110 protein-coding genes, 1 tRNA gene and 1 pseudogene (2 of these 112 only partly in view) are annotated in these 109740 nt (G+C 61.8%); 49 read left to right on the top strand and 63 right to left on the bottom strand.

From position 1 onward, the window contains the following. The 7 genes from LNV06_RS13020 to LNV06_RS12990 form a co-directional block, all read left to right on the top strand. Nucleotides 1–174 carry the end of a branched-chain amino acid transaminase gene (locus tag LNV06_RS13020; protein WP_263538720.1) on the top strand. 750 nt of this gene lie to the left of the window's left edge, so 174 of the gene's 924 nt are visible here — the last part of the coding sequence; its start codon lies off the left edge, out of view; the stop codon is at nt 172–174. Between the two features lie 40 nt (nt 175–214). After that, nucleotides 215–421, top strand: a complete 207-nt coding sequence (locus tag LNV06_RS13015) for a zinc-finger domain-containing protein (protein ID WP_263538719.1) — start codon at nt 215–217, stop codon at nt 419–421. A gap of 1 nt (nt 422) precedes the next feature. Next, the gene (locus LNV06_RS13010; protein WP_263538718.1) at nt 423–872 is read left to right on the top strand and encodes a YybH family protein; all 450 of its coding nucleotides are present in this window, start codon (nt 423–425) and stop codon (nt 870–872) included. A gap of 39 nt (nt 873–911) precedes the next feature. Continuing rightward, complete coding sequence (locus LNV06_RS13005) at nt 912–1907, top strand: YheT family hydrolase (RefSeq protein WP_263538717.1); 996 nt, start codon at nt 912–914, stop codon at nt 1905–1907. Between the two features lie 25 nt (nt 1908–1932). Next, a complete protein-coding gene (locus LNV06_RS13000) occupies nt 1933–2502 on the top strand; it encodes a DUF2946 family protein (protein WP_263538716.1) in 570 nt (189 codons plus the stop codon). A gap of 97 nt (nt 2503–2599) precedes the next feature. Beyond that, the gene (locus LNV06_RS12995; RefSeq protein WP_263538715.1) at nt 2600–3586 is read left to right on the top strand and encodes an ATP-binding cassette domain-containing protein; all 987 of its coding nucleotides are present in this window, start codon (nt 2600–2602) and stop codon (nt 3584–3586) included. Then, nucleotides 3583–4347, top strand: a complete 765-nt coding sequence (locus tag LNV06_RS12990; protein WP_263538714.1) for a hypothetical protein — start codon at nt 3583–3585, stop codon at nt 4345–4347. Before LNV06_RS12995 ends, LNV06_RS12990 begins: the two co-directional genes overlap by 4 nt. A 33-nt stretch (nt 4348–4380) precedes the next feature. Here the strand turns inward: LNV06_RS12990 and LNV06_RS12985 are convergent, their stop codons facing one another. The 4 genes from LNV06_RS12985 to LNV06_RS12970 form a co-directional block, all read right to left on the bottom strand. Continuing rightward, a complete protein-coding gene (locus LNV06_RS12985) occupies nt 4381–5055 on the bottom strand; it encodes a substrate-binding periplasmic protein (protein ID WP_263538713.1) in 675 nt (224 codons plus the stop codon). Between the two features lie 233 nt (nt 5056–5288). After that, complete coding sequence (locus tag LNV06_RS12980) at nt 5289–5846, bottom strand: c-type cytochrome (protein ID WP_263538712.1); 558 nt, start codon at nt 5844–5846, stop codon at nt 5289–5291. Between the two features lie 111 nt (nt 5847–5957). Further along, nucleotides 5958–7379, bottom strand: coding sequence for a hypothetical protein (locus LNV06_RS12975; RefSeq protein ID WP_263538711.1), 1422 nt, complete (start codon nt 7377–7379; stop codon nt 5958–5960). A gap of 20 nt (nt 7380–7399) precedes the next feature. Then, nucleotides 7400–8701, bottom strand: a complete 1302-nt coding sequence (locus LNV06_RS12970; protein ID WP_263538710.1) for a PEP-CTERM sorting domain-containing protein — start codon at nt 8699–8701, stop codon at nt 7400–7402. Nucleotides 8702–8871: 170 nt separating this feature from the next. Here LNV06_RS12970 and LNV06_RS12965 point away from each other — a divergent pair, with 170 nt between their 5' ends. The 3 genes from LNV06_RS12965 to LNV06_RS12955 all read left to right on the top strand — a co-directional run bounded on the left by LNV06_RS12965 (nt 8872) and on the right by LNV06_RS12955 (nt 10949). Further along, nucleotides 8872–9801 carry a LysR family transcriptional regulator gene (locus LNV06_RS12965; protein WP_263539133.1) on the top strand — a complete coding sequence of 310 codons (930 nt, stop codon included), beginning with the start codon at nt 8872–8874 and terminating at the stop codon, nt 9799–9801. Further along, nucleotides 9798–10820, top strand: coding sequence for a tripartite tricarboxylate transporter substrate binding protein (locus LNV06_RS12960; RefSeq protein WP_263538709.1), 1023 nt, complete (start codon nt 9798–9800; stop codon nt 10818–10820). Before LNV06_RS12965 ends, LNV06_RS12960 begins: the two co-directional genes overlap by 4 nt. Nucleotides 10821–10874: 54 nt before the next feature. After that, nucleotides 10875–10949: transfer RNA gene (locus LNV06_RS12955), tRNA-Arg, on the top strand. A 56-nt stretch (nt 10950–11005) separates the two neighbouring features. Here the strand turns inward: LNV06_RS12955 and LNV06_RS12950 are convergent. Beyond that, a complete protein-coding gene (locus tag LNV06_RS12950) occupies nt 11006–11620 on the bottom strand; it encodes a PEP-CTERM sorting domain-containing protein (protein WP_263538708.1) in 615 nt (204 codons plus the stop codon). 247 nt (nt 11621–11867) lie between these two features. On the opposite strand from LNV06_RS12950, the gene LNV06_RS12945 reads away from it, so the two are divergent. After that, entirely contained in the window at nt 11868–12428 is a 561-nt protein-coding gene (locus LNV06_RS12945) for a cytochrome b (RefSeq protein WP_263538707.1), read from the top strand. A 12-nt stretch (nt 12429–12440) separates the two neighbouring features. Here LNV06_RS12945 and LNV06_RS12940 read toward each other — a convergent pair whose 3' ends face one another. Beyond that, complete coding sequence (locus tag LNV06_RS12940) at nt 12441–14162, bottom strand: mechanosensitive ion channel family protein (RefSeq protein WP_263538706.1); 1722 nt, start codon at nt 14160–14162, stop codon at nt 12441–12443. A 66-nt stretch (nt 14163–14228) separates the two neighbouring features. After that, nucleotides 14229–14906: a hypothetical protein gene (locus tag LNV06_RS12935; RefSeq protein ID WP_263538705.1), complete on the bottom strand. Its 678-nt coding sequence runs from the start codon at nt 14904–14906 to the stop codon at nt 14229–14231. Between the two features lie 146 nt (nt 14907–15052). Here LNV06_RS12935 and LNV06_RS12930 point away from each other — a divergent pair, with 146 nt between their 5' ends. The 3 genes from LNV06_RS12930 (at nt 15053) to yghU (ending at nt 18075) form a co-directional block, all read left to right on the top strand. Then, a complete protein-coding gene (locus LNV06_RS12930; RefSeq protein WP_263538704.1) occupies nt 15053–16144 on the top strand; it encodes an AraC family transcriptional regulator in 1092 nt (363 codons plus the stop codon). A 227-nt stretch (nt 16145–16371) separates the two neighbouring features. Continuing rightward, on the top strand, nt 16372–16980 hold the full coding sequence (locus LNV06_RS12925; protein ID WP_263538703.1) for a hypothetical protein: 609 nt from the start codon (nt 16372–16374) through the stop codon (nt 16978–16980). Between the two features lie 207 nt (nt 16981–17187). After that, on the top strand, nt 17188–18075 hold the full coding sequence (yghU, locus tag LNV06_RS12920; protein ID WP_263538702.1) for a glutathione-dependent disulfide-bond oxidoreductase: 888 nt from the start codon (nt 17188–17190) through the stop codon (nt 18073–18075). A gap of 248 nt (nt 18076–18323) precedes the next feature. On the opposite strand, the gene LNV06_RS12915 is transcribed toward yghU, so the two are convergent. Both LNV06_RS12915 and LNV06_RS12910 read right to left on the bottom strand, forming a co-directional pair. Then, the gene (locus LNV06_RS12915; protein WP_263538701.1) at nt 18324–19760 is read right to left on the bottom strand and encodes a tetratricopeptide repeat protein; all 1437 of its coding nucleotides are present in this window, start codon (nt 19758–19760) and stop codon (nt 18324–18326) included. A gap of 526 nt (nt 19761–20286) precedes the next feature. Continuing rightward, nucleotides 20287–21165, bottom strand: a complete 879-nt coding sequence (locus tag LNV06_RS12910; protein WP_263538700.1) for a hypothetical protein — start codon at nt 21163–21165, stop codon at nt 20287–20289. Here LNV06_RS12910 and LNV06_RS12905 point away from each other — a divergent pair. Next, nucleotides 21164–21433, top strand: a complete 270-nt coding sequence (locus LNV06_RS12905; RefSeq protein WP_263538699.1) for a hypothetical protein — start codon at nt 21164–21166, stop codon at nt 21431–21433. The genes LNV06_RS12910 and LNV06_RS12905 overlap by 2 nt on opposite strands. Nucleotides 21434–21593: 160 nt before the next feature. On the opposite strand, the gene LNV06_RS12900 is transcribed toward LNV06_RS12905, so the two are convergent. The 8 genes from LNV06_RS12900 to LNV06_RS12865 form a co-directional block, all read right to left on the bottom strand. Then, nucleotides 21594–22118: a hypothetical protein gene (locus tag LNV06_RS12900; protein ID WP_263538698.1), complete on the bottom strand. Its 525-nt coding sequence runs from the start codon at nt 22116–22118 to the stop codon at nt 21594–21596. Nucleotides 22119–22139: 21 nt separating this feature from the next. Next, nucleotides 22140–22889 (bottom strand): hypothetical protein, encoded by a 750-nt coding sequence (locus LNV06_RS12895; RefSeq protein WP_263538697.1) that lies wholly within the window; start codon nt 22887–22889, stop codon nt 22140–22142. 435 nt (nt 22890–23324) lie between these two features. Then, nucleotides 23325–23939, bottom strand: coding sequence for a hypothetical protein (locus LNV06_RS12890; RefSeq protein ID WP_263538696.1), 615 nt, complete (start codon nt 23937–23939; stop codon nt 23325–23327). Nucleotides 23940–24066: 127 nt separating this feature from the next. Then, entirely contained in the window at nt 24067–24588 is a 522-nt protein-coding gene (locus LNV06_RS12885; RefSeq protein ID WP_263538695.1) for a hypothetical protein, read from the bottom strand. Between the two features lie 988 nt (nt 24589–25576). Then, nucleotides 25577–26479 carry an SEC-C metal-binding domain-containing protein gene (locus tag LNV06_RS12880; protein ID WP_263538694.1) on the bottom strand — a complete coding sequence of 301 codons (903 nt, stop codon included), beginning with the start codon at nt 26477–26479 and terminating at the stop codon, nt 25577–25579. 128 nt (nt 26480–26607) lie between these two features. Then, the gene (locus LNV06_RS12875) at nt 26608–27324 is read right to left on the bottom strand and encodes a hypothetical protein (protein ID WP_263538693.1); all 717 of its coding nucleotides are present in this window, start codon (nt 27322–27324) and stop codon (nt 26608–26610) included. Nucleotides 27325–27468: 144 nt separating this feature from the next. Continuing rightward, nucleotides 27469–28101, bottom strand: coding sequence for a hypothetical protein (locus LNV06_RS12870; RefSeq protein WP_263538692.1), 633 nt, complete (start codon nt 28099–28101; stop codon nt 27469–27471). A gap of 131 nt (nt 28102–28232) precedes the next feature. After that, on the bottom strand, nt 28233–28445 hold the full coding sequence (locus LNV06_RS12865) for a hypothetical protein (protein ID WP_263538691.1): 213 nt from the start codon (nt 28443–28445) through the stop codon (nt 28233–28235). 2003 nt (nt 28446–30448) lie between these two features. Here LNV06_RS12865 and LNV06_RS12860 point away from each other — a divergent pair. Then, a complete protein-coding gene (locus LNV06_RS12860; RefSeq protein WP_263538690.1) occupies nt 30449–31228 on the top strand; it encodes a hypothetical protein in 780 nt (259 codons plus the stop codon). Nucleotides 31229–31243: 15 nt separating this feature from the next. Then, nucleotides 31244–31474 (top strand): hypothetical protein, encoded by a 231-nt coding sequence (locus tag LNV06_RS12855; RefSeq protein ID WP_263538689.1) that lies wholly within the window; start codon nt 31244–31246, stop codon nt 31472–31474. 9 nt (nt 31475–31483) lie between these two features. Here LNV06_RS12855 and LNV06_RS12850 read toward each other — a convergent pair whose 3' ends face one another. The 13 genes from LNV06_RS12850 to LNV06_RS12790 all read right to left on the bottom strand — a co-directional run bounded on the left by LNV06_RS12850 (nt 31484) and on the right by LNV06_RS12790 (nt 39014). Then, the gene (locus LNV06_RS12850; RefSeq protein ID WP_263538688.1) at nt 31484–31816 is read right to left on the bottom strand and encodes a hypothetical protein; all 333 of its coding nucleotides are present in this window, start codon (nt 31814–31816) and stop codon (nt 31484–31486) included. A gap of 155 nt (nt 31817–31971) precedes the next feature. Then, a complete protein-coding gene (locus tag LNV06_RS12845; RefSeq protein ID WP_263538687.1) occupies nt 31972–32418 on the bottom strand; it encodes a hypothetical protein in 447 nt (148 codons plus the stop codon). A gap of 95 nt (nt 32419–32513) precedes the next feature. Beyond that, nucleotides 32514–32843, bottom strand: a complete 330-nt coding sequence (locus tag LNV06_RS12840; protein WP_263538686.1) for a hypothetical protein — start codon at nt 32841–32843, stop codon at nt 32514–32516. 29 nt (nt 32844–32872) lie between these two features. Then, nucleotides 32873–33397 (bottom strand): hypothetical protein, encoded by a 525-nt coding sequence (locus LNV06_RS12835; RefSeq protein WP_263538685.1) that lies wholly within the window; start codon nt 33395–33397, stop codon nt 32873–32875. A gap of 23 nt (nt 33398–33420) precedes the next feature. Further along, entirely contained in the window at nt 33421–33654 is a 234-nt protein-coding gene (locus tag LNV06_RS12830; protein WP_263538684.1) for a hypothetical protein, read from the bottom strand. A 581-nt stretch (nt 33655–34235) separates the two neighbouring features. Further along, on the bottom strand, nt 34236–34640 hold the full coding sequence (locus tag LNV06_RS12825; protein ID WP_263538683.1) for a hypothetical protein: 405 nt from the start codon (nt 34638–34640) through the stop codon (nt 34236–34238). A gap of 1125 nt (nt 34641–35765) precedes the next feature. Continuing rightward, entirely contained in the window at nt 35766–36254 is a 489-nt protein-coding gene (locus tag LNV06_RS12820) for an ASCH domain-containing protein (protein ID WP_263538682.1), read from the bottom strand. Nucleotides 36255–36368: 114 nt separating this feature from the next. After that, nucleotides 36369–36680: a hypothetical protein gene (locus LNV06_RS12815; RefSeq protein WP_263538681.1), complete on the bottom strand. Its 312-nt coding sequence runs from the start codon at nt 36678–36680 to the stop codon at nt 36369–36371. Between the two features lie 94 nt (nt 36681–36774). Next, nucleotides 36775–37083 (bottom strand): hypothetical protein, encoded by a 309-nt coding sequence (locus LNV06_RS12810; protein WP_263538680.1) that lies wholly within the window; start codon nt 37081–37083, stop codon nt 36775–36777. 132 nt (nt 37084–37215) lie between these two features. Beyond that, a complete protein-coding gene (locus tag LNV06_RS12805) occupies nt 37216–37713 on the bottom strand; it encodes a DUF4279 domain-containing protein (protein WP_263538679.1) in 498 nt (165 codons plus the stop codon). A gap of 18 nt (nt 37714–37731) precedes the next feature. After that, nucleotides 37732–37962, bottom strand: coding sequence for a hypothetical protein (locus tag LNV06_RS12800; RefSeq protein ID WP_263538678.1), 231 nt, complete (start codon nt 37960–37962; stop codon nt 37732–37734). Nucleotides 37963–37973: 11 nt separating this feature from the next. Further along, complete coding sequence (locus LNV06_RS12795; protein ID WP_263538677.1) at nt 37974–38318, bottom strand: hypothetical protein; 345 nt, start codon at nt 38316–38318, stop codon at nt 37974–37976. Nucleotides 38319–38426: 108 nt separating this feature from the next. Then, nucleotides 38427–39014 (bottom strand): histidine phosphatase family protein, encoded by a 588-nt coding sequence (locus tag LNV06_RS12790; RefSeq protein ID WP_263538676.1) that lies wholly within the window; start codon nt 39012–39014, stop codon nt 38427–38429. Nucleotides 39015–39515: 501 nt separating this feature from the next. On the opposite strand from LNV06_RS12790, the gene LNV06_RS12785 reads away from it, so the two are divergent. Next, nucleotides 39516–39725, top strand: a complete 210-nt coding sequence (locus LNV06_RS12785; RefSeq protein WP_263538675.1) for a hypothetical protein — start codon at nt 39516–39518, stop codon at nt 39723–39725. 467 nt (nt 39726–40192) lie between these two features. Here LNV06_RS12785 and LNV06_RS12780 read toward each other — a convergent pair whose 3' ends face one another. Beyond that, nucleotides 40193–41140, bottom strand: a complete 948-nt coding sequence (locus tag LNV06_RS12780; protein WP_263538674.1) for a LysR family transcriptional regulator — start codon at nt 41138–41140, stop codon at nt 40193–40195. Between the two features lie 106 nt (nt 41141–41246). On the opposite strand from LNV06_RS12780, the gene LNV06_RS12775 reads away from it, so the two are divergent. The 5 genes from LNV06_RS12775 (at nt 41247) to LNV06_RS12755 (ending at nt 46475) form a co-directional block, all read left to right on the top strand. Next, nucleotides 41247–42179, top strand: coding sequence for a DMT family transporter (locus tag LNV06_RS12775; RefSeq protein WP_263538673.1), 933 nt, complete (start codon nt 41247–41249; stop codon nt 42177–42179). 184 nt (nt 42180–42363) lie between these two features. After that, a complete protein-coding gene (locus LNV06_RS12770) occupies nt 42364–43791 on the top strand; it encodes a circularly permuted type 2 ATP-grasp protein (protein ID WP_411970115.1) in 1428 nt (475 codons plus the stop codon). A 69-nt stretch (nt 43792–43860) separates the two neighbouring features. Then, nucleotides 43861–44829, top strand: a complete 969-nt coding sequence (locus tag LNV06_RS12765; protein ID WP_263538672.1) for an alpha-E domain-containing protein — start codon at nt 43861–43863, stop codon at nt 44827–44829. Nucleotides 44830–44858: 29 nt separating this feature from the next. Then, a complete protein-coding gene (locus LNV06_RS12760; protein WP_263538671.1) occupies nt 44859–45686 on the top strand; it encodes a transglutaminase family protein in 828 nt (275 codons plus the stop codon). Between the two features lie 57 nt (nt 45687–45743). Then, nucleotides 45744–46475, top strand: a complete 732-nt coding sequence (locus LNV06_RS12755; RefSeq protein WP_263538670.1) for a proteasome-type protease — start codon at nt 45744–45746, stop codon at nt 46473–46475. A gap of 40 nt (nt 46476–46515) precedes the next feature. Here LNV06_RS12755 and LNV06_RS12750 read toward each other — a convergent pair whose 3' ends face one another. Then, entirely contained in the window at nt 46516–47547 is a 1032-nt protein-coding gene (locus LNV06_RS12750; protein ID WP_263538669.1) for an SdiA-regulated domain-containing protein, read from the bottom strand. A gap of 300 nt (nt 47548–47847) precedes the next feature. Between LNV06_RS12750 and LNV06_RS12745 the strand changes: the two genes are divergently transcribed. Beyond that, a complete protein-coding gene (locus LNV06_RS12745) occupies nt 47848–48612 on the top strand; it encodes a ParA family protein (RefSeq protein WP_263538668.1) in 765 nt (254 codons plus the stop codon). On the opposite strand, the gene LNV06_RS12740 is transcribed toward LNV06_RS12745, so the two are convergent. Continuing rightward, on the bottom strand, nt 48594–50237 hold the full coding sequence (locus LNV06_RS12740) for a sensor domain-containing diguanylate cyclase (RefSeq protein WP_263538667.1): 1644 nt from the start codon (nt 50235–50237) through the stop codon (nt 48594–48596). The genes LNV06_RS12745 and LNV06_RS12740 overlap by 19 nt on opposite strands. A 413-nt stretch (nt 50238–50650) precedes the next feature. Here LNV06_RS12740 and LNV06_RS12735 point away from each other — a divergent pair, with 413 nt between their 5' ends. The 3 genes from LNV06_RS12735 to LNV06_RS12725 all read left to right on the top strand — a co-directional run bounded on the left by LNV06_RS12735 (nt 50651) and on the right by LNV06_RS12725 (nt 53682). Continuing rightward, a complete protein-coding gene (locus LNV06_RS12735; RefSeq protein ID WP_263538666.1) occupies nt 50651–52201 on the top strand; it encodes a methyl-accepting chemotaxis protein in 1551 nt (516 codons plus the stop codon). A 215-nt stretch (nt 52202–52416) separates the two neighbouring features. Next, nucleotides 52417–53124, top strand: a complete 708-nt coding sequence (locus LNV06_RS12730) for a PA4824 family protein (RefSeq protein WP_263538665.1) — start codon at nt 52417–52419, stop codon at nt 53122–53124. Between the two features lie 180 nt (nt 53125–53304). Next, entirely contained in the window at nt 53305–53682 is a 378-nt protein-coding gene (locus LNV06_RS12725) for a hypothetical protein (protein WP_263538664.1), read from the top strand. Nucleotides 53683–53777: 95 nt separating this feature from the next. Here the strand turns inward: LNV06_RS12725 and nadC are convergent, their stop codons facing one another. Both nadC and LNV06_RS12715 read right to left on the bottom strand, forming a co-directional pair. Continuing rightward, nucleotides 53778–54644: a carboxylating nicotinate-nucleotide diphosphorylase gene (gene nadC, locus LNV06_RS12720; RefSeq protein ID WP_263538663.1), complete on the bottom strand. Its 867-nt coding sequence runs from the start codon at nt 54642–54644 to the stop codon at nt 53778–53780. 48 nt (nt 54645–54692) lie between these two features. Continuing rightward, nucleotides 54693–55391 carry a fumarylacetoacetate hydrolase family protein gene (locus tag LNV06_RS12715; protein ID WP_263538662.1) on the bottom strand — a complete coding sequence of 233 codons (699 nt, stop codon included), beginning with the start codon at nt 55389–55391 and terminating at the stop codon, nt 54693–54695. Between the two features lie 144 nt (nt 55392–55535). Between LNV06_RS12715 and LNV06_RS12710 the strand changes: the two genes are divergently transcribed. After that, entirely contained in the window at nt 55536–56597 is a 1062-nt protein-coding gene (locus LNV06_RS12710; RefSeq protein WP_263538661.1) for a septal ring lytic transglycosylase RlpA family protein, read from the top strand. 12 nt (nt 56598–56609) lie between these two features. On the opposite strand, the gene LNV06_RS12705 is transcribed toward LNV06_RS12710, so the two are convergent. Continuing rightward, entirely contained in the window at nt 56610–57359 is a 750-nt protein-coding gene (locus LNV06_RS12705) for an SDR family oxidoreductase (RefSeq protein ID WP_263538660.1), read from the bottom strand. 108 nt (nt 57360–57467) lie between these two features. Here LNV06_RS12705 and LNV06_RS12700 point away from each other — a divergent pair, with 108 nt between their 5' ends. Together LNV06_RS12700 and LNV06_RS12695 are read left to right on the top strand one after the other, a co-directional pair. Beyond that, nucleotides 57468–58661 carry a sensor domain-containing diguanylate cyclase gene (locus LNV06_RS12700; protein ID WP_263538659.1) on the top strand — a complete coding sequence of 398 codons (1194 nt, stop codon included), beginning with the start codon at nt 57468–57470 and terminating at the stop codon, nt 58659–58661. Next, nucleotides 58658–59824: a GGDEF domain-containing protein gene (locus LNV06_RS12695; RefSeq protein WP_263538658.1), complete on the top strand. Its 1167-nt coding sequence runs from the start codon at nt 58658–58660 to the stop codon at nt 59822–59824. The genes LNV06_RS12700 and LNV06_RS12695 overlap by 4 nt, the downstream gene beginning before the upstream one ends. Before the next feature lie 9 nt (nt 59825–59833). On the opposite strand, the gene LNV06_RS12690 is transcribed toward LNV06_RS12695, so the two are convergent. After that, nucleotides 59834–61360: a CoA-acylating methylmalonate-semialdehyde dehydrogenase gene (locus tag LNV06_RS12690; protein WP_263538657.1), complete on the bottom strand. Its 1527-nt coding sequence runs from the start codon at nt 61358–61360 to the stop codon at nt 59834–59836. 95 nt (nt 61361–61455) lie between these two features. On the opposite strand from LNV06_RS12690, the gene LNV06_RS12685 reads away from it, so the two are divergent. Together LNV06_RS12685 and LNV06_RS12680 are read left to right on the top strand one after the other, a co-directional pair. Continuing rightward, a complete protein-coding gene (locus tag LNV06_RS12685) occupies nt 61456–62409 on the top strand; it encodes a LysR family transcriptional regulator (protein WP_263538656.1) in 954 nt (317 codons plus the stop codon). A gap of 582 nt (nt 62410–62991) precedes the next feature. Continuing rightward, nucleotides 62992–63786 (top strand): YecA/YgfB family protein, encoded by a 795-nt coding sequence (locus tag LNV06_RS12680; protein ID WP_263538655.1) that lies wholly within the window; start codon nt 62992–62994, stop codon nt 63784–63786. A gap of 29 nt (nt 63787–63815) precedes the next feature. Here LNV06_RS12680 and LNV06_RS12675 read toward each other — a convergent pair whose 3' ends face one another. The 3 genes from LNV06_RS12675 to LNV06_RS12665 all read right to left on the bottom strand — a co-directional run bounded on the left by LNV06_RS12675 (nt 63816) and on the right by LNV06_RS12665 (nt 67675). After that, on the bottom strand, nt 63816–64847 hold the full coding sequence (locus LNV06_RS12675; protein WP_263538654.1) for a choice-of-anchor A family protein: 1032 nt from the start codon (nt 64845–64847) through the stop codon (nt 63816–63818). 141 nt (nt 64848–64988) lie between these two features. Beyond that, nucleotides 64989–66320 (bottom strand): Hsp70 family protein, encoded by a 1332-nt coding sequence (locus tag LNV06_RS12670; protein WP_263538653.1) that lies wholly within the window; start codon nt 66318–66320, stop codon nt 64989–64991. Between the two features lie 80 nt (nt 66321–66400). Continuing rightward, nucleotides 66401–67675 (bottom strand): D-amino acid dehydrogenase, encoded by a 1275-nt coding sequence (locus LNV06_RS12665; protein WP_263538652.1) that lies wholly within the window; start codon nt 67673–67675, stop codon nt 66401–66403. Between the two features lie 175 nt (nt 67676–67850). Here LNV06_RS12665 and LNV06_RS12660 point away from each other — a divergent pair, with 175 nt between their 5' ends. After that, nucleotides 67851–68783, top strand: coding sequence for a LysR family transcriptional regulator ArgP (locus LNV06_RS12660; RefSeq protein ID WP_263538651.1), 933 nt, complete (start codon nt 67851–67853; stop codon nt 68781–68783). On the opposite strand, the gene LNV06_RS12655 is transcribed toward LNV06_RS12660, so the two are convergent. After that, on the bottom strand, nt 68777–69001 hold the full coding sequence (locus LNV06_RS12655; RefSeq protein WP_263538650.1) for a hypothetical protein: 225 nt from the start codon (nt 68999–69001) through the stop codon (nt 68777–68779). The two genes, LNV06_RS12660 and LNV06_RS12655, sit on opposite strands and share 7 nt — an antisense overlap. A 303-nt stretch (nt 69002–69304) precedes the next feature. Between LNV06_RS12655 and LNV06_RS12650 the strand changes: the two genes are divergently transcribed. Then, the gene (locus LNV06_RS12650) at nt 69305–69520 is read left to right on the top strand and encodes a hypothetical protein (RefSeq protein WP_263538649.1); all 216 of its coding nucleotides are present in this window, start codon (nt 69305–69307) and stop codon (nt 69518–69520) included. 9 nt (nt 69521–69529) lie between these two features. Here LNV06_RS12650 and LNV06_RS12645 read toward each other — a convergent pair whose 3' ends face one another. From LNV06_RS12645 to LNV06_RS12630, 4 genes are all read right to left on the bottom strand, one after another. Beyond that, nucleotides 69530–69952, bottom strand: coding sequence for a universal stress protein (locus LNV06_RS12645; protein WP_263538648.1), 423 nt, complete (start codon nt 69950–69952; stop codon nt 69530–69532). A gap of 91 nt (nt 69953–70043) precedes the next feature. Beyond that, nucleotides 70044–70799: a metallophosphoesterase gene (locus LNV06_RS12640; RefSeq protein WP_318013488.1), complete on the bottom strand. Its 756-nt coding sequence runs from the start codon at nt 70797–70799 to the stop codon at nt 70044–70046. Between the two features lie 29 nt (nt 70800–70828). After that, nucleotides 70829–71593: a UPF0149 family protein gene (locus LNV06_RS12635; RefSeq protein ID WP_263538646.1), complete on the bottom strand. Its 765-nt coding sequence runs from the start codon at nt 71591–71593 to the stop codon at nt 70829–70831. Continuing rightward, a complete protein-coding gene (locus LNV06_RS12630) occupies nt 71590–72561 on the bottom strand; it encodes a LysR family transcriptional regulator (RefSeq protein WP_263538645.1) in 972 nt (323 codons plus the stop codon). The genes LNV06_RS12635 and LNV06_RS12630 overlap by 4 nt, the downstream gene beginning before the upstream one ends. Nucleotides 72562–72699: 138 nt before the next feature. Between LNV06_RS12630 and LNV06_RS12625 the strand changes: the two genes are divergently transcribed. Further along, nucleotides 72700–72936: a hypothetical protein gene (locus tag LNV06_RS12625; protein WP_263538644.1), complete on the top strand. Its 237-nt coding sequence runs from the start codon at nt 72700–72702 to the stop codon at nt 72934–72936. Between the two features lie 90 nt (nt 72937–73026). Here the strand turns inward: LNV06_RS12625 and LNV06_RS12620 are convergent, their stop codons facing one another. Next, nucleotides 73027–74907, bottom strand: a complete 1881-nt coding sequence (locus LNV06_RS12620; protein WP_263538643.1) for a phosphoenolpyruvate carboxykinase (GTP) — start codon at nt 74905–74907, stop codon at nt 73027–73029. Between the two features lie 336 nt (nt 74908–75243). On the opposite strand from LNV06_RS12620, the gene LNV06_RS12615 reads away from it, so the two are divergent. Beyond that, nucleotides 75244–75816, top strand: a complete 573-nt coding sequence (locus LNV06_RS12615) for an MOSC domain-containing protein (RefSeq protein ID WP_263538642.1) — start codon at nt 75244–75246, stop codon at nt 75814–75816. Between the two features lie 27 nt (nt 75817–75843). Here the strand turns inward: LNV06_RS12615 and LNV06_RS12610 are convergent, their stop codons facing one another. Next, nucleotides 75844–76914: an alkene reductase gene (locus tag LNV06_RS12610; protein ID WP_263538641.1), complete on the bottom strand. Its 1071-nt coding sequence runs from the start codon at nt 76912–76914 to the stop codon at nt 75844–75846. A 151-nt stretch (nt 76915–77065) separates the two neighbouring features. On the opposite strand from LNV06_RS12610, the gene LNV06_RS12605 reads away from it, so the two are divergent. From LNV06_RS12605 to LNV06_RS12590, 4 genes and pseudogenes are all read left to right on the top strand, one after another. Beyond that, the gene (locus tag LNV06_RS12605; RefSeq protein ID WP_263538640.1) at nt 77066–78274 is read left to right on the top strand and encodes a right-handed parallel beta-helix repeat-containing protein; all 1209 of its coding nucleotides are present in this window, start codon (nt 77066–77068) and stop codon (nt 78272–78274) included. A 47-nt stretch (nt 78275–78321) separates the two neighbouring features. Then, entirely contained in the window at nt 78322–79179 is an 858-nt protein-coding gene (locus tag LNV06_RS12600) for a 23S rRNA (adenine(2030)-N(6))-methyltransferase RlmJ (RefSeq protein ID WP_263538639.1), read from the top strand. Nucleotides 79180–79300: 121 nt separating this feature from the next. Then, on the top strand, nt 79301–79969 hold the full coding sequence (locus LNV06_RS12595) for a CAAX prenyl protease-related protein (protein WP_263538638.1): 669 nt from the start codon (nt 79301–79303) through the stop codon (nt 79967–79969). A gap of 72 nt (nt 79970–80041) precedes the next feature. Then, nucleotides 80042–81358 (top strand): annotated as a pseudogene (locus tag LNV06_RS12590) (MFS transporter); the annotation flags it as partial. A gap of 31 nt (nt 81359–81389) precedes the next feature. On the opposite strand, the gene LNV06_RS12585 reads toward LNV06_RS12590, so the two are convergent. The 3 genes from LNV06_RS12585 to tgt all read right to left on the bottom strand — a co-directional run bounded on the left by LNV06_RS12585 (nt 81390) and on the right by tgt (nt 83844). Further along, nucleotides 81390–81890: a hypothetical protein gene (locus LNV06_RS12585; protein ID WP_263538637.1), complete on the bottom strand. Its 501-nt coding sequence runs from the start codon at nt 81888–81890 to the stop codon at nt 81390–81392. A gap of 93 nt (nt 81891–81983) precedes the next feature. Beyond that, nucleotides 81984–82703 carry a UPF0149 family protein gene (locus LNV06_RS12580; RefSeq protein ID WP_263538636.1) on the bottom strand — a complete coding sequence of 240 codons (720 nt, stop codon included), beginning with the start codon at nt 82701–82703 and terminating at the stop codon, nt 81984–81986. Nucleotides 82704–82707: 4 nt separating this feature from the next. After that, nucleotides 82708–83844, bottom strand: coding sequence for a tRNA guanosine(34) transglycosylase Tgt (tgt, locus tag LNV06_RS12575; RefSeq protein ID WP_263538635.1), 1137 nt, complete (start codon nt 83842–83844; stop codon nt 82708–82710). Nucleotides 83845–83923: 79 nt separating this feature from the next. Between tgt and LNV06_RS12570 the strand changes: the two genes are divergently transcribed. Next, entirely contained in the window at nt 83924–84514 is a 591-nt protein-coding gene (locus LNV06_RS12570) for an IMPACT family protein (RefSeq protein ID WP_263538634.1), read from the top strand. An 11-nt stretch (nt 84515–84525) separates the two neighbouring features. Here the strand turns inward: LNV06_RS12570 and LNV06_RS12565 are convergent, their stop codons facing one another. Further along, on the bottom strand, nt 84526–85335 hold the full coding sequence (locus LNV06_RS12565; protein WP_263538633.1) for an SOS response-associated peptidase: 810 nt from the start codon (nt 85333–85335) through the stop codon (nt 84526–84528). 81 nt (nt 85336–85416) lie between these two features. On the opposite strand from LNV06_RS12565, the gene LNV06_RS12560 reads away from it, so the two are divergent. The 3 genes from LNV06_RS12560 to speB all read left to right on the top strand — a co-directional run bounded on the left by LNV06_RS12560 (nt 85417) and on the right by speB (nt 87786). Then, nucleotides 85417–86286, top strand: coding sequence for an N-acetylmuramoyl-L-alanine amidase (locus LNV06_RS12560; protein ID WP_263538632.1), 870 nt, complete (start codon nt 85417–85419; stop codon nt 86284–86286). A gap of 66 nt (nt 86287–86352) precedes the next feature. Next, the gene (locus tag LNV06_RS12555) at nt 86353–86808 is read left to right on the top strand and encodes a hypothetical protein (RefSeq protein WP_263538631.1); all 456 of its coding nucleotides are present in this window, start codon (nt 86353–86355) and stop codon (nt 86806–86808) included. Nucleotides 86809–86844: 36 nt separating this feature from the next. Next, a complete protein-coding gene (gene speB / locus LNV06_RS12550) occupies nt 86845–87786 on the top strand; it encodes an agmatinase (protein WP_263538630.1) in 942 nt (313 codons plus the stop codon). Here the strand turns inward: speB and LNV06_RS12545 are convergent. The 5 genes from LNV06_RS12545 to queA all read right to left on the bottom strand — a co-directional run bounded on the left by LNV06_RS12545 (nt 87738) and on the right by queA (nt 95362). Further along, a complete protein-coding gene (locus tag LNV06_RS12545) occupies nt 87738–90503 on the bottom strand; it encodes an ATP-binding protein (protein ID WP_263538629.1) in 2766 nt (921 codons plus the stop codon). The two genes, speB and LNV06_RS12545, sit on opposite strands and share 49 nt — an antisense overlap. A gap of 95 nt (nt 90504–90598) precedes the next feature. Then, nucleotides 90599–92038 carry a D-alanyl-D-alanine carboxypeptidase/D-alanyl-D-alanine endopeptidase gene (dacB, locus tag LNV06_RS12540; protein ID WP_263538628.1) on the bottom strand — a complete coding sequence of 480 codons (1440 nt, stop codon included), beginning with the start codon at nt 92036–92038 and terminating at the stop codon, nt 90599–90601. A 51-nt stretch (nt 92039–92089) separates the two neighbouring features. Beyond that, nucleotides 92090–92980 (bottom strand): alpha/beta hydrolase, encoded by an 891-nt coding sequence (locus tag LNV06_RS12535; RefSeq protein ID WP_263538627.1) that lies wholly within the window; start codon nt 92978–92980, stop codon nt 92090–92092. 91 nt (nt 92981–93071) lie between these two features. Continuing rightward, a complete protein-coding gene (locus LNV06_RS12530) occupies nt 93072–94259 on the bottom strand; it encodes an amino acid aminotransferase (RefSeq protein ID WP_263538626.1) in 1188 nt (395 codons plus the stop codon). A gap of 62 nt (nt 94260–94321) precedes the next feature. Beyond that, a complete protein-coding gene (queA, locus tag LNV06_RS12525) occupies nt 94322–95362 on the bottom strand; it encodes a tRNA preQ1(34) S-adenosylmethionine ribosyltransferase-isomerase QueA (RefSeq protein ID WP_263538625.1) in 1041 nt (346 codons plus the stop codon). Nucleotides 95363–95489: 127 nt separating this feature from the next. Here queA and LNV06_RS12520 point away from each other — a divergent pair, with 127 nt between their 5' ends. From LNV06_RS12520 to LNV06_RS12510, 3 genes are all read left to right on the top strand, one after another. Next, a complete protein-coding gene (locus tag LNV06_RS12520; RefSeq protein WP_263538624.1) occupies nt 95490–95903 on the top strand; it encodes a TraR/DksA family transcriptional regulator in 414 nt (137 codons plus the stop codon). A gap of 50 nt (nt 95904–95953) precedes the next feature. Continuing rightward, a complete protein-coding gene (locus tag LNV06_RS12515; RefSeq protein WP_263538623.1) occupies nt 95954–96334 on the top strand; it encodes a hypothetical protein in 381 nt (126 codons plus the stop codon). 197 nt (nt 96335–96531) lie between these two features. Then, nucleotides 96532–97215 carry a substrate-binding periplasmic protein gene (locus LNV06_RS12510; protein WP_263538622.1) on the top strand — a complete coding sequence of 228 codons (684 nt, stop codon included), beginning with the start codon at nt 96532–96534 and terminating at the stop codon, nt 97213–97215. Nucleotides 97216–97253: 38 nt separating this feature from the next. On the opposite strand, the gene LNV06_RS12505 is transcribed toward LNV06_RS12510, so the two are convergent. Further along, nucleotides 97254–99629: a YCF48-related protein gene (locus tag LNV06_RS12505; RefSeq protein WP_263538621.1), complete on the bottom strand. Its 2376-nt coding sequence runs from the start codon at nt 99627–99629 to the stop codon at nt 97254–97256. Between the two features lie 220 nt (nt 99630–99849). On the opposite strand from LNV06_RS12505, the gene recG reads away from it, so the two are divergent. Next, on the top strand, nt 99850–101913 hold the full coding sequence (gene recG / locus LNV06_RS12500) for an ATP-dependent DNA helicase RecG (RefSeq protein WP_411970113.1): 2064 nt from the start codon (nt 99850–99852) through the stop codon (nt 101911–101913). A 94-nt stretch (nt 101914–102007) separates the two neighbouring features. Here the strand turns inward: recG and LNV06_RS12495 are convergent, their stop codons facing one another. From LNV06_RS12495 to panB, 6 genes are all read right to left on the bottom strand, one after another. Beyond that, on the bottom strand, nt 102008–103351 hold the full coding sequence (locus LNV06_RS12495) for a cytochrome-c peroxidase (RefSeq protein WP_263538619.1): 1344 nt from the start codon (nt 103349–103351) through the stop codon (nt 102008–102010). A gap of 67 nt (nt 103352–103418) precedes the next feature. Continuing rightward, entirely contained in the window at nt 103419–104792 is a 1374-nt protein-coding gene (gene trhP, locus LNV06_RS12490; RefSeq protein ID WP_263538618.1) for a prephenate-dependent tRNA uridine(34) hydroxylase TrhP, read from the bottom strand. A gap of 90 nt (nt 104793–104882) precedes the next feature. Continuing rightward, the gene (locus LNV06_RS12485; RefSeq protein WP_263538617.1) at nt 104883–105560 is read right to left on the bottom strand and encodes a peptidylprolyl isomerase; all 678 of its coding nucleotides are present in this window, start codon (nt 105558–105560) and stop codon (nt 104883–104885) included. Nucleotides 105561–105644: 84 nt separating this feature from the next. Beyond that, entirely contained in the window at nt 105645–106298 is a 654-nt protein-coding gene (locus LNV06_RS12480; protein ID WP_318013487.1) for a peptidylprolyl isomerase, read from the bottom strand. Between the two features lie 163 nt (nt 106299–106461). Further along, complete coding sequence (panC, locus tag LNV06_RS12475; RefSeq protein ID WP_263538616.1) at nt 106462–107295, bottom strand: pantoate--beta-alanine ligase; 834 nt, start codon at nt 107293–107295, stop codon at nt 106462–106464. 30 nt (nt 107296–107325) lie between these two features. Next, on the bottom strand, nt 107326–108132 hold the full coding sequence (gene panB / locus LNV06_RS12470; RefSeq protein WP_263538615.1) for a 3-methyl-2-oxobutanoate hydroxymethyltransferase: 807 nt from the start codon (nt 108130–108132) through the stop codon (nt 107326–107328). Between the two features lie 238 nt (nt 108133–108370). Between panB and LNV06_RS12465 the strand changes: the two genes are divergently transcribed. Then, nucleotides 108371–109740, top strand: partial view of a hypothetical protein gene (locus LNV06_RS12465; protein WP_263538614.1) — the 5' portion only. The gene runs 382 nt beyond the window's last position; 1370 of the gene's 1752 nt are visible here — the first part of the coding sequence; the start codon lies at nt 108371–108373; its stop codon lies beyond the right edge, outside the window.

The following is a 109740-nucleotide window of genomic DNA, read 5'->3' as shown; positions in this document are numbered from 1 at the left end:
GACGAAGCCTTCTTCACCGGCACCGCCGCCGAAGTGACCCCCATCCGCGAGCTGGACCGCATCGAGCTGGGCTCGGGTTCGCGCGGCCCCATCACCGAGAAAATCCAAACTGCGTTCTTTGACATCGTCAATGGCCGCAACCCCAAGTATGCGCACTGGCTGACCCTGGTTTAAACCGCGTCAGCTCCCGCCCTGTCTGTATCGAAAGCCCCCAATGAGCAATACCCAATCTGTTGTTGAAGTCACTGCCGCCGACGTGCAAGGCCCTGGCGTGGTGGCCTGCCCCAACCCCAAGATGAGCTTGTGGAGCAGCCACCCCAAGGTCTTCATCGACGTCACCCACGAAGGCGGCGGCAAGTGCCCCTACTGCGGCACCGTCTATCAGCTCAAGGCTGGTGAAGTGCTACACAGCCACCACTGAAATGCAGCGCAGCAAAGCCCAAGCCGCCGCTCTGTTGTCCTCCCCCGAGGACACGGAAGCGCAGTTTTACGAAGCGCTGCAGCAGGCCGATCTGAGTCGGCTGATGGCCATCTGGGCCGAGGACGAGGAGATCTCCTGCGTCCACCCCGGTGGGCCTCGCGTGGTGGGCATGGGTGCGATTCGCGCCGCCTTTGAAGTGGTGTTTGCGCAAGGCGCCATCGCGGTCACGCCTGAGCGGGTGCGGCGCATTCACACCGGCGAAACCGCCATCCATCAGGTGCTGGAGCGCGTCATCGTCGAAGGCGCGGACGGCCAGCAAAGCGCTTGGGTGATTGCCACCAATGTGTATCTGAAAACCGCCTTTGGCTGGCGCATGGTGGTGCACCATGCCAGTCCCGGCACCGCCCACGACATCCAAGAAGTGGTGGAAGAGCCGGCCACTTTGCATTGATTCTTTCGGGGCGCTGATGGCGCCTCGCGCCCTCCCCGCATGCAGCGATCCGCCCGAGTGATGCAGTACCAAGCCCCCCGTTGGTTGCCCGGCGGCCATGCGCAAACCATCTGGCCCGCGCTGTTCTCTCGCCATAACGGCGGGCCTGCGCTGAGCTTCCGGCGTGAGCGCTGGGACACGCCGGATGGCGATTTTGTCGACGTCGATTGGCTGGACTACCCCGACCAGGGCGAGGTCGAGCGGCCCTTGCTGGTGCTCTTTCACGGCCTGGAGGGCAGCTCCGAAAGCCATTCCTCCCAAGCCTTTGCCACGGTGGCACGCTCGCGCGGTTGGGCCTTTGCGCTGCCGCATTTCCGCGGCTGCTCGGGCGAGCTGAATCTGGCGCCGCGCGCCTATCACTCAGGCGACTTTGAAGAAGTGGGCTGGATGCTGGCGCGCTTCAAAGCATTGCACAGCGGCCCGCTGCTGGCAGCCGGCGTCTCGCTGGGCGGCAATGCGCTGCTGCGTTGGGCGCAAGAGCATGGGCAAAGCGCCTCGGCCACCGCCCGCGCCATCTGCTCGATCTGCTCGCCGGTGGACCTGGCGGCGGCGGGCCACGCCATCGGCAGCGGCGTCAACCGCTTGCTTTACACCCGCATGTTCCTCAAGACCATGGTGCCCAAGGCGCTGAAGAAACTGGAACAACACCCCGGCCTCTTCGACGGCGAGCGCCTGCGCGCGGCCCGCGATCTCTACGAGTTCGACAATCTCTTCACCGCGCCGCTGCATGGTTTTCGCAATACCGAAGACTACTGGAGCCGCGCCTCGGCCAAGCCGCACCTGAAGCGCATCCGCATGCCAGCCCTGGTGCTGAATGCCCGCAACGATCCCTTTGTGCCGGCCGACTGCCTGCCGCGACCCCAAGACGCCAGCGCCTACGTCACCCTGTGGCAACCCGCGCAAGGCGGCCATGTCGGCTTTGCCCAAGGGCGCCCGCCCGGCCATGTCTTTGGCATGCCGGAGCAGGTTTGCGACTGGCTGGCACGCTCGCTCTGAAGCGTCACCCCCCTACACTGCGCGCATGGATGCAATCGTCGAAGCGGCCTTGAAGAAATGGCCGAATGTGCCGCACTGCTACGGCTGGCTGGCCTTGGATGCCCGAGGCGATTGGTATATGCGCGACGATCGCATCCAAGCGGCCGGCCCCTTCCCGCAAGTCAAGGGCAGCCGCATCACGCATGAGAAGCTGCGCCAGTTCATTGAGCGCAATTACGCGGTGGATGAGGCGGGCTGCTGGTTTTTTCAAAACGGCCCGCAGCGGGTTTATGTGCAGCTGGAAGCCGCACCACACATCTGGCGCTTGAACGCCGATCCTCGGGGCGCCGCTTGGGCGCCTTTGGTGTTCAGCCATAACGGCGGCGCCGCACGGGTAGAAAGCGTTTGGCTGGACGAAGCCGACCGGCTGTTCCTGGCCTGCGAATGGCAGGGGCAGCTGGTGTTGGGCCTGGTGCACAGCATGGACATGGGCTTGGCCGCCGAAGCCGTGGAAGCCGGTCTGTGGTCGCCGCAGACCAGCACTTGGGCGGCGCTACAGGTGCGCTATGGCTTTCAGCTACAGCCCAAGGCCGCCACGGCAGTTCAACAAGCCTGAGCCACCGCTCAACGCCGCGGGCAGCCATTCAACACAAGCGGCGGCAGTTCATCCCACGCCTCTACCGTCAATCGACATGCGTCTCTAGCATGGGCGCATGAGCAGTGAACACCCCAACTCCACAGCCAGCGAGGTGCTGCTGCAACTGCAGCAAGCCAGCAAGACCTATCGCCGAGGCGAGCATCAAGTCGCAGCTCTGCAGGATTTTTCGCTGCAACTGCAGCCCGGCGAGATGGTCGGTCTGCTCGGCCCCAATGGCTCAGGCAAGACCACGCTGATCAAGCTCTTGACCGGCTTGTGCAAGGCCGATAGCGGGCAGATGGCCTGGCGCCAAGGCCCCTGGATGGCAGCGGGCGAGCCTGGCCGCCACTTGCGCGAAATCGGCGCCTTGCTGGAAGGGCGCGGCGCGGCCTATGAGCGTCTGAGCACCCTGGAAAATGCACGTTACTTCTGCGGCTTGCGCGAAGCTCGCTTCGACCCGGTGCACTTCAAGACCTTGGCCGACTTGTTGGACCTGCCGGATGTTCATGCGCCGCTGCGTCAGCTCTCCACCGGCAACAAGCTGCGCGCGGCGCTGCTGGGCGCCTTGATCCACAAACCCACGCTGGCGCTGCTGGATGAACCGACGCTCGGGCTCGATCTGGAGGGCGTGGAGCGCCTGCAGGCCTTGCTGCGGCACGGTACGGCGCAAGGCATGAGCTTCTTGCTAAGCTCGCACGATCTGCACTTCATCGAACGGCTGTGCGGCCGCATCGTCTGCATCCGCCAGGGGCAAAAAGTCTTCGATGGGCCGCGCCAACGTTTTGTCCAGCAAGAACACCATTACCAGCTGCGGCTGCAAGCCGGCAGCGCCGGCCTGCCCGCCCTACCCGCTTGGCTGAGCGGACGCCAATGGCAAACCGATGCCGAAGGCATTGGCCAGCTGCCATTGCGGGACCATGCCGAAGCCTGCGCCCTGCTGGACGCTTGGCGCGCCGAGTTACCGGCCTGCAAAGCCATCGATCTGCGCCCGATTGATTTGCGCGAACACTATTTGCGCCTGCTGGAATCACTGCCGCAGCGCTTGGACGAGGTGCAGCCATGAGCACGCCCTGGATCGCCCACCTCGTCAACGAAATGCGGCGCAGCGTTTGGCTGGCACGTCGCTATTGGGTCGAGACCCTGCTCGGCCTGGGCTTTATGTTGTCCTTGTTCGGCGGGCTCTTGCTGGCCGTGCTGAAGGCCAGCGGCCAAAGCTTGGATCAAGGCGGTGCGGACGGGCTGATCGTCGGCTTCGCAGTTTGGCTGTTTGCCAGTTCGGCCACGCATGGCATCTGCAAAGACATTCAGCAAGAAACCGAGCAACGCACGCTGGAACAGCTGAGCCTGGCGCCGCTACCTTTGCGCAGCCTCTTGGCGCTGCGCTGCGGCCTGTCGCTGATGAGCAGCTTGTTGCTGACGGCGCTGACTCTGGCCTTGATTGTTGGGCTCACCGAGGGCCGGGTTCATTTCAGCGTCGGCGTCTTGGCCATGGCCTTGGCGGGTGCACCCGCCTTGGTCGGCGTCAGCTTTGCACTGGCCGGCGCCATGTTGATGGTCAAGCGCGGCGAATTGCTGATGGTGGCCAGCTACCCGGTGGTGATGGGCTTGGTGGCCTTGCCGGCCTACCCCATCAACGGCTGGGCAGCGCTGCCCTATGCACTGAGCGCCGCTGCGGCGCGGGCCATGGCGGCCGGCGTCCAGCCCGAACTGCTCAGCTGGGCCCTCGTTGGCTTGAACAGCCTGATCTATCTGCTGCTGGGCGCCACCGTATTCCAATGGGCCTCAGGCCGCGCCCGCCAACTCGGGGTGCTAGGGCATTTCTGAGGGCAACGGTCGGCCCCGACCCGCAGTCTTGCGCTAACGCGGCCGATACTCTGGCTTGTCGCGCAACTTGCCGATGGCGTCCCACCAGGCTTCGGCCTGGGCCTGCCGCTCGGCCGGCAGACCGGAACGAATGCCCAGATAGAAGTCGCTGTTCAGCAAGGGGATGGGCACAATCTGCAAGGCCTGGCGCCCAGGGTCGGGCAATTGAGCCTGGGCTTCTTCGCGCAGCATCACTGCCACATCGATGCGCTGGGCCAGCAGCTTGCGAAGCAGTTGCGCCACATCGAACGCAGAGTCATCGACGCGCAGCCCCAAGGGTTTCAAGGTATCGGTGGCAATGCGCACACTGGCTCGCGTTCCGACCAGCAAGGCACTGGGGTCCAAGCCCTGCACGCGATGACCATCCCAGTCGAACATCGAGTCCTTGCGCTTGACCCAAACCAGCTGAGCGCTGGCAATCCGACGACTGGTATCGACCGCCTCCCCTCGCATCGGGAACTGGAAGTCAGGCAAATTGCTTTCCGTTGCGGCCAGCGGCAGGGCATCGGACTGTCCCTGAGCCAGTCGCAGCCGACAGCGCTTGGCCGGGTACACCTCGAAGGCCATGGTCAAACCCACTTGTTTGGCGGCGTCCAGCAGCAAACGCTCGGCCACACCGGGTTGCTTTTCGTCCAGCGTCAAATAGGGCGGAATGGGAACCGGCGCCAAACAAACACGCCAATGCCGGCTGGGCGGCTGAGTGGATTCAGCCGTGCTGGCCTGCGCATGGGCGAGGTCGAGGCTGAAAAAGCAGAGCGCGGCGCATAGCGATTTGCACCACCACCGGCTGACCACTCTGTGCATCAAACTCCACATGAGGCAAGCATAACGTCCCAATCGCCGGGCTTCAGACGAAAAAAAACCGACCCACTGGGGTCGGTTTTTCTGACGGCGAGGCCGGATCAGTTGGCGGCAGAGGCGGCAGCTGCCGGAGCCTTGGGCTCGTCAAACTTGGCACCGCCTTGGTTGGCCATGTACACCACAGCGCGGGAGATTTCGAAATCGCTGAAATCGCCGCCGCCTTGTGCGCCCATGGCGCCCTTGCCCTTCAAGGCCGAGTTCAGCAGCGCTTCAAAGCCGGTCTTCACGCGCGGGCCCCAGGCTGCTTGGTCGCCAACCTTAGGAGCACCGGCAGCGCCGGTTGCGTGGCAAGCCGAGCACTGCGCTTGGAACACTTGCTCGCCGGTCTTCAGTGCGGCAGCGTTGTTCAGGTCTTTCAGTTCGATCGAGCCCACCGGCTGGATGCGCGCTGCCACGGCCATGGCCTCCAAGGCCTCAGTACCGGCCGAAGGCTTGACATTGCTGGTCACATAGTTGGCCAACATGATGATGACGACGACCGGCACCACCAGGGCAAAGAACACAGCCCAGGCCAGTTGCTTAGGCGTCTTGATCGGGCCCTCATGAGCCTCGTCATGTGCGTGATCGTGCGCTTGGGCTTGGTCGTGGTTTGCGCTCATGAAATCCTCGTTGGCGTGTCGTCAGGGAGATGGCAGACAGATGGGCTGTGCCCCGCACAAACGCAGGGCGCAAAACCGGCAGATTATATCTAGGCCAAAGGCTCGCTGAGCTCAGGGGCGTTGGCGCTTTACCACCCGAGCGTCAAGTTCTGCCGGTCGGTAGTCGGGGAGAACCCGACATCCTGGGCCAAATTGCGCTTCCCAGCGATTGCATCGCTCAGCCACCAAGGCCGGCGTGGGCTTGTTCAGCGCTTCCCCCCCGGCTTTCGCCCAGGCCAACAATGACTCCAGCAAAGCCGGGTAGACCGGGTCACTCAAGTAGCTGTGCTCCTTGTCGTCGCTGAACACCTGCACCAAGCGTTGCCCCTGTCCGGCTTGCACCATGGTGTGGCGGAATTGTGTTTCCAACTCGACAAAAGCAATCGGGTCGTGGACCCCATGAACCGTCAATACCGGCACGCCGATTTGGCCATTGGGATCGCTGTCTCGGCCAAAGTGCTGCACCGCCTGCGGGTCGGCCGCATAGCGAGCCACGGCGGCATTGAGCGCGCGATCATCCATCGAGCCCCGGTACTGCGCGCCGACGTTGCCCCAGGGGTTGAGCCCCTGCGTACGCTTTTGCACCACATCTTGGAAATGCCAAGTCGCCCAATTCAGATGCCCCAAGACCGAGGATTCGGGGATACGAATCACATCGACCAGGGTCTTCAAACGCTGGGTTTGTTCGGGTGTGCGGCGCTCGGCCGATTGGCGCAGGCCCAAGCAGGCCTCGGCCCGTTCGGCCAGATCCGCACGACTCAGTTTGGCGTCCGGCGGCAGCCCCATCCAAAGCGGGTATTGCGGCTCATCCATCTTGGGATGATTGGCACACAGCGCTTGGTAGACCACGCGCAAATCAAGCCTGAAATCGTAGGAGCGCGTACCACCGCCCAAGACCCCATTGCTGAGCAGCACCGCGTCATAGGCCGGCTGGGTCGCCCCCGGTGCGGCGTACATCTCGGCCGCCTTGGCCGCCACGCTGGCCCCCCAAGACTGGCCGTGCAACACGGTCACCTGCGGCCGGGCTACATGCTGCACAAAGAGGCGCCGCAGCCGTTCGGTATCTTCTGCGGCAGCTCGCACCGCCACGCCACCCTGTCGAAAAGTGGAACCCGCCCAAGCATGCCCGGCCTTGACCATGATGGCCCAGCGCTTCAAATCCTCCGCGCTGCGCTCAGGCTTGGGCGCCCCCAACTCCGGCCCGCCGTGGGCATGCAGCACCAAGACGCCGCTCCAGGCCTTGGGCATGGCAATCCAGTAATAGGCACCCGCCGAGTCTTGACCTGACAGGCAACGGGCATCGGGCGGCAATTCCGCCGGGCACACCTGCCCCTGCGGCGGCGCTTCGGCCGTCTGATTCGCTTGAGCCACTGCCGCGGGCGGCGGTGTATCCGGCGTTGCGCAGCCGGCCACCAACAAGGTCATGGCCCAAGCAAAAACCAGCGACCCAGCCTGCGGCCGGAGTCGTCCCCGCTGAACAGATGCAGTGCGCATACGCTCCCTTTGCGCCAAGCTCAGCCCGCCATGCGCTGACGTCCGCGCCAGGCCAGCAGACCCAAACCGGCGGCCATCAAGGCCCAAGTGCCGGGCTCTGGCACCGCCACCGCAAAGCCCAGCTGGGCCGCAGCCACCTGTTGCAAGGTCCAAGCCTGCGCCTCACTGATGCCCAGATCAAACGCGGCCTGTTCCTTGGCCCCCAAAGACTGCGGGTCCAAGCCGGTGATGCTACCGAACAGGGTCAGCGCACTCAGATAGGAGCCGTATTTGCTGGCATGGGTGCGATCCAACCACCACAAATCGAGCAAATTGCCGCTTTCTTCAAAAGTCCCGGCAGCGTTGTAGAAATCGCTGCCCTTGGCCAAACCCAGATCCACTGCGCGCTGAAAAGCGTCGCCCACCGGCACCACCCCGGCAAAGCCGGTATTGCTGCTGGCCTTGTCATAAAAGGACTTGTGCAGATCACTCGTCATGCCGGCCAGGTCTTGGTAATACAGCTTGGCATCGCCGCCGGCGGAGCTGGTGTCCACTATCGGCCGGCCGTCGCTGGTGGTCTTGTCTGGCGTGGTGATTTTGTGAGCCTCAACCATATCGGGCCGGGCCCAGGTTTGCTCCAGATAGACCTGGGTCGAACTGCTGGCATTGGGGTTGGCCGCGATATTTCTGACCGTGTTGCAACTCCCCGTGGACAGACCGGTGGCGGTGCAGTTGCTCAAGCTGCCAAACAACTGGGCCTCGGTATAGCTCTGCGCCGCGCCTTGATGAATAAAGCGCTCGAACTGGTCTGCATAGGCATTGAAGGTGGCCAAGTTCGCGTTCTTGCCCATGCCCGGAGGAAGCGCCGCATCGCTTTGCTCTTGCAGCACCACCTTGCCCCAAGTCTTGCTGGCCACGTTTTCGCGCAGCTTCCAATCGCTGTTGGCGGTGTTCAAGAACTGGCCGCGCAAGGAGGCAGCGTTGCGGGCGGACAGCGAAACGTCGTAATTCAGCCCCGCTTGATCCGTCATCTTCTTGAACACACCCGGCACCCCGCCCCAGGGATGTTGTTCGAAGGAACCGCCGACGCTGGGCGCAGTGCCGATGGGATAACTGTTGGTGCCGGAGGGATTGACCGCATTGAAGGCCGCGGTGAGGTCATGCACATTGGCGGCGTTGTAGCTCATCACCGGATCCACGCGAGCAAATGTGTAGCTGTTGCCGACAAACAAGATGCTGATGGGCTCGGCTGCACTCACCGATACGGCAGCCCAGGCCAAGCAAAGACCCAGCCCCCGTTTGAGGTGGCGGCCCGCAGCGGACTTCGTTGAAACATGCTTCATGGTTTGTCTCCTTGGTTTCGTGGGCCGGCTCAGGACACCATCGCCAAGGGTCACCCCGGGCATGCGCGGCCAGCGGCAGACTATGAGGACGGAAGCCTCATTCCGTCAAATACACTGAATCGCCTTGTTCAATACTTTTTGCGTATGCCATGAACACCCCAAGCCCTGCATTGGAACTGCGTCAACTGCGCTACTTTCAGGCCGTGGCCGAGGAAGGCCATATGACGCGGGCCGCCGCCAAGCTGGGGATGCAGCAGCCGCCCTTGAGCCAACAGATCAAGCAGTTGGAGCAGCAACTCGGCTTGCGATTGTTTGAGCGCCACCCCAAAGGCGTGCGACTGACCGATGCGGGCCGGCTGTTCCAGGCCGAGAGCCGCCAGCTCTTGCTCGATGCCGCCGCGCTGCAGCGCCATATGGCCCGCGTGGCCCTCGGTGAGCAAGGCGCCGTATCCGTGGGCTTCACCAGTTCGGCTGCGGCTCATCGCTTCACGCCAGCCGCCTTGCGCGAATGCCGTCACCGCTATCCGGACATCCGCCTCCAACTGAGCGAAGACAACGCAGCGGACTTGACGGCGGCCGTGCTGGCGCATCGACTCGACTGCGGCCTGCTGCGGGTGCCGGTCGCGCGCCATGAAGACTTGCAGTTCGAGCCCTTGTTCAGCGAGGGCGTAGTCTTGGCCATGCCCGTCGATCACCCTTTGCTGAAAGGCAAGACCCGACCCCGTTCGCTGCGCCTGAGCGCCTTGCAAGACGAAGCCTGGATTCTGGCTCGTCAAAGCGGAGCTCCCGGGCTCTATGCCAATCTGCTCAGCCTCTGCGAAGCGCGCGGCTTCAAGCCCAAGATTGCCCAAGAAGTTCCGCGCATGATGAGCAATTTGAATCTGGTCGCAGCCGGCGCCGGCATCAGCGTGGTGCCGGCCTCGATGCAAGGCGTTCACGCCGACGCCATCTGCTATCTGCCTCTGCGCGACGCCCAAGAACTGGACGCGCCCATGACCCTGGTGCGACGCCGCGGCGAGGCCGCTGGCGCCAACGCCACCTTCATTGCCTTGCTGCGGGAACTGGCCCTGCCGTGGAAGACCGGCGCCGCGCCCTCATGAGCTCGGGCTCACAGCGCCGGCAGGTGTTGCTCTTGCCCTGGGCAGCACTGAGCCTGCCGCAGCTCACCCAAGCCCGGGCCTCCAGCGCGACAAGCCACGCCGAAGAAGCCTGGCCCAACTGGCCCAATCGGCCCATCCGGGTCTTGCTGGTCTACCCAGCGGGCGGCATCAGCGACCTGGTGGCCCGCAGCCTAGCGGCCACACTGAGTGCGCGTTTAGGCCAGGCCGTTTTGATCGAACATCGCCCCGGCGCAGGAGGCGCAACCGGCATCGAAGAACTGGCTCGCGCCCCCGCCGACGGCTACACCTTCGCGTTCTCGGCCATCACGCCGCTGAGCCTGACGCCGCTGCTGCGCCGCACCCATTACGACCCGCTGCGCGACATCTTGCCGGTGGCCGGTGTCATGCATACGCCCATGCTGCTGGTCGCCACGCCCGCTTTCTCCGGGCGAGACCTGGCGGCAGTGCTGCGCACCGCGCGAGACCAGCCCGGGCGCCTGCGCTGGGCCAGTTCAGGCATGGGTACCACCGGGCATTTGGTGCTGGAACAATTGCAAGCCGCGGAAGGCGTTCGCTTTTCTCACATCCCTTACAAGGGCGGCGGGCAACAACTGGGCGACGCAATCTCGGGCCAGTTTGAACTGCTGTCCACCAATCTGGGGCCGCAGCAATTGCAATACCTGCGCAAAGGCCAACTGAGAGCTTTGGCAATTGGCGCACCGCAGCGCTTGAGCAGTCTGCCGGAGGTGCCCAGCTTTGCCGAACTGGGCTACCCAAACGCGAACCTGGCTTCCTTGTTCGGCGTGTTCGCGCCCGCGGGGCTTAGCCCTGTCCTGCTGCAACGGGTCAACCACGAGATCAACCTCGCGCTGCAGCACAGCGAGATGCAAGCCCGTCTGCGCAGCATCGACAATTTGCCCGCCCTGGGCAGCCCGGCTGATTTCAGTCGCCTGATCAGCCAAGCCACGGCACGCAACCGCCGCCTGCTCGAAAACGGTCGACTGATGGAAGACGACTGAGTCCGGCGGCCCACGAGCCGCTGCGCAGCCGGGTTAGAATGCCGCTCCAACCCGGCGACCGTGGTGAAGTGGATATCATTGGGCCCTCCGAAGGCTTAGGCGCAAGTTCGATTCTTGCCGGTCGCACCAGATACAAAAAACGGCACCCTAGGGTGCCGTTTTCATTTCCGCAAGCCGAGCCTGTGTCAGTTGGCTGGACGCGCAGGTCCCCATGAAGCAGCCCGGCGCCGCAAACAGGCCAACAGGGCCGCACCCGACAGGAGCAATGCCGCCGAGCTGGGCTCGGGCACAGGCTGGGCCTGGTAGCTCAGGTTGTCGAGCCCGAAGAAGCCGACATTGCCGCCTCGCCATTCCACGCGTTGAATGCCTTCGGTTGAGGCCACACCAAAAAACACGCTTTGGCCAATACCCGCTGGGATCGCTACTTGGAAGCTGCCCAGGCTCACCGCCTGTGCACCAAACACCTCCACCGTCAGGCTCGACACCGAGGTCTGGGTGAAGTTAGGAATATTGCCCAGCCAGGCGCCCACCACATATTGCGAGTTGGCGAAGTTCACCGCAATGTCCGAATAGCTGGCGCTGACCAAGTTTGACGCGCCTTGATCACCAAAGAAGCCGGGGAAATTGCCCGCCGCGGCGAACCACGTGCCACTCGCGGGGATGGAGCTCACGAAGTTCAAGCCCGGCACTTCCGGCAAGGCCGTCGTGCCAGTCTCAAAGGTCACCACAGAGGCACTGGGGCCAAACGCAGTTGGATCCACAACGACGGTCGAAGCCATCGAGAGCGAAGATGCTGCCATTGTGGCCAGACCCAATATGAAGCGCACGCAAACCGTCATGAGTCCTCCTTGAAAATTTGGGATGATGGAATCAATCGCACTTTAGCGCTGGTGCAAATCAGAAGGCATCCGCTAAAGCCCTTGTTTGGGGGGGAAGGGAGACCACCAGGTCTACCCATGACCTTCAGGCAAGCCGCGGCAGTCGCCAACAATTGCGCCCAGCTTTTCCCCTTCCTTTGATCACTTCCGGCCTCAGCCGCATCAACGCATGGACTCCCCCCAACAACTCAGCCGCAGCACCGTTTTGCTTCATTGGTTCGTCGCCTTGGGCATGATCGGGCTCACGGCGGTGGGCCTTTACATGAGCAGGGCTGAGGTCTGGTTTCTTTACCCGATTCACAAATCCATCGGTGTCTTGGTCTTCGGACTGATCTTGCTGCGGGTGGTCTGGCGCCTGCGCAATGGCTGGCCGGCACAAGTGGCGGAAGGGTCGCCCTTGGAGCACCGCTTGGCGCAGCTGGTGCACTGGCTGTTGATCGGCCTGACCCTGGCCATGCCCATCACCGGCATGATGCACTCGGGCGCTGGCGGCCACGGCATTGCCATCTTTGGCCTGCAACTGCTGCCCAGCCAGCACAAGCCCGACGCTCCGGGCGAGGCCTTGCCCTACAACCAAAACGTGGCCGAATGGGGCGAGGAGCTGCATGAATGGCTGGGCTATCTGCTGATTTTGACCGTCATGCTGCATCTGGCAGGTGCCCTCAAACACCACTGGGTCTACAAGGACGGCGTGCTGCGCCGCATGCTGGGCCAGCGCATCGAAACCTGAGAACTCAGGCGCTCAGCTCGCCGAGGTGTCATCCGTCGGCGCTTTGGCCGGCGCGGCAAACCAAGCGCTCTTGGGCACGAACTTGGCTTGCGCCGGGTCGCCCAAATAGTGCGGCGACATGATCTGCACGCCGTATTCATTGAACACATCTTGAATATTGGCATGCAACTGGCTCAAGACCTCGGCACGCGGGCGAGGCTGGCTGGGCACGGCCTGGCAGACCAGGCGGTACTCGGGGTAGAAGTCTGACAAAGCGGTTTGGAACACCTGGGCCGAAGGCGTGCTCAGCACGCCCGGCGTGCGGTGGGCGGCTTCTATCAGCATCGCTTCCACCTGCCGCCAAGGCGTGTCATAACCAATCGTGACCGTGGTGTCGACGATAAAGCCCGGCCCTTTGACGGTGCGCGAGTAGTTCTTCGTCACCGAGCACATCACCAAGGAGTTGGGCAGGGTCAGCTCCTCGCCCAGCCCGGTGCGGATGCGGGTGGTGAACATGCCCAGTTCGGTGATGGTGCCCTCGTGATCGACGATGCGCACGAACTCGCCGACCCGGATGGTGCGCGAGAACATCAGAATCAAACCACTGGCGCCTTGGCCCACGATGCTGGAAGCGCCCAGCGAAATCATCAAGCCTAGCAAGACCGACACGCCCTTGAACGCCTCGCTGCCCGAGCCGGGCAGATAGGGGTAGGCCATCACCAAGGCGAACAACCAGATGCCGGTGCTGATGATGCGGCGCGAGGGCCGAACCGTGTCGCGGTCCAGCCAAGCCAGCGAGCCTTCGCCGCGTTCGATGCGGTTGAAAATCGGCGTTAGCACATTGATCACAGCGCGCGCCAGCATGAAGATCACCAGAGCCACAAAGAGATCTGGCAAGGCCCGCAAAATACCGCCGCCTATGCCTGCGGCCACTTGCAGCAGATAGGCGCTGAGCTGCTCGCCCCAGGGCCGGGTGTAGGGAAATTGACTCAGCACATAGCCGAGGAATTGATAGCTGAGCAAGGCCAACAAGACCCAGCTGATGCCACGCACCAACCAGCGCGCCAGCATCCAGACCTTTTCACGCTGCAAAAGCGGCGTACCGGCCACCGAGATCACGTCCGTTCGATGACTGACGCGTTTGGCCAAACCCAAGCTGGCCACGCGCTGGCCGCGCAGCACCAAGGTGACCAGGGCGATGTAAATCAAGCTGGCCACTGCCGCATGGGCCAGTCCACTCAGCAGCCGCGACTCATCGCGGCTCTCGCGGGTCTCGGCAATCACCTGTTGCAACTGATGCTTCGCTTGCTCGGCGGTCTGATCCAAGGTGGCGCCGCTGGCCACATCGACGTCTTCGAGTGTCAAGATCAAAGCCATCTCGCCATCCAGCATCAAGACCCGCCCTTGCGGCTCTTTCAGGATCGTCACTTCACCTGCGCCGGAGCGGGCCAGCACCTCATTCATGTACAGATGGGTGCGGCGCGCGCGTTCGGCAGGGCTAACGCCCAAGAACGGCGCACGGTAGACCGCCACCGTGCGATTGAACATCACCACCGGCGCCTCGGCCGGCGCAGCGCCCGCCGGGGCCGATGCTGCAGGGGCGGGGGCAGAGGGAACGGCCCAGCTCCTTGACGGCGCCAGGGCCAGCATCAGGCATGCGCTGAAGATCAAAGCTAGGGCAGCATGCGGGCAGCGGAAGAAGCGGCACAAGTCGCCCGTCAAAGAGCGGCCATCAGAGACAAACACATCGCGCATATTGCATCACCAGAGCTTGGGTCAGCGCCGAGCATATCGCTGTCTGTCCCAAGCACTGCAATGCGATCAATGCAGCGTTGGTTCTTGATCGCTGCGGCGTCGATTCCAGCGCACCGCGCCCGGTTCCGCTGGAGACCTGGGCTGCGGCTCACGCGGCAACTCCCCCTGCTTCAGCGGCTGTGTCGTCGCATGCGGCGCGGGTAGCGTGGGTAGCGGCGGATTCGCCGGCTGCTCTTGCATCAAGCTTGCGGGCGACTCGCGCAAGCGCAGATAGGCGCTCAAGAGGCGGTCGCTGTACTGAGTCCAGGCCTGCTGCAGGGCCAACAATTGCGAGTCCAATCGCTCGCTGGCGGCGGCGGTCAAAGGCATCTTGTCGGCCTGAATACGAGCCAGCAGGTCCTGCGCCTGCAGCATCGCTGACTCAATAGGCCGACTGACGGCGCGCCGCATCAAACGCAGCGAGGCGTCGCGGGTGCGCGCCGTGCCGACCAAACCGGTGACCACACGGGCATAAGGCGTGTGCGCGGCGATCTCTTCAGCCCGCTGGCGGGCAAAGGTCAACTCGGCCAGCAGCGCGCTGGTCCAGGGGTCACCCGACAGCTTGAGCAATTCGGCGATCTCGGCCCGCGAGAACAGATTCTCGGCCCCGCGACGCATGAATTCACGACGCTGATTCAGCAGCGCCAGCACAACATCGATGCGGGCATCAAACGGTTCCTGGGGATTCAGCAACGGGTCGAACATCCGGTCTCCTTGCGGTGAAAGCCGCTTCATGCAGCCACACCCAGATACTAGGTAGATACCCGCAGTTGACCCATATCCCAAACGGCCAAGGGTTTGACCGGAAAAGACATTCGTCCTCTTTGGCATGGGGTTCACAAGTCGCCCGCTTGGCTCCGGCTAAGATCGTCGTTACGGGCCTAGAGCTCTTGGAGTCGAACTTGGTGCATGCTTCCCCTCGACAGCGCGACGGATTGGCCAGCGGCCTGCTGCTGCCCTTGCATCAAGCGCTGCGCTTCCACGGCGTGGATGCAGATGGCCTGCTGAGGCAGGCCCGCATCGAGCCCGCCCAACTCTTGGACTCCCGCGCCCGTATCAGTCAGGCCAGTTCGCTGCAGTTTTGGCGTTTGGCCGAGCAGGCTTATGGTCCCGCGGGCGATCTGGCCCTTGCCACGGCACAGCAGTTCAGTCTGCGGGCTTTGGGCGTGCTGGGGATGGCCTGGCTGGCCAGCACCAGCTTGCGCGAAGCGATCCGCCGCCTAGTGCGTTATTACGATCTGGTCAGCTCGGTGGCGCTGCTGGGCACCGAGCAAGAGGGCGATTTGTTGTGGTTGCAGTACCGGGCAGCACCGGCGGTCTTGCCCGTCACACATGATGCGTGGGTGGGGGTGATCACGGCACTCTGCCGCAAAACTCACCCAACGATGCACAACGGTCTGTTTCAACCGGCGGGTATCCGCCTGGCGCATCCACGCGATGCGGGCACTGCGGCGCTGCAGAACTACCTGGCGAGCCCGGTGCAGACCGACGCTCCCTTCACCGGCGTGGCCTTCACGGCCGAACAACTCGATGCCCCCTTGCCAGGCGGACACCCCGCCCTGGCGCTGAACGCCGAGAAAATTCTGGCCGCTACCCGCGCCAATCTGCAAAGCGGCGACACCAGCAGCCAGGTGCGCGCTCATCTGCTGGACATGTTGCCTTCGGGCGAGATTTCGCGCGCCGCTGTGGCGCGCCGCATGCATCTGACCGAGCGCACCCTGCAGCGCCGCCTGGAAGCCGAGCAGTTCGGCTTTGCCGAGTTGCTGCAGCAAACCCGGCTGGAGTTGGCGCAAAACCTCTTGCGCGACCCCGAGCACGATGTGCAAGACGTGGCCTTCATCCTGGGCTTTGCGGAGATTTCCAGCTTCACCCGCGCCTTCCGTCGCTGGACCGGCCAAGCCCCCAGCAGCTGGCGCGAGAGCCAGCAGACCTCGATGCACTGAGCCTGCTGGGTCGCCTTGTTTGCGCCAGGTCAAGAAGCGCTCGCACTCGCAGGTCCACGGCAGCTTTCTGATGCGGCTGTCACACAGCCTGCCTAGACTTCGCTGCGTTTCGCCACGCTGACCCTCGTCATCGCTTTGTCATGCGCGCGGTCAGCCGCAGGCCTTTCTTTCTTTAGTTCGCCCGCTCGTTCACTCATTCCCTCGCCCGCACAAGCGTTTGATCAATCATGGAACTGCTGGATCCCTCGACCCTGCTGCGCCTCTTGGCCCTGTATGCCCATGTGCTGGCCTGTTTCGGGGCTGCCGCGGCCATCGTGCTGGGAGATGTGGCGATCTTTGTGCCGCGCCGGGTTGATGCCGTGCTGCTCAGCAAAGCCAGCCATTGGGTGACGATCGCCCTCTTGCTGCTGTGGCTGAGCGGACTGCTGCTGGTGGGCATCGACACCGGCTTTGAGCCCGCCGTGATCGCGCGCAAGCCCAAGCTTCTGGCCAAACTCACCGTCGTGCTGGTCCTGAGCTTGAACGGCCTGGCCTTGCATCGTTGGGTCTTCCCGCGTTTGGCAGCGGTGCACACACAACCCGAACGCGCCGCCTGCTTGCCCAGTCTGCTGGGGGGCTTGGGAGCGGCCAGCTGGTTGTTTGCAGCCTTTCTCGGCATTGCCAAGCCGCTGGCTCCGGTGCTGGGCTACGCAGGCTTCATGCTGATGTATGCGGGAGCCCTGCTGCTGGCCATGGGCATCGCGCTGACGCTGTTGCGGCCACGCCTGTCCTCTCAGTTGCAAAGAGCGGAAGAGCCTTTGTGCCATGGCCTTTTGCTACGAACCGAGACGGTCTGAATCGCAGCGCAGATTTCTTGAATCGGCGCAGGCCGAGCACTCAAGCGTCAGAGTCCCATGGGGTTTCTCGGCCCCAGTTACAGCGCTTGTCGCAGCTCTCGTACAGTGGCACTGCTTGAACTGTTGGCGCTCCGTGTGTCCGGTTCGAACCCTCGCTAACTCCAGGCTTCAGCAACACCCGGCCTGCGCCAACTTCATCGCTGCCCCATGACCCAAGACACCACACCCAAGCCCTACACCCCACCCAAAATCTGGGTCTGGGACAAAGCCAACGGCGGCCAGTTCGCCAGCATCAACCGCCCCATTGCTGGCCCCACCCACGAGAAAGAGCTGCCGCTGGGCCGGCATCCGCTGCAGCTTTATTCCATGGCCACGCCCAATGGCGTCAAGATCACGGTGATGCTGGAGGAATTGCTGGCGCTGGGCCATGCCGGCGCTGAGTACGACGCCTGGATGATCCGCATCGGCGAGGGCGATCAGTTCGGCAGCGGCTTTGTCAAAGCCAACCCGAACTCCAAGATTCCTGCGCTGGTAGACCACAGCGGCGCCGCACCGCTGCGGGTGTTTGAGTCGGGCGCCATTCTTTTGCATCTGGCCGAGAAGTTCGGCGCCTTGCTGCCCAAGGATCTGGCCGGACGGACCGAATGCCTCTCTTGGCTGTTCTGGCAAATGGCCAGCGCGCCCTATCTGGGCGGCGGCTTTGGTCACTTCTACGTCTATGCGCCCGAGAAGTACGAGTACGCCATCGACCGTTTTGCCATGGAGGCCAAGCGCCAGCTCGATGTGCTGGATCAACGACTGGCGCAGTCGACCTATCTGGCCGGCGAGGACTACAGCATTGCCGACATCGCCGTCTGGCCTTGGTATGGCGCGCTCGCCCTAGGCCAGATTTACGGCAACGCGGCCGAGTTTTTGCAGACGCAAGACTATGTCCATGTGCAGCGCTGGGCCCAGCAGATCGCCGCACGGCCGGCCGTGCAGCGCGGGCGCATGGTCAACCGAAGCTGGGGCGAATTGGCCGAGCAACTGCATGAACGCCACCACGCCAGCGACTTCGACACGCAAACGCAGGACAAACTGCAAGCCGGCGTTTGAAAGGGCGACTGCTAAGGCTCATCAGAAGCCAAGATCGTTTCAATGATCGGCGCCCTACCCAGAAGAGTCGACCGTCTTGTCCTCGGCATTGGCAGCAAAGTGCCCATAGCGGAAGTTCATGCCAAAGGTCAGCGGCCGATAAGGCAGCGGACTCTTTTGTATGGCTGAATTCCAGAAAGGACAGCGGACTTAAGCCGGCCAGTCCATTTCTCGGTCATCAAAACACCCCGGAAACACGGGAACGTTGCTCATTCCGGCAGTCCTGCCTTACGCCACTCGGGGAGGTAGTGTTCGTTGTAATATTTTACATAGGCGGGCGATTCGGAACCGTCGATTTTTTCGATGCCGGGACTTTGACCAATTTCCACCAATTGTTTGTATTGGTTGGTGTATTGCCTCGCTTTATCCATCTGCCCCAGGCTGGAATAAGCCATGGCGAGAAAAGAAATGTTGTAATGGTATGTCGGATCAGCATCAATTGCCTTTTGCCCCCAGATAATTGCTGCAGAGTTATCCCCCAGCATCCAGTAGCAGCGTGTCATATTTGTTAATATGCTCGGATAGGGTGCTTTCGGGTAAAGGGATAGCGCCTTATCCAGGAATTCAATTGCTACCTTGGGTTGTCCGTCATAGAAATACCAAACTGCCAAATCGTTGTAGCTGCGGGGATCTTTTGGTGCGAGCTTGAGTACTATCTCAAAATAACGCCGCATTTCGGCATTGTCTTTATCGATTGAAGAAGCAACAGTTGCCAACGCAGAGTAGATGTCCGGCAATTGATCATCGATAGCCTTGGCCCGTAGGGCAAGTGCCTTAGCCTCCGTAAGGATGGGTTGAGCTCTAGGGCTTTGCCCGTCAAGAAAATTTACTACGTAGATTGTTAAAAGATTCGCCAGCTCGGCTGTCGCGACAGCGTTGTCTGGCTCCTGCTTAATGATGGCGCGCAAAAGCGATTCACGCTGATTAAAGGTGTCTTTAGTCAGCGGCTTTAGTCCTAAGCCGCGTTGGCGCATCTTCAGATCAGCCACCTTAGGACTACTCTTGCGCTTTTCACTTTCCCGCGCCGCCATAATCACCATCTCATTGCCGATGCTATTGCCAATGCGAGCAGTCACCAAATCTTGCAGTTCGAAAAGTTTGGTCGCATCACCCTCAAGTGTTTCGTTCCATAACTGCCTGCCGCTTTGTGTGTCCGCCAATTGAGCGCTGATACGCAACTTGTCACCGCTGGCCACCACGCTGCCTTGCAGCACAAATCGCACGCCCGCGTCCTTGCCAATCTGGGCCACAGTGAGATTTTTGTCCTTGTAAGTGAAGGCCGTGGCGGTGGGCACTACAAATGCATCACGAATGCGGCTCAAGTCAGCGCTGATACTGCTAGTCAGGGCGTCTGCAATATAGCCTTTGCTTGCGTCGCCGGTCTGGTTGGTGAAGGGCAGCACGAGAATGGACAGCGGATTAATCGCATCGGCATTCTGCGTGGGGGTGCTTTGAACCGTTGGCGTGGCAGCGATGGCTTTATAGGTCGTATACCAGCCCACAAAACCACTGAGTACGGCGCCGACACCGGCGATGGCAACGATGGGCCCTTTAAAGCGGGCAAGCCCGCGTGCCAAGGCGGTTAGCACGGACCGCGCACGCTCGCGAACTTGTCCGGCCCCTGACGGCGGTGTCGGTGAAGCCATCCCTGAAGCCCTTGTCTTGTTGTGCTGGGCATTCTAGTGAGGACCGGCTTTTGCGGTGGTGCTCACATCGGATCGTTTGCAAAAATCGGAGCGAAACCCGAGCGTGCAAATTACCCAAACTGAACTGTTGTCCAAGGCATGGCAGCCAAAGGCAGGTTTGGCGCACGCAGATTGAAAGCTACCGAACAAACCGCGGCCGCCGTCCAAAAAGTGAACATCGCTGCTGTCCAGCGAACTTCGGCTATGGGCACTGACCTGTCCATCGAGATTCAAGCCAGCGGGCCTTCGGCAGCTCCGTGCCCGGAGCGGTCGTTCGCTGGCCAGCCAAAATGTCGTCATGGCGTGGATGCGACCTTGAGATTTAAGGCCTGACCTCGCTCCTCTCAAACGGTAGCCGCTAAGGGGCATCGCAGGCATTCTCCGTGCTGCTCACTGCCGGTTCGCTCTGCCGAACGCAACAAAACGCAAGTCTAGGCCAAGCGATCCTGCCTGTTGGCCGACAGCTTCTGAGCTCCGGCCGGGGAGATCAAGGTCTCGAAGCAGCTTTCGCCTTGGCGGCGTCTGCAATCTTCTGCGCCGCGGCCTTGGCGGCAACAGCCTGTGCGCTGTTGGGCGCCGGCATCTTGATCTGGCCGCTCTGGTCGAGGGCTTGCAGGTGCTGCGGCCCGCCCGGTGAGAGTAGACCGAAGGCGAGCAGATAGCTCAGCCTTTCCTCATAGCTCAGGCCCCAGCCGGCGTCCGAGAGCGCGGCGTTGATCAGGGTCGTGCCTTCGCCGGCATTGGCGTCGCGCCGGATCGCACTGCGCAGCTCCGCTTGCAGGGCCGCGTCGGCCTGCTCGAAACGCTGCTCGCCGGCATAGGCAGCGCCCGCGCCAGCGATGCCACCGCGCATGGCCCGCAAGGTCAGCTCTGGCAGCAGGGCCTGGTGTTGTGCCGTGACGGTCTGGCAGCGCCGCGCTTCGGTCTGAGTCTCCACGAGCAGCCGCGTCATAAGCTCGGGCACGGCGCCGTTGTCACGCGCTTGCTGGTAATGCTGCATGATCATGGCGTTCTGGCGGCAGGCCTGCAACCAGGCCACGGCTTGCCATGCGGCCTTGGGGCCCACGCTGTCACGGGCGCGGTCGATGTGTGGACCGTAGCCTTCCGAGCCAATCGGCGAAGCCTCAGATGGGCGGGTTGACTCCCGGGTCGCTGAGGCCGCCACGGCGGTGTTCCCAACAGGCAAGGGCGCAGGCGCTGCAGGCATAGCTTCTGCAGCCTTGGGCGCTGTCGCCACGGCTTGTCCTTCTTTGGATATCGGCACGGTGTCGCTGCTGGCAGGCCACCAGAACCAGGCGCTCAGGGCCAGAGCGCCGATGAGCCCGAGCGCTGCGGTGGTGCGGGTCTGAAAGGGAGTTGAAGACATGTTCGTCCAAACGGAGTTGGTGGAAGGCCTTGAGCTGCGCAGCGTAAGGGCAACGCTCAGGCCAGAATTCTCACTCCACCCGCCCTTCACTTCACATTCAAGTCTTGTTCTTCGCAAGGCGCGCGACGAGCTTCATCAGCGTCGGCACGCGCTTCTTGGCGTGCATCGCCCGCAGGCGAGCCTTGGCCGCGCCGATGTCGATGTGATATCGATTCCCGCGCAGGTGCCCAGCAGCGGCTGCGTTTCGGGGCTAGGGTCAGGCCTTTAACCTCAAGGCCAGACCCTCGCGCTTACTCGCGCTTAGATCGCGTGGCCTGGGGGTGGGGCTTGCGGGCTATCCCCTAAGCACCTTAATCGTGGCCCGAAAGCCGAGCTGAGATTTTCCACTCCCTGCGCCATGGCGCAGCGGCCAGCTTTCTCAGAGGTGCTCAGTTGTTGTCATCGCTCAGCACCTTCAGGCTGGCCTTGTCACCGTACAGCGACTCGTAGTGCAAGGTGATGGACAGTCGCTTGAGCATGGCCGTCAGGGCTTCGGCCGACATGCCGCAGGCCTCATGCCCTGACAAGACCTGCTGGCGTTGGTTGACCCGGTAGAAGTGCACCAGATTGCCTGTACCCGTGCAGACCGAACGCAAGCCCAAGGCCTTGGCGGCATCGCCGATGGTGGCCATGGGCCGACCGTCGACCCGAATGTCTGCATGGCTGACACGAGCTGGCCCCAGGCCGTTGTTTTGCACCAGCACAATCCAATTGCCGTTTTGCTCGGTGTTGATCTCAGTGTCCAGAATGGGCTGAACCATCAGGCGATTGTGCTTCTGGATGGCATAGCCCTGCCACAGGGTCGCGGCTAGTGCGCAGACCGACACGACCATGGTGCGGGTGCGAATGGCCGTCACCGAGGCCCACATGCGTGACTTGCCGGGCGCTGATGTGGAAGCCTTGGAATTGAACATGCTCTTGTCTCTGAATATGGCTCAACGTAGGGGCTCGAGGTCCAGCGGTGCCAAGGCCAGCAAAGCCGCACGGCGAGCGGCTAGTGCCGAATCCAGGGGCATCATCCAAAAGCTGCCGGGGCGGCGCCAACGGTCATGGCAAGACATCCACTGCCCTTGAGCGTTACGCAAGCACCAGGCCATGGGCATCACAAAATTGCCCTCGCGCTCGCCCGAGCGCCAGGCCGAAATGCCCACCATCGTCCAGGTCTCCTCTTGGCCGCCCAAGGTCCAGATCACCGTGTCGCCCTGAAGACTGCTGTGGCGGAGTTGCTCGGTGCCATGGGGCCCTTCGTAGGTGCAGCTCAGCTCGCGATCTTGGCTCTGAGCGACTGGCAACTGCACCACATGCTTGGAGAACTCTCGCTCCTTGGTTTCGCAACGCCAGCGCTCTGTTGGGCCGCCAGCGGGAGTGAACTCAAAATTGAACTTGGCCACGCGCGAGGTCTTGCGCTGGCCCAGCAAGCCGAGGTCCCAGTTGTCGGTGTCGGTCCAGCTGCTGGTACCGCCCGTTTGAGCGGCTTGGTGGCCGCAGGCGCTGCGCCCCGGCTGCCCGTCCGCCTTCTTGCTTTGCATGGCGCACAGCTGCGCTCGCTGCTGCACCTCTTCAGGCACCAGCACCTGCAAGGGCGCTACCGTTTCACAGGCGCTCAACAGCGCCGCTGGCAGAAGCAAGGCAGCCAGGCGTGCCGGGCGGAAAGCCTTGAAAGTGGCGGCTACAAGGGAGGACATTGGCAAGCGACCGAGTTTTGTGATCCGGGGACCGCACGCTAACACGGGTCAAGCCATGCCAACTAAGCACTATGAGCACCGCAATGGGGTGGGCTGTCACCGACCTGCATATTGGAGCCAATCCATGATCGGCGCATGGGCGCCATTCGCTGACCGGCGCGAGGGGCAGGCCATAAATCTCACTTGCTTTCGGGATTAGCAGGCCTCGCTTGGAGTCTGCATGGACGTCGGTGATGTGCCCGTAGCGGAAACTCGCGTCAGATCACCACGAGGAAGTTGAGACCCGAAAGCTGACGTTGCCCGCCTGTGTTGCAGCGCCCGAATGCTGTCGCTCAACGTTGAAGCTAACCGGCCCGCAGCGACAGGACGCGGCTGGCCGAGAATGAAGTGACGGCCAGCCGTGGCATGCCGTTGCGGGTCCAGTTGAGCGACTGGTTATGCTGCATTTTCAGTAATCAAAGTTGCTTCGCCGCGAATTGCGAGGTCGAGCGAATCGTATTTTCGAATGACTTCTCCAGTGCTTTCAATCAGGTCAACTTCGGCGTTCTCTGTGAGAACCAAGTGTGCAAACTTTTCCGTTGGTAAGAGTACCGACCCAACGGGGAACCTGTCTATGTACGGCGTTCGCCTCCGGCGCGCATCTTCAAGCTCGATGTACACATCAACAGGTACATACGCCGCATCGGCGTTTGGCATTGGTTGAAACGCAGAATTTTTGAGGCCATAAACACAAAGTCGACTAAATCGAAGGCCGTTGAACCTTAGATATAGCCTCTGCATTTGCTTCGGGATGCATACATTTCGCTCTCTCTGGTAACTTGCAATTTGCTGCTGCTGCAATCCAGGGAAGACTATGAGGTGGAAAGCAAACGGCGCATCACCAGGCTTTGTGCCAAACAGATGAGCGCCAGACACCTTGTCGATCATTGAATCAGAGTGACCTCTGGATCGGGCAAACGGCAGAAAGCCTGCTGCTCCGGGCGCGCCGCGAATGCTCTTACTAAACTCGGAATAGGCGGCTTTGTCGAGGCTTTCGAGGTAGATCTTCATGCGGCATAACGTTGAAGCTAATCGGCCCGGAGCGGCGAAGTGCCGCAGGGCAAGAATGAAATGATGCCCGAAGGCGCGGCGCCGTGTAGGGTCCAGTTGAGTGACCGGTTAGCCCTCAGCGCGCTGACTACCGATGCATGCACTTGGTCGACTGCGTACCAGCACGAACACTCCTGCGGTTCAGGAAGTTCGTTCCAGGCCACCATAAGTGAACTTCTACAGGAATGGCCCCTCGGGTGCGGGTGAAATTCAAAGAAAAGGAATGAGGCTCATAGGCAAATGAGTCGTTCGCTAAGCGTATTTGACTTGGCAGTCGTGCTTCAAGGAACTCCGCGTCCTCAGTTCCTACCAATACCAAGTGTTTCTCTCCGCGCCATGACTGCGCTTCCAGCCCCTGTCCGGTTTCCGCCCCACCTTCTACCGGAACCACAGGTAACAACGTTGCAATCAATCGAACCTGTGCATCAATTTCTCCGCCAGGCAGGTGAAGCACAACAGCGAAGCAGGCAGCGACAGACATTCCTTGCGGCAGGACTGGTTCAAAAGCGAAGATCTCAAGCGATGCCTCAGGCTGAAAGCCAGCCAGCAAATCCACAGAAACCTGAAGATCGCCGACAGGCGTTTTCAAACGAATACTGGAGAAGGACATGAGGGCTAACGTCGAAGTTGAGCCGCGAGCGGCGGCTGGGCACGAAAGGCCCAGAATGAAATGGGGGCCTGGAGTGACCAGTCGTTGCGAGGCGGCTCGAACGCAAGGTTAGGCATTGCGTTTGACTTCCAGTGAAACCGTTGCATGGCAGTGCGGGCAGTCTACTTGCTTGAAGCGCAATGCCCTCATCGGGAAAAACTGTTCTTTGCCGCTCTTCCAGTTTGGTCCAGTAGAGGACTCGACTGTGAAGCCAATACGCTTGTGGCAGTGTGGGCATCTCAGAGGCAATCGGGCCAAAATTGCGCTCAGCCATAGTGAGAGGCAGAGACCCAGCCCTAGTGCGATCTGCGGCCTAGATTCAGAAAAGACAAGCAGAAACAGCCAAGCGACGAACGCCCAGCTCGCAATAGCACTCAAAAGCGCCGCAAGCTGTGCAAGTCTAGGCCGCAACAATGTCTTCACGAATGCCTAACGTTAACGCTGAGTGGACGGCGTAGACGTCCGCTCCAGCAATGGGTTAGCGCTTGCAGCCACGTTCTGAAAGTCTATGTACTGCATAGATGCGCCGAATATGAAAGTACGCGGGATACGAGTGTGCGTGCCCATATGTCTGCTTGATTCTTCTGCCCACACGACCATCGACTTCCACGTACACCCCTTGCTCCGAAAGCGAGTCAGCCTTTGCGCCCCCTTCAGACAAGAGTTGCTCACGCACAGCCTCGTTGGATAGAAACCAATAGCCTGTTTTGCTGCCGCAAGGATAGAAAGCCTCATTCTCAGGACCAACATACAAGTGGCCACGATAGGGCGCAGCGCTTGCCGAAGCAGCAAGCAGAATCGCCGATAGTACAAGCGGAGTACGCATCTCGCTAACGTTTGAGCTAACCGGCCCGCGACGGCAGGACGCCGCAGGGCAAGAATGAAATGAGGCCCGAAGGCGGCATGCCGTTGCGGGTCCGGTTGCGCGATGGGTTAGGCATCCGCGAGTTCATGAAAGGGCACCATGACAGTCCTTGTACTTCTTCGCGCTGCCGCAAGGGCAGGCTTCGTTGCGCCCAGGCCTGCGTTGATTGGTCGCTAGATAGTTGAGAATGGGCTCAAAGTCCAAAAGTTCTTTTGCCGATATTACTAATCCGAGGTTGTTCGGAATCGCCGTAACGACTATGTCACGAGTGCCAATCGGCACGGCCACAATTTCGCCTGTAGCCATGTGCATGGGGCCGGCATACAAAACACCTAAAAGCTTGACGACTGACGGGCCGATCATGACTCCCTTTGATCTCGACATAGTTCTTCCGATCTGAGCGAGAAAAACTGGCGAACCGCTCGACCCGTTGAAGCAAGCTGCGTCGATTAAAAACTCAGGCTTTCCGTTGTATTCAAGCTCTGGATGGGTGGCGGTGATGCCGCTGCGGAAGAGTGGTTGGTTGTTGGTCTTGTCCCAAAGTCCATTTGGATAGCCGACGAGCACTATGTCCATCAAGGCCGGCAAGTCCGCTAGATCGGCTTGCGTCGCAATCAGGGTTGTAGACAACGGTGCAAAGAAATACTCATGACCAGTGCTGCGGCTCTGCTCAACAAGTGGATTGATTGGCATGACGGCCAGATCGAGGCTTGGGTGAAAGTGCCAATGCGATGCAAAATTTGGCAGTTCAAAGGAGTGATGATTTCCGATGTCAGGGGCGGTTCCTCCACTCTTTCGGAGGGTTAGCCAGAATGCTCCCCTTTGCGCTCCCATAACGACGTGCTTGTTTGTGACCAAGACGGGCACAGATCTGTCACCGGACTCGCACAAGGTCATGAAGAACCCAGTGCCGGTGCTCGTCTTGCCATCTGGAAACACGCACTCAATGCGCGTTGTGCAGTGGGCCATCAAATCGGTGAAGAACATGAAACTTCTTTCGGAGGCCTAACGTCGAAGTTGAGCCGCGAGCTGCGGCCGGGCGCGGAAGGCCCAGAATGAAATGGGGGCTTGGAGAGGCCGGCCGATGCAAGTCGACTCGAACGGATGGTTAGGCGTCATTCGAAGCCCGCTGGGCGAAGAGCATTGAGCTTTGCTCGATCAACAGTAACAAACTCTATTCCCTCTGAGCCTGCCGCGTGCAGGGGTGACAGATCCGTAGACGAGTAGTTCTCGGGAGCATGTATGCCCCGGATTCCGAAGTACTCCATATCTTGCCTGGACAAGGCATACGTTCCGCGTATGTCGTAAGGTGGTAGTTTGGCAAACCAACAAATAAAGCCGTCGATGCCGATCGTGCGGAAGAACTCTGCTTCTCGCTTGGCGGTTAGAAGGTTCACTTGACGAACTTGCGCGTCTGAGCGAAGCGGGTTCAAGTGATCGAGATAGGTGAGGTGCGTCACATTTCCATGCCAGCCAACGATGGCTCCCGGCGCAATTGTCTTTGTCCTTCCAGCTGGGAATATGTAGTTGGCGCAGGACGACATGCACATCACCTGAACTTCTACATTGATCCCCCGCCGGAAGACTATCTCTGCTATCTCGATTGCAGCATCCACATCACCACCACCGGAGGCCATCACAAGCGTGGCTATGTTTTCAGTCGCAACGTAATGGGAAAAGAGCTTGGAGGAGCCCTTTGTGATGGCACCAGCGAAGACCAATCGTTCGCCAAACAACTTCAACTGCGGTTCAGTCGAATGGGGCAGCGATTCCGGTGCATGGTGGCAGGCGGAAAGAAAGAAAAGCAACCACAGCAGCGGGAGTTTGCGCATGAGGCCTAACGTTGAAGCTGAGGGGCCGGAGCAAGCTGGCCGCGCGAAGCTGAAATATACAGGCAGCGTAGCGCGGCCAGCTGGCGGAGGTCCACTCGAGCGACTGGTTAGGGCGCACACGAGAAAACCATACGACCTGCAATTTCATGCTGTGACCGCCCTGGCGTGACTCATGACGCGCCCCGCGAGCGAGAAAAGATCCTTTGCGGCGATTGCATGCTTCTCTGACAGGGAAAATATTTCCATTGAATTTGACTCTCGTCCTGAGCCTGGATCAGGGTAACGCCCAGCCCATGAAACAAAATGGGTAAGAATTTGAAGAATAGCTTTGTCCTTCTCGGATAGTCCCGGAACGAAACTCGCTAAGTCCTCAAGCCGATGATGTTTGTATTTGCGTTCTTCCGAAGAGTAGCCATCAATCCCCTTTTGGACGATTGCCATTCCTTTGAGGCAGATCTCCAAGCTGTAACCAACAAGCATCAGGCCAACCGCGCAAAACTGGCTGTCGCATACTCCGCGAACGTCAATGGGCATAGTTTCAAGCCCCGGCTTCGCCCGCAATACCGCTGCCGCTGCCTCGGACATTGCGTGCGCATGAGTTAGCCAGAGCACAGGTGACTTCAAATCTTCGCTTGTTGGTGCTTTCGAAGGATCTTTGGGAAACCCCGCGAGTGTCTGCACCATTGCCCATTTCTGCCAGGCAAGGGCGCCATAGCCAAATGGATCGGCGGCAAAAGAATCACGATTTGGCTGCAAGTGCTGCGCGAACGGCTTCATTTGGATGAAAGCTCCATATTGCTGCGCCCTAACGTTCGAGCTGAGCGGCCGCAGTCAGCTGGCCGCGCGAAGCTGAAAATGTACAGGCAGCGTAGCGCGGCCAGCTAGCGGAGGTCCACTCGAGTGACCAGTTAGAGCGCATTTTTCCTGTCCGTACCTTGCTTAACGAAGAGCTTCCAAGAAACTACGGCAGCGGCGACAAGCCATACGCAAAAGACAGAAGCTAGCATGCCGCCCTGAATTGCCAGGTCGCAACATGCGTCTATCAGCCACATTGTTGCAAAGAGCCAGGTCAGCGACATAGCGATCGTTCCGCCAATGAAAAGGATGGCTTTGGAGAGCATGACGGACCAGTCTTTGTGAGCCTTAACGTTGAAGCAGAGGGGCCGGAACCAGCTGGCCGCGCGAAGCGACGATCAGCTGCCGAGCGTAGCGCGGCCAGCTGGTGGAGGTCCGCCCGAGCGACCGGTTAGAGCTCACTTTCGAGTCCCTCGCTCATAAGTGTGATCTAGGCAAAAAGCTGACCCAAGCAGGACCGGCGCACTACAACCCAGGCAGATGCATCCCTCAGGTCCGAGGCCGCCCCGAGACTCAAGTAGAAGTCGCTTTTCGAGTTCCGTAGAGTCGAAGCTTTCCCATTTGGCCGGATCCTCGATTCGCACGAGGTATCGCTGCTGAAACTTATCTTCTGCATCGAGCCGCCAGTGCGTTCCGTCCTTTGGCCGACGATACAGTTCATACCAATTCTTGCGGTCGACGAACTCCAACTCGCGCATGACGCTGCTGGCCATAGCGGTGCCTGAATTGAAATAGCTTGAGCAAGGCCAAGTGGCGGGCATGTGAGCTCAAACGTTCGCGCTCAGCGGGCGGCGAAGCCGTCCGCTGCAGCAAAAGGTTGAACCGGATGCGCCTACGCACGAAACGTCAGCTCCTGAATAGAGGCTTGCGACTGAACGAAGGAATCCACCTGCTTGGACGCTGCCGGTTCAAGGCCCTGGTACTCATCGCCAAGGAACTCGACGACTTCGCTTTGATCCCATGGTCCGAGCGAAGTTTTATAGCCGGGGATCGAAGCCTGCAACTCGGACTAGGATAAATCTGACTGCTTCGAAAGAAGCACCGCATCCTCGGTGTAAACAACGTGCAGCTTCATGCGGTTCAACGTTTGAGCTGCGTGGACGAAACTGGCTGGCTGCATGAAGAGACGATCAACTGGTGAGCGCAGCGCAGCCAGCTAGTTAAGGTCCACACGAGCGACCAGTTAGAAGACACTTTACGCGACTAACGTAAGAAAAATTATGCTTGCAATACACGCCACCGCAATCGATGCAACGACGATGGGCAGGCGATATGGTGAGCGATCAACCGCTTCGCATAGCGCATCGACCCCTCGCAACCAACGTATAGGGCGATACGAATTCGACCAATGCTCAAGAAGCGCCAACGCGAATGGCAGCACAACAACGAGTACCCACACCCAGACGGACTGAGGCATCTGGATCTGCAACCCAAGTATGGCGACGGGCGTGCAGACAACAGTGAGCACCGACCAAGCAAGAGCGCAACGAATCGCAGGATGCATGCGTGCCTTCTAACGTTTGAATTGAGCCGCGCCGTAAGGCGTCGGCTCGAATGAGTGGTTTTCCACTTCTAGACGTCAATTTGTAACCAGTTTCCCTTCTGACGACGAGCCTTGAGTGCTCAGTAACATCAGCCTAACAATTGATGCCGGCGAGTTTATTGCTATTTTGGGAGCGTCCGGCTTCTGATAAACCACATTGGCAAAGTTCACTCTCGGCCTCCTTTCGCCTACCGTTGGAAAAATTCAATAGCTCAGCACCGATATTAGGATAATGGGTTTAAATCGCTACAAAGGGCATACCGGGATAGTTCTACAAGAAGACGATCTCATCGCAGGCACGATTTTTGAAAATATTGCGTTCCTGAATTTAGAGTCGGATCAGATTCAAGTGGGAAATGTGCAGTCGTCACGCCGATTCATTGCGAAATCACTTCAATGCTGATTCGATTTCAGACTCTAATTGGCAATATGGAAGCAGGCTGTCTGGATGACAAAAGCTGCGCGTAATGATGGCTAGAGCCCTCTATTGGCAGCCAAGCATACTTGCCTTAGAAATGGCCACTAGGCATTGGATATCGAAAATGAGCTGACTCCAAATAGCACATTTCCAGAATTAAAATTACCAGAATCGTTGTTGCTCACCGCCCTCAGACGATTGCGGCGGCAGACAGAAAATTCCCAATAAATGCAGGACAACTTGAACTCTTGACGGACGACTACACGCCGCATGCCATAACTACCTCAATCAATTGAGAGCCCTCTACAATGAAGATACAACTAGCCTTCTACCTTTGCGTAGCACCGGTCATTGCAATAGCGGATGACGCCGGACGTTGCCCCGACACCCAATCCGACCTTCAGAAGGTCGAGTTTAATCAAAAAGTGACGGCGGGAGCTGTAAATGCTTTTATCGATAAATACACTGAATGTATTCCTGCCTGGATTACCGTCACCTCATCAGGTGGGGATGCCGAGGCCGCAATGCTCTTGGGTGACTGGATTTTCAAGAACCGAATCAACATTAGAGTGCGCTCACTCTGTGTTTCATCTTGCGCAAACTATATATTTCCTGCCGGACGGCAGAAGGAAATTGAACCTCGAGCCCTCATAATTTGGCATGGAAGTGCATTGCAAAAGAATTTTCGAGAATTTATATCTAAATATGAAGCTATACAGGCCACCGATAATTCCAGCCCGTACTTGGCTGAGAATTCATTGAACTACAACTCGCTGTTGCGCATTATCAAAAAACAGAATGAATTTTTTGCGAAAATTGGCGTCGACGAATCAATATTACGACTAGGGCAAGAACCCTTTGATTTCGATACGTCAGGTTGGTCGGCCACCCTGCAGGTAATGAAGAAGTATGGAATTAATAATATTTCAGCACCGACTAACTATGGCGAGCTTTCGTATTTTCATGCGCTATTGGGTTTGAAGTACCTATTCAAGGGAAAATTCATGAGCTTTACCATTGGCAGCACAGGAGAGATTGCACCAATTCCCAAGGAGGAAATTAATTCTCTTCTGGAGAGTAGGCGGTAAGTAATAGGATTGCTTGTGAATTCACCGCAAAATTCATTGACGGAATGGCTGGGAAGAACACCACCGTTCAACCTCAAAACCGGGTCTAAAGATCTGGTTCAGACGAAGAGAAGGTGTGTTGCGCGGCTTCGCCTGCGCTTCGGCACCGGCGCCTTTGAGCCGATCAGCGACTTTTTCTACAGAATAGGTAAATTGCTGCTGTTCATTTTTGGTTGCAGCACAGCGTTAGAGATCATGCCATGCTGAGCTACGTTACTAGGATTGCTTTTGCGCATCACTTGTTCGTTTCGGGACCACTCGATTTACGGGAGGGCACAGAGGGTTGTACAAAACAGCCACCTGTGAACCGGGCGGAAACTGCTTCTTATGGAAGTGGCCAAGGCCAAGCGCCTTGATGGGCCGGACGCCGCCCACCGGCATAAATTCAACTTCAGCGAGGCCGTCACCGTCGTAGCTGAGCACTGTTCCGAGACACAAACGACCATTGCGTTCCAATTGCTTCACGGTTGCGTTGTCCGATCTCGACGCACCGATGGCGAGAAGCGCAAAGAGCCCTACTGCAATCGCGGTGACGACCAGGATGCCCATGATCTAGCGTTCGAGCTAAGCTGACCGCGGAGGCATGCGTTGTTTAGCTGCGGAAGGAAAATAGCACACCTGCCCTGGAGCGGCCAAGCAACGCATGCCGTAGCGGGTCAGCCTGAACGATTGGTTTGGCCGCACTTGGTACAACCGAAAAGCGTTCATTTCAGCTCCCTGAGCGCCGTGGCGCTGGCCCTGCGAATCTCGGCGCATAGCGATCCGCTGTCCTTCGGACACTTGGAAGTGGCGCTAGTTCGGATGAGCCGCAAATCGGCTTCGCTGGTTGTTGCATCAATGTGCCGCAGTACGAATGCCTTGAAGCTTGGGTCTTGACTGGTTGCAACTCTCAGTTCGGCGAGATTGCTCCAGTTCGTGGCGAGGGTGCGTACAACAAGTTCCGAGTAACCCTCTGCGAACATTCCGTCTTCCGGACATGGCGGAACGTGGGCCTTGTAGAAGGCGTGAATCTTGATCCAGTCCCGAAGCGTATTGATCGCAGTTGCAAAGTGCTGATCGCTCAGAGCGCATGTCGATGCGTTTGGCCTGGCAGACGCGGTTCCCGCCAGGACGCTGAGCACCATTAGAAGGGTGGACTTGCGCAGGAGCATGTTCTGTGCGGCCTAGCGTTTGAGTTCAGCGGACCAGCCAGCGAAGCTGGCGCAGGGCCGCTGCAACCAAAAGTTAACCAGAGCCGCGCCGCTCATCAGCGTTCCGCAGGGAATGTTGGCCTCTCGACACCTTGGCGCTTGATATTCTTCTCTAAAGCGTTCCGCTCCAACCGATCCCATCGGAGTGGAAGTTCAGAATTTTCGTTCTCGGGCAGCGATTGCGGCCTTCTCGTATCGGAGGAAGCAGGCAATGAAAGTTTGTTCGCTCTTCCTTCCGAAGGAATCAGGCGTTTCGTCCCGTGCTCGGAGTGCGCGGGCGAGGCATCTTCTTTCGAAGATCCACCTGGCTCCGCCATGGCAAACGATACGGCAAACAATGGCGTAGAAAGAATGCAGCGAGCCAGGAAACAAGCGAAACGACTCATACAAACTCCACTTTCTAGGCTGGTTAACGTCAAAGGTGATCCGCGGACCACGGCGGCACCACGCCCACCTGAGCGGCACGAAGTTGTACGCCGGGGACCGTTAGCTCAACCGCAGGGTTAGCCATCGCGTGGTTGCCGTGAGCTTGCTCTCCGCTTTGCGGAAGCGCCAACCAAGCGACCACGAGTGAAACGGCAGCCACCACAAGTCCGATGGTACTAACTAGAAACGTGGCTAGCACCCAACCATGGCTGCGATTCAAAACCGCCCAACCCCCTTCGGTTAGCCGGTAGTGGTTCTTGGATGCCATCTCCTCAGGGAACTGAGGATTGCTCCCCTGAAACCGAACCGCACCCGTCGGGAGATTCTCATGGAGCACCTCCACCCAGCCACGGATATGGCAAGTCCTAACTCCCAGCTCAAACCATTCCTCGTCGGGGGTGCCTCGCTCAATGACCTGGATATTTCCCGGCTGGAGAACCATGGCAACACGCTGACGGGCCACAGCCTTCAGCGCACGGCGAATCTGGCGTTCTCGAAAGAAGTCGTCGAACATGTGTTTGTGATGGCTAGCCTTGCTCAACTTCCTTCATCCTCCGATACTACTTGTTCGTAGACGACGAATCCGAACTGGGCGTGAATGGCACTTTCAAAGGCGCGCACTAGATAGTCCGCGGCTCCGTTCAAATTCTCCGGGCTCAATGTGCCGGCGCGCTCGAGATTGACCCCGATCCAGCCAGCCTTCTCAACCCATCTCTTGACCGTGCTCCAGTCATGTTCGGAGTCTTTGGCCTGTCTGAGAAGGGCAAGCATTGCGTGTCGGTCTCCAGGACGATATGGCCCAGCGCAATCGGCTGACGCGGTGGCGGTTGCAGCAAATGCATGGACTTCGTACATGGAGGTGCAGGGCTTTGCAGGTGGGCGAGTGGGGTGCGGCTATGCGGCCTAACGTTTGAATTGAGCCACGCCGTTAGGCGTCGGCTCGAATGAATGGTTATGCATCGCGACCTCGTTCCATGATTCGAACTACGACTCCCAGCAGATAAAACACGGGCGAGATAGTCATCGAATAGACCAGCGGGATGCCAGAAGTTCCTCCACCGCTATAGAACAAGACATGAAGCGCGACAAAAAGAACCGGAAAACCAAAGAGGAAAAAGTGCCCAAGCCCCAAGAGGAAGTTGCTAAGGATTGTCAGCCTAGTTGGTGACTCTGCTGGAACAATGGGCTGAGATGAAGGCGACCACCCGCCATTGCCGAAGATCGCACCGCATTTCGCGCACTCAGAGGCGCTGGCGTCAACCGCGTGATTGCAATTCGGACAGTAGCTCATGCTGCATAACGTCAAAGCTCAGCGGGCTGTGAGCCCGTCCGCTGGAGCGAAAGGTTCAAAATCATGGGCGGCCTCCTCGTGCAAGCTGTACAGCGCCAAAAAGTTCACCCAATGTGAGGTGTTCATGCCAAACCTTGGCAAAGCCAATGCGGTAGCGGTCCTCCACCTGCTTTGCGAATGACTCAACCTCCAGCGAGTCGGGAGTCCACCGATTTGGATACAGCGTCCGGTAGATTGCAAGAATCGAATCGTCCGGCGCAAAGTTCAATCGCGATGAAGATCGAAAGGCAAATGCCTTTACGAAGACTTCGAGAAATTCGCGCACTTCCTCCTTCGGTGCGCCGGGAAAGGCCTTCCGCCACGCAGCACCTTGGCACAGGCGCGACCGATATGGCAGCGGGGGCAGCGGACCAAGACGCCATTCGCGATACCAAGAACGCAGACGATGGAGAGCGGCGGTATTCATGCTGTTGAACGTCGAAGTTGAGCCGCGAGCGGCGGCTGGGCACGAAAGGCCAAGAATGAAATGGGGGCCAGGAGTGACCAGCCGTTGCGAGTCGGCTCGAACGCCCGGTTAGCCATCTTCGCGCCTAGCGTTCGCATTGCATTCCCTCGTAGTTCCACTGACCTCCGCTGTCGAGGCAGCGATCAACCTGGACAAACTGATGGACGCTTGGCCATACACCGAGCACTGCTGAAGCTGCAGCAAGGGCAATTGTGATTCGCGAAAGCGCTGGAATCTCTCGAATGACGCGGAAAACGGCAAATCCAGCAAAGGCGACTGCGGCTGCATATGCCAATTGAGCCTGAGATCGCGTTGCCCAGCCTTGCGGAACCGGATTTGGCGGACCACCCGACATCCACGCAGAAAACGCCGCTCCGTTTAGAAGGAGTAAGGCAAATCCGAGAGCCGCAAGAAGCAAAAGCCAAGCGGTGCCTGCGCGGATGACGGAGATTGCTGCGCTCATATTCACCAGATGGCTAGCGTTCGATCTGAGGGGCCGCAGCCAACTGGCCGCGCGGACCTGAAAATATACAGGCAGCGTAGCGCGGCCAGCTGGCGGAGGTCCACTCGAGCGAATGGTTAGACCTCAGACCGGCGGAGAAACAACCAGCGGTCATGACCGCGGCCTCCAAAGCCTGAACTCAATATTGCGCAAGACTCTATTTGCAGCGAAGCCGAATACGCCACCCAGCAAAGCAACGGCTGCGATGGCACGGAAGCCTGCGGAGAGTTCTGGCACTGACTTGGAAGCGTCGTGCAAGAACATGACAGTAAGCATGAGTCCAAATCCAACTACAACGTAGGCAATCGCTCCGGAGCTTAGTCGAGTAGTCAACCGCGCACCGCATGACGTGCATTTGTGTGTCGGCAAATGCAGTGACACGACGACAGGCTCAATTTTAGAAATGCTGTCGCTCCCGCATGCAGGGCAGACAGACATCGACGATGAGCGGCGCGTTCGTAGCAACGGAGTTCCCTGAGGTCTAACGTTGAAGCTGAGCCGCGAGCGACGGCCGGGCGCGGAAGGCCCAGAATGAAATGGCGGCTTGGAGCGACCAGCCGTTGCGAGTCGGCTCGGACGCAGGGTTAGGCCGCATTGGTTGAAGGCTGGTAGACAACTTTGAACCGCTCACAGGCAACAAGCATGCTCTCGCTGAACTGGCGGCCTGCCCGGGCGCACTCGCGAGTGAAGTACTGTCTATGCTCCTCTCGCCAGAACAACAACGAGCCATCCCCTTCGCCTTCAGTGGCCGCAAATTCGGAACACACCTCGCTGAAAGGAACAACCTCGACTGATTCAGTTTCAATGATGCACAGCGGCCTGCCTGCCCAGTTCGTGATGATGCTCAGATCGCCGGGCATAGGAATTCGTTTCCCTTCATCTTCGAAGGAGCTTACCGACCCCGCTGTAGCGCGCTTAGTGCCCCGCAGCACGAGTTCGGCTAGTTCATTCGCCAGAGCCTCACTGTCCCCGAAGACGCACACATCGTAGAAACGGGCTGCGTCCACGCCGCCGATTGAATCGGCGAAGGCACTCCAGAAGTCAGCCAGATGCGCAGGTATATGTGTGGTCATGCTTTTGCGGCCTAACGTCGAAGTTGAGCCACGAACGGCGGCTGGGTACGGAAGGCAAAGAATGAAATGGGGGCTTGAAGTGACCGGCCGTTGCGAGTCGGCTCGAATGACCAGTTAGGCCTGCGCATCGGTCTTCAGAACCAAACGGATGGTTGGAACGAGCAGAATTGCGCCGAACACGAATCCCCAAATAGAGTCGGAATCTCGGACGGACTTTGTGTCCCCGATCACCACGGCGACGGAAAGCATGCCACCCACAAAAATGACAAAGAGCACAACACGGAGTATGGCGAGCCTAACTTTTTGCGCAGCGTCGAATTTGAGTTCCCGAAGTACGACCAAATTGGCCAGGAAGCAAGAAGTAGCAGCAACGCCGAGCCCAGTGCAAACGGCGAAGTCAATAGCAAACGAGCTTCCGAGAGTCATCGAGCATCTTTCGTGAAAGTGGGGGATACAGGCCTAACGTTCGCGGTGAGCGGACCAGCCAGCGTAGCTGGCGCAGGTCCGCTTGACCAAAGGGTTAAACAGCATTTTCCACACCGAAAATAGCGTGATGCCAGACCGAATTCGGCGCTTTGAACCAACCAGAGTTGGCCTCTGTCGCGAACTGCGCGAGTTCGTTTAGATTACCGTCATACCGTGTGTGCAACGCGATCAATTCGCGCAAGCCCCGCTGCGACAGACGTTTGGAACGAAGCTGAATATGCAGTTCGCGACCCGATCCGACCACGGCGATGACGCCAGGGACGGACTTCAGCCAGGCGAAGAATGCCGCCTCGTCGCCTTGCGACAAGTACCGCATCGGTGCGCGCCATATGAGCGTTGCCATGCTGTTTAACGTCGAAGTTGAGCCGCTAACGGCGGATGGGCTCGGAAGGCCCAGAATGAAATGGGGGCCTGAAGTGACCAGCAGCTGCAACTCGGCTCGAACGAGTAGTTTGAGTGCACTTCTACCACCTTCTTAGTCGCTGGAGTCATAGATGTCGAGGTCCAACGCTATGCCTCGTTGCCCTAATGAACGAAGCGCTCTGGAAGACAGCGGCAGGCCGTCATTGCTTCCCGCCATAAAAATTCCGCAGAAAAGATTTGGCTTGTAGCGCGACAAGGACTCCCAAACGCGCAGGTCGTCAGTGACCTGGCCAAGTAGTTCAAAAACTTGAGATTCGAGATCCTCTGGCTCGCGCCTCTCTGCATTCAGCCGCCAACTACCTGTCTGAGCGATGCGGACCACGCCGGTTGACCGTCCAACAATCTCCTGCCCCTTCACGATCGCCTCTGATGGCGCAACTCCAAGGAGCGTGGTGAGCGTCTCAGGAACTAAGTCGTCTCCAAAGAAGCGGAGTGTCGCTGACGAGTGGTGAAGTACGCCCATGCTGCGCTTTAACGTGAAAGTGAGCTGACGCCTAAGGCGGTCCGCTCCAAGGGCAGGTTCTGGAACACTGCTGAAGTAGATGGCCATCTCAGGATGTTCATGTGGCTAGGCATGTAGATTGATGAGGCCAATCGCGCCAGCCAAGAGCGCAAGCCCCAAGGCGACAACCGCAAGTCCTGCAAAGACAGCCTCCTTCCCGCGAAGCCAGCCATATGTTTCGCGATCGTCTTCGCTGACGATTGGAATCTTCCTCGCCACGACGAATCTGCAACCGATGTAGATCGAGAGGAATCCACACAAGGTCAAGAAGGCGTTCTCAATGATCATCTGATTCATATCGTTCGCGCTCATCGGCCGACGTAGCCGTCTGCTGCAGCAAAAGGTTGAACCGCTTGCGCATAGACCAACAGTCCATCGCGATAGACCTTTGCTTCGTGATACGGGAAGACATGATGGCCGCAATGCTCCGTGAATACTGCGATTGCGTGCTTCGCTTCGCAGGCGATGTGAAACGCCCACTCGAACTGCACGACAGAGCCATCCATCAGCTCAATTCGTAGTTGACCACCCGGAAAGTCGAACCACGGCCGAACCTGTTGCAGAACATCGTCTACGGACCGTCCGAAGTGCGCCGCGAGATCGGACACCCACTCGGTTTCGAGCTGCCGCGCTAAAGACGGAACTGGGTACATGCGGTTCAACGTTGAAGCTGAGAGGCCGCAGCCAACTGGCCGCGCGGAGCTAAAAATATACAGACAGCGTAGCGCGGCCAGGTGGCGGAGGTCCGCTCGAGAAACCGGTTAGAGCATAAATTCATCAATCGGTTTCCACCAAGAAAATACTTGCAACGGACTCAATTGAAAGGTGAAGAAATTTCCACCACCATTCGAAGGTTGATCCCAGCGCCTAGAAATGGATTGCCCCGACAAGTGGCAATACAGCAGCGTCCCCACCGCGCCATGCGAAACGATTGCAATACTGCCGGATGTCCCATCGGCGTTAGCCAATCTCCCCACGGCCTCAACGATGCGCTGCTGGGCGGCGAGTGCTGTTTCCCATCCGCGAGCCGATTCATCCGGAGCGGCGAAGAACTGGTTGGCAACCTTTTCGAACTCGTCGGGAGGAAGGAACCCTGTCGAAGAACGATCGTTCTCTCCAAGGTCTCGGTCCTGTTGAATTTCCAAAGAAAGATGGCGAGCAAGGATCTCTGCACTGTCAATCGACTTCTGTTCAGTGCTGCAGTAGATCGCAGATATACCTTGTATCCAAGGCTGGACCAGTGACGCAGCCATCCTGCTTCGACCAAGGCTTGAGAGCGGCCATTGAGGCACCGGAATCTCTCTGCTGATCACAACGTTCGGATGACTTATGAATATGACTCTTCGCATGTGGTCTTGCGCTCCAACGGTGAAGCTGAGCCGACTGGCTAGGCTGCCAGCGCTTCAACATTCGGGCGCCCATCCAAGCATGCAGCTTGCGACTCCAGCAAAGAAGACCATACCAAGACCAACACCCAACAAGAACAGGCCAAATATGATCGCAGCGGCACCGCACAAGTGGGTACTGGGCGGTAGGCCTTCCCAACCAACGGGTACCTCTCGCGTGACCAGCGCATGCATGCCGCCGATGATGCAGCCCACACCAAGCACTCGAACCAACGCGTGGATGCCGAGTATGAGGTGCGCACCAATCGCGCACACGAAGAACGCCGGTCCTGCGATTGTGCCTAGTCGATCCATGGGTAGCAGCCTACCGTCGAAGTTGAGCCGCGAGCGACGTCTGGACGGAAGGCCCGTAATGAAATGGCGGACTGGAATGACCAGCCGTTGCGAGTCAGCTCGAGCCACAGACTAGACCAAATATTTTGTACGCTCAGGGTAGATCTAGCCATGCTTTGGACCGGCTTCCAGAGCGCTGAATCGATTGAGCGCGACCAGCATGAAAACAATGCCGACAACAACAGCAGCTACGCCCAATGCCCAGTGAAATGCAAAAAAGATCCCCGACGGAAACAAGAGGCTGAAACAGAACCATTTGCGCAGGCCGGTCTGATGAAAGAACTGTGCACAAGCCTTACAGCGCAGAGGGCGAACGACTGATGAATTCGACTGGGCCCAGGCGGAGTATCCATGGGATGTTCCACAGTTTGGGCATGGTCTAGATTTGAGAATCACGGCGCCAACCTATTTGTGGGGTGTAACGTGTTGTAGGGCGACAGCCCGTGCTCCCTAACGTCGTACCCATGCGGTGTGTCAAGCGCTTGATGCATTTGTACTTTTCCTCCCTTGACTCCATTTTTATACAGTACCAAATTTCCAACCAAACCCGGCAGCTTGTTACTTTTCTTCTGTGCCTTGCCGGAGCTCAGGAGGCCACATGTTGCCACGCTCGAGCGAGGCTTTGCCACCCCGCAAACCCTGCGTCCGCAGATCTCACCTCTGCTGCCGGCGCTTCGTTCGGTCAGGCTGCCACAAAGCGGACCTCAATGAATGTCTGCAATTGGACGAGCCCCTAGTTCAATATGCCAATACGGATGACTGCAACGGGCACTTTGCTGCAGTTCAGTTTAAGTTTTCGAAGGGCCGAGAGTGTCGTCAGCAGTAACGGCCAAGCCCGCCACCAAGTGGTCGATCCACGCACGCAGCTTGGGCGCCTGATAGCGCTGCGAGGGGTACAACAGCCAGAGCATGCCGGCGTAGTCGGTGAGGTGCTCCCAGTCGTCCAAGACCGGTAGCAAAGCTCCGCTGCGCAAGGCCGCGCGCGCACAAAACTCCGGCAAGCTGGCGATGCCCAGATCGGCCAGCGCCCCTTCCAGGCGCATCTCGCTGTGGTTGGCTACATAGCGCCCGCTGACCCGCACCGTTGGTTCCTCCGCCCCACGGCGAAAGCGCCAATGCCGATCGCGCTCGTCTTCACCGAGATAGAGGCAGGCATGGGCCGCGAGTTCGCGAGGGTGCTTAAGGCCACCGCCATGCGCGGCCAGATAGGCCGGGCTGGCGCAAAGCATATGGCGCAGCTTGAACAGGGGTCGCCCAGCCAGGCCCGGCGGCGGCGTGTCCGTGACGCGGATGGCCAGATCGATGGACTCATCGAACAAGTCCAGCGCGCGGTCGGTCACCACCATTTGCAGATCGACCTGCGGGTAGCGCTGCAGGAACGCCGGCACCAGCGGGTGCACCAGCTGGCGCGCAATCGCCTTGGGGCAGCTGATCCGCAACAAGCCCTGCGGCTCGGCCGAGGCGGTATCGCTCAGCGCCAGCACCTCGCGCGCCGCCACCAGCATCGCTTGGCAACGGATGTGGGCGGCCTGGCCGGCTTCGGTCAAACGAAGCTTGCGGGTGCTGCGCTCCAGCAGGCGCACCCGTAGAAGAGCCTCCAGCCGCGCAATCTGGCGGCTCACTGCCGAGGGGCTGAGCCCCATTTTTCGCGCTGCGGCGGAGAAGCTGCCGGCCTCCACCACGCAAGCAAAAGCCGCCATATCCGGCAGGCTGTCAAAGGCCTCATTGATGCTCATGGCGCACAAATGCTATTCCGATGACCGGGATTATCAATCTATGCGCTCAACTGAACAATGACAGCACATCGCCTCATTCTCTTCAGCTTCTGATTCCGCCCCCGCCATGAGCCATTCCCTGCGTCTTGCCGACGCCTCATCCCCCACCCCCAGCCGAAGACTGATGCGCCTGGCGGACCTGATGCTCTTGCTGGTGGCCCTGGTCTGGGGCACCAGCTATGGCGTCGCCAAAAGTGCGCTGCAGTTCTACCCGGTGCTGGGCTTTCTGGCTTTGCGCTTTGTGCTGACCTTTGGCCTGCTGCTGCCCAGCCTCTTGCGCTGCACGCCGGCGCAGCGCCGCGATGCGCTGCGCTGCGGCCTGCCACTGGGCCTGCTGATGCTGAGCATCTTTTTGTGCGAGACCTTTGGCTTGGCCCTGACCCTGGCCAGCAATGCGGCCTTTCTGATCAGTCTTTGCGTGGTCTTCACCCCCTTTGTCGAATGGGGCCTGCTGAAGCGCCGGCCAGCGCGAGCGATGTTCGGCTTTGCGGGCGTGTCCTTGCTGGGCGCGGCCCTGCTGAGCGGCGGCTTGCACGGCCAGCTCGGCCTGGGGGACGGCTTGATGCTGGCGGCCGCCCTGCTACGCGCACTGACGGTGTGCATGACCTCGCGGCTGACGCAGGCCAGCAGCGCCCCGGCACTGGCCTTGACCGCAGTGCAGTCAGCGGTGATCGGCTTTGGCAGCTTGGCGCTGGCCTTGACGCGGGCGCTGAGTTCGGCGCCCCAAGCCGTTTCATTGCTGCCTCTGCCCAGCCAGCCCGTTTTTTGGTGGGCCACGGTCTATTTGGTCCTGGGCTGCACGGTGTTTGCCTTCTTCGCCCAGAACTGGGCACTCAAGCACAGCACGCCAAGTCGCTTCGCCTTGCTGACCAGCAGCGAGCCAGCCTTCGGCGCCTTGTTTGCGGTTGTGGCCCTGGGCGAGACGCTCAGCCCGCTCGCCTGGCTGGGCGGCGGCCTGATCGTGCTGGCGGCGTTGTGGACCAGCGCCCGGCGAGGCTGAAGCCTTGGCAGGCACTAGGCGGGCACCAAAGGCGGGCCTGAAACCCGCACCAAATCAAGGCAGTCTCCCTAAGCGCCCCAAATAGGCGCAAGCTTGGCATCACTCGAGCCGCAGCCGCCTTGCAAAAGCAGGCACAGAGCTTGCGTGGTTCAGCTCAAACCTAGCCGCCGGAGACCGCCCCATCATGCATGCGCTGACCCTCCCCGCCCCCGGGCACCACGACGAGATGCTGCTCGCCAGTGGTGCACTGCGGCCGCACTACCAGCAGTTCGCCAACTGGCTGCATGCCCAAACCCCCGAGGCCCTGGCCAAGAAGCGCGCCGAGGCCGATCTGCTTTTCCACCGCGTCGGCATCACCTTTGCCGTCTATGGCGACGAGGCCGGGGCCGAGCGCCTGATCCCCTTTGACACCGTGCCCCGCATCGTGCCGGCCGAAGAATGGACGATGCTGGAAGCCGGCCTGCGCCAGCGCGTCAATGCGCTGAACCGCTTCTTGTGGGACATCTATCACGATCATGAGATCGTCAAGGCCGGCCTGGTGCCCGCCGAGCAGGTCTTTGCCAATGCGCAATACCAACCGGCCATGCAAGGCCTGGATCTGCCGCACGGCATCTACGCCCACATCACCGGCGTGGACCTGATCCGCCATTCGGACGGCGGCTACTACGTGCTGGAAGACAATTTGCGCGTGCCCAGCGGCGTCAGCTATATGCTGGAAAACCGCAAGATGATGATGCGCTTATTTCCGGAGTTATTCGCCAAGTACCCGGTCGCGCCGGTGGCGCATTACCCCACCCTCTTGCTCAACACCTTGCGCCACGCCAGCCTGGCCGAGACGCCGAATGTGGTAGTGTTGACGCCCGGCCCCTTCAACAGCGCCTATTTCGAGCACGCCTTCGTGGCCCAGCAAATGGGCGTGGAACTGGTTGAAGGGCAAGACTTGTTCGTCAAAGACGAGTTCTTGTACATGCGCACCACGGTGGGGCCGAAGCGGGTGGATGTGATCTACCGCCGCATCGACGACGCCTTCTTGGACCCGCTCGCCTTCCGCGCAGACTCGATGCTAGGCGTGCCCGGCCTGCTCTCGGTCTACAAAAAAGGCCATGTGATCCTGGCGAATGCCATCGGCACCGGCGTGGCGGATGACAAGTCCATCTACCCCTATGTGCCGGACATGATTCGCTTCTACCTCGGCGAAGAGCCCATCCTGCACAACGTGCCGACCTGGCAATGCCGCAAACCGGCCGACCTGGACCATGTGCTGAACCATATAGCCGAGCTGGTGGTGAAGGAGGTGCACGGCGCCGGCGGCTACGGCATGTTGGTCGGGCCGGCCTCCACCGCCGCCGAGGTCGAAGACTTCAAAGCCCGGGTGCGCGCCAACCCCAGCAACTACATCGCCCAGCCGACGCTGTGCCTGAGCAGCTGCCCCACCTTTGTGGAGAACGGCATCGCCCCGCGCCACATCGACCTGCGCCCCTTTGTGCTGAGCGGCCGCGAGGTCAGCATGGTGGCCGGCGGCCTGACCCGTGTGGCGCTGAAACAAGGCTCCCTGGTGGTGAACTCCTCGCAAGGTGGCGGCACCAAAGACACCTGGATTTTGGAGGCTTGATGGCTCCCGGGCAGTGGGCTCGACTGATGTGGCGCCGACAAGGCTCTCGACTTTGAATGGAGTTTTCAAATGCTATCTAGGACCGCTGCGCAGCTCTATTGGATGAGCCGTTATGTGGAGCGCGCCGAGAACTTGGTGCGCATGTTGGATGTGACGCACTCGTTGTCTTTGCTGCCGCAGTCGCGTGGCGCGATGACCGAATTGGCGGCGCCGCTGGCCGTCACCGGCACGCTGGAGGCTTTTGCGGCCAGCCAGCACACGCTGGAGGCCGAGGCGCTGTTCAACTTCATGGCGCTGGACTTGAGCAACCCGGCTTCGGTGCTGAGTTGCCTGCGCTCGGCGCGTGAGAACGCCCATGCGGTGCGCGGGCAGATCACCACCGAGATGTGGGAAGCCATCAACAGCACCTGGCTGGAGGGACGCGAGTTTCCCAAGCGCGGCATCGCCAGCGTTTCCAGCTTCTTTGACTGGGTGAAGGAGCGCTCGCATTTGTTTCGCGGCGCCACTTACGGCACGCTGCAGCGCAATGACGCGTATTGCTTCATTCGGCTGGGCACCTTCGTCGAGCGCGCCGACAACACCGCCCGCCTGCTGGATGTGAAGTCGCAGCTGATCGAGCCTGCGGTGCCCAGCCTGGCGCCGGTGGACATGCCACATGAGAGTGCGCCGGACTTTTATGCCTGGAGCGCGCTCTTGCGCTCGCTTTCGGCTTTTGAGGCCTATCACGCGGTCTATCGCGACAGCCTGGATGGCCGCCGCGTCACCGAGCTGCTGATCCTGCGCCCCGATGTGCCACGCAGCTTGCGCGCCTGCTGTGACGAGATTCGTGGCATCCTGCCGCAGATCGAGGCACGACCGGGTGCCCTCGATGCAGGGCGCGAGGTCAAGCAATTGGCCGGACGCCTGTCTTTGCGGCTGGAGTACGGCGCGGTGGATGAGATCCTCAGCACCGGCCTGCACCGTTGGCTGACCGGCTTTTTGGACGATGCGGCCCAGCTCAGCGACGCGATACGCGCCGCTTATCTGGAAGCGAATTGAAGTTCAACATTTCCTAACCGGTTATTCAAGTGCATCTCAATATCGCCCACGAAACGGTTTACCGCTACGCCAGCCCGGTCAAGCGCAGCACCCAATACCTGCGGCTGACGCCCAGCGACGGCCCCAGGCAAAAGGTGTTGAGCTGGGCCTTGAGCCTGCCTGCCCAGGCCAGCCGCTGCCTGGATGCCTACGGCAATGTCATGCATGTGCTGACCCTGGATGAGCCGCATCTGGAGATCCATCTGCATGCACGCGGCGTGGTCGAAACCGATGACGGGCCGCCTCAGCCCGAGGCCTCCTTGCAACAGTTTCCGCCGGCGGTGTTTCTGCGCGACTCAGCGCTGACCCAGGCCGATGCGGCCCTGCACGCCTTTGCTCAGGCTCATGCCGGCGCGGTGGCCGCCGATGCCTGGGAGGGTCTCTTGGGCCTGATGCAAGCACTCGGCGAGCACATGCCTTACACGCCGGGCGAAACCGATGCCGCCACGCCGGCCGCGCAAGCTTTTGCTTCGAGGCTGGGAGTCTGCCAAGACCATGCCCAAGTCTTCGCGACCTGTGCGCGCCTGCTGGGCCTGCCGACCCGCTATGTGTCCGGCTATCTGGCCGCCGACTTTGAACATGTGGCCAGCCATGCCTGGGCGGAGACCTGGCTGCCCGAGCAGAACGGGCGCCCGGCGGGTTGGCTGGGCTTTGATGTCTCCAACCAATGCCTGGCCGATGGACGCTATGTGAAGCTGGCCCTGGGCGCCGACTATCTGGACGCCTGCCCGGTGCGCGGCATGCGCTTGGGCGGCGGGCTGGAGGCGATGCGCGCGGTGGTGCAAGTCTCGGTGGCTCAGGTCTTGCCCGAACAGTGAGGCTGCGGCCAAAGAAGATAATCTCGCTCAGCCCCAGCTCTAGCCTGACTCCTCGCCATGACTTACTGCGTTGCCATGCGTCTCGACGCCGGCCTGCTCTTCGCCTCCGACTCGCGCACCAATGCCGGCGTCGACCACATCGCCACCTTCCGCAAGATGAGCGTGTTTGAGCAAGAGGGCGAGCGACTGATCGTTTTGCTCAGCGCCGGCAATCTGGCCACCACGCAAAGCGTCATCAGCCTGCTGCGACAAAGGCTGGAACACGAAGGCGAGCATCTGCTGAACCGCAGCTCCATGTACGACGTGGCCGAGTTGGTCGGCCGCACCGTCAAGGAAATCGTGGCCCGCGACGCGAACGCACAGTCGCTCGGCCAGGGCGTGGACTTCGGCGGTAACTTCATTGTCGGCGGCCAGATTCGGGGCGAGGAGCCACGACTCTTTCATGTCTACGCCCAAGGCAACTTCATCGAGGCCTGCGAAGACACGCCTTACTTTCAGATTGGCGAGAGCAAGTACGGCAAACCCATCATCGACCGCGTCATCAACACCGGCACCTCGCTGAAGGAAGCCGCCAAGTGCACGCTGATCTCATTTGACTCGACCATTCGCAGCAATCTCTCGGTCGGCCTGCCCATCGACATGCTGCTCTACCGCGCCAATAGCTTTGCCAAGGCGGAGCCGCACCGCGTCACCGCCGACGACCCCTACTTCAACAAGCTGCGGCGCGGCTGGGGCGAGGGGCTGAAACGCGTCTTCGCCAAACTGCCGGACGAAGACTGGTTCAGCTGAAGCCCCAAAGATAGGAGGCGGGGCCCGCCCGCCTCATGGCTCAAGCCCGGCGACGACGCGCTTGCAGGCCCAGCAGTCCCAGGCCCAGGGCCATCAGACCGTAGGTCGATGGCTCAGGCACCGGGGCGATGGCGCTCAAGACGATCAGCTGCGACTGCACGCCGGGCAGGGCCGAACCGGTCTGGTCTTGCTCAGCCACCAGGTAGATGGTGCCCTTTTCGTCAATGGTCACGCCTTCGATGCCATTGTTCGGCAACACGGAGCTCAGATCAAAGCTGCTCAAGACCTGACCCTGGCGATTGACCTCCACCAGCTGACGTGAACCCAGGCTCAAGACCAGCAGATGGTCCGCAGCCGAAGTCCCGGCCAGCGCATCGACGGACGACAAGGTCTGCACATCGGACAAGGTGCTCAGCCCCATGAGGGTGGGGTCGAACAGGCTGCTCATCTGAGCCACGCCGCCACCCGGGGGGGTGGAGCCATCGCCCGAGGTCGAAGGCGGATTGCCGGTGGCGGCGGCAAAGCTGAGGTTGCCAGCCAACACGTTTTGCGGGGTTTGCTGTTTGACGGTGATGAAGCTGCCGCCATTGCGAGCGTCGTAGCTCAGGCCTTCGATGCCGTTATTGCCGACCTTGTCGTTCGCGATCGAAACAAAGTTGTTCTTCAGCGCGGCGCTGCCACCATTCACAAAGCTGAATTTGTAAACGTCTTGCAGACGCTCTTCGCTGACGGCCAAGACGCCGCCGCCCAGATAAGCCAGGCCTTCGGTGTCATGCTTGGTGCTGCCGGTGCCCGTCCAGTCAAAGGCCATCTTGCCCAGCACCTGGCCGGTCAGAGAGATTTCCACCACGCCGGTGCCCTCATCACCGACATAGAACAGGCTGCCGCGATCGCGCGCATAGCTGACGGCGGATGCCTCCAAGCCCGAGATTTGACCGGCGGTGGTGCCGCCCAGAACATCCAGGGCATAGGTGGCGCTGACTTTGTAATTGGCCAAATTGAGGCTATTGCCCGCGTGAGCGAAGCCAGCACTTGCGGCCGCAAGGGCCACGATCAGGTGTTTGATATTCATATCGCGTTTTGAAGGGAGACCTGGGGAAGAAACAAGCTTGGCGCTTGCGGACAAACAGGCTGAGCAGGCTCAAACCGGCCCGCGTCAGCGCACGCATGCCGACGGACTGATGCCAAGAGCGGCGCCAGTGTGGCCAAGCTGTGTGACAGATTGATTGGCCAGTCTGCCAAAGGGCTTGAATTCTTCAGCAACCCACCCTGGCTAGGGGGAGGGCATCGCTCGAATGGGCGGAAGTCGGGCCGGCAAAGGTCTATGTTGCAGTGCACAATACCGGCATTGCAACTGCGCCAGGGAGCCGGCATGCGTCGCGTCGTTTTCAACCAAAAGGGTGGGGTCGGCAAGTCCACCATTGCCAGCAATCTGGCCGCCATCGCCGCCCACCAGGGCCAGCGCACCTTGCTGGTGGACCTGGACCGACAAGGCAATTCAACCCGCTATTTGCTAGGCGAGGCGGCGGATGACGCAGGGCCGGGCGCGGCCGAGTTTTTTGAGACCACGCTGAAGTTCAGCGTCAGGTCGCCCAAGACCAGCGACTTCATTGTCGAGACCCCTTGGGAGAACCTGCATCTGATGCCTGCCGGCCCAGCGCTGGATGAGTTGCACAGCAAGCTGGAGAGCCGCTACAAGATTTACAAGCTGCGCGACGCTTTGATCGAGCTGGGCGAAGACTATGACGAAATCTGGATCGACACCCCACCCTCGCTGAATTTCTACACCCGCTCGGCCCTGATCGCTGCCCAGGCCTGCCTGATCCCCTTCGACTGCGATGACTTCTCGCGCCGGGCGCTGTATGAGTTGATCGAGAACGTCCAAGAGATCCAAGCGGATCACAACAAAGACCTGGTCGTGGGTGGCATTGTGGTCAACCAGTTTCAAGCGCGCGCCGCCTTGCCGCAGCGCACGGTGCAGGCCTTGATCGATGAGGGCCTGCCGGTGCTAGCGCCGTATTTGAGCGCCAGCGTCAAGGTCAAGGAATCGCATGAATTGGCGCGACCGATGATTCACCTCGACCCCAAGCACAAGCTGAGCCAGGAGTTCGTCGCGCTCTACCAGGCGCTAGGCTGAGCCTTGGGCGGCGGCTCAACGCGATTGCGGCCTAGCTTCTTGGCTTGACGCAAGCGCTCGTCGGCCACATGAATCAGGGCTTCCAGGCTGACGTGATCATGCAACTCGACGACGCCGAGGCTGCAGGTCACGACGGGCTTCACATTGTTGAGCAGCGGTCGTTTGGCCTCGATGGCCAGGCGAATCCGCTCCGCCAAAGCGCAAGCTTGCTCCAACTGCGTTTCGGGCAATAGCAGCATGAATTCCTCGCCGCCCCAGCGTGCCAGCACATCGCCGCTGCGGCGCTCCTGCGTCAGCACTTCGGCCACTTGAATCAAGGCCTGGTCCCCCGCTTGATGGCCGCCATGCTCATTGATCTGTTTGAAATGGTCCAAGTCCAACATCACCAGGCTGAGAGGGCGACCATTTCGCAGCGCGGTGCTCCACACCGATTCCGCCAACTCCCAGAACGAGCGGCGATTGCGCAGCCCGGTCAGGGGGTCCAGGCGCGAGAGCTGCTCCGCCCGCAAAGCCGCACGCTGCTGTTCACGCACCCAATGGGCAAGGGCCAAGACCAGCAAGGTGGCCTCGATCACGATGCCAAGCTCCAGCGCGTGAAAGGTCCAGTTGCGATAGGGCATCAAGCCACAGACCGACAAAGCAGTGATTGCCGTGCCCACCATGCCGCACAGCGCCGCCATCAAAAAGTAGCGCCCGGCCAAGCGCCCATGGCGCAAGGTCAGTACGCCCAGCGCCACCATGAGCACGGTAAAAACACTCACAAAAGCAAATGCCAAATAGGTGGCCGCAACATGTTGGCCGGCCAGGTAGAGCAAGGCCAAGCTCGACAGACCTAGCGCGCAAAACCAGCGCACCGTTGCAAGCACCCGCGGCGCATGTTCGGCCAAGGCCAAGAAGCGCGCAGCGAACAAAAGTCCGCTGCAACCGAACAAGACCATCAGCGCCAAAATGATGTGGCGTTGGATCAAAGGGGAGTCCGGCCACAGCCAGGCATAGCCATGTCCGGTGTACGCCATATTCACCCCGATGATGGAGAGCAAATACAAGCCGTAAAACAAATAGCTGCGCTCCCTGAGGCCCAGATAAATCATCAGGTTGTAGGCACACAGCGCCAGCAAAAAACCATACAGAAAACCGTAGCCGTAGCTCAGCTGGCGCTCAATTTGATGGGCCTGCTCCGCCGTCATCAGAGTCAGGGGCAGCAGCATGGGATCGTTAGAGGCCAGCCGCACATAGAGTTCGCTGCGGCCGACTTCAATCGGTACGGGCAAGACGAAACCCTGCACCGGCGTCAAACCCTGTGCAGGCACTTGCTCGTCTCCCGTCAGTGCCCGGTATTGCGTTTGGCCCTCGGGGCTGAGCACATAGACCTCAAGCCGATCGAGCCAGGTGGTACCGACTTGAAGATGCAAGTTCAAGGCTTGCGGCTGTGGGTTGTCGATGCGCAAGCGCAACCAAACCGGTCGCGCCCCAAGGCCGAAGCTGAGCACCGGCTGAGTCCCCGGATGGAAGTGCGCCGCGCGGGCTTGCTGCAAGTCCAAAGGCTGCCCAGGCGCTTCCACAAAAACCTCGACGCGGTCGCCCAGGGTGATCGGCGCCTGTAGCGCCACTTCGCTCAAGACCAAGGTGTTGGCGAGGGCGAACCTGGCCGCAAAAAGCAGGACCAGCGCGCAAAAGATCCCGCGCAAAAAAGAGGCCCACGGCCGAAGCGACAACACGGGCCACCGCCCGCGCTGCATTGACGACAAGAAAAATGGGGACTGGTTGACCATCGCGCAAAGCGCCCTCCACACCGAGAGTCTAAGCCGGCGGCTCCGCTGCAATCTGATGAAAAGCAGGCGCGGAATCGAGGACAAGACTTGATGCAAGCGCGGCACTGGGCCGAGCCTCGACTGGCGCATCGCTAACACAGAGATCGCTGGTCAGCCACCTTACCCTAGCCCTTCCGTCAAGTTTGCAAATCCAGTGCCGATAGGTGAGGATCAGACCTGACCCCACCGGGGCTGAACTGCGCCACTCTTGCTGAGGAGCTCTGTGCATGAAACTGAATCTGGCCCAAAGGATTTTGCTTTCCAACGTACTGCTACTGAGCATCTTCCTCGTGATCTTGGCCGCGGTGATGGGGATGATGAGTCGGATGAACACGGTCAACACCGACATCACCGAGAACAATATTCCGCAGCTGACCTCTTTGTCGGCCTTGAATGATTCGGTCAACGGGCGCGGCATCGCCCTCCGCAATCTGGCGATACTGCCCAGCGCCAAACACGAGGCCGAGCTAGCCACGCTGGGCAAGCTGCGTGAGCAAGGCAATCAGGCGATCAAGGAGATCGAAGCTCAGTTTGTCCCTGGTGACGCCACAGCCGAAGAGATCGCCGAAGCCAAGGAAATCATTGCCAAAAATCTGGCCTCACGCACTTTGGTGGACGAACTGGTCGCCCTGATCCGCGCCGGCAAAAAAGATGAATACATCGAGTTGCTGTACAGCCGCTACGACGGCCTGGAGGACGAAATCCTGGCCCTGCTCGACAAGCTCAGCACGCAGATGGAAGCCGGCGCCAAGGCCGATGGCCAGACGGCCGCGGCCAGCTATGAGAGCTCGCGCTTGACCGTCATCATCGGCATCTTGGTGGCGATTGGCTCGGCCTCTTTGCTGGGCACGGCCTTGCGCCGCTATGTGCTGCGCCGCTTGGGGGCCGACCCCGCCGATCTGGCCGATATTGCGCAGCGCATTGCCGATGGCGATTTGCGCGCATTGAAGCACCAGGGCGTCACCTTTCAGGGCAGCGTCATCCAAGCCATGGCGACCATGCAGCAGTCCTTGGCCAGCTTGATTCAAGCGGTGGGCGACAACGTCAAGCAAGTGGCCAATGCCAGCGAAGAGATCGCGCTGGCCAGCCATGATCTGAGCACCCGCACCGAGCAGCAAGCGGCCAATCTCGAGCAAGTAGCGGCCACTGCACAAGAGCTCAACAGCAGTGTGCAGCGCACCTCGGTCTCGGCCCACGAGGCGCATCAGTTGTCCAATGCCTCCAGCCAGGCCGCGGACGCAGGAGGCCTGGCAGTCGGCCAGGTGGTCAACACCATGGAACAGATTCAGGCCTCCTCGCGTCAGATTGGTGAGATCAGCTCGGTGATTGACGGCATCGCCTTCCAGACCAATATCTTGGCACTGAACGCCGCGGTAGAGGCTGCACGCGCCGGTGAACAAGGACGCGGCTTTGCAGTGGTCGCCAGCGAAGTGCGCAGCCTGGCGCAGCGCAGCGCCGAGGCGTCCAAACAGATCGGTGCGCTGATTGCGCGCTCCACCGAGACCGTCAATGACGGCGCCGGCCTGGTGGAGAAGGCCCGGCTGACCATGGACGATTTACGCGGCTCGGTGCAGAAGGTGCAAAGCATGATCAGCGAGATCTCCAGTGCCACGCAAGAGCAGGCCAACAGCTTGGGCGAGGTGTCGCAAGCGATTCGGCAACTGGATGAGATGACACAGCAAAACGCTGCCATGGTGGAAGAAACCACCGCGTCTTCAGAAAACCTGCGCCGCATGGGCGCCGAGTTGAAGCAGCACACCGAGCGCTTCCAGGTTTAGGTCGCGCGGGCGCCTGGATCAATTGCTTGAGCGATTGCTTTAACGATTGCTTGAGCGATTGCTTGAGCGATTGTCTGATTGCTTGCTTGACTGAGTCAGTTCCATTCCGCATGCCTCCAGGAGGACCGCAGATGTTGTGGACGCCGCTTTCTTCCCCAGTCTCTCTTGCTGCTGGCGCCTCGCCTCGCCCGACCGCTTGGCCTCAAACGCTGGCCATGGTCGGAATGCTGGGTCTGGCGCTCGCCGCCGACCCCGCTTCAGCCGGCCGTCCGCTCTCCAGCGACGACGCCGCCACGGCCGACGCCGGCAGCTGTCAGCTCGAAGGCTGGGGCGAAAAATCCGGCAGCAGTCGAGCTTGGGTGCTGGCCCCGGCCTGCGGCGTGGCCGACGGTTGGGAGATCGACCTCGACTACACCCATCCTCAACCGCAGGACGAGTTGCGCGGCGAAGCCGGCTTTGCGATCAAGTGGGTGCCTAAATCCTGGTCCCTGTTGACGCCTGCCGGCACCCTCAATTTCGGCCTCAAGGTCGGCGTGGGCTATGAACGACCGGTCGATGGCGGCTGGCGTCGCAGCGGTCAAGGGCTCTTGGGCCTGGCCACCCTGGTGGTCAATGAAGACTTCGCCCTGCACGCCAACCTGGGGCCCCATCAAGACCGGGCCAGCAATCAGGTCGGCACGGCCTTGAATCTGGCCTTGGTTTGGGTGCCGCATCCGGCGGGCCTGCTGTTCGCCGAAGTGCAGACAAACGACCGGCGGGCCATGATGGGCCCAACCCAGCGCACCGTAGGTGGCTTGTGGTGGGTGACGCCCGAGAAGTTTGGCCTGAGTTTGACGATCAGCCGGCCCGTCGGCAGCAGCGAAACGCAGTGGACGCTGGGCTTTGGCTGGTACGGTCTGGGCGCTTGGACCAACACGCCCTGAGCTCTCTCGCAGTCCCGAATTTTCGTGATCAATTGCACAAACTGGGGCGAACCCGCCCCCTGGGGCAAGGGTGGCGCCACCGGCCCTGAAGACGTAAGCTGGCGCCATTGTTCTTGATGCCGAGCCGCTAGGCCGGCCTCTCGCTCTCTCCTCACTCCCCTTATCAAGGCAGTTTTCATCATGAAGCACCGCATCTCTTCCTTCGCACTCTTGGCCCTGAGCCTGTTGGGCGCCAGCGCCCAAGCTGCGGCGCCGGTGGCCGAGTCGGCCGAGATCAAGGCTTTGCGCGGCGAATGCGCCAGCAAGTACAGCGCCGGCTACGCCCAGGCCGATGCCGCCAAGTCGGCAGAAGGCGCCGAGTACACCTTTGTGTATCACAAGGGTCAGTACAAGGGTGAGCATGTGGCCGGCCAAGAACTGGCTTGCACCGAACAGCAATACGCCGCTTACCTGAACACGGTGGACATGGACCGCGTGATGGGCGCCTACCCCACCGCCGCCGGCCGCCCCAGCGTCAAGGCGCCTCGCCTGCCGCGCACGCCCTCGGCGGGCAAGTAATTCGCCTCGCCCGGAAGTTCCGGGCCGAAGCATGAAAAAAGGCCTGGCAGCGTCCGCGCTGTCAGGCCTTTTGTCTTGATGCAGCAGGCAAGCCCTCAGAGCGGGCCGTCGACCCGCATCGAATAGTCCACCGCCCGCACATCCTTAGTCAGGCGGCCAATGGAGATGCGGTCCACGCCGGTGGCGGCGATCCAGCGCAGCTGCTCCAGCGCCACGCCGCCCGACACCTCCAACAAGGCGCGGCCGGCGGTCAAGGCCACCGCCTCGCGCATCATGGGCTCGGTGAAATTGTCCAAAAGCACGCTGACCGCGCCGGCGTTCAGGGCCTCTTGCAGTTCGGCGATGGACTCGACTTCCACCTGAATGTCCACGCCCGCATTCAAGGCCTGTGCTGCCTTCAAAGCAGCGCTGACGCCGCCGGCCGCAGCGATGTGGTTCTCCTTGATCAAGATGCCGTGGTACAAGGCCAGGCGCTGATTGGCGCCGCCGCCGACCCGCACCGCGTACTTCTGCGCCAGGCGCAAACCCGGTAAAGTCTTGCGGGTGTCTAGCACCGCGCAGCCGCGCGGATTGCTGCTGGCGCCCTCGATCGCCTTCACATGGGCATGCGTCAGGGTCGCGGTGGCGGACAAGAGCTGCAGGAAATTGAGCGCCGGCCGCTCGGCCGACAACAGCAAACGTCCATCAGCCTCGATGCGGCAGACCACCGTGTCGGCGGCCATCTCGGCGCCTTCGGCATAGAGCCACTCGATGCGGCTGCTGGGGTCCAGGGCCGCAAAAACGCCTTCGAACCATTCGCGGCCGCACAGCACCGCCGCCTCGCGCACCCGCACATGGGCCCGAACCCGGCGCCCGGCCGGCACCAGCTGAGCGGTCCAGTCGCACACGCCCACATCCTCGAACAAGGCGTCGCGGATATTGCGTTGGCGGGCTTCGGCGAGGGTTTCGTTGTGGTCAAACATGGCGGCTGATAGAGAGATCTGAGCCGCCAGTTTAGAACCTTGAACGCTTCAATCGGGCGCGACGATGTTCAGGCTCAAGGCCGGCAGGCCGTCGATATGCCCGGTGATGATGTCGCCGGGCACGACCGGGCCGACGCCTTCGGGCGTGCCGGTGTAGATCAGATCGCCCGGATGCAGATGGTAGAACTGCGAGAGATTAGCCACGATCTCAGGCACGCTCCAGATCATGTCGGCCAGATCGCCGCGCTGCTTCTCCACGCCATTGACGGCCAAGGTGATGCTGCCTTTGTCCATGGCACCGGTCTCACTGGCCCGCACCAACTCGGTGATGATGGCCGACTGGTCGAAACCTTTGGCCGTGTCCCACGGGCGTCCGTTGGCTTTGGCGTCGGCCTGCAAATCGCGGCGGGTCATGTCCAGGCCCGCCCCAAAACCCCAGACCGCAGCTCGCGCCACCTCAGGCGTGACCTTGAAGACCGGCGCGCCGATGGCGATCACCAGCTCCATCTCGTAGTGGTAGTTCTTGGTCGCGGGCGGATAAGCCACCGTGGACCCCGAAGGCACCAGGGCGGTGGCCGGCTTGCTGAAGTAGAACGGCGGCTCGCGGTCGGGGTCCGAGCCCATCTCGCGCGCGTGGGCGGCATAGTTGCGGCCCACACAGAAAATACGCGACACCGCGTAACGGGCACTGCTGCCGCGCACCGCAACGCTGGGCTGCACGGGCAAGGGGAAAATGTATTCGCTCATAGCTTTGTCCTGCCAAAAAGAGGAGCAAGGAGATGGAAATGCCGGAATGGCAGAGCATACGACCCTGACTGGCAACATGGCCGCGCGCTATCCCTGGGAGCCCGAATTTTGCAGTTCCGCCCACAATCGTTTAGGGTGACGCCCATGTTTGTGCCTTGCCCCACCCCTTTGCCCTCCAATTTGAAGCCGCTGAACAAGCCATTGGCGGACACCCACAGGCCTGCCGTGGGCCTCGCCCTGCTCAGTGCGGCGCTGCTGTTGGGCCTGGGCGGCTGCGCCAGCCGCACGCCTCAAACACCCAGCAACAGTGGCAGCAATAGCACCAGCCCGAGCCGCCCCAGCAGTTGGCCCGACAAAGATGGGCCGGAGGCGGTGATCCCGCCCAATCTGCATCAGGTGCCGAATGCCACGCCGCAGCTCGAGCCCATTCGCAAGGGAGGGCCGAACAAACCTTATGAAGTGCTGGGCCAACGTTACGAGCCCATCACCGAAGACAAGCCCTTGGTCGAGCGCGGCCTCGCCTCCTGGTACGGCAAAAAGTTCCACGGCCGTTCCACCAGCAGCGGCGAGATTTACAACATGTATGCCATGACCGCGGCCCACCCGACCATGCCGATTCCCAGCTATGCCCGGGTGCGCAACCCGGCCAATGGGCGGGAGATCGTGGTTCGCATCAACGATCGCGGCCCCTTTCATTCCACCCGCGTCATCGATCTCAGCTACACCGCCGCCTTGAAGTTGGACATCTTGCGCGGGGTCACCCCGGTCGAAGTGGAACGCATCACCTTTGAGGACATTCGCAGCGGCGCCTGGCAGCGCGGCAAGGGCTTCGAGCTTGGCCAGCCTGAGACCGCGGTGTTTGCCGCCGCCGAAGCCGAAGGCGCCGCCCAACGCGAAAGCACCGCGCAGATTGCCGAGGCCGGAGCCGCCACGCGCCCGGTGGCCGTGGTCAGCACACCGCGCCACGCCGCGCCAGGCTTTTGGGTGCAGCTGGGGGCCTACAGCAAGCTCGACGGTGCCGAGACTTTTCGGCAGCAGTTGCTGAAGGAGCTGGACTGGATGGCGCCGCTGCTGGCCGTGTTCAAGGATGGCGGCTTGCATCGCCTGCAAGCCGGCCCCTATGGTTCCCGCGATGACGCCCGGCAAGCGGCCGAGCGCGTGCGCCTGGCCCTGAACCTGACGCCGGTGGTGGTGGAGCGGCGTTAGCCAAGCCACCCACTAACGCCCACCCCCGACGTCAATCAAACTGCCCACGGTGTAACTGGAGTCCTCGGACAGCAGCCACAGCACCGCCTGAGCCACTTCATCGGTCGTGCCCATGCGCCGCATCGGCAGGCCCGCCACGGCATCATCAAGCAAATGGGCCATGCCACCCGAGGCATGGATCTCGGTATCGATGATGCCCGGCCGCACCCCGTTGACCCGAATACCTTCGCCAATCAACTCGCGCGCCAGACCCAGGGTCAAAGTGTCAATCGCGCCCTTGCTGGCAGCGTAGTCCACATAGATATTGGGCGAACCCAGCTGCGCGGCCCGCGAGGACATATTGACGATGACGCCGCCTGCGCCGCCATGCCGGGTGCTCATGCGCTTGACCGCTTCGCGCGCACACAAGAGGCTGCCGATCACATTGACCCCGAAGACCTGCTGCCATCGGGCCACGCTCATCTCCTCCAGCCGCGCCAAAGGCGCGACCACGCCGGCGTTATTCACCAAACCTGCCAAGCGGCCGTCTTGTTGGTCAATGTGTGCAAACATTGCCTGCACCTGCGCCTCATCGGACACATCGGCCTGCACGACAAAGGCTCGGCGCCCGAGCGCCCGCGCCTGTTCGGCCACCAACTCAGCGGTGCCGCGGTCCCGGGCGTAGTTGACCGCAAGGTCCCAGCCGGCTTTGGCACAAAGCAGGCTGATGGCCGCACCGATACCGCGCCCACCGCCCGTGATCAGAATAATGTTCGGCTTCATGAAGCTCCCATTGTGTACGCCCAAGGCCTGGGCGATCATGAGGGTCAGATCATGCCTTCCCATCCACCATTCGCATCAGCCTCGTGACCTCCTCCGCCCCACTTGCCCATGGAAGTTTTTGATACCGGCACCTTGACCACGGTCACGGCCGTGATCAACGGCTTCATGGCCTTGGTCTGGTTGCTGCTGGTGCAAGCGTTTCGCATCGCGCCGGCGGCTGGTCGCTTGCTGGCTGGGGCCTATGTGATGTTCATTCCCGGCCTTTTGTGCCTGAGCTGCTTGGCTTGGTGGCCGGGCTGGCTGGGCGCTTGGCCGCAGGTGCTGAGCAATCTGGCCGGTTTCACGCTGATGAGCCTGGGGGTCCGGCGTTTGATGCTGCTGAACCAAAAGCGCATCGATCTGCTGCTGATCTCGGCCAGCGCGACCCTGGCCGTGCTACTCGCCGCGCTGCTGGGTTCCTTTCGCTGGGGCATGCTGGCGATGTCTCTATCGACGGGTTTGCTGTTCCTGCTGTGCTCGCGAGATGTGTTGAGCGGCACACGCGCCGGCCAACCCGCTTGGGTCACGGCCCTGCTGGCCATGCCCTTCATGTTGACCAGCCTCTTGCTGCTGGCGCGTGCGGCGACTTTCGCCTGGCGGCCCGACACCAGCAGCTTGCTCATGCCCCGGCAGCCTGCCAGCGCCGGCCTGGCCTGGCTGTATCTGCTCTTGACCCTTTTGATCGCGCTGGGCTTGGTCAGTGTGGTGGTGACGCGGCTGATCGGGCGCATCCAACACATGGTCTTGCGTGACCCCCTCACCAATGCCTTGAATCGGCGCGCCTTCGGTGGAGAACTTCGGCATTTGCAGGCCCAGATCGAGCGCGGGCATCAACATAGCTTGGTGATGATCGATGTCGATCACTTCAAGCAAATCAACGACCGTTTGGGTCATGCGGCCGGCGACGCGGCGTTATTGCATCTGGTGGCGGTGCTGCAAGCCAATATGCGCGAGCTGGACCAGTTGGGCCGCCTCGGTGGCGAGGAGTTCTGCCTCTTGCTGCCCCACACCGCGCTGGCCGACGCCAGCCGGGTGGCCCAGCGCATGTGCGAAGCCTTGCGGCGCCAGCCCTTCAGTTGGAAAGAAGCGCCGGTGGCCATGACGGCCAGCTTCGGGGTGGCCGCCTGCCAGCCGGATGATCCGCAGGGCGAAACCACCTTGGCCATGGCGGACTGGCTGCTCTACCGCGCCAAGTCGGAAGGCCGAGACCGCATCTGCGTGGCCGAAGCCGGTGCCCTGCTCGGCAAGATGGTGAAGCCATGAGCACAGGCTCCGAACCGCTGACCTTGTTGGCGGCCATCATGCTGGTGTTCTTCATCGCCAGCCTGGCCTGGGGTCTCCTGGCCAGCGCCGCGCAGGTCGAGCCGCGCATGTGCCAATGCCTGGCGCTGGTGAACGCCTTGCTGGCCGGCTCTTTGGCGGCCCATGGCCTGCGCGGCCATGCCCCTGCCTTGCTGAGCTATTGGGGCTCGGATGTGATGGGCATCGCCGCGATTGCCTTGTTGCGCGCCAGCATGCCGGCATTGAATGCGCCGCGCCTGGCTTGGCGCAGTGCCTTGGCGGTGCTGCTGCCAGCGGCGCTAGTGCTGGCCTTGCTGCCTTACCAAGGCGATATGCGCTGGCACTCGCGGCTGATCTTTCTGAGCATGACGCTGCTGAGCGTGATGGCCAGCGTCGACGCCTGGCAGCAATTGCGCATTCATTTGGACCGAAAAATGGCCACCGTGCTGACCGGCCCACTGTTTCTGATCAGCGCCATGATGCTGTCGCGCTTATTGGAGTCCCTGTTGCGCCCCGGGCAAACTACCGACGTATTGGGCAGCGGTGACTTCAATGTGGCTTGGCTCTGGTCAACGCTGGTCATGAACCTGGTGGTGAATGCCACCATGGGCTTGCTGGTGATGACCAAGCTGATCCTGCGCATCCAGCGCCTGACCCGCCGTGATCCCTTGACCGAGGTGCTGAACCGGCGGGCGCTGAGCGAGGCCATCGAAGTCGAGCACACACGGCTGCAACGTGGCCGCAGCTATGCGCTGGTGATGATCGATATGGACCACTTCAAGCACCTCAACGACACCTTGGGTCATGCCGCGGGCGACGCGGCGCTGAAGCGTGCGGTCGAGGTCTTGAGCCCGTGCGTGCGAGACATCGACCGCTTCGGCCGCTTGGGCGGAGAAGAGTTTTGCATGCTCCTGCCGCTGACCGACTTGGCCGGCGCCTTGTTGGTGGCCGAGCGCATGCGCCACAACTTGGAACACAGCAACTTTGAATGGTCAGGCAAGCCTTGGCCTTTGACCGCCAGCTTTGGCATTGCCGAAGGACGGGCCACCGACGCCAGCGCCGATGATGTGCTGCGCCGCGCCGACCAGGGCATGTACAAGGCCAAGGCCCAGGGCCGCAATCTGGTGCAGGCCGCTGAGGCCTGATCCTGCGCCTTACTTGCTGGTCGGCATCACAAACTCAGCGCCCTTGGCCACGCTGGCCGGCCAGCGCTGCATGATGCTTTTTTGCTTGGTGTAGAAGCGCACGCCCTCTTCGCCATAAGCATGCATATCGCCGAACAGGCTCTTCTTCCAGCCGCCAAAACCATGCCAGGCCATGGGCACGGGAATAGGCACATTGATACCCACCATGCCCACCTGCACACGGCGGGCGAACTCGCGGGCCACATTGCCGTCACTGGTGTAGCAGGCCACGCCGTTGCCGTACTCATGGTCGTTGACCAGTTGCACCGCCGCTGCGAAGTCAGGCACGCGCACGCAGGCCAATACCGGGCCGAAGATCTCTTCCTTGTAGATGCGCATGCTGGGTGTCACATGATCAAAGAGCGTACCGCCGGTGAAGAAGCCGTCTTCGTAACCCGCGACCTTGTGGCCACGGCCATCGACCAGCAACTGCGCGCCTTCTTCGACGCCGATACCGATATAGCCCTCGATGCGCTCACGCGCCTCGCGAGTGACGATGGGGCCCATTTCGGCATCGAGTTCCATACCGTTCTTGATCTTCAGTGCGCGCGCGCGCTCGGCCAGCTTGGGCACGATCTGGTCGGCCACATCGCCCACCAAGACCGCCACCGAGATCGCCATGCAGCGCTCACCAGCGGAGCCGTAAGCAGCGCCAATCAAAGCGTCGACCGTCTGCTCAATGTCAGCATCGGGCATCACCACCATATGGTTTTTGGCGCCACCCAAGGCCTGCACCCGCTTGCCCATGGCGGCGCCGGTTTGGTAGATGTACTGGGCAATCGGGGTCGAGCCGACAAAGCTCAGCGCCTTCACATCTGGGTGATGCAGCAAGCCGTCAACCGCCAGCTTGTCGCCTTGCAAGACCGTGAAGATGCCGTCCGGCAGACCGGCCTGCTTGAACAAGTCGGCCACCAACAAGCTCGGCGATGGGTCACGCTCGCTGGGCTTCAGGATGAAAGCATTGCCGGTGGCAATCGCCAAGGGCGCCATCCACATCGGAACCATGAAGGGGAAGTTGAAGGGCGTGATGCCGGCCACCACACCGAGTGGTTGACGCAGCGTCCAGTTGTCCATGCCGGAGGACACCTGCTCGGTGAAGTCGCCCTTGAGCAAATGCGGGGCGCCGCAGGCGAACTCGACGATGTCGATGCCGCGAGCGACCTCGCCCAAAGCGTCGGTGAAGACCTTGCCATGCTCGGCGGTAATCATGGCCGCCAACTCCTCCTTGTGGGCATTGAGCAGTTCCAAGAACTTGAACATCACCCGTGCGCGGCGCAGCGGCGGCGCATCGGCCCAGGCCGGGAAGGCCGCCAACGCCGACGCCACCGCCGCATTCACATCCTCCTGGCTGGCCAACTGCACCTGCCGGGCCACTTGGCCGGTGCTCGGGTTGTAGACCGCTTGGCTGCGGCCCGAGCTGGCGGCTTGCGGCCGGCCATTGATGAAGTGGGTGATGTCTTGGCTGCTGCTGTAAGCGGCGATCTTGGGGCTGTTCATACAAAGTCTCCTGGGAATGCTGCGCAGTCTAGGCAGGCCCTTTGCCCTTGCCAATCCAGTTTTGTCGATTTGATTGTTCAATAATATGAACAATCATGAGCCCAAAAGCACCCGAACTTCGACAAGACTTGCTGTGGGGACAGTTGCATGCACTGACTGTGATCGCCCAGCTCGGCAGCTTCACCAAGGCGGCGCAACGTCTGGGCCTGTCCAAGGCCGCCATCAGCCAGCGCATCAGCGAGCTGGAGCGCAGCATGGGCGTGACCCTGGTGGCGCGCACCACCCGATCGGTGCGTTTGAGCGAGGCCGGGCTGCGTTTGGTGGAGGACACCGAAGCCAGCTTTGCCCACATCAGCCGCACCCTAAACGCCACCCGAGACGCGGTCGGGCAAGCGCGGGGGCTTTTGCGCGTGACCGTGCCGGTGGCATTGGGCCGGCAACATATCGCGCCCGCGCTGCACGCCTTCTTCAAGCAATACCCAGAGATCCGCATCGAACTGGATCTATCGGACCGCTTGGTGGCGCTGGCGCAAGAGGGTTTCGATCTGGCCCTGCGCCACTGCTCAGCGCCGCCGGACAGCCATGTGGCCGTCAAGCTCTGCGGCTCGCGTGCGCTGCTGGTGGCCAGCCCAAGCTATCTGAAACAGGCCACCCCCATCACACATCCGCAAGCGCTGAGCGAGCACGCCTGTCTGCCTTATCTGCGCCCCGGCCCGGCCGTTTGGTTGTTTGAGCATCAAGCAGCGGGCGACGAGCCGCAACGCCTTCGCGTCCCTGTGCAAGGGCCACTGCGCGCCAGCAATAGTGAGATCTTGCGGGACGCCGCCCTGGACGGCTTGGGCCTGACCCTGCTGCCCGACTTCAGCGCCGCCCCCGCGCTGCAGAGCGGCGCCTTGGTCGAAGTGCTGCCCGACTGGCGCCCGGTTGGTTTTTTCGGCGACGCCATTTACGCCGTTTACCCCTGGACCAGCCATACACCTCGGCCTTTGCGGCTCTTGATTGATCACCTCCGGCAAGTTCTGGCGGCGGGATTCCTGCTTGAACGTTGAGCGGCGGGTGCCAAGCACCCTGGAACCTAAGGATACGGCGGTGATCAAGCCACTTGGGGGCACTGCGTCGCTCCTGTCCCCCGCTCCGAGCTTCGCTCGGGTCTCCTCCTTAACCTCGCGCCACAGCACCCCCAAGCGGCCTGATCCGGCAAAGCCGTGCCTTTCGTAAAAGTCGCAGATCGATGGAACTGCCGAGTGGCGTTGGGGGCGCAATTCCACGAGGTAAAGGAGGAGCTGGCGCCTGCAAGGTGACAGCGGGGGACAGGAGTGGAATTGCGCCCCCGACGACGCTCGGCACCTGGCAAACCCTGGCCACCTGCGCTGCACCGCTGCCTGAGGCAGTTGTGTCCCTCCAAACCTCAAAAAAAACGCCCGCCTGGCAAGCCAGGTGGGCGCTGAAAGTCCTCGAAAGGACGTCGTTGGGATCGGTGCAAGGCACTGGTTGCATGTCTTGCTTGGGTCCAACTGTAGAGACATGACCCCAGCCCCACCATCCCCACCAAGTGGGATGCCCAAAGTCACGCTCAATGCAAGCGTGGCAGTGCTTTGCCGGCGGAGGTAGTTCGGCGGGACAATAGACCCATGAACCAAGCCAAGCCCCCTCGCTCTTTCTCGTCTCGCCCACCAGCGCAATCGCGCGGCTCGGCGCAGCGCGCAGCACCTGCCCGCAAACCCGCGAACGCTCAGCCGACGCCTCCCGCGCCACTGCGCCCGCTGGACGAAGCCGAGATGGATCAGTTGCAAGACATGTTGGACCACGTGCCTGCGCCGCTGGAGCCGTTGGATGTCAGCATGCTGGATGGTTACTTGGTCGGCGTCTTGTTGCAGCCCAAGGCCGTGCCCACTTTCGATTGGTCACGCCATGTGCTGGACAGCGAAGAGGGACGCAGCCCGCCCGCTGGCTTCGACAGCAAGGCCTTGATGGCGCTAGTCAAACGGCGCTATCAGCAGTTGAATCAGGCCATCACTCAGCGCCAATGGTTTGACCCCTGGGTGTTCGAGTTGGCCAGTGAATATGAAGATGAGGAAGAGGGTGATGATGACGAGTCCGATCCCTCCGAGGTGCTGTTCCCCTGGGTGGCGGGCTTCTCGCTGGCTTGCGAGTTGTTCCCTGACCTGATGCGCAAGAACGCCGCCGATCTCTTGGAGCCGCTGGCGGCGATCTTTCGCCACATCGACCCGGAAGATTTGGAAGACGCCGACGACTTGCTGGAAGAAATCGAGTCGCTGGAGCCGGCTGCCAATTTGGAAGAAGCGGTGGAAAGCCTGGTCAGCGCCTGCTTGATGCTGGCCGATGTGTCGCGCCCGCAAGCCAAGCCCGAGGCGCCGCAGCGCCCACCAGCGCGACGTGGCCCCCCGCCGCGCGGCCGCTACTGATCAATTCATGGCCTGAGCGCGAAGCTTCATCAAGCCCGGCGACGTCGGGCAAGCCAGCCCACCACACCCAGGCCGCTGAGCAGCATGGCGTAGGTGGCGGGCTCGGGAACGGCCGTGGTGATATTGCCGGTGAAGCCGTTCCACGAAATCTTGCCGCCCTGATTCAGCTGGTTGACCAGCACCGAGCCCTGGATGGTGTTGAAGTTATTCAGCGTGGCATTGGGCGCCAGGATCACACCACCGAATTGATTGTGGATGGTGAGATCAGTCGCTTGGTGGAAGTTCCAGATTACCTTGCTGCCCAACTCGGAGGCACTTCCGTTCAAGAAGTTGCTGGCGAAGTTCAAGCTGGTCTCATCCACATTGAAGATCACCGTGTTGGCGCCCTTCAGATCAAAGGCGAACTCGCCTTTGGAAAAGATCTGCTTGTCCATGCTGCTCAGGTCAAACACGGCCAGGCCTTGGCTGTTGGCCACCGCACTGAAGGTCACGCGATTGCCTTGCCCGCCGTCGCTGATGTTGACCGTGCTGCCGGTGCTGGCCAGTTGACTCAGAGAGGTCGACAGTCCTTTGATCGAGGCAGCAAAGTCCGTGCTGTTCGCGGCTTGAGCCGCTGCGGTGGCTTGGCTGAGCTTGCCGCCATTGAACTGGTTGTTGGCGCTGGGGCCGGCCACATAGCTGGGGCCATTGAAATGGTTGTTGACCGCCCCGCCGAGCACCGAACTGCTGCCTTGGTTGACGATGCTGTTGCTCAGGCTGCCCATGATGACAGCGCCCTGGCCGTTCACCTGCATGCCGTTGGCCGAACCCATGACGGTCAGCCCGGCATAGTCAGAGCTTCCCATCGCACCCGGTCGCGCGCCAAAAACGCCTCCATTCAAGCTGCCGCCGATGAAGCTGCGGCCATCCACTTGCTGGTTGTTGGACACCGCATTGCCCAAGGTGACCAGATTGAACTGCGTCAAGATTTGCTGCGCCGACAGGGGCGCGGCGGCTGAGGCGGGCGCGGCCATGGCCGTCAGCGTTACAAAAGAGGCGAAGGCGCGGATCGTCGTTTTCATGCAACTCCTTAGCTTGGGTTAACCCTAAGTTTGCCTGAGTTTCAAGCAATCCTATTGAGAGCTAAGTCTAAAAATGCTAGGAGAGAAAACGTAGCAAAGGCCGATTTTTGGCCGCTTTTGCTTCAGTTCAACTGCGTCAATTCATTGGCCAAACAAGCGCGCCGCATGCAGGCCCAAACCCGTCGCGACGGAGGCAAAACGGTCGCCACGCACCTGCGCCGCCGCCGGATAGTCCGCAGCGATGCGCTCGGCCAGCAGACGCAAACCGGTGGAGCCACCAGTGAAGTACAGCGCATCGATTTGCTCGGGCTTCAAACCCGCTTGGGCCACCGCATCGCGGCCGGCCTGAGCGATGCGGTCGATGTCAGCGCCGATGGCGGCCACGGCCACCGCCTCGGTCAGCTCGATCTGCAAGCCGTTTTCCACCACGCTCAGGTCGATAAGGGTGTCACCACCGTTGGCCACCGCAATCTTGGCGGCCTCTGCACGCGCGGCCAATTCATGGCCCAGATGGTCTTCCACCACCGTCATCAGGCGCTGGTGATGCTGCAGATTGCCGTAGAAGCTGCGCATATTGCGCAACTCGGCGACCCGCAGCGGGCTGTAGACCGTGTTGATCAAATGCCAGGTGGCGAGGTCGAAGTACACGCCGCTGGGCACTTCGCGTGCCGGTGCACCCGGGCGCTCGGGGCCGAAAGAGCGGTAGCCGAATTCGCGCAAGACACTGGCGAGTTCGACATGACGGTCAAAGTCGGTGCCCGCAATATGGACGCCATGATTGGCCAGGATGTCGTCGCGCCGGTCGACGCGCTGCATGCGATCCGGGCCCACGCGCACCACGGAAAAGTCCGAGGTACCGCCGCCAATGTCGGCGACCAAAACAATCTGCTCACGCTCGCTGTGCTGCTCGAAGTCAAAAGCCGCCGCAATCGGTTCGAACTGGAACTGCACCTCATCGAAGCCCACGGCACGCGCCGCTTGCTCCAAAGAGGCCTGCGCCGCCGCGTCGCGGGCTGGTTCACCGTCCACAAAAAAGACCGGCCGGCCCAGCACCAGCTGATTCAAGTTCAGCGCACGGCCCTCGGCCTGGGCCGAGTTCATGGCCGTCTGGCGCAAGCGCTTCAGATAACCGGACAAGATGTCCAAGTACTTGACGCCCCGGCCGCCGCCCACATCGGTGGTTTGGTCGATCAAGCCGGAGCCCAGAATGCTCTTCATCGAGCGCATCAAGCGCCCGTCGACGCCCTCGACATAGGCCGCCACCGCCGCCCGGCCAAAGGCTCGCGGCGGGCCATCGGCATCGTGGCGCCCTTCGACGAAATAGAACACCGCCGTTGGCATGGTGAGCTGGCCAGCTTCCAACTCCACCAGACGCATGCCGCCGCTCCCGTCTTGCTTTGCAATCGCAATGGCGGAATTGGAGGTGCCAAAGTCAATGGCACAAAACGAAGGAGTGGACGGCGTGGAAGGCATGGCGGGCTACGGCGAGAGGGGCGCGGATTGTAAGCGCCCGGGCCTCGCCGGCCGCGCGGCAAGCCCCTAAGGCTCGCGCGTCAAGCGCTGTAGAAGCCGAAATCCAGCGGTGGCCGACGGCCAGCCATCAGCTCGGCCATCGCATGGCCGGAGCCTGCGCCATGCGTCCAGCCCAGGGTGCCGTGGCCGGCGTTGATCCACAAATTGGAGGCCTTCTTGCTGCGGCCGATGTAGGGGATGTTGGTGGGCGTGCTGGGGCGCAAACCGGTCCAGTAATTGGTTTCGCTCAGATCGGCCACGCCAGGGAACAGCTCTTCATAGCGCTTCACCAAGGCCTCGCAGCGCACGCGCGAAGTCGGCCGGCTGAGGTCCGAATCGAAGCCACAGAGCTCGGCGGTGCCGGCAATGCGGATGCTGTCACCCAGGCGCGAAATGGCGATCTTGCGGGTGTCATCCAGCAAGCTGACCACGCTGGCTTGTTCAGGCTTTTTCAGCTTCATGGTGGCCGAATAGCCCTTGGCGGGGTAGATGTTCAAGAACTCGCCCAAGGGACGCACCAGGGCCGGCGTGTAAGAGCCCATGGCCGCCACAAAGGCATCAGCCTTCAACTCGCTCTTCTTGCCACTGCGCACATCGGCGATCTGCACCGCATCGACACCCTGCCCGGCGCGCGACAAGCGCAGCACTTCATGTTCATACAAGAAAGTGGCGCCGCGTTCGATGCAGAGCTTGGCCAGTTTTTGTGTGAACACACAGGCGTCACCGGATTCGTCGCTAGGCGTGAAGGTGCCGCCATGGATATTGCGGCCAAAGGTCGCCAGGGCCGGCTCGATCTTCAAGACCTCATCGCGGTTCAGCACGCGGCGGTCTACGCCGTGACGACGCATGATCTCGGCCCCGGCCGCGCCGGCTTCAAAGTCGGCCTGCGAGGAGAAGAAATGCAGGATGCCGCGCTCCAAGCGGTTGTACTCAATGCCGGTCTGGGCGACCAGGCCCTTCAGCGATTCATGGCTGTAGCGGCCGAGTTGCACCAGTTGTTCCACATTGCGCTCAAAGGCGGCGGTGGTGCATTGGGTCAAAAAGCTCAGGCCCCAAATCCATTGCTTGGGGTCGAGGCTGGGGCGGAACAGCAGCGGCGAGTCGTCGCGCAAGAGCCACTTGGCCACCTTGAAGGGCGCGCCTGCATTGGCCCAGGGTTCGCAAAAGCTCACCGAGATCTGCGCGCCATTGGCAAAACTGGTCTCAAGCGCGGCATCGGCCTGGCGATCCACCACCGTCACCTCGTGGCCTTGCTCCAGCAAATACCAGGCGGTGCTGACACCGATGATGCCGGCTCCCAATACGACGACTTTCATAGCGACTCCAGCCGGCCCAACGCGGACCACTCTAGTTTGTAAACCCAGAAGGGATATCGGCCAAGCTCTGCCTGCACTGCAGCCACTTGCACCAGCGATTGGGGGCGGATTGTCGACAGGCTCCGGTGAAACCAGAAGGTGAATTAATATTTCTCTGGATACATTAGCAAGTCTTATGAAAGACCTTGATTCAGCCGGACTCGATTGCTTGGCGGCCCTAGCCGATGAGCGCAGCTTTGAGCGCGCGGCTCAGCGCCTCAACATCACCCAGAGCGCCATCTCGCAGCGCCTGCGCAGCTTGGAGTCCCAAGTAGGACAGTTGTTGGTGGTGCGCTCGCGGCCCTTGCGGCTGACGGAGCCTGGCAAGGTTTTGCTGCGTTTTGCGCGTCAGTTGGCCGCCCTGCGTACCGATGTCGCCCGGGAATTGGGCGCGCCGGCGGCGCCGAATGAGCGCATTGCCATCGCCGTCAACGCCGACAGCTTGGCGACCTGGGTGCTGCCGGCACTGGATGCGGTAGTCCAGCAGGGCCTGGAACAAGGCTTTGGCCTGGAATTGGTGGTGGACGACCAAGACTTCACCCACGACTGGCTGCGCCAAGGCGAGGTGTTGGGCTGCGTCAGCACCGTGCGTCAGGCCTTGCGTGGCTGTCTGGTGCAGCCGCTGGGGGTGATGCGCTATGTGGCGGTGGCCAGCCCAGACTTCATGCGCAAACGCCTGCCGGATGGACTGAATGAAGCCAACTTTGCCAGCACGCCCTTTTTGGTCTTCAATCGCAAGGACGACTGTCAGGTGCAATGGGTGGCCAAGGCCTTTGGCTTGCGTGCCCCAAGACTGCAGGAGCGCTATGTCCCTTCCAGCGAAGCGATCGTGCGCGCAGTCTGCAATGGTTGGGGGGTGGGGGTGGTGCCAGAACTACAGGTTCGGGCATTAATTACTGACGGCAGCCTGGTGGCCTTGCGGCCGGACTTGAGCGTGGATGTCACGCTCTACTGGCATCAATGGAAGTTGGTTTCAGACTTGGTCGCTGCGCCGACGCGTGTGGCTCTGCTGGACCAAATCGGTCAGGCCTTGGCATTGGGCGCCAAGGCTGATTTGGCTCATCACTGAGTTTCGAAGCGAACTTGGGTTTGCACTGGGCGCTGCACAGCCGAAGCGGCCTCTGCAGGCGCATGCAGCGCGCGGATGCGCAAGGGATGTGCACCTGACTCTGCGACCAAACGGTAGTTCAATGACGGCTTGGCTTTTTGATCGACCAAACTCCCGAGCCAGACAGAGCAGCCGACCACCAGGCCAATGACGCCATAGGCAAACCACTTTAAAAACATGGTGTTCATTGGGATCCGTGACAAATTGAACAAATGGGCTGCGCAGAATACCCATTCGAACGGACTAGTTCAAGCCTACCTAAGTAGGATATTGGGTCTTTCCCGAATTCGTGTTGGGATCGGGCACTAAGCGCAAAATGCTGCGGATTTTTGCACCGCAGCAATGCGTGACATTTCCCCAACTAAACCCTTTAAGCCACCCAGTTCAGGGGTTCGAAAAGCGACGCCTTCACGCACACTGAAGGCAGCTTGAACGCCGAAGGCGATTTGGCAACCAGTTTTTACTGAGATGCGAGGTTTGATATGCGATTCGCTCCAGCATTGCGCTTCTTCCGCCGAAGCCCCGCACCTGCCTTCGAACAAGATCCCGCCGATTTGGGCACCGCATTTGGCATGGAAGCCAGCCTCCAAGACGGCGATGACTATCGCGCGTCGGTGACCGAAGTGGAACTGGAATCACAGCGCGCGCGGCGCGCGCTGGAGTCCCCGCTGGCCTGGCTCACTAAGCGCAACACCTGAGCCGCAAATTCAGCGAATCAGCAGTACCGGGACGGAAGAATTGGCCATCACCTTGGTGGCCACCGAACCCAGTACCAGATTGCCCAGCGCGCTATGGCCATGTGAGCCCAGCATCAACAAGCCGAACTTGCCCTTCTCGGCGGTAGCAGCGATCACGTCCGCAGCCGGCCCAACTTTGTTGATGAAGTCGGCCTTGATGCCCTGTTTGGTAAAGAAGCTGCGCACCGTCTTCAGCACCTTTTCGCCTTCGTCGGCGTAATAGCTTTTCAACAATTCCTTGTCCAAGACCGCGGCAGCCCGCGGCGGTACGGCTGGCACCGCATGCACGACTGTGTACTGATGTGTGTCCCCAAGCCACTCGTCATGAGCGGCCAAATAGGCCAGCATGCGCTTGGTGTAACTGCTTCCATCGACGGCAACCAGGATCTTCATCGGGCTCTCCTTTTGTTCGGCACCATGCCTAGAAGCAAGTCTGACACAGCCGGGTACGAAAGCCTTGATGTCCATCAAGCAGAGTAGCGCCTCAGGCAAACACCTCAATCAAGTGCTGAGGCTGAAAACGCGCCGGCTCACCCTTGCGCAAATGCCCGCGAGCATTGCAAATCACCCGTGTGTTGGCACCCGCTGCAGTCTCGAACCGATAGTCGTGTTGACAATGCAAATGCCCATGCAGCCACAAACGCGCTTGCGGCAGCAAAACCTCATCGTCATTGCAAAAACTTGCGGTGCCGGGTTGGCGACCGTAGCGAGGATCGGCGCTGCGCAAGCTGGGTGCGAAGTGGGTAATGACGACGGTGGCATCCCAGTCTTCAGCAACGTCACCTGAAACCAAGGCTTGCGTCAGCCAATCACGACACAGCAGCGATTCTTCACGCACCGCAGCCGCATCAAAGGGCCTGCCACGCCGCGTGGCGGCCATGACCCGCTGAAAATAAGCGGCAGCCCGCATGGCACGATCGCGCTCGGCCGCGCCGAAAACATCAAAGTCACTCCAGCGCGTGCTGCCGACAAAGCGCACCCGGCGACCTTGCGCATCGCAGCGCACACAGCTGGCGTTGTCCAAGATGATGAAGCCCAACTCCTCGGACAGAGCGTGCAAACCCGCGCGCGCAGCGTCAAAGTCGCGGCCGTCGTATTCATGATTACCCGGCACAAAAATCACCGGCACGGGCCAATCACGAAAGCGCTGCAAACCTTGCCAGCTGCTGTCCACATCGCCCGCCAAAACCAGAACCTCGGCCGCGGGCGCCACTTCAGGCTCAAACGCTTCGGTCTCCATATGGAGATCCGAAAGCAACTGCAAAAGCATCAGTTAGCGCCGTGGCACTGTTTGTACTTGCGGCCCGAACCGCAGTGGCAGGGGTCATTGCGGCCCAGCTTGGGGCCTTCGCGACGCAAGGTTTCCACGTGATAGCGCTGCTCTTGCGTCAAGTCGCAAAGATCGGCCACGGTGACGACCAGCTCTTCGATGGCGTCGTCCACATCCTTCAGCGGATGCTCGCGGTCCAGCGTAGCCACCACTTCTTTCTCTTCGTCGGTCTCGGCCGGCAGATGGCGATACAAGCGGGCCAGCGCCGCCATCACGGCGTCGTCAGGCATGTCCGACAACTCGGGGAAGCACAGCGTCGCATGCTGAAAACCGGCCACCCAGGGCATCAAGGTGCGCGAGATCAGGCTCATGCCTTCATAAGTGGCGCGGGCTTGACGCTCGTCGGCGTCGAGCTCTTCATCGGTGGCTGCTTCCGCTTCGGGAGCGTCGTCCAGATCCAGCACCACCGGGTCAAACCAGCCGTCTTCCACCATGGCCCGGTTCAAGGCCCCATGGCGGCGCTCCACCAATTCGCGAATGCGTGCCAACCACGTGGCGTCGACATCATCGGGCAGCACGCCGCCGTCGTAGTCGAAGATATTCGGCAGCCACTCGTCGATCTCAATCAAACGGGGTTGCACCAGCACGCCGCACAAATAGCCGTCCAGCATGGAGGCGTCCAGCGCCTGCAGGGGTTCGGGCGTGGTGGCCAGCAGTTCATCGAGTTCGGCAAACTCGGCATCGGTCAGGTCTTGTGTACTCATGGGCCGATTGTCGCCTCTGTTGTCATCAATGCGCCAGCCTGGGCGATGCGCGCGGCTTCGATCAAGCGCTCGCGCATCCATTGCTGAGCGCTTCGGCTCTCGCTGCGCAGATGCCAAAGCATGTCCACATGCACCTGGGCCAGCGGCACAGGCAGAAGGCGCTCCAGCAGCTCGGACTTGTAGCCGGTGGCCTCCACAAAGGAGGCCGGCAAGACCGTCAGAAGGTCTGACTTGGTCACCACCCGCCCGGCAGTGAAGAACTGATTGACCGTCAAGACAATGCGGCGGCTGCGATTGAGTGCACTCAAGGCTTCATCGACAAAGCCATGCGGGCGGCCTGAGAAGCTCACCAGCAAATGATGGGCGGAGCAAAACGCATCCAGATCCAAGGGCTGATCGGCCAGCGGATGGCCGCGCCGCATCACGCAGACATATTCACTGTCGTAGAGCCGGTGTTGCCGGATGACCGACTGCCCGCCTTGCGCGCGCAAGGCCGCCACCGCACCAGGGAAATAGCCCACCGCGAAGTCCGCCTCGCCTTGGTCCAGCAAGGCACGCGGGTCGCGGGTGGTCAGCGGCAAGACATGCACATTGGCCAAGGCCTGCACGGCTTCGAGTTGCGCCACCAAGGGCGGCAACAACAAAGCAGCCGTCGCGTCCGCCATCGCAATGCGGAAGGTGTAGTCCTCTTCGGCAGGGCGGAACTCCCCCGGCACCAACAGAGCCTGCAGGCGCTGCAAGATCAATCGCACCTCGGGCCACATGCCCTCGGCCCGCGAGGTGGGCTTCATGCCAAAGGCTTGGCGAATGAAAAGCTCTTCCCCCAGCGCCTCGCGCAAGCGCTTCAGCGCATGACTGACCGCCGGCTGCGTCATGGCCAAACGGCTGGCGGCCCGCGTCAGGCTGCGCTCGGCCATCACCGCATCAAAGACTCGCAGCAGATTCAGATCCAAATGGCGAAAGTTCATGGCCCCTGCGTGCGGCGACGCGCTGTGATATTCGGCCTGTTTATATATCTAATTCAAAACATTCATTGGCGACATGACTAGGGTTTACCCGATAATCCGCTCATCGGGCCAAGAGCCCACCCCAATTAGGAAAGTTCCATGAGCGTTGCTACCCAAACTTTTGGCCTGCCCATGTCCCGCAGCATCCGCCACGGCGGCTCTTTCACCTCCATCGGCGCCCGCCTGTGGATGCATGTGATCGCATCGGCCAAGGCTCGCCTGGCTGCGGCCGCCGAAGCCCGCGCCGAGCGCGAACTGCTGGCCCTGGCCCAGCAATACGAAGCCAGCATGCCTTCGTTTGCCGCCGAACTGCGTGCCGCCAACTGCCGTCGCTGAAACACAAGGCGAAGCGCCCTTCAACAGGCGCAACACGCGAAAAAAAGCCCGCTGCATCAGCGGGCTTTTTCTTTGTCTAACGTCTTCGCCTTATTCGGCGGCGAGGCGAGCTTCGATCTTCAGCTTGGTGGCGGGCAGCTCCGCCGGCAAACGGTAGGCCAGCTGCTGGAACAGTTCTTCATGCAGCTTCATCTCGACGGCCCATGCGGCCTTGTCGATATGGGTGGTGATGTTGAACTGCTCTTGCGTGAAGTCCAAGCCTGTCCAATTGATGTCCTGATAGCGCGGTGTCACACCAAAAGCGTGCTCTTCGCCCTGACCCGTGCATTCCACACGGTCCAACATCCACTTCAGCACGCGCATGTTCTCGCCATAGCCGGGCCAGACGAACTTGCCATCGGCGCCCTTGCGGAACCAGTTGACGCAGTAGATTTTCGGCAACTTAGCACCAGAAGCCTGCAGCTTCTTGCCCATATCCAGCCAATGCTGGAAGTAATCGCTCATGTTGTAGCCCATGAAGGGCAGCATGGCGAAGGGGTCGCGGCGCACAACGCCCTGCTGACCGGCAGCGGCGGCGGTGGTTTCCGAACCCATGGTTGCGGCCATGTAAACACCTTCGACCCAGTCGCGCGCCTCGGTGGCCAAAGGCACGGTGGTGGAGCGGCGGCCGCCGAAGATGAAGGCGTCGATGGGCACGCCGGCCGGATTGTCCCAATCGGCATCCAGGGCCGGGTTGTTGACGGCCGAGACGGTGAAACGGGCATTCGGATGCGCGGCCTTGGCGCCGGTTTCCTTGGCGATGGCTGGCGTCCAGTCCTTGCCTTGCCAGTCGATCAGATGAGCCGGGGGCGTGTCGGTCATGCCTTCCCACCAGACATCGCCCTCATCGGTCAGACCGACGTTGGTGAAGATCACGTCCTTGTTCAGGCTGGCCATGCAGTTGAAGTTGGTCAGCGTGTTGGTGCCCGGTGCCACGCCAAAGTAGCCGGCTTCCGGATTGATGGCGTACAAGCGGCCATCAGCACCCGGCTTGATCCAGGCAATATCGTCGCCAATGGTGGTGACTTTCCAGCCGTTGAACGCAGCCGGCGGAATCAGCATCGAGAAGTTGGTCTTGCCGCAGGCGCTGGGGAAGGCTGCCGCAAAGTGGTACTTCTTGCCCTCGGGCGAAGTCACGCCCAAGATCAACATATGCTCGGCGAACCAGCCTTGGTCACGACCCATGGTGGACGCAATGCGCAGCGCAAAGCACTTCTTACCCAGCAGCGCATTGCCGCCGTAGCCGGAACCATAGGACCAAATTTCGCGCGTTTCGGGGTAATGCACGATGTACTTGGTCGGGTTGCACGGCCACTTCACATCGGCCTGACCGGCTTCCAAGGGCGCACCCACGGTGTGCACGCAAGGCACGAAAACGCCATCCTCACCCAGCACATCGAGCACAGCGCGGCCCATGCGGGTCATGGTGCGCATATTCACGGCCACATAGGGGCTGTCCGACAACTCGACGCCAATATGGGCAATCGGTGAGCCGATCGGGCCCATGCTGAAAGGCACCACATAGAGGGTGCGACCCTTCATTGCGCCCTTGAACAAGGCCGGTGTTCCGTCTTTCTGACCCGTTTGCAAGAGCTGGCGCATCTCGGCCGGAGCCATCCAGTTATTGGTTGGGCCGGCGTCTTCCTTCTTGGCCGAGCAGATATAGGTGCGGTCCTCCACACGCGCCACATCGCTGGGGTCGCTGCTGGCGAGGTAGCTATTGGGGCGCAGGGCCGGGTTGAGTTTCTTGAAGGTACCGGCGGCCACTAGTTGAGCGCAGAGGCGGTCGTACTCGGCTTGGCTGCCGTCGCACCAATAGACGTCGCGCGCCTCGGTTAGCGCGGCGATCTCGGCCACCCAAGCAATCAGGCGCGAGTGTTTCACATAGGCTGGCACGTTCAGGCGCAGGCCTTCCATCACGGGTTGGTTCATGGCAGTTCCCATCAATATAAAAGCAGTATTGGGTCAAGCTCGTAAGCAAACACTCACCTCAGCGGTGCGCTTTGCCCTCGGACTTGACCCAATGCCACTCATCGTTCGACCCCTGATAGGCGCCTGATGCTGACCGGTCCCGCCTTGTTTTTCCCCTGAAGCCAGTGACTCCGGCATAGACCGAAGCAACAGCTGCCCCACAAGGCCTTCAATTGTCACCCCAATGTAACCACGCCGTAACTTGCCAGGAACCCGCAGTTATGCATTTCCAGAATGAAGTCATGCCCGGTGGGTTTCGTCGAGCGAGTGCCCGCGACTTTTGTCACACTTAGCGCCATGAAACTGATCAGCATCAATCTGGCCCGCGCCCAAGACTTGCAAACCCTGGATGGCAAGACGGTCGCCAGCGGTATTCGCAAGCGCAGCGTTGAAGGCCCACAGCAAGTGCAGCCGCTGGGACTGGCCGGCGACGAACAAGCCGACCTCAGCGTGCACGGCGGCCTGAGCAAGGCGATTTATGCCTACCCTTCGGAGCATTACGCCTTTTGGCAAACGGTGCGCGGCCAGGCCAAGGCGGCCGCTTGGGAGCAGGCACTGCCGCATGGCGCCATGGGCGAGAACCTGACCATCGCCGGGCTGCTGGAGAAAGACGTCTGGATCGGCGATCTGCTGCGCTTTGCCGACTGCGAGTTGTTGGTGAGCGAGCCGCGCTTTCCTTGCTTTAAGTTCAACGCGGTGATGGGCTTCAACAAGGCGGTCAAGCTGATGGGGGAAAGCGCCTGGTGCGGCTTCTACCTGGCCGTCAAAAGACCCGGCCAGCTCACCGCCGGCGAGCGCTTCGAGCTGCTGCCAGGGCCGCGCGAGGTGTCCATCACCGAGTTGTTCCGGGCCAAGATCCGCGGCAGATAGCGAACGAACCTGGCGCCGAAGCTTGGCTCAAAGACTCGGATAGTCGGTATAGCCCTTGGCGTCCCCGCCATAAAGGGTGGCGCGATCGAGTGGCTGCAAGGCGGCGTTGAGGCGCAAGCGCCGCACCAGATCGGGGTTGGATATGAAGTCGCGACCAAAGGCGACCAAGTCGGCCTGCCCCTCGGCCACCGCCTTCAAGGCCATCTCGCGGGTGTAGCCGTTGTTCACCATCCAGGGGCCGCCAAAGCAGCGGCGCATGGCTTGGTAGTCAAAGGGGGCGATATCACGATCGCCGCCGGTCTGCCCTTCCACGACATGCAAGAAAGCCAGCCCTAAGGGCGACAGCTGTTCGGCGACGTGGTTGAACAAGGCCTGCGCCTGGCTGTCGGGGCCTGCATCGTTGCTGGGCGTGACCGGGCTCAGGCGCAAACCGCTGCGGCCCGGGCCGATGGCGGTCGCCACGGCCGTCATTACCTCCACCGTGAAGCGGGCACGGTGCGCGATGCTGCCGCCATAGTCGTCACTGCGGTCGTTGATGCTGTCGCGCATGAACTGGTCGAGCAGATAGCCATTGGCGCCGTGCACCTCAACCGCATCAAAGCCCGCCTCCATGGCACATTCGGCAGCGCGAGCAAAGCTGGCCACCACAGCCGGGATCTCCTCGGTGGACAACGCACGCGGTTCCGACACCGGCACAAAACCGCTGCCGGTGAAGGTCTGACCCTTGGCCGCCCGCGCGGTGGAGGACACCGGCGCGCGCCCCTCGGGCTGGAACATCACATGCGAGATGCGCCCCACATGCCAGAGCTGCGCGGCGATCTTGCCGCCCTCGGCATGTACCGCGTCGGTGACGCGCTTCCACGCCGCCACTTGTTCGCGGCTGTGGATGCCGGGTGTGTCCAGATAGCCCTGACCCTCGGGGCAGATTTGCGTGCCTTCACTGATGATCAAGCCGGCGGTGGCGCGCTGCCGGTAGTACTCCACCGCCATCTCGCCGGGCAACAGCCCCTTAGAACGGCTGCGCGTCAGCGGCGCCATGACGATGCGATTGGCCAGGGTCAAGGAACCGAGTTGAATAGGGTCAAAGAGATTGGGCATGAGCTTGAAAATTTTGTCGGCACGAGGCGCGAAAGGCGCCAAGCGTAGCTGCTTCTTGAGAGTCTTGCTGCGATGGTGCAGCTTCGCAGACAAGCCTTAGACTCGCGGCGCAAATACCCCTCGCCCACTGAGTCGAATACAGGTCCTCGCGATGACGCCCAAGCCCAGCACCCTGCCCCTCTATCCAATGCCCCGCGCGCTGAATCGGCGGCAAGGCTTGCAATGGCTGGGGGCCGGACTGCTGGCCGCGGCACCGCTTGGGCAAGCCAGCGCCGAAAAACCCAGCGCCACGCTGCGTGTGGGCAAGCTGCAAGCCGTCAAAACCCTGGCTGTCGCCGCCAAAGTGGCCCGCGACGGCATGCTGATCGAAGTCGAAGCCGGCGACTACCCCGCCGATGTGGCTGCTTGGCCGCAAAGCCAGTTGAGCTTGCGAGCGGTGGGCGGGCGGGTGCGCATGCTGGCCAACGGTGCGGCCGCGCAGGGCAAGGGCATCTTTGTGATGAGCGGCGACGCGGTCAGCATCGAGGGCTTTGACTTCATCGGCGCCCGCGTACCCGACACCAACGGCGCCGGCATCCGGCTGGAGCGCGGCTCCTTGAGTGTCAAAGACTGCTCCTTCAGTCGCTGCGAAATGGGCTTGCTGACCAATAACGACCCTAACACCCACTTGGACCTGCAGGGCTGCGAATTCTCTTTCGGCGAGCGGCCCGGCAGCTTCAGCCATCTGCTCTATGCCGGCAGCATCGCCAAGCTTTCGGTCAGCGGCTGCTATTTCCACCACGGCATGCGCGGCCACCTGATCAAAAGCCGCGCCGCGCTGAATCACATCTTCTACAACCGTCTGACCGACGAAATCGGCGGCAGCGCCAGCTATGAGCTGGAGTTTCCCAACGGCGGCCAAGCGATGGTGATCGGCAACGTGATCCAGCAAAGCTCGGGTTCGGACAACCCTCATATGGTGTCCTTCGGCGCCGAAGGCTACACCTGGCCCAAGCAAGAGTTGCAGCTGATTCATAACACCTTGGTGGATCTGATGCCGACGCAAGGTGTCTACCTGCGCGTCAAGCCCGGCCCCGCAAAGGCGCGCTTGATCAACAACCTCTTGGCCGGCAACCGCATCTTCAACGCCGAGAGCGGGTGGGAGCAGGCCGGCAATCATCTGATTGATCTGGATGAATTCGTGCTGGCGGCGCGCGAGAACTATGCGCTGCGCCCCAACTCACATTTGCGCGGCAAGGCGGTCGAGCCCGGCGAAGCCTTGGGGCTGAACTTGCGACCCACGCGCCAGTATCAGCATCCGCGCAGCACCGTGGCTCTGCTTCAGCCGGCCCGTCACCCCGGCGCGATTCAGCTCCCTTAAGCCGGCTCGGGCTCGCACGCGGGCGCCCGCCAAGCTACAGTTCGCACATGCTCGCCTACCGACACGCCTTTCATGCCGGCAACCATGCCGATGTTCTCAAACACCTGATCCTGACCCAGGTGCTTCGCTATATGGGCGAAAAAGACAAGCCCTACACCCTGGTCGACACGCACGCCGGCGCCGGCGGCTACTCAATCGAAGGTCAGTACGCCCAGAAAAAGGGCGAATATGTGCACGGCGTTTCGCGCCTGTGGGATGCCAAGGACCTGCCCGAGCCGCTCGCCAACTACATGGAGCCGGTGCGCGCTTTCAACACCGACGGCCAGCTGCGCCAATACCCCGGCTCGCCGGCCATTGCCAATTTGCTGATGCGCGCCGAAGACCGGCTGCGCGTCTACGAGCTGCACCCGACCGACTTCCGCATTCTCGAGACCTATCTGTCCACCCGACCCAACACCCAGGTCAGCGACAAAGACGGTTTCAGCGCCTTGCGCGCCGAACTGCCGCCGCCCTCGCGCCGCGCGGTGGTCTTGATGGACCCCTCGTATGAACTGAAGACCGATTACGCCAAGGTCGTGACAGCGGTGCGCGAAGGACTGGAACGTTTTGCCGAAGGCGTGTTCCTGATTTGGTATCCGCAGCTGCAGCTGCTGGAGTCGGCCCAGCTGGCGCAAAGGCTGAAAGCCGCTGCCGACGCAGGCGCCAAAAAGGGCTGGCTGCATGTGCGCCTGACCGTGCAGCAGCAAGCCGATGTGCGAGGCTTCGGCATGTTGGGCAGCGGCATGTTCGTCATCAACCCGCCTTTCACCTTGCACGATGAGTTGCAGGCCTGCATGCCTTATCTGGTCGACAAGCTGGGCCAGTATGACGGCGCCAACTTCCTGCTCGAACAGCGCACCTCCTGATTCGGCGCAGCTTTTGCCTGGCTCACACGACTCACCCGGGCTTTCACCGCATCGTCTGTCATCATCTTCGCGTTAGGCTTGCGCCTTTGGCCCGGCCTCGGGCACCTTCTTTGACGCAAGCATGAACTTCAGCTCCGCCGCCCTGGCCCGCATCATTCCTTTCGCTGCCTTCATGGGCTTGTTGGCGCTGCGGGGCCTGCTCCCCGAGAGTCAAACCCTCGATCCGCGCTGGATTTACGGGCTGAGCGTCTTGGTCGTGGGCGGCTTGCTGGCCTGGTACTGGCGCGAATATGGCGAACTGGTACGGCAAAACCTGCCGACCCGGCGCGAAGCGCTGTGGTCCATCGGCGTGGGCCTGATCGTCTTCGGGCTTTGGATTCATCTTGACGCACCTTGGATGCAGCTGGGCGAACCCACGGCCAGCTTTTTGCCGCTGGACGCCGAGGGACGCTTGATCTGGCCCTTGATCGCCCTGCGCTGGATCGGCGCGGCCCTGATCGTGCCGGTGATGGAAGAGCTATTCTGGCGCAGTTACTTGATGCGCTGGATTGAGAGCCCACAGTTCGAAACCGTCAGCCCGCAGCGGGTGGGGCTCAAGGCCATCGTGCTGTCCACCTTCGTCTTCATGCTGGCGCACACGCTCTGGCTGGGCGCCATCGTCGCGGGCCTGGCCTATGCCTGGTTGTATGTACGCACCGGCAAGCTCTGGACCGCCGTGATCGCGCACGCCGTGACCAATGGGGTGCTGGGCCTGTGGGTGATACACAGCGGCCAATGGCAGTTTTGGTGAAGCCTGCTTTGACAGCAGCGCAAGACCTGACCCTGTTGCCCTCTTTTTTCTAGAAAAGCGAAGCCTCCTTCCATGAGCTCACCCACGCCCGAACACAGCGGACAGTTTGCGCTGCTGAAGCAGCGCCGCTTCGCGCCCTATTTCTGGGTGCAGTTTCTCAATGCGGGCAATGACAATTTGTTCAAGTTCCCGCTGATCATCCTGATCACTTACCAGCTGCAGCTGAACTGGTTGCCCGCCTCGCAAGCCGGCCTGGTGGTGAACGCGCTGTTCATCCTCCCCTATGTGTTCTTCTCCGCCACCAGCGGCCAACTGGCCGACAAACTGGAAAAGCACAAGCTGATGCGTTTTGTGAAGTCTCTGGAAATCGCCATCATGGCCTTGGCGGCCTGGGGCTATCTGACGACCCAAGTTCCGGTGCTGCTGCTCTGTGTCTTGCTGATGGGCTTGCACTCCACCCTGTTCGGCCCAGTCAAATACGCTTACCTGCCGCAGCAGCTGAACGAGCGCGAACTGATGGGCGGCAATGGCATGGTGGAAATGGGCACTTTTGTGGCCATCTTGCTGGGCCAAGTCGCCGGTGGCCTCTTGATCGCCGTACCCGAGGTGGGCGCACGCAATGTAGCTATCGCCTGCTTGCTGACGGCGGTGCTGGGTCGGCTATTGGCGCAATCCATCCCGCCCTGCCCGGCGACCGACCCGCAGCTGAAGATCAACTGGAACCCTTTCACCGAAACCTGGCGCAACCTCAAGCTGGCGCGTGAGGTGCCGGTGGTGTTCCGCTCGCTCTTGGGCATCTCCTGGATGTGGTTCTTTGGTGCGGTGTACTTGAGCAACTTCCCGGCCTTCGCCAAGGAGGTGCTGCATGGCGATGAACAAGTCGCCACCGTGCTGCTGGTGATGTTCTCCCTAGGCATTGGGGTCGGTTCGCTGCTGTGCGAAAAGCTCTCGCGCCAGCAGGTCGAAATCGGCCTGGTACCCATAGGCGCCATCGGCATGACGCTGTTCTCGGTGGATCTGTACTTCGCTTCGCGGGGCCTCTCCACCAAGCCCGATTTGATGGGCATGGCCGCTTTCTTCAGCCACAGCGAGCATTGGCGCGTACTGGCTGACTTAGGCCTGCTGGCCTTGTTCACCGGGCTGTACAGCGTGCCCATGTATGCCTTGATCCAGCTGCGTTCGCAGCCCACGCACCGGGCTCGCATCATTGCGGCCAACAATATCTTGAACGCTTTGTTCATGATTGCCAGCTCGCTGCTGGCCGGGGTCTTGATGGGTCAGGCGGGCTTGAGCATTCCCGAGCTCTTCCTCGCGGTGGGCCTGGCCAATCTGGCGGTGAGTCTTTATGTGTTCATCCGAGTGCCGGAGTATTTGCAGCGCTTTGCCGCCATCATGCGTGGCTATCAGGACTGAGTGAGCCTCAGACAAAGCGACGCAAGGCCCGCCTGACGCGCAGCTTCAGCGCACGTGACCAGCGCCATGCGGCGCTGGCGCGCACCCAGTTCAGCAAGCCGCCCTTCCAGGCCGTCCAGCGCGCATACAGGCGTGCAAACCAGGGCATCTGCAAGAGTGCTGGCCGAGTGAGCTGAAACAATCGGGCCACGATGGCGGTGCCAATCAACTTGGCCAAGACAATCAGGAGCAGGCCCAGACCGGCGCGGCCCGCGCCGATCAGCCACAGCGCCAAGAGCTTGACCGGCAAGAGCAAAAGCGTTGGCGCCAGCAGCACCAGCAAGGCCAAGGGCGGCGACACGCGGCCCACCCACTGCTCCAACTGCCGAAAGATGGGCAGCGCCCCCAGCCGCGCCATCGCGCGCGACAGCGGCGCCCAACCCCATTCCTCGAACAAGATCAGCAGCGCCAGCACAAAGCGCAGCAAACCTTTCAGGGCGGCCAAGAAGGCAATCAGCAGCGACTTCATGACAAAGGCTTGGCTTGCATGGCCGGATCATGACTCAGTTGATGCGGCCCAGACCGTGCCAAAGGGCATGGGCCGGCGCAGCCCTTGCTCGCCTCAGTGGCCGCCGTGACAAAGCTTGTAAGCGCGGCCACTGCCGCAATGGCAGCGTTCATCGAGGCCGCGCATGGGCTCTTGAGACCACAGGGGCTGCCTTGCAATAGATGGCGACTGCTCGCCTCGCTTGGCCTGCCAATAACGATGAATCTGCACGGCATTCTGAGCCAAGCTGGTGGTAGCGGCCTCATGCTCGGCGTCACTGGGCGGGCGCAGCTCCATATGCCGCCAGCCCTCTTCGCTGCCGTACAGCAGCAGCGTCGCAAACCAAGCCGGCTGCTCGGCCTGCAGCGTCATCCAGGCTTGGGCGTCCAGCTTCATGCCGAGCAAATAGCCTCGGCACCATTCATCCAGGATGAAGACTTGGCGGCCATCGTCCAACTCGCGACAGCCGAGCAAGGGCTCATAAGCGCAGTCGGGCGACATCAACTCGGCCGCCGTGGCGTTCCACTGCTTCATCAGCACATCCATGATCTGCTGGGCGTGGGCCGCATCTTTGAGTGCAGGCTCTTGTTCACCTCGCTCAAAATCAAAAACCCAAGCCAAGGCCTGCACCGGGCTGAGCAGCCGAGGGCCGCTGACCAAGGCGCAGAAAAAGCCGTCGATCATGGACACATCCATAGGCTGATCCAGGCCCGAGTCCTCGGCGAACAAGAAGTCCTCCAGCAGGCCGAGGTCGTCCAAGGACCAGCCGAGCTCGACGTTCAAAGCCTCGGTCATCGGGCTAGACCCCGCGGGCGCGGTCCTCGGCGAACTTGCGACGGAAGGCTTCAAAACCGCCGGTGCCGGGCAGGTCCAGCGCATCCCGCGCTTCCTTCATCAGGTTCAGGTAGTAGTGCAGGTTGTGGATGCTGGTCAGCATCGGGCCCAGCATCTCGCCGCAACGATCCAGATGGTGCAGATAGGCGCGGCTGAAGGTCTTGCAGGTGTAGCAGCCGCAGGTCTCGTCGACCGGGCGTTCATCGGTCTTGTAGCGCGCATTACGCAGGCGCAGGTCGCCAAAGCGGGTGAACAAATGGCCGTTGCGCGCATTGCGGGTCGGCATCACGCAGTCGAACATATCGATGCCGCGAGTCACGCCTTCGATCAGGTCTTCCGGCGTGCCCACGCCCATCAGGTAGCGCGGCTTGTTGGCTGGCAGCTGATGGCCGATATGGGCCAGCACGCGCTGCATGTCTTCCTTGGGCTCACCGACGGAGAGGCCGCCGATGGCATAACCCGGCAGATCCAGCGCGGCCAAGCCGGCCAGCGAATGGTCGCGCAGGTTTTCATACATGCCGCCCTGCACGATGCCGAACAAGGCGTTCGGATTTTGCAAACGGTTGAATTCATCGGCACAGCGCTTGGCCCAGCGCAAGCTCATTTCCATCGAGACGCGGGCTTCCTTCTCGGTGGTGATGTGGCCCTTGCTCTCGTAGGGCGTGCATTCATCGAACTGCATGACGATGTCGGAGTTCAGCGCCGTTTGAATCTGCATGCTGATCTCGGGCGTCAGGAAGAGCTTGTCGCCATTCACCGGCGAGGCGAACTTGACGCCCTCTTCCGTAATTTTGCGCATCTCGCCCAGGCTCCAGACCTGGAAGCCGCCGCTGTCGGTCAGGATGGGCTTGTTCCAGCTCTCAAAGCGATGCAGGCCGCCGAACTGCTTGATGATGTCCATGCCGGGGCGCAGCCACAGATGGAAGGTGTTGCCCAGAATGATCTGCGCCCCCATCTCTTCCAGCGAGCGCGGCATCACGCCCTTGACGGTGCCGTAAGTGCCCACCGGCATGAAGATGGGCGTTTGCACCACTCCATGGTTGAGCGTCATCTGGCCACGGCGTGCGTGGCCCTCGGTTTTGAGCAGGTCGAACTTCAGCATAGTGCCCCGATTGTCGCAGCCTCGGCCCGGGCTGGGGCGCCGGCCCCGCCGGCTTGAAAGCGGCGGCGACAATGCCGCCATGCCCTTCACCCTCGCAGCAGCGGTCCATAGCGAAGTCATCATCAAGAAAAGCCGCTTCATCGGCTGCGTCGAACCCTGCCTGGGCCGTGAGGCGGCTCAGCAACGCGTGGCCGAGCTGCGCGAGCAGCACCCCACTGCGGTGCATGTCTGCTGGGCCTTGCTGGCTGGCGGGCAATCTGCGGCGGTGGACGATGGCGAGCCCAGCGGCACCGCCGGACGGCCCATGCTGGAGGTGCTGCGGCACCAAGACCTGGAAGGCGTCTTGGCCACCGTGGTGCGCTACTGGGGCGGCTCCAAACTCGGCGCCGGCGGCCTGGTTCGGGCCTATACCGATGCGGTGGCGCAAGCCTGTTTAAAGGCCGAGAAACGCCCCATCCAACGCTTGCAGACCCTGCGCTGCACCTTGCCCTATGCCTTTGAGGGCCTGCTGCGGCGCGAGATCGAGGCCGCCGGGGCGCAGTTGCTGCAAGTCGCGCATGGCAGCCAGGTGGAGCTAAGCCTGATGCTGCCGGAGACCGAGGCGCCAGCCTTCGTCAGTCGCTTGAACGAGGCCGGCCAAGGCCGCATTGGCTGGCTGAAAAACGACTGAGGCCGGCTCGCTCAGAGCAAAGAGCCCTGCTCCGGCGGCGGCTCGGCGGGCTTGCGCACCGCACGCGGCTTGGCTGGCGCGGCGCCGGCGGGCTGCGGCTGTTCGCGCAGACGTGCCAGCAAGGCATCGGTCGCTTGGGCCGGGCTGAGGTCGAAGAGTTCGGTCTGCGGCAAGCGCAGCAAGGTCTTGGCCTCGTTGAGCGGGCCGTTCAGCCAAAGATCCCAGTCTTCGGCGGCCAAGGGAATGGCGGCGCGCTTGTCTTGGGCATCGGCGGGCAAATGCGGGTCGGGCTTGTGCAAGCGGCTGAGCAGCGGGTGGCCGTCGCAATTCATCGTCAGCATCGAATAGTTCGGCAGCAGCTCGCCGCTCACCGGGTCCACCCACTCCGACCAGATGCCGGCCAAGGCCCAGGGCGCCCCGTCGGCGCGGCGCAGCTGCCACCAGATATTGCGGCCGGTCTCCCAATTCGGCTCCTGATAACTTTGCGCCGGGATCAGGCAGCGGCGCCCGCTCGCCCAGGCATCCCGGTAGGTGGGCCGCTCGGCCACGCTTTCAATGCGGGCGTTATTGGTCAAGATGGATCGGGACGCGGGCCGGGCCTGGCTGGCGCGCGGCGCGATCATGCCCCATTGGCCGGCGATGGCGATGCGCTCGCCCGAGGCCTGAGGATCACTGCGAATCAAGACGCCGCGGCCAAAAGGACCGACCGGCCCGACAGGCCAAGCAGGCCCTTGCGGCACTTGCGGCACTTCGCCTCGGACACTGGCCCGAAAGTGCCGCTCGATCTCTTCTTTGGCCGACACATGGTAGAGATTGCACATGAAGCCGACTGTAGCGCCCATGCCCTCCAACAGCTTGCGCGGGTGCTTGACCCGGAGCCGGAGCCTTTACCATTGCAGCCCATGAACAAGACTCTTTTGAGCGCCGCCGCAGCCCTGCTGCTGAGCGCCTGCGCCAGCGGCCCCCAAGTGCCGGCCGGCCTGCAGATTGACCGCACTTACAGCGCCGTGGGCCAGGACAGCCGCTCGCAATTTCTGGTGCTGCACTACACCGCCCTGAACTGGGAGCGCTCGCTGCAGGTGCTGAGCACCCAGCAGGTCAGCGCCCATTACTTGGTGCGCGATGAACCGCCCAGCATCTATCAGCTGGTCGATGAAAACCGCCGCGCCTGGCATGCGGGCACCAGCTCATGGGCGGGCCACACGCAGCTGAACTCGGCCTCCATCGGCATCGAGATCGTCAACGCTGGCTATAACGACACGCCCAAGGGCCGGGTGTATGTGCCCTACCCGCCGGCTCAGATCGACAGCGTCATTGCCTTGGTGAAAGACATCGTCGCCCGGCATAACATCCGGCCCGAGCGCATTGTCGGCCACTCCGACATCGCCCCCGGCCGCAAGCAAGACCCCGGCCCGCTGTTCCCCTGGCGACAGCTGGCCAATGCCGGCGTGATCCCCTGGCCCGACGCCGAACAAGTCAACGCCAAGCTGCCGCTCTATCAAAGCCTGCCGCCCGATGCCGCCTGGTTCCAAGACAAGCTCAGCCGCGTGGGCTACAAGGTGGAGCGCAGCGGCACGTTCGATGCCGCCACCATCGCCGCCCTGTCCACCTTGCAAACCAAGTACCGCCCCAGCGACTACAGCGGCTTTGGCGATGCCGAGACCGCCGCGCTGCTGGATGTGCTGACCTCGCCCAATGGCATGTGGATGATCAAGCCCGGCCCTGAGGGTCGCTCAGAGCCCTATGCCCAGCCCTATACCGCGCGCTGGTGATTACAGAATCCCGCGCAGCCCCTTTTGACCCCTTTTGATTTCCCCGCACGAAAGCAACCGCCCACCATGCTGACCGATTTGATTGCCGCCTCCGCCGATGATGCCGCGGTCATCCCCCACACCCCCGGCCACGCCAATATCTGGCCCACCTTGGAAGTCACCAGCGTGGAGCCCACCCAATGGGCCAGCTTGCGCCTGATCTTGCAGCAGCAGTCCCTGCCCAGCGCCATGGCCGCGCCCGTAGCACTGAGCCATGCGATGCAAGACTTCGAGCGCATCGGCGCCGTCGGTGAAATCGGCGACCCCTGGCTGGTCTTGCTGCCCGAGGACCTGAGCCTGCGCTTGGCTCAGGTGTCGGAGGATCAGATCGCGCCGCTGGCGCGCGCCTGGGCCGCCAGCGAGATCGAGCGCCGGCCGCAGTGGAGCGCCGAACTGCTGGAGTTCATGCTCAGCGATATGTCGGCCTTCGCGGCCAGCGCGGTGGCGCAGGGGCATCGCCTCTTCCTTTGGATCTGCCCTTAATTCCACATTCCATCGATAAAGCCGGGAGCGCAAGCCATGGGTCAGTTCGCTTTTCTCAGTCAGAACGCTTTCATGGCGGTACCCCGGCATGAAGCCGCGCGGCCTTTTGCCGTGGCCGGCATCGCCTGGGACGGCTGCGTCACCAACCGACCCGGCGCCCGCTTTGGGCCCAGCGCGATTCGCCAAGCCAGCCAGATGCTGTGCGACGGCATCCACCCCTGGTTCAACACCACGCCCGAAACCGTCTTGACGGATCTGGGCGATCTGGCCCTGCCCAACACCAGCCTGGAGGCCATGCGCGCCGCCATGATGCCGCTGATCGCGCCGATGATTGCGCAGCACCATATGGCCTGGCTGGGCGGCGACCACTCCATCACCCTGCCCTTGTTGCGCGCCTACAAAGCCCACTACGGGCGGCCTCTGGCGGTGATTCACTTCGATGCCCATTGCGACACCTGGGAGGACCATTTCGGCGAACCGAGCGGCCACGGCACCTGGGTCTATGAAGCGATTCAAGAAGGCTTGGTCATCAAGGAATGCTTTGTGCAGTTCGGCATTCGCTCGGCCGGCGTGCGCGAGGCGCGCGAGTATGTGGCCGACCAGGGCGGCCTGATCTTCAATGCCCGGGGCTTGCGCGGCCTGGACAACCCGATGCAGCTGGCCCCGATCCTGCAGCAAGTGCGCGAGCGCATGGCCGCGCATGGCCACCCGCCGCTCTATCTGAGCCTGGACATCGACTGCCTGGACCCCGCCTTTGCCCCCGGCACCGGCACGCCCGAGCCCGGCGGCATGAACACCAACCAGGTCTTCAGCATCCTGGAAGAGTTGGTGCCGCCCCTGAACTTTGTCGGCATGGACTGTGTGGAAGTGGCGCCCGCCTACGACCACGCCGAGTTGACCAGTTATGCCGCCGCCCAGTTCGTCTGGACCTATTTGTGCGGCAGGCTGAGTTCAAAGCAAGTACCGGCGCCGGGCTGAGACCTAACCCGTAGCTGGCCCTGCATCACGCCGTGCACCAGGTTGTGGCAGATATGCAGGCCCAGGCCGCTGCCGCCCTGGCCGAAGCGGGTGCTGAAAAAAGGGTCGAAGATGCGCGGCAGGTGCTCAGGCGTAATGCCTTTGCCGTTGTCGATGACCTGCAGCAAGAGCGCATCGGCTTGCGCTTCGGCGCGCAAGCGCACCCAGGCTTCAGTCGGCATGGACGAGGCTGAACTGCGCGCCTCAAAGGCATGCAGCAAGGCATTGCCCAACAGTTGCAGCAAGACCTGCTGCAGCGGGCCTGGGTAGCCCTCGAAACTCAGCGCCGCATCCACCTCCAGCTGCAGTTGCACACCGGCCCGCTCGGCCTGTTCGCGCCAGGCCGCCAGCGCCAGCTCACACACCGGCCTGAGCGCAAAGACCTGGCGCTGCTCTTGCTTGGGGTCGGCGGCCACCTGCTTGAAGCGCTGCACCAAGTCGGAGGCCCGGTCCAGGCCGCGCAGCAGCAAGGCGCTGCTCTCATGCGCATCCGCCAGGTATTGACGCAGGTCCTGCAGCTTGACCACGCGTGCCTCCACCATTTGACCGAAGCCGACGGTGCGCTCCTGCAAGGTGCTGGCCGCCAGCAAGCAATTGCCAATCGGGGTGTTCAGCTCATGGGCCACACCGGCCACCAAGCTGCCCAAGGCCGCCAGCTTTTCTTGTTGCACCAACAAAGCCTGGGCATCGCGCAGGCGCTGGTGCGCGGCGGCGTTGTCCAGCGCGATCGCCACATAGGCGCACAGAGTGCGCACCACCAAACGGTCGCGCGCCTCATAGCCCAGGCCCGGCCGCGGCGGCAAAAAAAGCGCGCCGAGCAGGCGTTCACCCAAGTGCAAGAGCACGCACAAGCCGGTCTGAGGCCCCGTCTCCTGCAGCGCCAAGGCCTCGCCCCCTTCGGCCAGCGCCTGCGTCAACAAAGCCTGCTCCTCGGCCTGCAGGGCCACAGCCGCGCTTGCCTCGGCTGCGTCTTGCCCGAGACGGCGCAGGCCTAGCAACTCAGCCCTGGGCCCCAGCTGCGCCAGGGCCAAGCGGTCCAAGCCCAACATCAAAGACAAGGCCCGCGCCAGCGCCTGCAGCACCGCATCAAACTCCAGCGAGGCCGTGATGTCGCGCCCCATCTGGCTGAGGTGCTGCAGCGTGTCCATGCTTTGCTCCAGCATCTCGGCGCGCTGCGCCTGTTCCGCCGCCAACTGACGCAGATGCTCGGTCTCCAGCCGTGCGCGCTCGGTCTGCTGCATGACCTGCAGCGCCATCAGGCGCTTGCTGGCCAGTTCGCTTTGAATGCTCTGGCGTGCTTCGGCCGCTTGGCGGGCCAGCGCGTAGGCTTGGCTCATGTCGCCCAGGCGCGCATGCGCTTGAGCCAGCATGTCGATCAAATCGCCCGGCACCCGAAAGCCCGCGATGCCTTCGGCCAAGCTCAGGGCCTGGCGCAAAAAGTACAAGCAGGCCTCGGCGCCATTGCCCGTGTCCGCAGGCCGTGGCAAGGCATGCGCCAGATGCAGTTCAGCCAGGGCCTTCAAAGACTCGATCTGGCGCAGCACATGCTGACTGCGCTGCGCCAGCTGCAAGGCTTGTTCGGCCGCTTGCAAAGCCTCTTCCACCCGGCCCATGGCCGCCAGCGCCAGCGAGCGGCCCCGGCAGGCATTGATCTGCTGATCGGGCTGCGGGTCTGCTTGACAGAGGGCTTGAACCCGCTCAAACAAGGCCAGCGCTTGCGGCCATTGCTGGCGGTCCAGGCAGAGATCGGCTTGGTACTTGAGCACAAGGCCATAGTTGCGCGAGTTGGCCATCGGGGCCAAGAGTTGCTCGCCCTCGCGCAAGGTCTCCTCGGCGGAGTCCAGCCGCCCCATGCGCCTCAGCGTCTCGCCGAGCTTGGCCAGCGCCGTGCCCAGGCTAGTCGGCCAGGCGCGCGGTCGCGCCAGCTGCAAAGCTTGCTCCATCCACTGCAGCGCCAGCTCGTGGTCGTTCAGGCTGAGCAAGGCATCGGCGGCATTCATGGCCGCCAGAATCGCTCGCAGGATCTGGCCGCTGGCCAGCGACAGCTCATAGGCCCGCATGCGCTCGGTGGCAGCCAAGCCGTAGTTGCTGGCTTGCGCGGCCAGCACCCCATTCAGCTCATGAGCCCAAGGCTGGGCGCCCAGCGACAGCGCGGCCAAAGCCTCAAGCCCGCGCCCGCCCTTGGCACGCCCGGCCAGCGGGTCACGAAAGGTGATGTAGATGTCCTGCATCAGCTGCGCGACTTCAGCTCTGCAAGCGTCACCCTGAGCCTGCGCGGCCTGCAGCGCTTCTTGCAAATGCGACAAAGCCTGCTGGCTCTGGCCCGCCAGCTGCGAGGCCATGGCCAGCAACAAACCCGCATCCGTCTGAATCAAAAGATCCAGGCTTGCAACACCCAAAGCCTGGGCCTGCTCAGCGGCGGCCCGAGCCTCGCCCAAGCGGGCTTGCATCAGCGCAATTTCAGCGTCGACCAAGAGAACGCGCGCCTCATCAGCTTTGAGCCCAGGCGCCAAAGCACGAAGCTCAGCCCCGTAGTGCAGCGCCGTTGCAGGCTCACGTTGGCGCAGATGCCAGTTCAGCGCGCGCAGCAACTCAAGGCGCCGAGCCGGCGCCAGCGAGGCCTGCGCCATCTCCGACTGCCAGGCCTGCACCACTTCGTTGCGAACGTACAGCTCCATCGCCGCGCCTCCAGGTCGCGCGTCAAGCGTAACCCGAAAGTGCTCGGCCGACTTGATGCCGATAGCCTTGGCCCCTGCGAATCAGTGGCCTGGGGTCAGGGGCGTTTGACCAGCCACTCCACCAGCGCGTCCAGCACCGGCCGGCCGCGTGCGCTGGCTTCGTCATGGTTGACCATGGCGACCAGCACCCAGCTGCGACGCTGTGAGTCCTGCACATAGCCGGCCAGGGCCACCACATTGCGCAGCGAGGCGGTCTTCAAACGCGCCCGGCCTTCGACCACGCTGCCCTTGAAGCGGCGCGTCAAGGTGCCGTCCACCCCCGCCAGCGGCAAGCCGCTCACCAGCTCGGGCGCCAAGGGCGAGTCCCAGGCGGCGGCCAAGACCGCCGCCAACTGGGCCGGCGCGATGCGCTCGGTGCGCGACAAGCCGGAGCCGTTTTCCAGAACCAGGCCAACATCGTTGATGCCCTTGGCCGCCAGCCATTCACGCACCACGCGCTCCGCCGCTTGCGCGGTGGTCTCTTCGGCACCGGCCGCGCTGGCACCCAGGCGCAGATAGACCAGCCGAGTGACCGGGTTGTCCGACTGCTTGAGCGCGGTGCGCAGCAGCTCGCCGAGCGGCCGGTCGCGGTGGCTGGCCAGCACCCGCGCGGTCGGCGGCGTGGCGGCCTCGCGCACCTCGGGGCCCAGCGTGCCGCCCAGCTCGGTCCAGATCTGGCGCACGGCTTTCTCGGTCAGCCATTGGCGATCGAGCAGATTCAGATTCACCCGCTGCTGGCATTGGCGCGGAAAACTGCCCTTCAGCAACACCGTCATCTCACCGCCATTGGCGCGCACCTCGGGCAGGAGCCAGCCCTGCTCCCAGTCGACGCAGGGCTTGTCGACCAAGCTCATGCCACTGAGGTCGAACTGCAGGCCCGGCCAAGCCGGCAGGGCGCGGGCGCTGAGGCGCTGCGTGTCCGCGCTGAGCTGATAGCCGAGCAAATTGCTGTTCAGGTGCAAGGCATCGGGAATGACGTTGTAAGGCCACTCCGGCGAGGCATCAAAAGGCGGCTGGCCGAGCTCTGGCCGCGCCGGGCGGAAGAGGCTGCGGTCCACCACCAGGCCGCCGCGCAGCTCACGCAAACCTTCTTGCTCACGCAACTGGCGCAGCATCAACCACAGCGCGCCCCAATCCAATTCGGCATCGGCGCCGCCGCGCAGGTACAGCGGGCCCGGCAAGACATCGCCCTGCACCGGGCCGTCAACCAGCAAATCGGTGCGGCCCCGCGAGGCCGGGCCCAGCCGGTCCAGCGCCACCACGGCGGTGAGCACTTTCATCACCGAGCCGGCTTGAAAAGCCGTCTCGCCTTGCAGACTCAAGACCTGACCCCGACGGTCCAGCGGGAAGGCATGAACAGCCAGCGCCGTCTCGGGCAAGCCAGTCTTGGCCATGGCCTGGCGCACCTCGGGGGGCAGGGTCAGGCGGGCATGGCGGTGCTGCATGCCTGCAGGGCCCTGCTCCTGCGCGCGCGCCAAACAGGGCAGAGCCAGCATGCTGCTTATCAAAGCCAAGGCGGCACAGCACCGAACCAAAGCGCGCATCCCCTAGGCCCCCAATCCGCGCACAAAAGCCAGCAGCTGCGCCACCATGGTGGCGCTGGCCTTGGGCGCTTCGATATCGCCGGCCAACACATGCTGACCCGGGCTCTCGCTGTAGTCGACCTCAATCAAGCATTTGGAGGCACTGCCAAAGCGCGCAAAAGCGGCGCGCGCCTGCTTCACATTGATGACGCTGTCGCGCGGCGAGACGAACATCAGCAGCGGCGCCTTGATTTGCTCCAAGGCACTGGCCCGCACATGGCGCACCAAGCTCATCATCGGCCCCAGGGCCGAGGTCGGGTACTCATGGGTCCAAACTCGGGCGCGCCGCTCGTCACGCGGTTTGAAACGCATCTTGCCGCCATGCACCAGGTGAATCAGCGCTCGCCCCCAAGACCAGTTGATGAGGACCGCAAACGGGTCTTTGGGGCCGAAATTCGGCGACACCATCACCCAGGCCGCGACCCGCTGCCCCTCGGGCTGCAAAGCCGCCCAAGCGGCTAGGGTGGCGCCGGTGGAACTGCCCATGACCAAGACCCGCTCCCCGAGGCGATGACCCAGGGCCAGGGCCTCCAGCGCATCGGCCTTCCATTGCTCGACCGACATTTCGCCCATGGCCGCGCCAGGCCGCCCATGCCCGGCCAAGCGGGTGTAGAAGACATGGCCGCCCAGGCCCTGGGCCAGCATCTCGGGCACCGGCGCCATCTCCTGGCGGCTGGCGGTGAAGCCATGCAGGAACACCACCGCCCAGGGCGCGCGAACGCGGCCGGCCGGCCCCCAGACGATTTGCTTCTCGGCGCCCGGCGTGACATCGGCCAGGCGCGCCTCGGCGGCAGCCAGATGGGCATCCAGCTGGTCCAGTTGGGAGGGCAAGGCGTCGACGGTTTCCAGCGGCATCAAGACCTGTGGGGTGGAACGCGATGGTTTGAAAAAAAGGCGCCCTAGGCCAAGCCTGGGCGCCCCGGATCAGGTTTGACCCGGCTCAGCCTCAGGCCAGCACCGCAGCCATGGCGGCAGCCGTGGCCTCAACATTCTTGTTGTTAAGGCCGGCCACGCACATACGGCCCGAACGCACCAAATACACGGCGAACTCGTCCTTCAGGCGATCCACCTGAGCGGCGGTCAGGCCGGTGTAGCTGAACATGCCGCGCTGGGTCAGGAAGTAGTCAAAGTTGCGGCCCGGCAGCTTGGCCGTCAGCACTTCGTACAAAGCATTGCGCATGGCGTGGATGCGCTCGCGCATCTCATTGACTTCACCTTCCCACAGCGAACGCAGGGTCGGGTCGGTCAGCACACGGGCCACCAACTGGCCGCCATGCATGGGCGGGTTGGAGTAGTTGCGGCGGATCAGGAACTTCAGCTGGCCCAGCACATTGGCGGCTTGGGCAGCGTCCGGGCAGACCACGCTCAGGGCGCCGCAGCGCTCGCCGTACAAGCTCATGCTCTTGGAGAAGCTGTTGGCGACGAAGAAGCTCAGGCCAGCGTCAGCCATGGCGCGAATGGCAAAGGCATCTTCATCGATGCCGTCGCCATAGCCTTGGTAGGCCAGGTCCAAGAAGGGCAGCAACTCACGCTCTTTCAGCACCGGGATCAAGCTGTCCCACTGCAGCGGCGTCAGGTCCACGCCGGTCGGGTTGTGGCAGCAGGCATGCATCAGCACCACGCTCTTGGCGGGCAGGGTCTTGAGCGTGGCCAGCAAGTCATCAAACCGCACGCCGCCGGTGGCCGCGTCGTAATACGGGTAGGTCTTGACCTCGATGCCCGAGCCTTCGAAAACGGCGCGGTGGTTGTCCCAGGTTGGGTCGGACACGTAGATGGCGCTGTCGGGGAAGTAGCGCTTGATGAAATCAGCGCCGACCTTCAGGCCACCGCTGGAGCCCACGCTCTGGATGGTGACCGTGCGCTCGCGCACCGGGTGCTTTTCACCGAACAACAGCGCCTGCACGGCGGAGCGGAAATTAGCCGCACCTTCCATCGGCAGATAGGGGCGGGCGCCGGCTTCGGCCACCACGGCCAACTCGGCCTTGCGCACCGAGTCCAGCATCGGGATGCGACCTTCGTCGTCGAAGTAGATGCCGATGGACAGATTGATCTTGCCCGGACGGGTGTCCTTCTGGAAGGCCTCGTTGAGGCTGAGGATGGGGTCGCCGGCGTAGGCGTCAACGTGATGGAACATGGTCAGGACTCCAGACTTGAAGGGTTGGCCGCATTATCGGCCGGCTTGATGAAAGCAAAAATTCAGACGCGCTCCAGCAGCATCGCGTCGCCATAGCTGAAGAAGCGATAGCCCTGCGCAATCGCGTGGCGGTACAAGACCATGATGGGCTCGTAGCCAGCAAAGGCGCTAACCAGCATCATCAAGGTGCTCTTGGGCAGGTGGAAGTTGGTGATGAGGCGGTCCACCACCTGGAACTGAAAGCCCGGCGTGATGAAGATCTCGGTCTCGCGCGCACCGGCGCGCAAGCCGCCACCCAAGGCCGCAGACTCCAGCGCCCGCAAGGTGGTGGTGCCCACCGCAACCACTCGGCCACCGCGCGCCCGGCAGGCGGCCACCGCCGCCACCGTGGCCTCGTTGACCTCGAACCACTCGCTGTGCATCTTGTGATCGGCCAGGTTTTCCACCCGCACCGGCTGAAAGGTGCCCGCGCCCACATGCAGAGTCACATGGGCGGTGGCCACACCGCGTTCGGCCAGGCGAGCCAGCAAGGCCTCGTCAAAGTGCAGGGCCGCTGTCGGCGCCGCCACCGCACCGGGCTCTTGCGCAAACACGGTTTGATAACGCCGCACATCGTCGGCTTCATCGGCATGCTCGATATAGGGCGGCAAGGGCACATGGCCATGCTGCTCCAGCAGCGCGAAGGGGTCGCTAGGCAGGCGCAGGTGGAACATGCCATTGTCCGGGCCGCAGCGGCCCAGCACCTCGGCGTCGAAGGCGTCATTGAAGCGAACAAAAGTGCCGGGCTTGGGCGACTTGCTGGCGCGCATATGGGCCCAGACCTCGCAAGTACCGGGGATCACCCGCTCGACCAGGGCCTCCACCGCGCCACCGCTGTGCTTGGCGCCGTAAATACGGGCCTTGATGACCTTGGTGTTGTTGAAGATCAGCAGATCGCCGGGGTTCAGCAGATCGGGCAGCTCCCGAAAAATGCGATCCACCGGGCTGCTGCTGCGGCCGTCCAAGAGGCGCGAGGCGCTGCGCTCGGCGGCGGGGTGTTGAGCGATCAGCTCGGGGGGCAACTCGAAATCGAAGTCGCTGACGGAATAACTTTTGACGGACATGAACTTTTGAGGGCCGGACGGACCCGTACCAATCGGAGACGGCCTGAATTGTCCCATGCAGGCCTTTGACGCAGGTCAATCGCACCTGGCCGGGCTGGTGCGAATATCAATGCCAAGGAGCTAGTCCATGAGCACATCAAACACTGCCGCCACGCTAACGCCGGGTCAGCACGCATTGCTGGAATCCGCCTTGTTGCAGCGTCAGCAAACGCTGGAGCAAGAGTTGCAAGCCCAGCTGGGCAGCCAAGGCCGGGTGGAGCATGCCCGCGAGCAATTGCTGCAAGACGGCGATGGCGAGCGAGCCCATGCAGCCGACCGCGAGGTCGACCTGGCCCGCAGCGACCAAACGCTCGAGGCCCTGCGCCAGGTCAATGAGGCGCTGCAACGCCTGCGTCAAGCGGACTTCGGCCTGTGCATCGCTTGCGGCGAAGCCATCGCCTTTGATCGCCTGCGCCACAGCCCCGAGGTGCTGCGCTGCCTTGACTGCCAAGCAGCGCAAGAGAAATCGACCCACCCCGGTCAGACCCTACACAGTCTTTGAGGCGCACCAAGCCTCGCCCCGTTTTGTTCATTCACCCCGAGAGGAGCACCATGAGTTTGTTTCACGCCGTCGTTTGGCTCGACCACCAAAGCGCCAAAGTCCTGCAATTCGATGCCGAACATGTGCAAGCCGAAAAGGTCAAGGCTCACACCCACCACACCAAGCAGCACGGCAGCGCGGTGCGCAGCGAGCATGAGTTCTTCGGTGAAGTCTGCGACGCCCTGAACGGCATTGAAGAGGTGCTGGTGGTGGGCTCGTCCACCGCACAGGCCGACTTCAAGCATTACGCCGACAAGCACCGCGCCAATACCGCCAAGCACATCGTCGGCTATGAGACCGTCGACCACCCGACCGAAAATCAGCTGGTGGCCATGGCCCGGCAGTATTTCCTGAAATACGACCGCATGGCAGGCACGCCCTCGCCGATGTAATCAAGTCGGCACGGGCCGGGCTTAGACTGGCTGGCCCGCCGACTCAGGATCTTTATGCAGAACCCCTTCGCCCGCCGGCCTGCGCCGAAACACCGCGCATGAAGCGCCGCCAGATCACCGCAGCCGGGCTGCTTGGCGCGAGCCTAGGGCCCTGGCTTTCAAGCCTTTCTGGCACCGCGGCAGCGGCTGAGCCGGCCGTGCACACATTGCACGGATTCAGCGAAGACTTGCCCCCACTGAATTACCAGCGCCCCGGCGAGCCGCCCAGCGGCTTTGCGGTGGACCTGCTGCGCTTGGTAGCCGAGCAAGCCAATCTGCCACTGGACATTGAAATCATGCCCTGGCCGCGCGCCAGCAGCAGCGCTGCGGCCAAAGCCGGCAGCTTGCTGTTTTCGCTGACGCGCCAACCGGAGCGCGAGCGCAAATACAAATGGCTGGGCCCCATCAGCGAGCGCCGTGTGGTGGTCTACCGTTTGAGCGAACGCAGCGAGGTAAAGGCCAGCGATATCCATCACCTCAACGGCCACAAGCTCGGCGTGGTGCGCGATTCCGCCGCCGCCAAGATGCTGATGGCCGCCGGCTTGCGGCCCAATGCCGAGTTGGAAATCGCCCTCGACGACGCCAGCAATCTGCGCAAGCTACTGGCCGGCCGCATGGACTTGCTGGTCATGCTGGACTGGGCGGCCGCCTGGAATCTGCAGCAGATGAAGCTGCCCTTCAGCACGCTACAACCGGTCTTTGAGTTGGACCGCAGCAAGTCCTACTGGTACGGCCTGCATCCGCAGACCAGCCCGGCCTTGCAGCAACGCCTGCAAGCCGCGCTGGACCAGATCAAACGCGATGGCCGCTACGCCGCACTGAGGCAGCAGTATTTCAACTGAGCACGCTGCCTTTTCTGAGGCGCAGCACGAGCCGCACCTTAGATGCCACCCGTGCCAGTGGCCAACAAGCTGCCGTCTTCACCGGCCACCCAGCCGGTGCGCGGGTCCACAAAGAAGACCTTGTTCAGCTTTTTCTGCGTGCCGGTGTAGACGCGCTGCCAAGACTTGCCGCCATCTTGCGTGGCCAGCATGGCGCCTTGCGTGCCGACAATCCAGCCCCGCTGCGCGTCCAGGAACTGAATGTCCTGCAAATCCGTGGCGTCACCTTGTTGCGCCAGCACCCAGTTCGCGCCGCCATCCAAGGACTGCAGCACGACGCCCCGGTCTCCGACCACCCAAATTGTCTTGGCATCAGCGTAAAGCACACGATTCAAATCCGCGGAGACACCGGTGAACCGGTTGGCCCATGTCTTGCCGCCATCATCGGTGACCGCGATTCGGCCTCCAGCGCCCACGGCCACGCCCTTCAGAGCCGAGCTGAATTGAATGCTGCTGATATTGGGCACAAATCGGCCCGACTTGGCCCAGCTCTGGCCGCCATCGGTGCTCGCCAGAATCACGGGCTTGTCCGCGTTGTCCTCCACCGAGTACTCGCTGGAGACGGCAAAGCCGTTTTTGTCGTCGACAAAGTGGAAGGCGCTGATCCGACGGCTGCTGCTCAAAGGTGCGGACCAACTGGCGCCGCCATCGTCGCTGCGATAGACCTTGCCATCGCCGGCCAAGAGCCAGCCCTTGCTGGCCGAAGTGAATTGAAAGCGGGTGTCGCCGTACTGAGGCGAGACCAAGTCCTTCAACTTCACTTGCCAACTCAAGCCTCCGTTGAGCGTCTCTTGCAACTCGCCCGCCGCGTTCAAGGCCAAGCCGCGCTTGGCATCGAAGAACCATGTCGCGCGGAAGGAACGCTGCATCGTTTCAGCATCCGGCCCGGCGATGAGAGTCCAGGTCAACATGCCGTCACTGCTGAGATAGAAACTGCTGCCGTTGGACTGCAACAACCAAGACTTCTCGCCCAACTGCTTAGGATCGCCCAAGCCGTATTGGCCTTTGGGCACGGCAATTTTTCGCCAAGTCTGGCCCCCATCCTCACTGAAGTTGTGCTCCACACCTGCCGAGCTGGAGACCTGACGATAGATTTTTCCGCCGGTCAGGATGCGCAAATCATTTTGGTAAGCGTTGCCCAGCGCTGGGAGCTGAACCGCCACCCAGTTACGACCACCGTCTGAGGTCCTATACAAGGCCGAGTTGCCCGCACTCAAGAGGCCGTTGGAGGCATCGGTGAACTCGATTCGGTTGAAGTACAGATATTCGGTGGTCGGCAATCCCTTGGCTTCGAAGGTCTCCCAGTTCGCACCGGCGTCCTGGCTGCGAACGAACTCGGTCGTCGTACGGTATTGCCCCGCGTTGCTGTCCCAGACTGAATTGATACGGGTGAGCAAGATCCCGGAACTACCCAGCAAGATGGGTTGAGCGCTCAGACCCTTGGACGAACTGAAGACTTCCTTGCTGGTCTTGCCAAAGTCGGTGGACTTGAACAACTTGTCATAGCTTTGAATCCACACGGTGCCATCCAGACCGATGAGACTGGGTCGAACCGAGTTTTGAACCCAGCTGGCGCCGCCATCGGTGCTGACGCTCAGATAGTCATCCATCGTCACCATCACGGTGCTGGGGCTGATCACCCGCAGCGAGGATGGCGATCCTTGCCAGTAAGAATCAAACTTCAGCCAAGAGGCTTGTTGGATCCAGTTAGCACCCCCATCGGTGGTGCGCAACACCGCACCCAGGCTACCCACGGCCCAGCCATTGTTGGCATCGATGAACTTGACCGACAACAGCGGTGAGCGCAAGCCAGTGTTCTGTTTAGCCCAGGTCTTGCCGCCGTCGACGGTCTTGAAAATTTCGCCTTGCTCTCCCACCGACCATGCGGTCTTGGCATCCAAGAAGAAGATCTCAGATTGGCTATTGCCGCTGGGCTTGGGCTGCTGCCAGCACCAGCCGCTGTCTGCTGCGCCCGTGCAGGCCAAACCCTTGACATGCGCGCGGTTGTTGACGCTGACGCGGAACTTCAGCTCTTTGGAGGCGCCCTCCTCGTTGCTGACCTTCAAGGTCACATCGTAGTCACCCACTTTGGCGTACTCATGCTTGGGGCTGGCCTCGGCGCTGCTGGTGCCGTCGCCAAAGCTCCACGCAAACTTCAAGCCAGTGAGCGTTGATGCGCTGTTATCAAAATTGGCTGCGCTGCCCACATCAGCGCTCGCGGCCGCCTTGATGGACAAGGACTCGGGAATCGCGGTGGCGGGCGTTGTGGGCTTGATGGGCTCAACGGAAGGGCTGCTGTCGCCGCCTCCGCCGCAGGCACTCAAGAGGCTTGCCAGCAGGACCGAGACGGTCAAGACTTGTACGGTGTGCTTCACTTTCATTCCTCCCAGATAGTTCTTTTTGCTTGTGAACGAAACGACTCCAGGGTCGAATTCGCCGCGGAGTGTATCGATCCAAAAAGACCAGCACACACCACTCCAAAGAGGGAAAGGGAAAACACCAGCGCCTCGACCCCAAGCCCTTCCGATTGAAATGCGGCATGCCTGTGCCCAGCCAAAACAAGCGGTCTCATGTGCTCAGGGCAGAATCGCGCCCATGCCCGAGGTCGATGCCAAAACCAATACCGCCAACAAGCCCAAGTCCGCGCCGCAAAAGGCGATGGAGAAGCTCGGCCTGCTGCGCGATATCGACCTGGCCCTGCATCTGCCGATGCGCTATGAGGACGAGACCCGGCTGACACCGATTGGTCAGACTCGCGAAGGCGAGACGGTGCAGTGCGAGGGCGAGGTGATCGAATGCCGCGTCGAGACACGCGGACGCCGCGTGCTGCTGGTGCGCATGGAAGACGAGAGCGGCGACCTGCTCTTGCGCTTCATCCATTTCTATCCCTCCCACCAAAAGACCATGGCGGTGGGCCAGCGCATCCGCGTGCGTGGTGAGTTACGCCACGGCTTCTTTGGCCGCGAGATGGTGCACCCGACCTTCAAGGCAGTCAGCGAGGACACGCCGCTGGCCACCGCGCTGACCCCGGTCTACCCGGCCAGCAATGGCCTGCCGCAAACCTATCTGCGACGCGCCATTGCCTCTGGCCTGAAACGCGCCGATCTGGGCGAACTGCTGCCCAGCGGTGTGGTGCCGCCCAGCCTGCCCAGTTTGCGTGATGCGCTGACCTTTTTGCATCACCCGCCGGCGCAGGCGCGCCTGATGACGCTGGAGGACCACAGCCACCCGGCATGGCAGCGACTCAAATTCGAGGAATTGCTGGCCCAGCAGATCAGCCAGATGCAGGCCCAACGCGAGCGCGCCTTGCTGAAAGCGCCCGCCCTGAAGGCCCAGCGCGGCGGTTTAGTGGAAAAGCTCTTGGGCGTCTTGCCTTTTGGCCTCACCGGCGCGCAGCAACGGGTCAGCGAGGAAATCGCCCAAGAACTGGCGCTGCCGCAACCGATGCACCGCCTGCTACAAGGCGATGTGGGCTCGGGCAAGACCGTCGTGGCGGCGCTGGCGGCGGCCGTGGCCATCGATGCCGGCTGGCAATGCGCGTTGATGGCGCCCACCGAAATCCTGGCCGAGCAACATTTCAAGAAACTGATCGGCTGGCTGGAGCCGCTGGGTCTGAAGGTGGCCTGGCTGACCGGCAGCGTGAAAGGCAAGGCGCGCCAAAAGATGCTGGACGCGGCCGCCGATGGTTCGGCTCAACTGGTCATCGGCACCCACGCGGTGATCGAGGACAAGGTCAAGTTCGCCAAGCTGGGCCTGGCCATCATCGATGAGCAGCACCGCTTCGGGGTGGCCCAGCGTCTCGCCCTGCGCAAGAAGCTGGCTTCGATGGACTTAGAGCCACATCTCTTGATGATGAGCGCGACGCCGATTCCGCGCACCTTGGCCATGACCTATTTCGCCGATCTGGCGGTGTCCACCATCGATGAGTTGCCGCCCGGCCGCACCCCCATCGTCACCAAGGTGTTTGCCGATAGCAAACGCTTCAATGTGATCGAGAAGATCCACGACGAAGTCGCCAACAAGGGCGCACAGGTCTATTGGGTCTGCCCTTTGATCGAAGAGAGCGAGGCGCTGGACCTGAACAACGCCACCGAGACGCATGCGGAGTTGTCCGCCGCGCTGGAAGGTTTTGCCGTGGGACTGCTGCATGGCCGCATGGCACCGGCCGACAAGGCGGCGGTGATGGCGGAGTTCTCGGCCGGGCGGACCAGCGTACTGGTCGCCACCACGGTGATTGAAGTGGGGGTGGATGTGCCCAACGCCAGCCTGATGGTGATTGAACATGCCGAGCGCTTTGGCCTGAGCCAGCTGCACCAGTTGCGCGGCCGGGTCGGGCGCGGCGCGGTGGCCAGCGTTTGTGTGCTGCTCTATACCGGCCCTTTGTCGGACACCGGCAAGTCGCGGCTGAAGGCCATGGCCGAAACCAATGACGGCTTCGAGATCGCCCGCCGTGACCTGGAAATTCGCGGCCCTGGCGAATTCATGGGCGCTCGCCAAAGCGGCGCCGAGCTGCTGCGCTTTGCCGATTTGCAAGAAGACTCGGGCCTGCTGCAAGCCGCGCGCCGACTGGCGCCGCAATTGCTGGACAAATACCCGCAAGCGGCCCGGCGCCAAGTGGAACGCTGGCTGGGCTCGAAGGCGGAGTTTCTGAAGGCCTGAGCCGGACAGCGGCAAGGCTGGCGCCTTGCTGCTGCCTGCGAAGGAGTGCTGCGTCCTCGCAGCACGCGGGCGGCAAGCCTGAGCCAAAGTCAGCTCAAGAACAGCCTGCGCTCGTGGGCGAACCCGCGCTGTAGCCATCGGTGAGCGTGCGCAAAAAGCACAGCAGATCGGCCTGCTCGGCTTCGTTCGTCAAAGGCCGCGCGCTGAAGGGTGCGTCACGATTGACATTGCCGCGCAGGGCTGCCGGCAGGTCGTCATAGAGCTGCACCCGGTTGGCCACACTGGGGTAGAAAAAAGCCGAGTCCGCATCGCGGAGCTGATAGAAGAGCAAAACCGTTTCCAGGTTGCTGAACTGGCCGTTATGGAAGAACACCGGCCTTTGCACGGTATTGCGCAAGGTCGGGATGCGGAAGAATCCGCAACTGTCCTGCCTATCCTTGAGCTCAGGGCGCGGCGACTGACACAGGCCCAGATCAAAGGCGGCAGCATCCGCATTGGCTGGGATCTTGGTGTTGCGCGGCACACCCAAGGCGGCATAGCCAAAGGTGGTGAAGACTGGCGGGCGGCCGTCGGCACTCGTTGAGGGATGGCAGGCCGCGCAGTTGCCGCGCTTGGGGTCATTGAAGACGGCCAGACCGCGAGCCTCGGGCGCAGTGAACTGAGCCCGGCCCTGCTGCACCCAGTCGAACTTGGCGTCATAGGGGTGGAAGCGTGCATCCTCCAGTTGGAAGCTCTGCAGGGCCTGACTGGCCTGTGCCACCAGGGTGGCGTCATCGGGCGCATCGGCGCCGGCCGCAGGCACGAAGACGCGCGCGAACTCGGCCGCGTAGCTGGTCGCCCGCAGTTTGCGGGCCAGATCGGCGGGCGTGCCGTTGTCCATCTCACGCGGGTTGAACCAGGGCAGCAGCGCCTGCGCCGCCAAGTTGTCGGCGCGACCATCGGCCATCAAGCCGCCGCGCAAATCTGCAACGGGGGTGTTCGTTGTGCCAGAGAACGCGCCGAGGCGCTCCAAGTAACGCAAGGAAGGCGCAGCGCGCAAGCCGAACTCAGTGTTCAACCTCCCGCCCTTTTGCACCGGCAGGCTGTTAGGCGGACCATGGAAGAAGGCGGGGTCATGACAGCTGGCGCAGGACATGCGCCCCGAGCCGCTGAGGCCAGCGTCGTGAAAGATCTTCTCCCCCAGCAAAGCCTTGGCGCTGAGGACAGGGCTGCTGGCCGGCGGGCTGGGCGGCACGGGGCTGGAGGCGGCCGAAGCCGGCGGAGTCGGCGAGGTCGGCGGAGGCGGGCTGGAGGCCGCGTTGGCGGCAGCGCTAGGCCCCGCACCACCCGCCCCACCGCCGCCGCAAGCGCTCATCATCAGGGCAATGGCGGCAGGGCCTCCCGCTGCCCAAGCCAGCCGGGCCCAGCAAAGTTCAAGACGATGTGTGGCGCTCCTCATGCGCTGATTATGGCGCTTAGGTTTACGCTGCGCCCACCCCACTCACAGGGGGAGCCCGCTTCTGGATTCAGGCTTCGGCTTCGTCCAACAAGCGCGCGATCAAGGCGCCCTGCAGCTCGGCCGGCAGCTGCAAACTGACCTTGACGCCATTGCCAGCCGCCGCCTGCACCGACTCGCCCTCGCGGCCGCGCAGGGCCTGAAGCGTGATCTCGCGGTTGCCGCTGGGGTGGATGATCTCCAGGCGGTCGCCGACTTCAAAGCGGTTCTTGACCTCAATCTCGGCCCAACCGTCGGCCGCCACCGCGCCCACTTCGCCGACGAACTGGCTGCGCCTGGCCTTGGAGTGACCGTCGAGGTAATTCTGCAGGTCCTGGCTGCGGTGGCGCTGATAAAAGCCGCTGGTGTAGCCTCGGTTGGACAGGCCATCCAGCTCGCCCAGCAGGGTCGGGTCGAAGGGCCGGCCGGCCACGGCGTCGTCGATGGCGCGGCGGTAGACCTGCGCGGCGCGCGAAACGTAGTAGCGGCTCTTGGTGCGGCCCTCGATCTTCAGGGAATCGACGCCAATCTCCACCAGGCGCTGCACATGCTCGACCGCGCGCAGGTCCTTGGAGTTCATGATGTAAGTGCCATGCTCATCTTCCTGGATGGGCATCAGCTCGCCGGGGCGCTGCGACTCTTCGATCAGGTAAGTGCGATCGGCCAGCGGATGGCGCGGCGTGCCACCAGCGGCGGCGACAAAGTCTTGGTCGGCCTGCTGCACCGCCTTGTGGAAGTCGAACTGAATCGCCTGGGCCTGGCCGGCTTCGTCTTCAAAGGCATCGCCTAATTTGTAGTCCCAGCGGCAGGCGTTGGTGCAGGTGCCCTGGTTGGCGTCGCGGTGGTTGAAGTAGCCCGACAGCAGGCAGCGGCCCGAGTAGGCGATGCACAGGGCACCGTGCACGAAGACTTCGAGCTCCATGTCCGGGCATTCCTGCCGGATCTGCGCCACCTCGTCCAGGCTCAGCTCACGCGAGAGGATGACGCGCTTCAAGCCCTGCTTCTGCCAGAACTTCACCCCCGCGTAATTGACCGTGTTGGCCTGCACCGAAAGGTGAATGGGCAACTCGGGCCAGCGCTCACGCACCATCATGATGAGGCCGGGGTCGGCCATGATCAGCGCGTCGGGCTTCATCGCCACCACCGGCTCCATATCGGCCAGATAGTTCTTCAGCTTGCCGTTGTGCGGCAGGATGTTGCTGGCGACCAGGAACTTCTTGCCGCGCGCGTGCGCCTCGGCGATGCCGGTCTTGAGGTTCTCAAGCTTGAAATCGTTGTTGCGCGCGCGCAGGGAGTAGCGCGGCTGGCCGGCGTAGACCGCGTCGGCGCCAAAGTCGAAGGCGGCGCGCATGCGATCGAGATCGCCCGCAGGCAAGAGCAGTTCAGGGGACTTGTGCAACAACATGGTCGGGCGGGCGGTGAAAAACAACCCGCCAGTCTAGAAAGGGCCGACCTCGCCCGCCTTGCCTCAGGTCAAACAAGTCTCAACAAGCCCTCACTTCAGGCGCTGCACCCAGTAGATCAGCACCTCTTGGCGCGGCCGCAGGTCCACATCGCTGTAGGCATAGACCGGCACCGCATTGATGGCCTCCACCGTGGCCATGCCGGAGATGACGCGGCCAAACACCGCGTAGCCGGGCTTGTCGGCCGATTGGTAGTCCAGGCTGGGGTTGTCCTTCACATTGATGAAGAACTGATTGGTGGCGCTGTTGGGGTCGCTGCGGCGCGCCATGGCGATGGTGCCGGGCAGGTTGTACTCGCGCGCCTCCAAGGGTATGGGCGCATAGCTGGGGTAGCGTTCCACCATGCCACTGGTGTAGCCACCACCCTGGACGATGAAGTCGCGGTCGACCCGGTGGAACAAGGTGTTCTTGTAAGCACCGTCCGCCACATAGCGCAGGAAGTTGTTGACGGTATTCGGCACCGTGTCTGAGTACAACTCGAAGACGATTTCGCCGCTGCTGGTCAGCATGCACACCGTGGGCAGCTTGCTCAGGGCCGACTTGGCCAGGCCTTCGTTGCTGCAACTCAGGGTGTTAGGGTAAGGATTGGGGTTGGGCGTCGGCGCCGGCAAGGGCGGCGGCCGATAGCCCTCATCACCACTGCCACCTCCGCAAGCGGCCAAAGAAATCACAGCAGCGGCGCTGAGCGCACGCAAAACAAAAGAGCGCATTGAGCGGACTCCTGAAACACAGTCCTTGGCTCAACGCGCTCTGAACACCCGCCGATGACGGCGGGCTCGCATGCTTACTTCTTGTTACGGCTTGATTTCTTCGGCCTTGATGATGACCACGTCCACCAAGGGCACGTCGTTCACCGCAGTGGCGACAGTGTTGATCTGATCCACGATGTCCTGGCCGGTCAAGACCTTACCGAAAACGGCGTAGCCATTCGGATCCGAGGCGCTGGCGTCCTTGTAGTTCAGGAAGGCGTTGTCCTTGGCGTTGATGAAGAACTGGGCTGTGGCCGAGTCGGCCACCGTGGTACGGGCCATCGCAATCGTGCCGCGCAGATTGCGCAAGCCGACATTGCTCTCCAGCTTGATGGCTGCAGAGGTCGGCGTCTTCTCAACCAAACCGCCCGTCGTGCGGGTGAAGCCGCCGCCTTGGCTCATGAAGTCCTTGATCACACGGTGGAAGATGGTGCCGTTGTAGAAACCCTCGTTGACGTACTTGAGGAAGTTGGCCGTGGTGATCGGGGCATGCGCATTGTCCAAACCAATTTCGATCACCCCTTTGTTGGTGGTCAGGCGAACACGGTGCGTGATCGTCATCTCAACGGCGGGCTTGATGTCCGGCGTTGGCTGAACCGGCGTGCCCGCATCCGAGCCGCCGCCACCGCAAGCGCTCAACAAGGTCAGAGCGCTCAAAGCAGCGCCAATCAAAAAGGGACGAATAAAGGTCTTGGACATGGTGTTGGGTATCGATATGAACTGAATGACGGGACCTGAAAGCGAGAGCGGGGGGCAGGATGTTTTCAAGCGCCCGTGAGTATCTCTGCTTCTGCCGCCGCTAGCGGGCGGCCAAGGGCTCGGCTGAATGCAGATCGCCCGCCGCCATCAGGCGGCGGCCGCTTCAAGCCTCGAGATTGTCGATCAAGCGGGTGGCGCCCAGCTTGGCGGCGGCCAGCGCCACCAGCGGCTGGCCTTCGACGGCCACGCCCAAATCATGCTGGCGCCGCAGCGTCACATAGTCGGGCTGCCAGCCATGGGCGCGCAGGTGTTGATTGGCTTCGGCCTCCATCTTGGCCAGATCGCGTTCCCCTGCTTGCCAGCGGGCAATCAAGGTCTTCAAGGTCTGGCTCAGGCGCAAAGCCTCGCTGCGCTCGGCCTCGCTCAAATAGGCATTGCGAGAAGACAGGGCCAGGCCTTCGGCGCTACGCTGGGTTTCGCCGGCAATGATCTCGATGGGCAGGGCCATCTGCGCCACCATGCGGCGCAGCACCATCAGCTGCTGATAGTCCTTCTTGCCGAACAAGGCGATAGAAGGCTGGACGATATTGAAAAGCTTGGCCACCACGGTGCAGACACCGATGAAAAAACCAGGGCGGAAATGGCCCTCCAAGATGTCCGACAGTTCCGAAGGCGGGTGCAGCTTGTAGCCCTGCGTCTCGGGGTAGAGCTCGCCCTCGGCGGGCGCAAACACATAGTCGCAACCGGCACCGGCCAGCAAGCCGGCATCGCGCTCCAGGGTGCGGGGGTAACGGTCAAAGTCCTCGTGCGGCGCGAACTGGAGGCGGTTGACAAAGATGCTGGCGATGACCGCACCGCCCTCGCCCACGGCCGCTCGCCCTTGGCGCACCAAGGCCAGATGGCCGTCATGCAAGCTACCCATGGTGGGCACAAAAGCGCGCTGGCTTATGCCCGCCAAGGCCTGGCGCAATTCAGAAATGGTGTGGATGACTTGCATAGGGCGTTGTTCAGATCAAAGCAGCGGCGCTCAGTAGCCGTGGAGTTCGTTTTGAGGGAAGGTCTGTGCCTTCACCTCGCCGACATAGCGGCGCACCGCATCTTGCACCGAGGAGGCGCTTTGCATGAAGTTCTTGACGAAGCGCGGGCGGCGGCCCGGCGTCACATCCAACATATCGTGCAGCACCAGCACCTGACCCGAGCAGCCCACGCCCGCACCGATGCCGATGACGGGGATGCCCAAGGTTTGCGTCAAGTCGGCGGCCAGGGCTGAAGGCACCATTTCCAGCACCAGCATTTGCGCGCCCGCCGCCACCAACTCTTGCGCCTGCTGCTTCATCAAAGCAGCAGCGGCGTCTTCACGCCCCTGCACCTTGTAGCCGCCCAGCATGGTGACGGTTTGCGGCGTCAGGCCCAAATGGGCACAGACCGGAATACCGCGCTCGACCAGATAACGAACCACCGGCGCGGTCCAGCCGCCGCCTTCGAGCTTGACCATATGGGCGCCGGCCTTGACCAGGGCGGCGGCACTCTTCCAGGCCTCGGCCGTCGAGCTCTGGTAGCTGTCAAAGGGCAAGTCACCAATGATCCAAGCACTCTTGCGGCCGCGCGCCACACAGCGGGTGTGATAAACCATCTCTTCCAGCGTCACCGGCACGGTGCTGCTCTGGCCCTGCAAGACATTGCCGAGCGAATCGCCGACCAGCATCACATCCACGCCGGCCTCGTCGAGCACGCTGGCAAAAGCAGCGTCATAGCAAGTGAGCATGGCGATCTTGTCGCCGCTGGCATGCATGTCCAACAGGCGCTGCAGGCTCATCGGTTTACGTTCAGTCATGGCTTCACCTCGGTCGTCGGGTCTAGTGCGCGAGCAGGCCGCTCGCTCGCTTTTCGGCCGCAGTGTAGCCGGGTGCCCCAGGGTTTGCTCTAGGCCGGGTCTAGGGCGGACAGACTAGGCCCAGGGCCGCCAGACCCGGCCGCCTTGGCGGCAAAGCGTGCAATTTGTCACGATCCAGCCCCTGTGCACATAATGCGCCAGCAAGCCGCATCAGCCCGTCCCGGTGATAAGGAGCAGCATGGCCGAATTGGATCGCGATGGGTCGAGTGACCAGGAGACTGCAAAGGCCGCCGTCCTCGACCTTGTTTTTGACGCGCGGCATTTGCTCAGTCCGCTGCATGCGCAGGCCAGTTGCAAGCAAGTCAGCGAGGCCTTGTTCACAACGCTGCCGAAACCTCCGCGCGAGTTGAGCTTGCCACTGGACGAAGTGGGCTTGGCCGTCACCAGCCACGACACCCAGGCCCTGGTCGAAGCCGCGCTGCACTTGCAACAGCAACACCATGCCGGCCAATCGCAGCGCAAACTGCGCTTTCGCTGCGGCATCCATGCACTGGCCGATGCAAGCAAGCCCCAGCCCGCCGAGATCGCGATGGCGCGGCGCCTGGCCGCCAGCGCCGAGCTGGGAGGCCTTTGCTTGAGCACTCAAGCGATTGACCAGCTGGATCAACCCTGGCGTCTGGGCCTGCATGATCGGGGCGCTCGTCAGGACGGCTCCGGCAGCGAGATCCATGTCTTCAGCATCGAGCACGACATGCCCGCAAACATCCAGCCTCGGGATTCCGACTTCGGCGCCATCCTCGCCGTGCTACCCCCTGATCTGGGCGGCAACACCGCACGCCTGCTCGCCATGGCCGATTTGGTGGCTGACAGCTTGATCGTCGCGCTCTCGCGCTCGTCGCAGCTGCAGGTGGTGTCGGCCCGCTCCAGCCGGGGCTTGCGGCATTCGCGCCAGGCCTTGGCCGATGCGTTTGAGCATCTGCAAGCCCACCATGTGCTGCAGTGCCGAGGCAGCGTGGGCGTGGGTGATCAGCTGTTTTTGCAGCTGTCTTTGCACGACAAACAAGCCGGCCACAGTGGTCCGCCGCTGTGGCAAGACCGGCTGGAATGCAAGCTCGAAGATCTGCTCTATGGCGAGGCCTTTGCCTTGCAAGAAGCCTGTGCCGACGTTCATCGACTGCTGCTGCACGCCAGCTTGTCAGTCAGCAAAACGCTGGTCTGGGACTCCTTGGAGAACTACCAAATCTTCAGCGCAGCCACCCAGCTGATGCACAAACTTTCGCCCGGTTGCCTCGATCAATCAGGACAGATGCTCAGCCAGCTCAGCCGACAGCAGCCACAAGCGGCGGAGCCCTTGGCATGGTTGGCGTTTTGGCACCTGTTGCGCGGCGCACAAGGCCTAGAGCCGATCGACCAAGCTGCGTTACAAGTTGCCAGCTTCGCAGAAGCGGCCTTGGCACTGGATGACACCCATGCATTGGCGCATACCCTGCTTGGGCACTCCTTGGCGATGCGCGGCGCCAGTCTTGAACTTGCCCTGCAGCACCACCAACAAGCTTTGCACAGCAACCCGAGCTGCGCGCTGGCCTGGTCGTTTCAAGCCTTGGCTCA

The sequence above is a fragment of the Paucibacter sp. Y2R2-4 genome, assembly GCF_025717535.1.
GTDB lineage: Bacteria > Pseudomonadota > Gammaproteobacteria > Burkholderiales > Burkholderiaceae_C > Paucibacter_A.
The sequence above is the reverse complement of the archived record's forward strand: the minus strand, read 5'-3'. Positions and strand labels throughout refer to the sequence as shown.

Coding starts and splice junctions, on each gene's coding strand:
- LNV06_RS13015 (WP_263538719.1), top strand. CDS start 215: ATGAGCAATACCCAATCTGTTGTTGAAGTCACTGCCGCCGACGTGCAA.
- LNV06_RS13010 (WP_263538718.1), top strand. CDS start 423: ATGCAGCGCAGCAAAGCCCAAGCCGCCGCTCTGTTGTCCTCCCCCGAG.
- LNV06_RS13005 (WP_263538717.1), top strand. CDS start 912: ATGCAGCGATCCGCCCGAGTGATGCAGTACCAAGCCCCCCGTTGGTTG.
- LNV06_RS13000 (WP_263538716.1), top strand. CDS start 1,933: ATGGATGCAATCGTCGAAGCGGCCTTGAAGAAATGGCCGAATGTGCCG.
- LNV06_RS12995 (WP_263538715.1), top strand. CDS start 2,600: ATGAGCAGTGAACACCCCAACTCCACAGCCAGCGAGGTGCTGCTGCAA.
- LNV06_RS12990 (WP_263538714.1), top strand. CDS start 3,583: ATGAGCACGCCCTGGATCGCCCACCTCGTCAACGAAATGCGGCGCAGC.
- LNV06_RS12980 (WP_263538712.1), bottom strand. CDS start 5,846: ATGAGCGCAAACCACGACCAAGCCCAAGCGCACGATCACGCACATGAC.
- LNV06_RS12975 (WP_263538711.1), bottom strand. CDS start 7,379: ATGCGCACTGCATCTGTTCAGCGGGGACGACTCCGGCCGCAGGCTGGG.
- LNV06_RS12970 (WP_263538710.1), bottom strand. CDS start 8,701: ATGAAGCATGTTTCAACGAAGTCCGCTGCGGGCCGCCACCTCAAACGG.
- LNV06_RS12960 (WP_263538709.1), top strand. CDS start 9,798: ATGAGCTCGGGCTCACAGCGCCGGCAGGTGTTGCTCTTGCCCTGGGCA.
- LNV06_RS12950 (WP_263538708.1), bottom strand. CDS start 11,620: ATGGCAGCATCTTCGCTCTCGATGGCTTCGACCGTCGTTGTGGATCCA.
- LNV06_RS12945 (WP_263538707.1), top strand. CDS start 11,868: ATGGACTCCCCCCAACAACTCAGCCGCAGCACCGTTTTGCTTCATTGG.
- LNV06_RS12940 (WP_263538706.1), bottom strand. CDS start 14,162: ATGCGCGATGTGTTTGTCTCTGATGGCCGCTCTTTGACGGGCGACTTG.
- LNV06_RS12935 (WP_263538705.1), bottom strand. CDS start 14,906: ATGTTCGACCCGTTGCTGAATCCCCAGGAACCGTTTGATGCCCGCATC.
- LNV06_RS12925 (WP_263538703.1), top strand. CDS start 16,372: ATGGAACTGCTGGATCCCTCGACCCTGCTGCGCCTCTTGGCCCTGTAT.
- yghU (WP_263538702.1), top strand. CDS start 17,188: ATGACCCAAGACACCACACCCAAGCCCTACACCCCACCCAAAATCTGG.
- LNV06_RS12915 (WP_263538701.1), bottom strand. CDS start 19,760: ATGGCTTCACCGACACCGCCGTCAGGGGCCGGACAAGTTCGCGAGCGT.
- LNV06_RS12905 (WP_263538699.1), top strand. CDS start 21,164: ATGTTCGTCCAAACGGAGTTGGTGGAAGGCCTTGAGCTGCGCAGCGTA.
- LNV06_RS12910 (WP_263538700.1), bottom strand. CDS start 21,165: ATGTCTTCAACTCCCTTTCAGACCCGCACCACCGCAGCGCTCGGGCTC.
- LNV06_RS12900 (WP_263538698.1), bottom strand. CDS start 22,118: ATGTTCAATTCCAAGGCTTCCACATCAGCGCCCGGCAAGTCACGCATG.
- LNV06_RS12895 (WP_263538697.1), bottom strand. CDS start 22,889: ATGTCCTCCCTTGTAGCCGCCACTTTCAAGGCTTTCCGCCCGGCACGC.
- LNV06_RS12890 (WP_263538696.1), bottom strand. CDS start 23,939: ATGAAGATCTACCTCGAAAGCCTCGACAAAGCCGCCTATTCCGAGTTT.
- LNV06_RS12885 (WP_263538695.1), bottom strand. CDS start 24,588: ATGTCCTTCTCCAGTATTCGTTTGAAAACGCCTGTCGGCGATCTTCAG.
- LNV06_RS12880 (WP_263538694.1), bottom strand. CDS start 26,479: ATGTTCTTCACCGATTTGATGGCCCACTGCACAACGCGCATTGAGTGC.
- LNV06_RS12875 (WP_263538693.1), bottom strand. CDS start 27,324: ATGCGCAAACTCCCGCTGCTGTGGTTGCTTTTCTTTCTTTCCGCCTGC.
- LNV06_RS12870 (WP_263538692.1), bottom strand. CDS start 28,101: ATGAAGCCGTTCGCGCAGCACTTGCAGCCAAATCGTGATTCTTTTGCC.
- LNV06_RS12865 (WP_263538691.1), bottom strand. CDS start 28,445: ATGCTCTCCAAAGCCATCCTTTTCATTGGCGGAACGATCGCTATGTCG.
- LNV06_RS12860 (WP_263538690.1), top strand. CDS start 30,449: ATGAAGATACAACTAGCCTTCTACCTTTGCGTAGCACCGGTCATTGCA.
- LNV06_RS12850 (WP_263538688.1), bottom strand. CDS start 31,816: ATGGGCATCCTGGTCGTCACCGCGATTGCAGTAGGGCTCTTTGCGCTT.
- LNV06_RS12845 (WP_263538687.1), bottom strand. CDS start 32,418: ATGCTCCTGCGCAAGTCCACCCTTCTAATGGTGCTCAGCGTCCTGGCG.
- LNV06_RS12840 (WP_263538686.1), bottom strand. CDS start 32,843: ATGAGTCGTTTCGCTTGTTTCCTGGCTCGCTGCATTCTTTCTACGCCA.
- LNV06_RS12835 (WP_263538685.1), bottom strand. CDS start 33,397: ATGTTCGACGACTTCTTTCGAGAACGCCAGATTCGCCGTGCGCTGAAG.
- LNV06_RS12830 (WP_263538684.1), bottom strand. CDS start 33,654: ATGCTTGCCCTTCTCAGACAGGCCAAAGACTCCGAACATGACTGGAGC.
- LNV06_RS12825 (WP_263538683.1), bottom strand. CDS start 34,640: ATGAATACCGCCGCTCTCCATCGTCTGCGTTCTTGGTATCGCGAATGG.
- LNV06_RS12820 (WP_263538682.1), bottom strand. CDS start 36,254: ATGACCACACATATACCTGCGCATCTGGCTGACTTCTGGAGTGCCTTC.
- LNV06_RS12815 (WP_263538681.1), bottom strand. CDS start 36,680: ATGACTCTCGGAAGCTCGTTTGCTATTGACTTCGCCGTTTGCACTGGG.
- LNV06_RS12810 (WP_263538680.1), bottom strand. CDS start 37,083: ATGGCAACGCTCATATGGCGCGCACCGATGCGGTACTTGTCGCAAGGC.
- LNV06_RS12805 (WP_263538679.1), bottom strand. CDS start 37,713: ATGGCCATCTACTTCAGCAGTGTTCCAGAACCTGCCCTTGGAGCGGAC.
- LNV06_RS12800 (WP_263538678.1), bottom strand. CDS start 37,962: ATGAATCAGATGATCATTGAGAACGCCTTCTTGACCTTGTGTGGATTC.
- LNV06_RS12795 (WP_263538677.1), bottom strand. CDS start 38,318: ATGTACCCAGTTCCGTCTTTAGCGCGGCAGCTCGAAACCGAGTGGGTG.
- LNV06_RS12790 (WP_263538676.1), bottom strand. CDS start 39,014: ATGCGAAGAGTCATATTCATAAGTCATCCGAACGTTGTGATCAGCAGA.
- LNV06_RS12785 (WP_263538675.1), top strand. CDS start 39,516: ATGCTTTGGACCGGCTTCCAGAGCGCTGAATCGATTGAGCGCGACCAG.
- LNV06_RS12780 (WP_263538674.1), bottom strand. CDS start 41,140: ATGAGCATCAATGAGGCCTTTGACAGCCTGCCGGATATGGCGGCTTTT.
- LNV06_RS12775 (WP_263538673.1), top strand. CDS start 41,247: ATGAGCCATTCCCTGCGTCTTGCCGACGCCTCATCCCCCACCCCCAGC.
- LNV06_RS12770 (WP_411970115.1), top strand. CDS start 42,364: ATGCATGCGCTGACCCTCCCCGCCCCCGGGCACCACGACGAGATGCTG.
- LNV06_RS12765 (WP_263538672.1), top strand. CDS start 43,861: ATGCTATCTAGGACCGCTGCGCAGCTCTATTGGATGAGCCGTTATGTG.
- LNV06_RS12755 (WP_263538670.1), top strand. CDS start 45,744: ATGACTTACTGCGTTGCCATGCGTCTCGACGCCGGCCTGCTCTTCGCC.
- LNV06_RS12750 (WP_263538669.1), bottom strand. CDS start 47,547: ATGAATATCAAACACCTGATCGTGGCCCTTGCGGCCGCAAGTGCTGGC.
- LNV06_RS12745 (WP_263538668.1), top strand. CDS start 47,848: ATGCGTCGCGTCGTTTTCAACCAAAAGGGTGGGGTCGGCAAGTCCACC.
- LNV06_RS12735 (WP_263538666.1), top strand. CDS start 50,651: ATGAAACTGAATCTGGCCCAAAGGATTTTGCTTTCCAACGTACTGCTA.
- LNV06_RS12730 (WP_263538665.1), top strand. CDS start 52,417: ATGGTCGGAATGCTGGGTCTGGCGCTCGCCGCCGACCCCGCTTCAGCC.
- LNV06_RS12725 (WP_263538664.1), top strand. CDS start 53,305: ATGAAGCACCGCATCTCTTCCTTCGCACTCTTGGCCCTGAGCCTGTTG.
- nadC (WP_263538663.1), bottom strand. CDS start 54,644: ATGTTTGACCACAACGAAACCCTCGCCGAAGCCCGCCAACGCAATATC.
- LNV06_RS12715 (WP_263538662.1), bottom strand. CDS start 55,391: ATGAGCGAATACATTTTCCCCTTGCCCGTGCAGCCCAGCGTTGCGGTG.
- LNV06_RS12710 (WP_263538661.1), top strand. CDS start 55,536: ATGTTTGTGCCTTGCCCCACCCCTTTGCCCTCCAATTTGAAGCCGCTG.
- LNV06_RS12705 (WP_263538660.1), bottom strand. CDS start 57,359: ATGAAGCCGAACATTATTCTGATCACGGGCGGTGGGCGCGGTATCGGT.
- LNV06_RS12700 (WP_263538659.1), top strand. CDS start 57,468: ATGGAAGTTTTTGATACCGGCACCTTGACCACGGTCACGGCCGTGATC.
- LNV06_RS12695 (WP_263538658.1), top strand. CDS start 58,658: ATGAGCACAGGCTCCGAACCGCTGACCTTGTTGGCGGCCATCATGCTG.
- LNV06_RS12690 (WP_263538657.1), bottom strand. CDS start 61,360: ATGAACAGCCCCAAGATCGCCGCTTACAGCAGCAGCCAAGACATCACC.
- LNV06_RS12685 (WP_263538656.1), top strand. CDS start 61,456: ATGAGCCCAAAAGCACCCGAACTTCGACAAGACTTGCTGTGGGGACAG.
- LNV06_RS12680 (WP_263538655.1), top strand. CDS start 62,992: ATGAACCAAGCCAAGCCCCCTCGCTCTTTCTCGTCTCGCCCACCAGCG.
- LNV06_RS12675 (WP_263538654.1), bottom strand. CDS start 64,847: ATGAAAACGACGATCCGCGCCTTCGCCTCTTTTGTAACGCTGACGGCC.
- LNV06_RS12670 (WP_263538653.1), bottom strand. CDS start 66,320: ATGCCTTCCACGCCGTCCACTCCTTCGTTTTGTGCCATTGACTTTGGC.
- LNV06_RS12665 (WP_263538652.1), bottom strand. CDS start 67,675: ATGAAAGTCGTCGTATTGGGAGCCGGCATCATCGGTGTCAGCACCGCC.
- LNV06_RS12660 (WP_263538651.1), top strand. CDS start 67,851: ATGAAAGACCTTGATTCAGCCGGACTCGATTGCTTGGCGGCCCTAGCC.
- LNV06_RS12655 (WP_263538650.1), bottom strand. CDS start 69,001: ATGTTTTTAAAGTGGTTTGCCTATGGCGTCATTGGCCTGGTGGTCGGC.
- LNV06_RS12650 (WP_263538649.1), top strand. CDS start 69,305: ATGCGATTCGCTCCAGCATTGCGCTTCTTCCGCCGAAGCCCCGCACCT.
- LNV06_RS12645 (WP_263538648.1), bottom strand. CDS start 69,952: ATGAAGATCCTGGTTGCCGTCGATGGAAGCAGTTACACCAAGCGCATG.
- LNV06_RS12640 (WP_318013488.1), bottom strand. CDS start 70,799: ATGGAGACCGAAGCGTTTGAGCCTGAAGTGGCGCCCGCGGCCGAGGTT.
- LNV06_RS12635 (WP_263538646.1), bottom strand. CDS start 71,593: ATGAGTACACAAGACCTGACCGATGCCGAGTTTGCCGAACTCGATGAA.
- LNV06_RS12630 (WP_263538645.1), bottom strand. CDS start 72,561: ATGAACTTTCGCCATTTGGATCTGAATCTGCTGCGAGTCTTTGATGCG.
- LNV06_RS12625 (WP_263538644.1), top strand. CDS start 72,700: ATGAGCGTTGCTACCCAAACTTTTGGCCTGCCCATGTCCCGCAGCATC.
- LNV06_RS12620 (WP_263538643.1), bottom strand. CDS start 74,907: ATGAACCAACCCGTGATGGAAGGCCTGCGCCTGAACGTGCCAGCCTAT.
- LNV06_RS12615 (WP_263538642.1), top strand. CDS start 75,244: ATGAAACTGATCAGCATCAATCTGGCCCGCGCCCAAGACTTGCAAACC.
- LNV06_RS12610 (WP_263538641.1), bottom strand. CDS start 76,914: ATGCCCAATCTCTTTGACCCTATTCAACTCGGTTCCTTGACCCTGGCC.
- LNV06_RS12605 (WP_263538640.1), top strand. CDS start 77,066: ATGACGCCCAAGCCCAGCACCCTGCCCCTCTATCCAATGCCCCGCGCG.
- LNV06_RS12600 (WP_263538639.1), top strand. CDS start 78,322: ATGCTCGCCTACCGACACGCCTTTCATGCCGGCAACCATGCCGATGTT.
- LNV06_RS12595 (WP_263538638.1), top strand. CDS start 79,301: ATGAACTTCAGCTCCGCCGCCCTGGCCCGCATCATTCCTTTCGCTGCC.
- LNV06_RS12585 (WP_263538637.1), bottom strand. CDS start 81,890: ATGAAGTCGCTGCTGATTGCCTTCTTGGCCGCCCTGAAAGGTTTGCTG.
- LNV06_RS12580 (WP_263538636.1), bottom strand. CDS start 82,703: ATGACCGAGGCTTTGAACGTCGAGCTCGGCTGGTCCTTGGACGACCTC.
- tgt (WP_263538635.1), bottom strand. CDS start 83,844: ATGCTGAAGTTCGACCTGCTCAAAACCGAGGGCCACGCACGCCGTGGC.
- LNV06_RS12570 (WP_263538634.1), top strand. CDS start 83,924: ATGCCCTTCACCCTCGCAGCAGCGGTCCATAGCGAAGTCATCATCAAG.
- LNV06_RS12565 (WP_263538633.1), bottom strand. CDS start 85,335: ATGTGCAATCTCTACCATGTGTCGGCCAAAGAAGAGATCGAGCGGCAC.
- LNV06_RS12560 (WP_263538632.1), top strand. CDS start 85,417: ATGAACAAGACTCTTTTGAGCGCCGCCGCAGCCCTGCTGCTGAGCGCC.
- LNV06_RS12555 (WP_263538631.1), top strand. CDS start 86,353: ATGCTGACCGATTTGATTGCCGCCTCCGCCGATGATGCCGCGGTCATC.
- speB (WP_263538630.1), top strand. CDS start 86,845: ATGGGTCAGTTCGCTTTTCTCAGTCAGAACGCTTTCATGGCGGTACCC.
- LNV06_RS12545 (WP_263538629.1), bottom strand. CDS start 90,503: ATGGAGCTGTACGTTCGCAACGAAGTGGTGCAGGCCTGGCAGTCGGAG.
- dacB (WP_263538628.1), bottom strand. CDS start 92,038: ATGCTGGCTCTGCCCTGTTTGGCGCGCGCGCAGGAGCAGGGCCCTGCA.
- LNV06_RS12535 (WP_263538627.1), bottom strand. CDS start 92,980: ATGCCGCTGGAAACCGTCGACGCCTTGCCCTCCCAACTGGACCAGCTG.
- LNV06_RS12530 (WP_263538626.1), bottom strand. CDS start 94,259: ATGTTCCATCACGTTGACGCCTACGCCGGCGACCCCATCCTCAGCCTC.
- queA (WP_263538625.1), bottom strand. CDS start 95,362: ATGTCCGTCAAAAGTTATTCCGTCAGCGACTTCGATTTCGAGTTGCCC.
- LNV06_RS12520 (WP_263538624.1), top strand. CDS start 95,490: ATGAGCACATCAAACACTGCCGCCACGCTAACGCCGGGTCAGCACGCA.
- LNV06_RS12515 (WP_263538623.1), top strand. CDS start 95,954: ATGAGTTTGTTTCACGCCGTCGTTTGGCTCGACCACCAAAGCGCCAAA.
- recG (WP_411970113.1), top strand. CDS start 99,850: ATGCCCGAGGTCGATGCCAAAACCAATACCGCCAACAAGCCCAAGTCC.
- LNV06_RS12495 (WP_263538619.1), bottom strand. CDS start 103,351: ATGAGGAGCGCCACACATCGTCTTGAACTTTGCTGGGCCCGGCTGGCT.
- trhP (WP_263538618.1), bottom strand. CDS start 104,792: ATGTTGTTGCACAAGTCCCCTGAACTGCTCTTGCCTGCGGGCGATCTC.
- LNV06_RS12485 (WP_263538617.1), bottom strand. CDS start 105,560: ATGCGCTCTTTTGTTTTGCGTGCGCTCAGCGCCGCTGCTGTGATTTCT.
- LNV06_RS12480 (WP_318013487.1), bottom strand. CDS start 106,298: ATGTCCAAGACCTTTATTCGTCCCTTTTTGATTGGCGCTGCTTTGAGC.
- panC (WP_263538616.1), bottom strand. CDS start 107,295: ATGCAAGTCATCCACACCATTTCTGAATTGCGCCAGGCCTTGGCGGGC.
- panB (WP_263538615.1), bottom strand. CDS start 108,132: ATGACTGAACGTAAACCGATGAGCCTGCAGCGCCTGTTGGACATGCAT.